Below are 95,743 nucleotides of genomic sequence, written 5' to 3' on the forward strand. Positions count from 1 at the left end.
TGAAGGTGGAGAGGGGCGGCTCCCGCGCGTTGGGGCGCCCGGGGTCAGTGCTCGGGCTTGGGGGGCCGCTGCATCAGCGTGGCCGCGGCCTCGTCGAGAGTGACCTTCTCGTGCAGCAGGGCGGAGATGACTTCCGTGATCGGCATCTCGACGGCGTGGGCGCGGGCCAGGGCGAGGATCGCTTCGGCGGATTTGACGCCCTCGGTGGTCTGCCGGGTGGCGGCCGTTGCCTCCTCGACGCTCAGCCCCTTGCCGAGGTGGTGCCCGAAAGTGCGATTGCGCGACAGCGGCGAGGAGCAGGTGGCCACCAGGTCACCCAGTCCGGACAGGCCGGCGAGGGTAGCCGGGTGGGCGCCCATGGCCACCGCCAGCCGGGTCGTCTCCGTCAGCCCGCGGGTGATGAGCATGGCCTGTGCGTTGTGGCCAAGTCCCATGCCGGAGGCGATGCCGACCGCGAGGGCGATGACGTTCTTCACTGCCCCGCCCAGCTCGCAGCCGGTTACATCGGTGCTGGTGTAGGGGCGGAAGTAGCCCGTGTGACATGCCTTTTGGAAGCGGTGGGCGGCGCCGTCGTCGGCGCAGGCGATGGTGGCTGCGGCGGGCTGGCCGTCCATGATCTCGCGGGCCAGGTTCGGGCCGGACAGCACTGCGACCCGGTCCGCGCTGACGCCGGTCACCTCGGTGATGACCTGACTCGCCCGCAGATGGCTGCTCTGCTCGATGCCCTTCATCAGCGACACGATCACGGTGTCGGGCCCGATGTGCGGCGCCCACGCGGCGAGGTTGGTGCGCAGGGTCTGCGCGGGGATGGACAGCACCAGGAAGTCCGCGCCGTCCAGCGCGGCGGCTGGGTCGGTCGTCGCGGTCAGGGCGGCGGGCAGCTCCACGTCCGGGAAGTAGCCCGGGTTGCGGTGCCGGGTGTTGATCGTGTCGGTAATCTCGCCGCGGCGGGCGTGCACAACAACGTCGGTGCCGGCGTCGGCCAGGATCTTGGCGACGGCAGTGCCCCAGGACCCGGCCGAGAACACCGCAGCACGGGCCAAACGGCGCTGGGTCACGCCTGGGTCCTCTCGTCGGGGTGGCCGGGCCCGGTTATCGTATCGGCCACACCGGGTGCGGCCGGGGCATTCGTGCCGCGCCGCAGGGTCAGCAGGACCGCGCGGCATCCCGGCAGTGTGGGCGATAGCCACGGCAGTAACCTGGCCCACGACGACTGTGCCCTTGCATGCAACGCAGCGGGTGGTGGCTTCGAGCAGTTGCCGTCCGTAGGGCGGGCACAGGGTGCAGCCGCCGCGCCCCGGTCCGGGGCGCGGCAACAGGGGGTGGTGGGGTCAGCGGTCGGTGGACAGGGCCAGAAGCTCGGCGAACAGGCCGCCGCCGTGGGCGAGTTCGTCGTACGTGCCGTGCTCGGCGATCCGGCCGTGTTCCATGACGATGATCCGGTCGGCGATCTTGGTGTTGACGAGCTGGTGGGTCACTACGATCGTGATCCGGTCTGCTGCGATGGTCTTGATCTCTTCGAGGATGGCGTGCTCGCCGCGGGCGTCCATCTGGCTGGTCGGCTCGTCCAGGATCAGCAGGTTTGACCTGCGGTACAGGGCTCGTGCGCAGGCCAGACGCTGCCACTGGCCGCCGGAGAGTTCCGTGCCGCCCCACAGCTCCCGGGCCAGCAGGGTGTCCAGGCCGTCGGGGAGTTCCTCGACGGCCTCGCGCAGTCCGACCTCCTCTAGGGCCCGCCACACCAGGTCATCGCTCAATTCGCGGGGCTGGCCGAGGGTGACATTGTCGCGGACGGACAGCGGCCACTGGGCGAAGTTCTGCGGCACCAGCCCGGACAGGTCCCACAGGCCGTCGGGGTCGATGTCGGCGACGTCCCGGCCATTCCACAGGACGCTTCCCTTGTCCGCGAGGAAGATCGCGGCGAGCAGCCGGGTGAGCGTGGACTTGCCCGAGCCGTTTTCGCCGACGACGGCGAGGATCTCGCCGCTGCGTACGGCCAGTGACACGCCAGCCACGGCCGGGGTGTCCTTGCCCGGATACCGGTAGACGACCTCGTCGAGTCGGATCTCCTCCACGGGCCGGCTAGGCGTGAAGTCGCCCCGGTCGGGTGCGCGTTGGGCGGCGTAGTCGAGGAAGCCTGCCATGTCGGCGAGGTAGAGGGAGGTGTGGAACATGGCTGCGCCGTAGATGACGAGCTGGCTGAGGGCGGCGAGCGCGGTCTGTACTGCGATGACGGCGGTCGCGGCGATCGACGGCTCGATCCGTCCGCTGGCTGCGAGCCAGGCGAGCGCCGCCCAGGTGGCGACGAGGAAGATGCCGCCGATTGCCGAACTGGCGAGCACGATCCGCAGCATCTTCGGTGCCGCGGCGAGGGTACGTGCGTCGATCCGCTCCGAGATCGACCGGTACCAGAACACCAGGTACGAGGTCATGCCGTTGGCGCGGATCTCGTCGGTGAACTTTGCGCTGGTCGCCCAGCCGCGCAGGTTCTGCCGGACGTTGCGGTCGCCCACGTTGGCGTAGTGGGTCTCGTAGTTGACGCGGGCGTGCAGTACCGCGCCCACGCCGGCGGGGACGACGGCGAGCAGCAGCAGTGGCAGCAGCACGGGGTGCAGCACCGACAGCACCCCGCTCGCGCTGACCATGCGGACGACAGCGGCGGTGAAGCGGGTGGCGTCCTGCACCATCACGTGGCTGCGGACCACCCCCATCTCCGCCGCCTCCTGCCGGTCCGCGCAGCCGTCCTCCGCTCGCGCGGCGGCCTCCATCCGGCACACCGCCGCCACCAGGGCGCAGTCGGACTCGGTCGTCAACCGTGGAGTGATCCTGCCGTCCGCGTACGAGGACAGGGCGGTCGCCACCCGCCCCGCCGCCGACGCGCAGGCGATGACCAGCAGAGCCGGCAGTGCCTGATGGAGCCGGTCGGCCACCTCGCCGGCGGCGAGGATCCAGTGCATCGCGCGGGAAGTGGCGGTGAGCAGGACGGCGGCGCTCACACCGATGGCCAGCTGGCAGCCCGCCAGCAGCAGCACGGCCCGCCGGTCGATGGCCCACGCCATCCGCGCGGTCTGCGCCAGTACCGACGGAAGCCGTCGGCACATCTTCCCGAACGACGCATCTGTCAGAGGATTCTTGGCATGCCGGCCTCCGTAGCGCAGCTCGGCAGGCGGAGGAGGCGGCAACCGGCGCGGCGCCACGGCTTCAGACGCCGCCGTGGGCGTCGGCTCGGCACTCACGCGCCACCTCCCAGACCTGGCCGGGGGACAAACGCAAATGGTCCTGCGGTCGAGGGGTGATCATTCGGGGCAGCCTGAACTACGGGCAACTGGGCACCTCCAGTGCCGACTTGGGGGAACGGCTGATGATGACCGGAACAACGACGCCACGTCTGGCCTCGAACGCGTGTGTTTGAGCCGTATCCACAGCCGCCCAGTCTCGCGCCGCGCAGGCGGCCGACGTTGAGTGGCGCGGGCCTCCCCGACCGTGGCGGTGGCCGAAACGCCGATGGTTCACCCCGGACGTTTCCGCCGAGGCGGGTGGGAAGCTGCCCTGCCCGCGTGCATGCGGCCAGAGCCGTATGCGGCTGCGTGATCATGTCCGCGTCCGGCTGTGGCTCAATGCGCGGCCCTCGGCGCGCTTGCGCTGACGGCATCAGCGGATACGAAGTGCCCTTTGGGGTTGCGGCAATACAGGAGTCCCTCCGCCTTGAGGGCGTCAACTGCCTGCCTGGCCAGCCATGTTCGGGTGCCGGATTGGGCAGCGATCTGGGCCACGCTCGGTATCCGCTGGCCGGTTGGGTAGGTGCCGTCAGCAATCCGCTGCCTGATCCCTGCCGTGATGTGCTCAAGCATGTCCCGGTTCGAGCCCGGCCCGGGCCATGTCTCGCATTGGCCTTCGCTCGTGCGCGCATGAACATCGGGTCCTGCTGATGGGTTCAGCGGATCGAGGACCACCGTCCCGCGCCCGCGCCCGGGAACACCGACCAGGTATCCCTGCCCTGTCAGTGCTCGGCAGGCGACGTCGACGGTCGATCGGCTGACGCCGAGTTCCTCCGCAATAAGCCAGCGTGCAGGAAGCACGGTGCCCACCGGGTAAGTGCCGTCCTTGATACGGCCGAGAATCAGGACTGCGACGCTGTCCCGCAGCCTGCGTGCCTCGTTCGCCGACACCGGCCTTGGCTTCATTCCGCTCACGATGCACCAGCGGGGCGTCGGGCGAGCAGGAGGGTGAACACCGTGCTTTCCACCAGGGGGTGTCCGCCGGCGTAGGCGTCGAGCAGCGCCCGGGCGTCGGCTTCGAAGGCGGTGTGACGCTCCCCGAAGAGTTCTGCACCCGCGAAGGATGTGGTCCGTAGATAGCCGAGCACGTCCTTGGGCGTCCAGGTGCGGGCCACGGGAATGCGGTGCTGGGTGACGTCGCTCCACGCGGACGCGGCGAGGTCCGCCTCGTACGGGCGGCGCGGCTCGGTGTAGGTGCCGTGGGCGCCCGCCCGGCGCCGGGGGCCAAGGTAGCGCTGGATCAGCTCGCGTAGGGCCCGAGTCCAGTCGGCCTGGTGCGTCCAAAGGCTTCCGTCCCCCATGATCGCCACCGTGGCGTCGGGGGCGGCGACCCGGTCCGCCATCGCCAGCACGTCCGGACCGCTCATCCAGTGGTATGACCGGCAGAACGTGACCAAGTTCGGCGCCCGCACTTCTTCATTGGGCAGCGGGGTAAGCGGAGCGTACACGTCGGCCATGGTGTGGACGAGGGTGAGTGTGCAGCGTCCGAGAAGGGGGGTGAGCGCGGCGCGGGCCTGGTCGAGCATCGGCCGACTGACGTCGACGGCCTCGATGTGCGCGAGGCCGGGAACGGCGTCCAGGAGGGCCAGGGGGACTTGTCCGGTGCCGGTGCCCAGGTCCAGCAGTGTGGGGTCGGGGCGCCCGTGGAGGGTGTCGGTCAGCAGGCGTACGGCCTCAGCGGGCAGCCCGGGCCGGTAGCAGGCGTAGTCGGTGGCCGCCGCCGCGAACAGCGCCTCCTTCTCCGACGATAGGCCCGGGAAGGGCTGGTCGGGATAGGTCACGAGGATGCTCTCCTATGGGGCAGACGGAATGCTGGCAGGTGTCGGGACGGACGGCCCCGGGGTAATGCGGCTGCTGGGCGGTCACGACTGACGATCTTGATGTGCCGAGGCGAAGTCATGATTTTCCAGGGGGTGTCGTTGATCGCGTGTGGCACAAGGCCAGAGAGCCGACTGTCGTCGCACGCAGGGCCGCTGTCTCCCCTATGGGCCAGGTTGTGGGCCGGAGGGTTGGTCTTGGCTCCCGCGGTTGGCGGCGGCTGCCCGTCTGGGTCGGCATGAGATGCCGTGCGCTCGCTCCAGCCTGCGCAGCAGCTCCTGCAACTGGCTGACCAGCACCAGCAGGTGTTCGTACGCGAGGTCTGCCCGCGGTCGGGAGCCTGCGCGGACCTCGATTCGCTCAATCAGCTCGTGGAGGTCGGAGCGCTCCCTGTCGCCGAGCCGTGCGGCGAGGGCCTGGCCAAGTGGGATCAGGGTCGGGGCGAGCTCCTCCAGCGTGGTGAGCGTGTCGGCGACGGCACGTGGGGCGGAGACGATGCCCCGGTTCGCGATGCTGTCCAGCTCCCGCCGCGCCTCGACCAGCAAAGCGGAGATATCTCGCTCGGCCGTAGGGATGGCGGCAGTTGTGCTCGTCATGGAGGTGCTCCGTGTCAGTTGAGTATGAGTGGGAGACGCAATGCTGCCGTGCGTGACCTGTTCCATGGCTGGCCGTTGTCGGCACGCCAGTTCGGACGGGTGAAGCCTGGATGGGGCGGCAGGTGCTGAGTCGGACCGGGCTGTTGAGGGGGGCGCGGGTGCCCGGAGTCAGGCGGCTGCGCTGGTCGGTGGGAAGAGCGAGGTCTTGGCGGAGAGTCGCTGGGACCACTGGATGGGAGGGCTGCCGAATTCTGTTTCGGCCAGCCGCTGGCGTTGGACTTCACCGGTGCCGGCGGGCGCGTAGGTGCACTGGATGTCCCGCCACAGCCGCTGGAGGAGGTAGTCCCGTCGCAGGGCGTGGGCGCCGTGCAGGCGCATGGCGGTTTGGCCGGATTCGACCGCCCATTCGTCGTTGAGGTACTTGGCGTTGATGAGTTCGCCGTCGCAGGTCTGACCGTGGTCCAGCATGAGGGCGGACTGATGAGCGAGGGCACGGGCCGCCATCAGCCGGGACTTCATGACGGCGACCCGGTCACGCAGGACGGGAAGGTCTGCGAGGGTGCCGCCGTAGCGCTCGCGCTCGCTGAGGAAGGTGGTGGTGCACTCCAGGATCGCTTCGTGGAGGCCGAGGGAGAGCGCGGCGAGGTTGGGCCGACCGTAGAGGATGCTGCTGCTGTAGGCGATGTCCTTGCCGTCGCCGACTTCGCCGATCACGTTGGCCTCGGGTATTCGCACCCCGTCGAAGGTGAGTTTGCCGAAGCTGAAGCCGTGCAGGCCGAGGGCAGGTTGGTGGGGTTCGACGGTCAGGCCCTTGCGGTCGTGTTCGACGAGGAAGGCTGTTAGGGAGCGGGAGCCGGCCTCGTCGGCGGGGGCGGTGCGGGCCACGACGCAGTGGACGTGTGCGATGTGGGAGTTGCCGATGTGGGCCTTGCTGCCGTCGATGATCCAGTCGGTGCCGTCGCGGCGGGCGGTGGTTTCCATGCCGAGCACGTGGCTGCCGGTGTTCTCTTCGGTCACCGCGATCGACAGCAGCGTGTCCCCGGCGGCGATCTGGGGCAGCAGCCGGGCCTTCTGCTCGTCGCTGCCGAAGTGGATGAGCATCGATACGGGCAGCTGGCTCGCCTGCAGGATGGCGCCGACCGCGCCGGAGGCGCGCGCCATGCTCTGGATCATGAGGGTTTTCGCGAGGTGCCCTGCGTGCATGCCGCCGTACTGCTGGGAGATGGTGGCGCCGAACCATCCCTGTTCGGCCATGAGCAGGGCCAGGTCGCGTTCCACGGTGTGGGGGGAGGACTCCATGTGCTGGACTCGGGGGGTGACTTCCGCGGCGGCGAACTCGTCGAAGTGCTGGACCAGGGCGTCGTAGTCGGGCGTGAGATCCGGAGTCGTGGACGACATCGTGGGCATCGTTGTCTCCCCCTCGGGGTGGTGGTCGCGGGTGGTGCGGCCGGGCACGCAGGCGTGTTACGAGCTGGTACGCCGGTAGAACTCGGTCATGAACAAGTCGCGGTAGTGATCGATGAGGGCCCATAGCGGGCGGCCTTCCGAGCGGTGTCGCGGCTCGGTGCCGACCACGCAGACCGTGCCCCAGACGTGGTTCGTGCGCTCGTCGATGAGGGGGGCTCCCCCGTACACGCGGACGCCGATCTCGTCGACGACCGGATTGCCGGCGAAGTCGTCGAAGTCGAGGACGTCGGTCAGGACCAGCGAGCCCCGGCGCTGGACGACGTGCGGGCAAAAACCGTGGGTCAGCGGCATGGTGCGCCCGACCACGGGCAGTTCGCTGCCGCCGGGGTTGGCAAGACCGAGGAAGAACTGCTCGCTGCCGACCCAGTTGAGCATGGCGTAGGGGGTGCCCGCCGCGTTGGCGACCTGCTGGGCGAAGGCGTCGAATGCGCCGACGGGCGGAGCCGCGGGGTCGAAGAATTCGGGCAGGTGGCTCTGCCAGTCGATGTCCTGGCCCGCGGTGGACAGGAGGTCGGACGGAGCGTGGGGGTTCACAGCTGTGCTCCTTGAAGGACGGAGGTGGGGGCATGTGGGCGGGTGAGTGCGTGGTCGATGAGATGGGCGAGTACGCCGGCCGCGTCCGCTCTCTTGCGGGCATCGCACAGCACCACCGGAACCGTGGCCGGCAGGGCGAGAGCAGATGAGACCTCGGCAGGGTCGTAGCGGCAGGCGCCGTCGAACTCGTTCACGGCGACGACGATGGGCAGACCCAAGTTCTCGAAGTAGTCGACCGCGGGAAAGCTTTCGTCGAGGCGGCGGGTATCTACGAGGACGACCGCGGCAAGGGCTCCTCGGCTGAGCTCGTCCCACATAAACCAGAACCGGGTCTGCCCAGGGGTGCCGAACAGCATCAGGACGGTATTCAGCTGGGGGAAGGTGATCCGGCCGAAGTCCATCCCGACGGTCGTCGCCTTCTTGTCGAGGAGCAGCGAGAGGTCGTCCACGCCCTCGGAGGCGGCCGTCATCACGGCCTCGGTACGCAGCGGGGCGATCTCGGAGACGGCGCCGACAAAGGTGGTCTTGCCGACACCGAACCCGCCGGCGACGACGATCTTGACAGAGTTGGGCTTCGCGCCGCCGAGCGGGCGCGGCAGTGGGAGGTCAGAGCTTGAGGAGTCCATCGCGAATGGCCTTCAGGAGAGCAACGTCGGGAAGGTCAGTGGAGCCCGTGGCGGTCACAGCGTTCAGCGCACCGATGTCGATCAGCCGGGACATGAGGATCCTGGTGATCTGGAACGGCAGCTTGATCAGGGAGCTGATCTCAGCGACGCCCCGGGGCTGCTCCCGGCACAACGCCATGGCCTGTTCGGCTTCCGGTGGCTGGCCGGAGGGCGGTTCTCCCTCGGCCCACAGCAGCGTCTCGACCTGCAAGTCGTGGGTGGGCGTGGTCTGGCCGCCGGTCAGGACAAAGAGGCTGGGGCCCTCGGCGTCCTCGACGGTCCAGGCCGGGGCGCTTGCGGCCGCCATCTCACTGGCCGTCACCGGAAGGGGCCCCGTCCACACGTGCCTGGGTGGCCAGCAGCTCGCCCATCCGCTTGATCAGGTTGACCATCGCGTAGCCGACGGCTCCCTCGTCCGCCCGCGTGTTGGTCAGCACACCCAGCACGCTTTGGACCTTGGCCGGGTCGCGTCCCGCGTTCCGTGCCACCACGTCCGGCGGACTTCCGGCGCTCATGATGAACAGCAGGAATGTGCTCTTCCTGATGAGGACCTGTTCGACGCGCCCCTGGCCGTCGTCGACTCCGTGGGCGAGCGAATAGGCGCCGTTGATCACTGCGGCCAGGCGGTCCGCGAGTTTGCCGTCCATGCTCGGTCCCGCGTGAGCCAGCCGCAGGCCGTCCTGCGAGGCGAGCAGGACGCCGGTCACGTCGGGCAGCTGGGCCAAATCGTTGAGGAGCTCGTCCACAACGGCTTCCGGCTGGACTGCCGTGGAATCGGTGGTCATTGCAATTCTCCGTGTCTCCGTACGCTGTACGGACCGGTGCCCGGGCGTGAGGCCGGGCATGAAGGATGGGTGGGGTGCGCGGCGGGGATCAGTTCGTGCCCTCCTGGGGCGGCTGCGCCTCGCCGGCTGCGGCGGCCTGCTCCGCGCGGTGCACGCCCCGGGTGAAATTGCTGATGAAGGCGGGGTCCGGCGGCGTCTGCGAAACCGGGCCGGCCTCTGGCCGTGCCGGGGTCGCACGATCTTGGGCCGTTGCCTGTGGTGTCCGCTGCGGCAGCTGGGGGCGAGGGTCGGATGTCACGGCGAGCGCAGGCGTTGCCGCGGTCGCCGCTGAAGCGACAGCTCGCTGCCCAGCGGTGGGCTGCGCGCCTCGGTGAGGCAGTTGGCCCGTCCCCGCTGGGGCCGGGGGACTGGGCCGGGGACCGCCGGACGGCCGGGGACCGGGGCGGCCCGCGGTTTGCGCCGCCGGGCCCGGCACGGCGCCAGCGAATCCGTGTGCCTGCGACGCGGGCGCCAGCTCCTTCTGCCAGAGCAGGAGCTTGTCCGGCACCACCACGAGCGCCGTGATCCCGTGCATGAGATTTTTCTGCAGCCGCACGTGGATGCCGTATCGGCGGGCGAGTTTGGCCACCACGAGCAAGCCCGTCTGACGCTGGGCGAGTTGCTCAGCTAGGTCGGTGTCCTGAGGATCGGCCAGCATCCGGTTGCAGCGGTTAAGTTCACCCTGGGCCATGCCGATGCCCCGGTCCTCGATCTCCACGGCCAGACCCGCGGTGACCCTCGTCGCCCGGACGACGACCTTGGTGTCCGGCGACGAGCAGAGCGTGGCGTTCTCTTCCAGCTCGGCCAGCAGGTGGATCAGATCGGGACCGGCGAAGCCCGGTATCTGCACATGCAGGCTGGAGGTGTGCATGCGGACGCGGGCGTACTTCTCGATTTCCCCCGCCGCGCCGCGCAGCAGGTCCACCAGCCCGATCGGCTGGTTCAGCGTGCGCGCCTTCACGCCGCCCAGGACCGCCAGCCGTCCGGCCGAGCGCCGCATGCGCTTGAGGAGGTTGTTGACGTCGTAGACGCGATACAGCATGTCCGGGTCCTGGACCTGGTTGGTCAGTTCCGTCACGATGCCGAGTGCGCGGACGAGCAGCAGGGTCAAGCCGCCGGCCAGATAGACGAGCGCTTGCGTCAGTTCTGTCTGCCGCCCGTTTACCACCGCATGCCAGGCTTCTGCGTGCAGCTGGAGCAGAGCGGCCTCGGCTTCGTTCCACGGGTTCTTCTCGGAGTTTGCCTGTGCCGCGCTGAAGTCGGGCGGGGAAGGCCGCTCGCCCCGGTCGAGCTGCTCCAGAGCATCACTGATGCTCCTGCGCCCTTCATCCACGCCGGATTGGAAGTGCCGCAGCCAGCCCTGCACCGACTCGCTGTACTCGCTGCGCTGCCGATGCAGCTCAGCTGCGGTGCGCACGGCCAGCCAGTCCGCGGAGAACAACACCGTCAGGACAGCGGCTGCTGCCACTGCCCCGATGATCCAGCCCTCCACATGGACGGCTGCCGTCGTGCCGACGGCAGCCGCAGCAGACGCGGTCGCCGTGACCAAGAGGGCGGGCACGAGAACGAGGAGCCGCAGGCGCAGGTGCAGTCCCTTCTCGGTGCGCAGTGGCTCGGCGCCGCGCGCACGCCGGCGCTGGCCACGTCGGTGACCAATTGGTCGCGGGCATGACAGATCAGACATGGGTGACCTCGCGGAACGTGGTCCTGACAGGGGGAGGGAATGGCCGGCAGGCAACGGGCGAGCAGCGCACCCGTACCGGGCGAGGGGGACTGTGGCGAGCGGGCCGCGCCTTGGGTGGGAGTGACCGCCGGGGCACGCGCGCCAGATCGCAGCCGACGGGGGAGGCGGCGTACGGTCCGGGCCCACGAGGGTGCCCCGGCGGCCGGTCTATATGCGGATGCCGCTGATCGCCTCGACCACACTCTGTACGACGCGGCTGATGGACGGGGCGAGCGAGCTGTCGTGGAGATAGAAGCCGAGGAGTATGGCCGCTATTGCGTGGCCAGCCTTGAGACCGCCGTTGCGGACCAGCAGCCACACCATGACGGCCAGCACAACGGCCAGGGAGACAGTGATGCTCACGGAATTGGGTTTCTTGCGAGTGTGTGCGTCTTGGGGGCCCCGCGCTGCCCATCCGGACGACGGCATCGGCCGGCGTCGCTGCGGAACGTGGGGCGTCGGTGCGCCTGACGGCTGGCACGCCCGCGCCTTTGGTCCGGGCGTGGCCGAGATGGGCCGTCATACCGGTTAAGGCGGGAAACAGGGCGGGCACGGTGTCCTCCGGGGCGCAGACTTGTCGTCTCGCGTCATGTCCGCGACGCCCGGGTGACCGTTTCCGGCCTGCATTGATTTTACAGGTAAACCAGGGAAGTAATCGATGTTCTCAGGTCAGAAGCCTGTGAAAAATGCATGGTGCAAACGGGAGTTGGCGAGCAGAACGGGGAATACCGCTACTGTGCACGCTCGGTGACGTTGGTCAACCGGTCGGAATTCTCTCCATTGCTGTGATGGCATCGCTAGCTCAGCTCCTGCGCGGCCAGTCGACGACGAGGCGACTGCTGGGTTTGTCCATGACGAAGCGTGCTTCGGAGGCTGTGAGTTGGTCGCGGGCGCTACCGACAGCCATGCGGAAGCCGGGTTCGGGTGCGTTGTTGCCCCAGTTTTCGTGCCACTCGCTGATTTCGGCGGCGACTTGGCCGGCGAGTTCGGCGGCGCGCGGCCCGTGGCCGACGACGCCGATCTGCCAGAAATGGCCGTGCTCGTCATCGCCTTCCTTTTTCGTGAGGTAGGCCAGGGTGTCATCGTCGAGTGCGGTCATCGAGCCCCAGCCGAAGTTCGGGACGAGGCCCGGGCGGGATCCCGGCATCCGGGACAGGCCGTTCGGCAGCACGTATGCCAGATACAGGTAGAGCCATTCGTAGGACGCGCCCTTGCGGAACTTCACGCTCGTGTAGATCTCGGCCGGGGGCTGGTCCAGGACGGTGCGGATCGCCTCGCGATCCACGTTCTGCTCGCTGTAGGTCTCCAGGCGCACGTCGCCCTCACCGGCCATGTCGACCATGGTGCGGACGTCGTCGCAGACGCCCTTGCGCAGGGGGACGAACGTCATCATCTCGGTGGAGACTGTCCGCCAGGTCCGGCCGTCGCGTTCGAACGCGAAACTGCGGGAGATGCTGCCGCGAATCCGCATTGGGATGACCAGGCGTCCACCGGGGGCGAGCTGGTCGAGAATCCTTACGGGAATGTCGCCGGCGCCGACCGTGAACTGGATGCGGTCGAAGGGCGCCTGCTCGGGCAGACCGGCGGCACCGTCGCCCAGCGCGACGGTGACGTTTGCGGCCCCGGCCTGCGCGAGGTTCTTCCGAGCGCCGTCGACGAGGTCCTGGTCGACATCCATGGTCCACACATGGCCGTCGGGGGCGACGAGTTCGGACAGCAGCTGGGCGTTGTAACCGGTGCCGGCCCCGGCTTCGAGGATCTTGTGGCCGGGCTGGGCGCCCAGTTGTTCGAGCTGGGTGGCGACGATGGAGGGGGCAGAGATGCAGGAAAGCATCGTGCCCGTGGCGTCGTGCTTGATCGCCACCGCGTCCTCGACGCAGGCGCTCTGAAGGTCGACACCGGGGAGGAACAGGTGGCGCTCGGTGCCCCGGAACGCGGCGATTGCTTCCGGGGTGCGCAGGTGGCCGCTGTCGACGAGGCGGCTCACCAGCTCGTCGCGCCATACGTTGGGATCGGTGACAGGCGCCACAGTGCTCTCCATTCGCTTGAGGTTAGGGGCTGTCGGCTGTTCAGCGAGCGCACTCACGCCGCGCGGCGTCTGGTGCTTCGAGGGAGGGCGGAGGGTCTGGCTCAGGACGCTCTCCGCACTCTCTACCGCTGCCAACAAGTCGGTGAGCAGAGGAGGCGGGATCGATCCGCGGCCCAGGCCCGCCCTGTGGACAAGCGTGTTGAGCGCTTCTCTGTCGCCCGGAGCAATCTGCTCGCGAGCGGTGTGGTGGCGTAGGACTTCCCTGGCTGCGAAGGCGTCTTCGGAGTCTCCGGTGTTCCGGATCAGCTCGCTGCACAGGGCCTTGGCCTGCCCGGGGCACGTCTCGGTGGCGAGATCAATCGCAGTGAGGCCGAGCCGTAGACGGAAGTGCGCGGTGTCAGATTTGGACGATTGCTGGGCGTGCCGAACCAGAGTCAGCGTCTGCGCCATGCCTGCGGGCGTCAGCTGGTTGGTGTGCAGGTGGATGTAGCTGCGCAGGCACGCCGCGACCGCGTGCTCCCACGGTTCGGTGAGCACGGTGGTGTCAAGGGCCGCGCGTGCTGAGCGCGTATGGCCGTTGTGCAGGCTTTCAATGACCTGGGTTTGTCGGGCTTCGCGCAGACGTTCGCCGGCGTTGTCGTATAGGGCGGCGTGCGCTGCGGCTTTCGTCCACTGGCTGGTGGCTGCCAGGAGACGGGTGCCGTCTTCGAGCACGATTGCCCGCAACCATGTGATGGCCTCTTGCCGGTCCGCGGGGGTGGCGACGAAGCGGTCGAAGGAGATGACCGTGCCGTGGACCAGTGCACTCCCGCCGTGGTGCACGGCGTGGTTCACGGCGTGCAGCGCCTCGTACGCGCCGTGAGGGTTGCCGGCGCGGTGGGTGAGACGGGCGAGGTTGACGAGGGGCTGCAGTGACGCGATCGCCATGCGACCGGTCACGGGCCACGCGGAGCGGAAGATATGGAATTGGCGTTTGCACAGGGATGCGGCGAGGCTGGGCATGCCGCAATCCGCCGCGATCAGCGCTGCTAGGTTCCAGACCACGCAGGCTCGGTGCTGCCGTTCGTCCAGTGCCGACTGGGTCGTGCAGCCCTCCGCGTACCTCTGCACCTCCGCGATCCGGGTTTCGAGATCCGGGCAGGTCAGGCGGGGGCGGCACACCAGGGGAAAGGACGAGACCACGCGCTCTGCGAAGGGGCTGCCCGGGAGGCTGTGTTGCAGGTGTGTGCTCATGTCGTGGCCTGCCTCTCGGTGCGTTGAGCGGCAAGCGGTGATCCGTCTTTTGCGCACAGACGTGTTGGCGTGATGCGTTCAAGTGCCCCCGGGGCGATGACCGGGCTGCCTGGCGGGGGAACGGGACGTCCCAGCAGATGTTCTGCGCGATGACGAAGGGGCATGGCGAGGTCGAGGTTGTCGCCGTGGGCTGTGCCGTGGAGGAGCTGGGTGATGACGGCGAGTTCGGCAAACCGGCCCGCGGGGGTGTCGAGTACGCCTTTCAGTTCGCGGCGGATGCGGGCGGCGAGGGAGGGGATGAGCAGGCTGTAGGCGTGGAGTACGGCAGCGTCGTAGCCCGTTGGGGCGAGGCCCCAGCCTTCCCAGTCGAATATGCGGAGTTCGGGCGCGCAGAGGTTCGCCCAGTGGAAGTCGCCGTGCGCCGTGGACCATGACGGTGGTGTGGTGTCGATCGGGGTGCCGAGGAGCTGTGGCATGGCGCGGTGGAGGAAGGGCTGGTGCACGGAGAAGCGGTCGGTGGGCACCTGAGCGATGTCGTGCAGCACGGTGCGGACGGCTCGCCACCAGGCGGACGGCAGATCCGGGGTGGTGGTCAGTGCGGCGGTGGGGGAGGCGGGCCGGGCGGTGACTCGTTCGTACAGTTCCGCGCGGTAGGTCCAGTGAGCGTCGTTCCAGTCGTGAACGACGCGGAGTCGAGGGCGCGGTACCGACTCCGGGAGGGCCTGTTGGGCGGCAACGGAGCCGTTCCAGAATGTGGGGCTGAGCTCATCGGAAGGGGTGCAGCCGACGCGGAGCCAGGCCGGTCCGTCGGGGGTGGTGACGGGCACGCTCAGCGTTCGGCCGCGCCACCCCCAGGTCTCGTCGGCGTCTGGTTCGGGCCGGGCGTTCAGAGCGCGGCAAGCCTGGCCACGAGCGGTTCGCATCCGCGCCGTGGTCTTGGGGTCGTCGGGCTCCGTGAACATCAACTGCCTCCAGGTGAGAGGGGGCTGGGCAGGGCGGTTGACGGGTTCATCGAGGTGTCCCTTGCGGCGCGCGCGAGGATGCCCTGGGTTCGGTCGTCCAGGCCCATGCGGTTCCAGGCGAAGATCACGTGGTGGGCGAGGACGTCTCGCATGCCCCGGTGGAGTGAGCCGGTGTGTGCCGCGCTGCCCAGGCGCCGGCCCGCGGTTTCGAAGGCGGCGGCCCAGGGTGCGAGGAAGGCGAGCGCGCCGAGCTTGTCGAACAGAGGGCTGGTGGGGCTGGTGTTCAGTGTCATCAGGACGTGCAGTGCCGCGGTCATCCCGGCAAGCCGGGCGGCGGGTGTATCGGAGGGCAGGGGGCGCAGTTGTTCTACGCGGTGCCAGATGTCGCCCTGCTCGTGTGGTTCCTGTCCGGCGCCGAAGAAGAGAGCGGAGCACAGCAGGACGGACACCTCGCGGCGGCCAAGGGTGTCGTCCGGCATCGTGCTGGAGTCATGGCGGCGTATGTAGTTGAGGACGCCCCGGCTGTCGGCGTGGAACAGATCGTGGGCGGTGGCCATGCCGTGGGGTCCGCCGAATGCCAGGGACTCGGGTTCGTAGATGGTCTGCCACCATCGGTCAACCAGACCGTCGGCCATGAGCCTGTCCAGGATGGTGCTCACGACTTTCTCGGCGTCGGTACGCGTGGCCGAGGAGCCGGGCCGGCAGCGCAGACGCCAGCAGGGGTATTTGCGAAGGAACCACCAGTTGGCGAGCGCCCCGTCCTTTTCGGCCTGTTCCAGTTGTGCGCCAAGGCCGGTAAGAGCGGTCTGCTCGGCGGCGTTCCAGTCGGCAAACTGGATGGAGACGGAGTACCAGCCCTGAGCGGCCTCGGCTTGAGCGTCGAGGGCGTGCTCTCCCGCGGCCTGGTAGACCTCGACGGCGTCGGCGAGGTCGCCGACGTTCATACCCGCGCGGGCGGCAGCCTGGTGGAGCGGAGCGCCGGCCAAAACCTCCAGGACGCTCTGAGCAGCTTGGCGCGGTGATACGGAACGTTCCACTTTCCTCATCCCTTCCTGTTCCGAGGGCGGCTCAGTTGATGAGCAGGCACGAGTCCCACCCGGAGAGCGGCGGTGTGGCGTGGGCTGCGGTGTGGAGGGCAAGGGCCAGTCCCGCGTTCCCTTCGAGGAAGCCGATGTCGTCGCCAAGACGAGTGCGGCACTGCTGCATGAGGCGGTCGGCTATGGCGGGCACGTGCGCGTTGACCTCCGGTGTGCATGCGTCGCGGCCAGTCCGCCAGACGGTTTGGTACAGCCCGGCCCAGCCGTGGCAAAGGCTGTTGTCCGTGATCCGGTTGAGCTGGTCCGGGTCGGACAGGCAGCGGACGAGGGCATGTTCGGCCGCCTGCTGACGTGCGATGTCTCGTGTGGCGAGGGCCGCGAGCTGTTGAGCGCGGGCCAGGCCGGGGGTGCCGTAGCACCAACTCGGTCGCAGCGGGCCGAGTTGGCCCGGTCGGCCGGTGCGCAGCTGGTCGCGGGTGATCCACTGCGGCCACCAGGGACCGGAGTCGGCGTCCTGCCGCCAGGTGTCCAGCCAGCTGCTGATCCGGTGGAGGGCTTCGTCATGCCCGTCGACGGTGATGCCCCGGCGCTGGGCCTGGGCGAGGAGTGCGAGCGGCCCGGCGATCCCGTGCGCGATACCGAAGTTGCTGTGGCCGCCCGGAAAGGCATCGGACTGCTGGAGCTGGGGGTCGTGGAAGACCCACCACCCGGGCAGGGTCTCGTCGTCGGCCCGCAGGGGGAGCGTCAGGCGTACGAGGTAGGTCAGGACCCGCTCCAAGGCGTCGCTGCCGGCCGCGTGTTGGAGGAGATGGGCACCGAGCCCGGTCAGGCCGTGCAGGAGGTCGTACTCGCCGAATGCGGGACGTTCGCCCCGGTCGATCCGTGCATGTGCGAGGTCAGCGCGGCGGTGGGTGAGCGCGGTGACGGACGTGTCCACTGCCGTGCGGGCGGGGCCGTATCGCACGGTTCCGTCCGCGCCGGCCGCGTGGAGCACGAAGGCGAGGGCGGGTGCGCCGAAGAGCAGGTTGGCGTCCTCCGTGGCGCTCACCCCATCCCCGGCCGTGGCCGTCACCCAGGAGTGGGCGGTCTGCCAACTGCCCTCCCCGCAGTGAGCGCGCTCGATGTGCAGCAGTGCGACGCCGGCCGCTCCCTTGGACAAGGACTGTGTACGCCAGCCCAGTTCAGCGGGGAGCGGTTCATGCGTCGTCAGCAGCCGGGCAATCACCTGCGCGGCGGCGGACGCGGTGCGAGGCTGCACCTTCACGGCGTCCTCCTGCGTTCGCGGGCACCCTGGCGCAGGGCTGAGGCGCGGGCCAGGCGGTGGCTGACGCGTTCGCGGTCCGGGTCGACCCCGATGGCGCGGACGTGATGCAAGTGGAGCAGGGATCTGAGCACGCTGTAGGGATCGCGCTGGCGGACAAGGTGCGTGCGGTAGGCAGTGAGGGCCGTTCGGCGTCGCTCCCAGGCGCGCATCACCGTCTCGGCGCCCGGCGTGGTGCGCAGCATCGCCCAGTCGTCGGCGGGGTCGGCCAATCGCATCCCGGTATCCCGCACGTTCTGGTCGAGCTTGCCCTGCTCGTGAGGGAGACGGTCGATCAGCCAGCGCATGCCGACGTCGGGGCTTTCTGCGTAGGAGGCAGCGAGGTCGACGAGGCCGGCCGCGGTGACAGCTTCGGGCGGCAGCCCGGTGTGGAGGGCGAGCGTGATCTGGGCGAGGGCCGCGGCGGAGTCGGCGGCGAATACCTCGTGTGCCGCGTCCAACGCCTCGCTGTGCCCGTAGCGTCCCGCCTCGGGGTAATAGGTGGCGAGCTGGAGGTGGGCAAGTAGGCCGCAGCCGCGCAGGTCGGCGGCCCATTCTCCGACCCGCCCGGCGGCCGGTCCGTACTGTTCGGGCGTGGGCAGGTGCAGGTAGAGACCGAGGTATTGCTCGGAGTCCGGGCGGGTGGTGTCGCGGTAACGCCTAAACCACCACTGCCGAAGGCTGGTCCAGCCGTCGAGGAGGCGCGGCAGGTGCTCGGCCAGGACTTCGTCCTGGCGGTCCGGGTGTCCGTGAAGCTGGGCGTACAGCCATTCGGAGCGGCCTGGAAGATGTCCCGCGTCGCGCTTGATCGCTGGGAACGGCGACGTCGGCACCGCTTTTCGTTCGGCGGCACGCGGCCGGGCAAGGCGCAGTGGGATGAGGAATTCGTGGGCGCGGCCCATCCAGGCCAGGTCGGCTGCGGTGGGGGCCTCCTGCAGCTCGACCTCACGGGCCGCGTCGAGGCGGTTCCTCAGCAGCATCCGGTGGAGGGGCTGGCTCAGGTCGAGTGGCAGGCGCAGGTCGGACTCGCACACGACGATGGCTTGCGGGGCGCGCAGCCGACGACGCCAGGTCTCCAGCGCCTCGTCCCATTCGGCCGGCGGGGCAGCGGGCTTGGGAAGGTCGGTGGCCGTCAGGAGCCAGCGTGCCGGCGCGAGTACGCTGCGGCCGTAGCGCAGCCGCGGCAGGTACGGCAGGCGTACCCCGGCTCCCCAGTCGAACGCCTTGTAGACGGCGCAGCGTGCCGTGGTGATCTCGGCGAGGAAGCGGGCGAGTGGCGGGGTGAGCGTGCCCGCCTCCAGGGCATGCACGACCCGCGGTTCGACGCGCCTGCCGGTCGACAGCTGGACCAGGTGGAGCTGGCGCGCGTCCGCGGTGACCGCGAGGTCGTGCAGGGGGATGAGATCAGGGTGGGGTTCGCGGTGCTCAGCCAGGGAGATGGTGTGCGGGAGCAGCTGGGGCGTGCGGACGACGTTCTCGCTGCGCCGCCGACGGGGGAAGAACGACAGCTGGGCGGCAATGGCCTCCGGGGTGTCGGTACTCAGGGCGGCATATGTGTCGGAGAGGTTCTTGCGGTCGGCCTCGGGTAGCAGGTCAGTGAACCGTCCGGCCATGCTGCTGCCGGGGCGTGGAGTTGAGCTGACGAGCAGGCGAAACGCCCCGCTCTCCATGGCCTGCGGGGAAGTGGCGTGGATCTGGAATGCGAGTTCGGCGCGCGGCGGCGGAAGCATCTCGGAGGGGTCGCCGACCGCCAGCCGGCGGACCAGGGGCTCGGTCAGCACGATCTCTTCAGCACCGTCGATGACGGCCTGCTGGACCAGGGCAAGCAGGGTTTCGTCGCGTTCGGTCAGCGTGCGTTGGGTGTTCGCCACCGGCGAGCCCAGGTATCCGGCCGGCAGCCCCAGCCCGGTGTCGCCGATCAGCTCGGGCACGGGGACGACGGCCGACACTCCGTACCGCTGCCGAAAGCGGACGTGGAAGTCCTTCCAGCGGGGATAGCCGAACGGGTAGGGCGTCAGGCGCAGCAGCGCGGAGGCAGCCGATTCCGCCTCACGGATCACCGCCTCGGGAAGGGACACGTCGCAGTCCAGGGCTGTATCGACTACCAGTGGCTGCGGTGCGATGTCGCAGATTGCGTTCATGCGCTCAGCCACCGTGGCCCTCAGGGCATGGCCGGCGGCAGAGGAAACAACGGTGTCGTTGTGGTGCGACAGGGCTTCGTGAATCACCTGCAGGTCGTGCACCAGGCTGGTGAGGTCGGGCAGCTCGTCGGCACCGGCCGCCTCGAGCTGTGCGCGGAGGTGTCCCAGGGCGTCCGGGACGGTCATCGGCGCCCGGAGGTTGGTGAGCAGGAGGTGCTGGGCGACGAGTCCGGCGAGCAGGGAACGGATTTGCTCCGGTGGTGCGCTCGGGTACTCGGCGGCCAGCAGTGCGAGAAGTTCCCCGAAGCGGATGGGCTCGCGAGAAGCGTCGGTCGCGGTGCGCACGGGACGCGTGTGGCGGACGGATATCTCGATCGGCGCGAGCACGCCGGGACGATCGTCGGGCGGCTCGCCTGGGCCGACGAGTCGGTCCCCGCGCACGAAGGCGACCGGGTTCGTGATCACCGTAAGGCGTTCCAGCAGGCGGGGATGCTGCTCCAGGCGGGCGACGAGGGCCCCCAACCACTGCGCGTCCGCCCTGGCGACCGTGTGGTGGCTCTCGCCCCAGCGCATGTGAGCTCCGGTGCCGATGTGAGCCGTGCTGACTCCGGCGAACAGACCGAATGGGGTGGCTCGCCCCTGCCAGCGCAATTGGTAGGAGGCCAAAGACGCCACGAGGCGGCGCACCTGGCGGACCTGGGCGGCGCGCCCTTCCAGCAGTCCAGAGATCTGCTGGGCCAGCACAGGGCTGGCGGTCTCCACGGCGCGCCGGGCCTCCTCGTGCTGCCACACCTGTGTCAGCCAGGCCAGCCCCTCGGCCGTGACCGCTTCAGGGGAACCGGTCAAGCTCAGTCCTTCGGCGAGAGGCGCCCCGTCCGGATGCGTCGTGGCGCGCACGAGGGGCACGCCAGCCAGTCGGTACAGCAGCCGGTCCGCTTCTGCTGTCATCAGCTCCTCTTCTTCCCTTTCGGTGGCGTGCGGGGGCAGGTGGTGCCGGTGGCGCCGGCCGGGATGTCCGCCCGGCGCCACCGGCAGTGATCAGCGTCAGGCCGGGTCGCCCACGAACGAGGTGCAGGCCGTGCCCGAGCAGCTGGAGCCGCACCCGTCGCTGGTGTCGCGCAGCAGGTCACGGACCGGCACACCGGCCTCGATGACGCGGACGTCGAGCGTGAAGTCCACATCGACCTGCGTGGTCGCGGCTTCGAGGTTCTTCATGTTGTTCGCTCCTTCTGAGTGAGATGGTGCGGGTTGCCCTAGCTCGCCGGAGACAGGTCCTCCGGCGGCCAGGAGATGAGGACGCGGACATGCCGCTTGTTGATGACGCGCCCCTCGGGGAGCCGGTCATCGGGGGTATCGGCCGGGTAGGCCGCGATGCTCGGGCCGCGCCCGCCGCGGTGGTCACGGCTCCAGACGCGGATCTGCTCGGCCATGGCGGTGGCGAGCGCGGCGGCGTCCGGCCCGAAGGCGTGTGCTCCGAACTCGAACACCGGGTCCGGTTCTGCGCCCAGTTTCCGCAGGGCGAGATAGGCGAAGCTGCCTCCCTCGACCACGGCCGGGCAGGCCATCTTGTTCTGCGGGGCGACCAGGCCCGTGTCCAGCTTCGGGTCGACGGCGAGGAGACAGAAGCCATCCAGGGCGGTGGCCAGCCACATCTGGAGCATGTCGAACTGTTCCCCGCGAGGGATTTCCACCCCCGACCACACGTCGACTCGCTCGGTGTCGAGCGCACCGTTCAGCGCGTCCGGGTCGGCCGGCCACTCGTCATCGAACCGCAGACCGATTTCCTTGCCGCGCAGGAGGAGCAGTCGTTCTTGATGCGCTCCGGCTCCCTGCATCGTGACGAAGCCGCAGATTTTCGCCGACTGACTGACCAGGTGATCTCCTTCCCGGGCGAAGGTGATCGAGCGGGTCAGGCCCCGCATCCGAAGCGGAACGGTGATGGTTCCGCCGTCGGCGAGTTGGTCCACCCAGGCCGGCGGGATGTCCCAGCTGCCGACCGTGACGATCGTCCGGTCGTAGGGGGCGTGCTCGGTGCAGCCGTCCTCGCCATCCGTGCGGACGACGTGCACTTGCGGGTATCCCGCCTCCGTCAGGCAGGCGCGGGCCCGGTCCGTGACGTCCGGGTCGATGTCGATGGTGGTGACCTCACCGTTCTCGCCGACCAGTGAGGCCATCAGCGCGGCGTTGTAGCCGCCCGAGCCGATTTCCAGGCAACGCTGCCCGGGCCGGAGCCCCGCCTGCTCCAGCATGGTGGCCTGGATTTCCGGAGCGGACACCGAGCTGATGGTGATGCCGTGCTCATCCCGCTTCGTAGTCAAAGGGGCCTGGGCATACGCCTTCTCCAGAGGAGCTTCAGGGGCGAACAGGTGCCTGGGCACCTCTCGGAACGCCGCTTCGACCTCCTTCGTCTGGATCACGTGCTGGGCCACGAGCTCGTTCACGAGCTTGTCTCGCAGCTCTGCTGCTGAGGGCGAGCTAGCGGTCACATCGGTCATAGAGGGGTTCCTTACGGGGCCTCAGGCGCCTTCGCCTCCGGCGTCGGCGCCAACTGCATGGTGGTTCGGCGATGGATGCCGGCTGGCAAAACCGGCTGTTGCTCAGCAGCCCAGGGGCAGCTCCTGGACACGTTCGAAGGTGTAGGTGTGGCGGTCGGGATGCTGGGTCTCCATCACCAGCCACACGGACGTGACGCGCACGGTCACGTGATGGCGGGCGTGGCGAAGCAGGGCAGAGGCCAGCGAGTCCGCGCGGTCCATCTGAGAGAGGTAGTGGGTGTCGACCTTGCCGTAAGCGGCCGACATGTGCGGGAAGTACGCCTCGGTGGCCTTGGGCAGGACGAGGCCGGCGTTGGACAGACCGGCCCGGGCACGCAGATTCAGGTGCAGCGGCGGGTTCGAGGGGGCGTCATGAGACCAGACGCGGGCGAGGACCGCGCTGCGGCTGAGCGCGACCGGGCCGATGTCGAGAGTGAACGCATCCTGGTCGGCCAGCTCGGTGCGCAGGGAGTCGGCGGCATCCTTGAGCTGGCGGGGGCCGACGCGCTCGTCGGCGTAGTCGTGCGAAAAGGCGCCCTGGATCGTCCAGTGCATGTCCTCGTCGGCGACCGGGGCCACAAGGTCCTCGTACGGGGCGAGGACCTCGCGGACCTCCCGGAAGTAGTCGATCACGTCGGCCGGCGGCAGCCACAGCACATGGGGGCGGACGCTGTCCTCAGCGGGAGCGCCCTCGGCGCGCCACCGTCGTCCGGGATGCATGAACGCCTTCATGCGGCCCTCACCGCCAACTCGTGCAGGGCGAAGTCGGCGGTGACCAGCAGGTGGTCCGAGGCGGCCTCGGCATCGGGACCGTAGTGGGTGCGGTGCGCGCGAGCGGTAGCGGCGACGTTCGGGGTGACACGGAGGGTGTCGATGCGGCGCCGACCGAAGTCGTCAGGGCGGCCACTGGTGTCGACCCAGTGCCCGCACGACCACTGCCACTGCGTGTCCAGGACAGCGGCGGTGTCCCGAAGCCCGCCGGGATCGCGGCGCAGGAACTCCCCGGCCCGCCGGTCAGCGAGCTTCGGCGCATCGGCGTCGTCGGGGTCGAAGATGACCTGGTAGCGCAGCTTGCGGTGGTCCTGCTCCAGGTAGGGCTCGGGGTCGTAGTACGAGCCGCCCGGGCGGCGGTCGGCACTGATCGAGTTCCAGTCAGCCGCGACCCCGCCGGCCACGTCGGGCTCCTGGAACACCGAAAGCACACGGTGGGCCTCCTGCAGCCGCCGCTCCGGGCGGAAGGGGTCGGCGTGGTAGGAACACCAGCGGGTGGGTACCGGCCCGCCGGCATGGAAGTCGGCCATGGCCAGGCCGTGCCAGAAGTCGCTGCCACCCTCGTACGCGCGCAGGCTGCCCGGTACCGGTTCGACGTCCGGCGTCCACAGCAGCCCCACATGGAAGCGGTGGGCACTGGCCCCCGGCGCCTGACTGGCCAGAGCGGGGATCGCCTTCGTGCCCCGGGCCGGGAGCGCCTCACACCTCATGCCGGCGTCCTGGGCGAGCCTGCGCAGCAGCCGCCGCGCTTCGGTCTTGGTGGAGCCAAGGAGCTCCTGCACGCCAAGGACACCTGTGCGGTTCTGGAAGCCGGCGCGGACCATGCCGACGATCAGCTCATAGCGGCGCTCGTGCTCGGGCGTGGTCGGTATCTGCAGGTTGAACAGGTTGTATGTGCCGAATCGGAACAGCGCCGGGGTCACGGCGGGACTCCTTCTTGCGTCGTGGTCAGTGCGCGGCCGAGGCGGACGGGGACGAACGCACGGGATAGCGGTGGGCGGGCGGATGGTCGATGGGCAGGTCAGGGCGCCAGCAGTTGAGGATCTGGGCGGAGGGCACGAACAGCGGACTGGGCAGATCGTCCAGGCGGCGCCACTGCCACTGCGCGACCACTGTCGGTTCCTTGGCGGTCGGCGTGCCCTGGAAGCGGCGGATGAGGACCGCGGCGGTGAGGCGGTTGAGGTCGTGCCGTGCGTCCAGCAGCACGGCGAGCACCCGGACGTCCTCGGGGTGTGCCACGAGGCCGGTCTCCTCGGCGAGTTCACGGATCGCGGCGGCCTCGATCGACTCGCCATCACCGTCGCATGCATCCACCTTGCCGCCCGGCAACTCGTAGGTGCCCAGGCGGTGTTGCCCCATCAGCACCTGACCGTCCGGGTTGGTGACGATGACGCCGACGCCCAGGGCCGCCTGGGCGAGGGGTGGCCGAAGGCTTCGTTCCTGCGCCACCACCCTGGGCGCCTCGGTGTGTGGAAGGCGGCGGGCCTGGATGAGCTGGCAGACCACCGGGTTGTCGGCACCTGGGGCGTGCAGGAGCTCGATGGACTCCACGGCGAAGCCGTACTCGGCCAGTAGCCGCTCCCAGACGGCGGGGGCGAGCGTCCACACCTGCACCGGAATCGGGGCGGTTTTCGCCAGCCGTAACTCCCCGTGGCGGGCGGCGACGGTGTCGGAAGGGCCCAGTCCGTCGAGGTTGGTGTGAAGGGTGGAGAAGACGAGTCGTCCGTGCGGCCGGATCCGGTCCCGCAGTGCGGGCAGCAGCCGGTACGGGTCGATGTAGGACAGTCCGTGCACGGAGTAGACGAGGTCGTAGGGTTCGGCGTCGCGCAGGTGTGCCGCGGCGTCACCGAGTAGGAAGCGCACACCGGGCAGGGAGGCGAACCGGCTCTGGGCGCGCTGCTGCTGGGTGGCGGAGAGGTCGATGGCGTCGACGAAGGCCGCGTGGTCGCGGGCGAGATGCGCGGCGTGGATGCCGGTGCCGGAGCCGATGTCCAGCAGGCGGTAGCCGGCGACGTCACCGAGGACGCTTGTGCCGGGACCGGTGCCCCAAAAGCCCCAGTCGATCTCCGTGACCTCCGGAGGCTGGTAGCCGCGGTCGATCTGTCGGCGTCCGTACTCAGCCCAGGCTTCTTCATTCACCTTTTCCGGTGTCGTGGCATCGGATGTGTTCACGTTGCCTCCTTGCGGAGCCGGTGCAGGGTGCGGTGGCCGCGTTCGACGAGTTCGGGGTCGTCGTGGGCGGTGCCGTACTGGATGCCGCTGAGCGCGTCGAGCGCGGACAGGCCCTGCAGAGCCTGGGCTTCATCCGGCGACACAAGGCGGCGGTAGCCGTCGAAGAGGGCGGCTTGCCGGGCAGGGGCGTTGGCCCAGGTGTCGGAGATCCGGATGAAGTCACTGACGAGGGGGCCGACTTCGGACCGTTCCCAGTCGATCAGGACCAGCACCATGTTGTCGTCCAGCAGCAGGTTGCGCAGCTGGAGGTCGCCGTGGCGCGGGCCGTGGGGGATGGGCGGCAGGGTCGTCAGGTGGTGGGCGAGGCGGCGGATCAGTTCCTCCTCGCCGTCCTCCAGGAGTCCGTCGGCCGCGGCCATATGGCGTTCTAGCTTTGCCAGGCCGCCGACGGCCTGCGCCATCGTGGGCGGCTCGCAGGAGTGCAGGACGCGCAGCAGCTGGCCGAGCTGGCGGTAGACCGCCTGCCAGGTCGGCTCGCTCAGCTCCGCGCCGTGCAGATTGATGCCCGCCCGGGCGGTGACGACGGCAGCGAGCTGGGCGGGGTCGGCGGCCACGAGCTGGGGTACGTGCTCCCGTCCGAGCGCCGGAACCCACCGTCGGTAGGCCCCCACCTCGCGCTGGTGGAACCTGTCGTTCTGGTGCACCTTGAGGAACCAGTTGCCGCCGCCACGGCCGGTCACCTTCCACACGCAGGAGCCTTCGCGCGCCCAGGACGCGTCCTTGGCGCCGGCCAGCGGTCCGATGGCCTGTTCGGCGAAGTCGGCGAGCTGATCACCGAGCACGGCGCGGGCATCGGGGGACCGGGTCGGCAGCGGACGGAGACGGACGGGCCCGGCCGGGTCGTAGGCGACGGGGTCGTCCGGCTCCTGGAGGTGAAGGGCGGAGGTGTGGCCGTCGCGGTATGCCTCCAGGCCGGCCCGGCAGTAGGCGACCATGTCGTCCGGCGGCTCGTTGATCGGGAACCAGCCGAGTTCGGAACAGCGGTGCGGCTCGGCGATGCGCGGCACCCCGAACCACTGGGTGACCTCGAAAAACCAGCCGGTACGGTGCTCGCCGCCGGGCGAGCGGTGATGCATCACCAACGCGAACCGGACGTGCTCTGCCCGGATGAGGATCCCGAGTTCCTCCTCGGCTTCCCGGATCACCCCGGTGACCACGTCCTCGAAGTCGTCGAGGTGCCCGGAGGGCATGTGCAGCAGGCCCGAGGCGTAGATATCGCCCGCCCGCCGGCTCAGCAGCACCTCGCCGCCGCGCCGCAGGATGAGATGGACGTCGACCGGTTCCCGGTGGCGCGGGCTTGCCGAGAGCTTCAGGGGGGCGGGGGCGTTCTCGTGCCCCGTGCTCTGCTGCACGCCGGACTCGCTGCTGGCGTGGTGTCCGCCGGGCTTCATCGCGCACCTGCCGCGGCTTGGATTTCTTCTTCCAGGAGGTCGAGCTGGGGGAGCACCCGGCGGGTCATGACGTGTCGTTGCTCCCAGTAGCGCAATACGTCCCCAACGTCGTAGGTGCCGGGCTCGACGTAGTGCTCGTACAGCCCGAACAGCGAGTGCAGCGCGTGGACCAGGGCCACGCGCGCGCACGCGACCAGATCCTGTCCGGGCAGATATGGGTTCTCCTCCCGGTAAGCGGTGATCAGAGCGAGGGCGACGGGCAGCCAGTCGCTCTCGCTCGCCACGGTCCGCGGGTCGAGGGCGATCCGGCCCACCTCCCACGCCGTCGGTCCCGTGCGCGCGTAGAAATCGATGACCGCGACCACCTGGCCAGCCGGGCTCAACAGCACGTTGGGCGTGGTCAGATCGGCGTGCAACGGCTGCCGCACCGGGTCGGCCGGAAAGCCCTTCCGTAGCGAATCGGCGTGGGCGAGCAGGTCCTGACGCCGTTCCTCCAGCATCTGCGCATGCGTCGCGGCTGCCGCGCCCTCATGGTGGGTGAGTACGTCGCGAAGCCGCTGGTAGTCGTTGTCGAAGCGCTGTTGGCCCGCGTCGGTCCACCAGCGGGCGGACAGGACCGGCAGGGTGCCGGGGTAGGCGGCCAGCTGCCGGTGAAGACGCCCGATGACGGACCCGATCTCCTCGGCCAGGGAGATCGTCAGGGGCCGGGTGGAGGCCGGGGCACCGTCGATGTAGTCCTGCACCGTGACGAGACGGCCGCCGTGCCGGGCGAAGGGCATGCCGTCGCGGCCGAGCCAGAACCGCGGCACCGGCAGGCCCCCGGTGCGGGCGAAGCAGGCCAGATGCGTTGCCGCCCGTACTTCGGCCTCGGCCTGGCCGAGGCGCATGGTTTTGACGAAGACCTGCCGCTCGTCGTCGAGTACGGCGCGATGGTTGACGGTGTCCGTCCCGGCTCGCACACGCGTCACCGTGGTTGCTCGCGCCCCGAAGCCGCGGAGCAGCGCGGCGTGTACGAACTCACTCTGCGCCGTGTCCTCCCCGCCCGGATGCGAGGCTGGCTGCCCGTTCACCGCTGGCCCGCCCGACGGTGGTGCGTCCGGAGCCGACTCGCGTCCGGGCAGCAGGGCGCGGCATCAGCCAACCGCCCCACAAAGTGGATTACGGCAACGCGCGGGAAGGCGCGGGGGTTGGGCATGCAGATCTCCGGGGTGCAGACGTGACGTCCAGCGTCAGTGACCGCGACGCCCGGGTGCCCGTTTCCGGACGCCACGGAGTCTAGCCGGGACACAATGGGGAGTTGGCTGGTCACCGGCTTGATCGCGCCGGTCCGCTGATCACACAGTCCGGCCATGCGCGGCGTCCTTTCGGGCGGTGCCGGCGTACGAGGCAGCCTGCTGCGGGAGCGGGTATTCGAGGGCCAGTGTCTGTGGCGCAGCCAGGCCCGGGGCGGTCAGTTGCCAGCCGTCGAACAGCCGGGCGATCTGTTCCTTCGTTCGCAAGTGGACGGGGCAGCCGGCCGCCGTCATGGTCTTGGCGAATCTGCGCACGGGTTTGCCCGAGAGGTCGGCGGTGGCGTGCGTGATGACCAGAGCGCTGCCGGTAGCGGCGACGTGTTTGTACTGGTCGACGAGGACGGTCAGGGGCTGCGGCGCGGTGTCCTCGATGTGGTGGAGCACGCTGCCGAGGAGAAGGATGACCGGTTCTCGCCAGTTGATCGTCTCCAGGATTTCTCGCGAGGCGAGGATCGACTCGGGGTGGCGTACGTCGGCGCACAAGCTCGCGACGACAGCGGGCGCCTTGGCCGTCATCATCTCGTCGGCGTAGGTGTGCACCAGCACGTCGTTGTCGATACACACGGCGCGGGCGTCGGGATGAATGCGGATCAGGACATCGACCGGCGTTGGGGCATGGGGCAGGCCGCAGCCGAAGTCGACCAGCTGCCGGATGCCCGCTACGGCCAGGGCCTGCACCATCCGGAGCACGTACAGGCGCTCGTGGCGGACGGCGCTCTCCAGGAACGGCATCCGGTCAACCGCCCGAAGGGCCCTGTCCCGATCGACGATGTAGTGGTCCCGCCCGCCGAGCAGGTAGTTCTGCATCCGGGCGCTCGACGGCCGCGACTGCACCTCGGCGACCGCACCGGAGGAGTGGAGGAGCATCGAATCGTCAGGTCGCATCTCGCTCCCCCTCGCCGGTGATCGCGTGGAGTTCGGGCAGACGCCACGACGGGCCGTCCGGTGCACCGAGCCACAGCGTGTGTTCCGTCTCCGTGATCGTCACGCCCAGCTGCTCAACCTCTGGTTCTCCGGCCGCATGCCACTGACCGAGCGCGTCGAACAGATCGGAGCCGAGATCACGCGGGCCCCACTCGTAGATACGGGGGGAGCGGAGGAAGACCACGGCCCGAGACGCCTGGTGGTCATGGATACGCAGGCGGTCGGCAACGTCGCCTTCGAGCTGCGCAACGCCGCGCACGACCTGCATCCGAAGGTCGGGGCGAAGTAGCCCGGCGAACAACCGGGCCGCCGGCCGTACGTGCGCCTCCCTCGTGTCCAGGACTTCCGACGCCCTCGGGCTGCCCTGCGATTCGACGGGTGTGCCCTCGCCGGGGCGGTGCTCGCGCAGCCACACGGTCTGCGGGGCTGGTCCAGCGTGGAAACGCCCGCTGGCCGACGCCCCGTCGCGCGCCACGGTCAGGACGAGCAGGGTGCTGGATCCGCCCAGAGCGGTACGGACTGGCAGGCACAGCCGGCCACCCGGACGAACCCGGGTGACCCATTCCCACGGCACACGGCGTACTGCACGATGGGACAGGAGCCCGTGGAAGGCGCCCGCCGGCCCCAAGACCCCGGCGTCCGGCCGGCTGACTACCCGCACCCGCGGGTAGGGGCGCAGGCGCTGGCGGGCGATCTCGGCGAGACGTTCGGTGTCCGCGACCGTCACGACATGGCCGCCCTGGAGGCGGTGGTCCAGCAAGGCTGCCGTCCAGCCGCAGTCCGCGCCGATCTCGGCAACGGCCGTCCCCGGCACTGGGGCGAGCGCGGCGAGGCGTGCCGCGATGTCTTCTTTGGACGGGATCACGCCCGTGACGAGGCCAGGGCCGCCCTCCCCACCGTCGTCGACGTCGAACACGAGCATCTCGGAGCGATGGACGAACTTCGCCCACTCGCCGGCGTTCTTGCTCCGGTCCACCCTGCGCCAGCGGCCACCTCGGTGCGTACGGATCACGTGTGGCACGAAGTCCTGTCGCCGATCGCAGGTGAACGCGTCCCCCGTGTGCTCGTGGACGTGGCCATTGCTCGGTCGCAGGCTGCCGGCCTCGACGCGGGCGTTCATGACTGTCCAGCCACGGCGACGACGTCTCGGGAGCTTTCATGGCCGGTCGCGGGTCCCAGGAGAAGGAACTGCCAGCCTCGCGTGACCGCGTGCGCGGCCGAAGAAGCGCCCAGCGCCCGCAACAGGCGTCGAGCGTCCTTGCGCACGTCGTCCAGCGGACGCTGCTCGTCGGCTGCGATCTCCTGGACGGTCTTTCCGCCGGCGAGCCCTGCCAGGACGGTGCGCTGCTCCTCGGGCAGCTCGACCACGCGGTCCACGGGCTCGGGGACGTCCAAGTGCCCGTGACGGTAGGCGAGGTCCACCATGCCCGCCCGCTCCGACGCCCCGAGCTTTCCGCAGATCCGAAGGATGTACGTCTTGACCGTGCTGTCGGACACTCCCATGTCGCAGGCCGTCTCTGCGGTCGTCTTTCCCTGGGAGATGCCCAGCAGAGCCTCCCGCTCCTGAAGGGAAAGCGGCGGCGAGATGGTCTCGTCCGGGGCCGGCATGGTCCTACTCCTTCGGTGTTCTGGCACAGTCGTCGTCATATCGGGGCCGGCCCACTTCGCTGGTCGGCTCATTGGGGTGTGAGCTACGACCCGCCGTAGAGCTGCAGGGCGAGCTCGGCGAGGACGCAGACGGTGGGCAGGCTGATAGCGGCAGCGAGAAGGACAGCGCTCCGGTGCGCGCGAGCCTGCCGCCAGCCACGTCGAACACGCCCTGGGGCCGGCTCGTCTCTTTGGGATAGGCCCGAATTCGGTGGAGAGACCGGAGCACGGTGACGCTGCTCAGGGTGCGCCGCACGATAGAACATGGTCACGTCACTCACCGTCCCGCTCGCAGTCCTGTTCGGCGTAGCGCAGCAGGACCTCGGTGTGGACCGCGAGACGGAAGGCGTGCTCCCTTGCCGCCTTGAGCCCCTCTCCCGGAGCGGCGTCGCGGGCCTCCTTCGAGCGCTCGATCGCCTCCCGGCAAGCTGACCAGCCCCGGCTTCCGGCTGCGAGCGATTCCAAGTGGAACGAGACATAGGGGATGAGCGTCGTGACGTAGCCGCTGAGCGCCCGCGTGACCGCCGCAAGGGTGTGCGGGTGCGGGTACACCTCCGCCTGCTCCCAGGACTTCGCCGCACGAATGGCCTCGCGGATACGCGTTGAATCGAACCCGGCGCACACAGTCCTGCCCCAGCCGTCGACCACGTCGTCAGAGGCGCCGACAGCAGGAGGGACGGAGAGCGTCTCCCGCCCGACCTCGGACATCCGCCGATGCAGGAACGCCGCACGCACGGCGTCGCCGGGAATCTCTTCGGCGAGTAGGGCACGCACGCGTCCCACCAGCCGATCGTCTTCCAGAGGAGACTCGTTGGCATCGACCGGAACGACTGCGCCGAGCAACCGCATTAAAAGGCCGCGCAAGAACCGCAGTTGCGCGTGTCGCTCGTCCGCGTCTTCGCTGAGGGAGGCAATATCTGCGAAGGCCAATCGGGTCACTTCGCGATGAAGGATCTCCTGCACCGCGAGAGGCGAAGGCCCGGGTGCGAGGGTGGATAAAAGGGTGCTCAAGTTACGGCCCAGTTCTCTGAGCGAGCCCTCCGGCCAGGACACGCCGTCCACTTGCCCACCCCCGACTGCGGGGGCCGAGGTCGTGGTACGAGGCATAAGAGCAACTCCAATAGTGAGATGCGAAGTTGACGATCGGGGTGTCACCTCCGCGGCCCCCAAGGGGGAGCCGCCGAGGCATTTCGAGCCGCCACTCACCGACAAGGGCAGTTCGTTCAGGAGGGACACAGCGCGGCGAGCTACACCGGCATCGTTCAGGGAGTTCGGAGACGCCGGTACCGCCGCACAGGACTCGGTCGGGACGTCCCGGGACGTCCCGCTGTCCGGATCAATTTCGGGGTCAAGCAACCCAACAGGGGCACGCCGTTGAGGCAAAGGCGTTCCGATGCGGCCCTCAGATGGCGATGCTGAGGACGTTGAAGGGGATGAAGATGCAAGTAAGGGATTCATATCGCCCGCGGAGCGTCGCTGGCCCAGTCCAGCTGCCGCTTCAGGCGTGACTGGGGCCATCATGGCCTCCTCGCAGGGACGCGAAAGACGCACCACGTCGTCTTGCCCTCGTTGCTGACGCCCCACTTCCGCGCGAGGACGGCGACGAGGAACAGGCCGCGGCCCGACACGTCCTCGTCGTCAGCGAAGCGCAGTTCGGCAGGCGTCGGGTTGTCGTCAGTGACCTCGATCCGCAATTCGCCGGCGGGATAATGGACCCGGAGTCCCACGTCGCCGGTCCCGTGCTCGACGGCGTTGGTGACCAGCTCGGAGACGGCGAGCACGATGTTCTCGGCCAGTTCGCCGTTCACCTTCCACAGGCCCAGGAAAGCGCGGGTGATCCTGCGTGCCTGGCCGACAACGGCGGCCTCAGAGGTGAGGGCCACGTCGAAGGCGCGCGGCGCCTGCGGCGGCGCCTTTGGGGCAGTCGGCGCGACGGCTGGGGCGGGGCTCATCGAGGGCCTCCCGTGCGGGCGGTGTGGGGGAGCGTGCGGCATGCGGCGTCACTGCGTCGCGTGGCACGCCTCGTTCCGTCGATCACCAGGCGTGTTCGCACAGTGACAAGCGAACACCGTGCGACACCGAAGAGGGAAGGAAGTTTCAGTGAAGTTGACCCGTCAGTAACTACGATTGGGGTGCCGGAGGAACGGAGGGTCCTGACATGCTGGGCGGCATGGCAACTCTTGATGGAAACCCCGTGTCCGCAGACGACTTGCTCCCCCTGGCCCTGACCAACTTCGGTCACTTCACGTCCATGCGCGTCGATGGCGATGGCAGCATCCGGGGCCTGACGCTGCACATGGAACGGCTCGTACGCGACTGCAAGACCGTGTGGGGTGCGGACCTGGACACCACGCTCGTTCGCGAGTACGTCCGCCGGGGCCTGGAAGGGCAGAGCCGTCCGTGCGTCGTCCGAGTCACGATCTACGACCCGAAGGTCGAGATGGGACACCCGGCCAACGCTGACGAACCGCACATCATGGTGTCCGTGCGCGGCGCAGGCGCCCTGCCCCCGGAGCCGCTGCGCGCCATGAGTGTGCCGTACGAGCGCGACCTGCCCGAGGTGAAGCACGTCGGTCTCTTCGGCGCCCTGCACGCCCGCGGGGCAGCGCAGCGCGCGGGATTCGGCGACGCCCTGTTCGTCGGCCGTGACGGTCGCGTGAGCGAAGGCGGCACCTGGAACGTCGCCTTCATTGACGGCAACGGGACGGTGGTGTGGCCGCAGGCACCGGTCCTGCCCGGTGTGACGATGGCCCTCCTCCAGGAGCACGCCCACGGGGTCGAGCACCGCACCGCCCCTGTCACCCTCGACCAGGCCAAGCGCATGGCGGCGGCCTTCGCAACGAACACCAGCATCGGGGTTCGGGCCCTGGCGGCGATCGACGACAAGGAACTGCCGACTGAGCACCCGGTGCTCAGCGCACTCCGTGAGGCGTACCTGTCCATCCCCGGCGAGGCCCTGTAGCCGTAGGGGGCGAGCGTGACAACGGGGGTCACACGGTGGACCGGCCGGGAAGTAGCTCTGCTGCGCGAAGCGCTGCGCATGAACGGCAAGGACTTCGCCGCCAAGGTCGGCATCAGCACCAGGCAACTCGTGAACTGGGAGGGGCGGGGTGAGTCGATCAAGCCCCACCCCAACAACCAGGCCGCGCTGGACACCCTGCTCTCCACATCGTCCCCCGACGCCCAGTGGCGGTTCGCTCAGCTCCTCACCGAGCAGGCCGCGGTGGGGCATCACGAGCGAACCGAGGAGCTGCTGCGTCGCGACCCGCGCACCATAAGGCATCCGGTCGACGGCAAGGTCATGGTGCTGATCGAGGAAGGCATCTACCTGTCCGGCCCTGAGGACACGTCGGTCTGGGTGGACGCGTACCGGATCGACGTCTACCCAACGACCAATCTCGACTACGAGCGGTTCGTCCGCGCCACAGGGCACCGGCCGCCACAGCACTGGCCCGGCCAGCGCTGCCCCAGCGGCCTGCACGATCATCCCGTGGTCTGGGTGACGTGGCACGACGCTGATGCGTACGCTCGCTGGGCGGGCAAGGCGCTGCCCACCGTCAGCCAGTGGGAGAAGGCGGCCCGCGGCCCGAAGGGACGCGCTTACCCTTGGGGCAGCGATCCCACCGCCGCGAAGTGCAATACCGCAGAATCGGGCATCGGCGGCACGACACCCGTCATCCGCTACCAGTCCGGAGTAAGCCCTTACGGGGTTTTCGACCTGTGCGGAAACGTGTGGGAGTGGTGCTCCACGCCGGGAACTGACGGGCCGGACCGGTACCAGTTGAAGGGGTCCGCGTTCAGCAGCCCGTTCGAGCGTGCCGCGCCGGCGCTTGAGAACGCAGCCAACTCCACGATGAACGATAATGACACCGGGTTCCGCTGCATCACGGCGGCGTAGTCCGATGCCAGTGCACCACCCGGCTGTCCCTCCTCTCCCCACGGCTTGTTCCCCGTGCACAGCATCTGTCTGTGCGGTCAACTCCCGTCGGCTGACGAAGAGGTTCGGGTTCATGGTGGTGCTCCCCTGCTGTGGCTCTTGCTGGGCGAAGCGCGGCTAGCAGCATGAGGCCAGCGAAGCCTCTTGCGTCATTGCGTCGTTGAATGAGCGGGTATGCATGAGGCGCATGGACAGCCGGACAGCGGACGCCTAGCGTCTTTAGGCTTGGGCTCTCAGAGCGGAGCGCCAGACGAGCGGGGTACGGCACATGGCACCTGGGCGGGTTCGGTACTGCGCCTGTGGCACGCGGTTGGCGCGTGATAATCACGCGACTCGGTGCGCCGCATGCCTCCGTAAGGACCGACTTCGTGTTGTCGCATCCCCGCCTGTTGTGCCCCCGCAGTTCTGGCAGCAGCCCACCATGAGGGAAGCGCTGAGTAGTTGGCACATGGGTCAGGTGTTCTACGCCTACCGCACGCATCCGTGGCATGGCCGTGTGCTCTCCCAAGAAGCCATGGCGGTATGGCTAGGACTCAATCAGGCGCAACTCAGCCGTATTGAGGGTGGCAAACCTCCGCAAGACCTCAGCAAACTTATGAGGTGGGCGCATAGCCTGCGGATCCCGGCAGACCTACTGTGGTTCAAGTTGCCCAGACCAACACAGGAAGTCTCTACCGAGACTGTTCCTGTAGTCGCACCACCGGAAGAAACGCCGTCCGCTCGTAAAGAGGCTCCGCGGGTCGGCGTGCTGCTGCCGGTCGTTATCCACGGCCGGACAGTGCTGGTGCCGGTAAACGCTGAAACACTTGCAGCGAGCGGTTTGGGCACGCTACTTGGTCACTCGGCGGACAGCACCGCCACGGACGCACGCGAGCGAGACCCAATGAGTCCCATCAACCGCCGAGATTTTCTCAGGACTGGCGTTGCAGCTGCCGCGCTGCCTGGCCTTGGACTGGACGAGCTAGAGCCCGTCGCTGCCGCGTTAGACGATGCCCGCTACTTCGACGGGCCGGTCGTTAGCTACTTCCGTCGTCAACTCGAAAGAGCGAAGCGTGACGATGGGGCGCTCGGCCCCAGAAAGACGCTGCCGGTTATGCTCGGCCTAATGGGCGCGATTGAGGGCCGTGCTCGGGACGTAGCACCGCGTGTGCGCCGTGAACTCCTTGCCGTCGGTGCGGAAGGTGCAGAGTTCGCCGGATGGCTGTACCGAGATATTCAACAGCCCCAGGCGGCCGTCTTCTGGTATGACCGCGCGATGGAGTGGGCACAGGAAGCGAACGACGCAGCCATGCAAGGCTATGTGCTTCTCAAAAAGTCACAGATGGCGTATGACGAGCGTGATGCCCTCCGCATGCTGACGCTTGCCCAAGCTGCCGGCAATGCCCGCTGGCAGCTGCCCGCCCGTGTGCGGGCCGAAGTTACGCAGCAGGAGGCGTTGGGCCGCGCCATGCTGGGGGACCCACTCGACGTGGTACGCGGCAAGTTGGACACGGCACAAGACCTCTTGGACAGCGTTCCCGAGGATGATCCAAATAACCTCGGGGCCTACTTCACCGGGTACACGCGCCTCCTGCGCGATGCAATTACCTACACCGAGGCTGGTAAGCCGAGCCTCGCCGTCGATCTGTTTAGCGATGTACTGAGTACAGGTCGCCTCTCTCACCGCGACACGGGCTTTTTTAATGCGCGACGGGCGGCAGCACTTGCCCTCAGCGGTGAGCCTGACGAAGCTGCGAACGTTGGCAAGGCATCGGCCCAAGTGGCGCGCGAGGTGAAGTCAGAGCGTACAGTGCGGGTCCTCGGTGAGGTACTTCTGACCCTTGATAGGTGGCGCGGCCGGCCTGCGGTTCGTGAGTTCCGTGAGTCGCTTATCGCCTAAGCCACTCGACCACGGTGCGAATGACGAAGGCTTGATATTCTTGGCTTTTGGGGTTCAAGTACTGCGGGTCATCGTGGACAGCAAAACCGTGTTGCGAGCCCTCGACGGGCACGAGCTCAACCGGTGCCGTGAAATGTTTGATGGCTACGCGAGAGGACTCGTACGGCACGAGCGTGTCAGCCGTGCCGTGCACGATGAGCGTTGGTGCCTTAACCTCTCCGAGAACTTCATGGGGCTTAAGCCAAAACACCTCGTTGAGAATGGGTCGCCCGTGGCGGAGCGTTGGTGTGAACTGGAGTGCGCCGCGCTCGTTGAGTTCCTGAGCTGCTTCCTCGCTGATGACGTCATCTGTCCAGTATGGCCGACTGTCGATAGTCCGCCGTTTGTAGTCGAGTTGCGGGTTGAAGAGCACGAGTCGCGTCACTTCGCTCGGTGATTTTGCGGCGTAGTAGGCGCAGATGCCACCGCCGAAACTCGCGCCTAGCAACGTAAATCTTTCGGCCTGTGTCGCTTCTTGGACGTGCGCAAGCATAACGCGAATGTCGTTGAGGATTGTAGAGAGCGTTAGCTCTTCCTGTCGTCCTTCACTCTCGCCATGGCCACGTAGGTCAAACCGGAGCGAGGCGATACCGGCGTTAGCAAAGCCGCCTGCGAGGCGCGTGAAGAAGCCGCCTTCTTCACGGGTGACACCTCCACCGTGCACGAGCACCACGGCCCCCGTCGCCGCTTCCTGGGGACTTACGAGGGTGCCCGTCAGGCGCAGGCCGTCAAGGGTGCGAACACTCACGATGTCAGTCGCCATGAGAGCAATCTTAGTTATCGATCCTCACAGTCAGGCGATGTCGCCGAGGCAGCGGGTGGGAGGCTCGCCGTGGGCGAGGTTGGCGATTGGACCCCGCAGGCCCTGGGGCAGCAGGTTGATGCCGGGCACCTTCTCCAGCTCCACCCATTCCAGCCCGGTCTGCACGTCGTCTTCTGCATGGCCGCCGAGCCGGCCCAGGTCGCCTTCGGGTCGGCACAGGAAGATCGCTTCAACCCGGTGGTCCTCCGGGGCGCCGCCGTGGTGGGCACCGATGTACTCGCGCAGCCACAGTAGGCGCTCGGGCGTGACGTCCAGGCCGGTCTCCTCGTGGACCTCGCGGCGGACCGTGGTGCCGAGGGCCTCGCCGGGATGCTGGCCGCCGCCGGGAAGGAAGTAGCAGTCCTGTCCCTCCCAGTGGGCGCGCTGGAGCAGGACACGGCCGTCATAGAGGACGACGGCCTTGGCCGCGTTGCGCACAGTCGCGGTAATGGGTTCAGCCACGGGGGCTCCCACTCGTGATCGGAGGTTGGGGTGTTTAGCGTTCAGACTTACCGAAGCCGAGGCGGCGTCCTCCGGCCGTGCGCGGCAGAGGGTCGTCGAGATGCGATAACTCGTGTCGCCCTACCGGTAGCGCGGCATCCCCGCAGTGAACATGCTCGATGCCCGCGCGTCCATGCGTCTGGCCCACTAGATTGATCCAAGTGCCGTTGAGGCAGAGTCGAAAGGCTAGGCCATGACTTTGGAGATCAACCCGATCGGGGTAGTTGTCGCGGGCCGTGGAGAGGTTGCCGACGACTATTGGGGTCGCATCGAGTCGGTAATTCAGCTCGATGAGGATGAGTTTCCATTCGACTCTGTGCAGGGCCTGGCGGAATTCTCTCATCTGGTGGTCGTGTGGCACTTCGACCAAGCGTCCCCGAGCGACGTCGAGTACCATGCTCGCAGCCCGCGCGGAAACCCGCAGTGGCCGGCAACAGGCACCTTCGCGCACCGCAACCACCGGCGCCCCAATCAGCTCGCGCAGTCCTTCCCTCGCCTGTTGGGAGTCGACGGCCTCCGTCTGCGGGTGACCGACCTGGACGCCGTGGTGGGTACAAAAATTTACGACCTATCTCCGTTCTTCATTGAGATGGGGCCGCGCGGCCCGGTTCACGAGCCCGCGTGGCCTGGAGAGATGCTGGAGAACTACTGGGCGGAGAAGGGCTGAAAGGGGCGCAGTTCGGCTGGGGTCGGGTTGTCGTGAGTAGGTTTGCCCAGCGGCGATCATTTCCAGATTCCGTTGGCGCAGTGGTCCGGAGGGTGCGTCGGCCCCATCACTCGACCGGCCGGGGTAGATCGGCGGCCAGCAGGCGCTCGTGAAGCTCCCCCAGAGCAGTGCGGTTGCTGTCGAATCGCAGCAGTTCGCTGGCTGCCTTGTAGTCCAGCCACTGCACGGTGGTGTGTTCGTCAGAGAGCTTGATTTCCACGTTGGTCAGGTCCGCAGCGAATGAGTGCTCAGGCACAACGTAGGTTCCCGCCGGCCAACTGTGGCGATCGGCGAAGAATCGTGCGGGGATGCTGGCCGTGGTCTGCAGCGGGTAGAGCGCGACTGTCCGGTCGAGTCCGAGCTCTTCACGCGCCTCGCGGGCGGCGGCCTGCTGTGGGCTCTCACCTGACTCACCGCCGCCGGCTACCGCCTGCCAGACGTCCATGTCCTGGCGGCGGAGAACGGCGAATTCGATCTGCTCGCCGACCCGGCGGAACGGGACGACGAGGATTTGGAATGGTGCTCGGGGCATGTGGTTCTCCTTGGCTAGGAATCGGATGGAACACGAGTCGTGGCGCGCTGATGCTCCGCTTCGTGGAGTTGCCCGCAGTTGTCGTGGATCTTCTCCACTGCACGTACGACATCGGCAAGTTCCGACGGGTCGTCGAGCAGCATGCCCGACCCGGCTGCTTGTCCGAACAGCACCAGCGTGGTGGGCGAAGCGCCCGAGGCGGTCCATGTCGGCGGGTGACCGCCCCGGTGAACAGCGGTCATCGCTTTCGTCTTGGAGGGCAGGATGGAGTGACATCTCGGCCAGACGCCGGTCTCCAGGGCCTCGCGGACCTTGTGAAGCCACCTACGCGGTTGCGGTGGGGAGTTGGTCAGTCCGGCTGCCGCCGGTATCGCAGTCCTGGCGCGCGGTCGAGATCGAGTATGAAGCTGTCGGGCATGGAGGCGCTGTCGTCGGCTGGCGCAGTCGGGAGCGTGAGCCTGTAGCCCTTCGCCGCATACGTCGCGGCCCCGGTGCGGGTGAGACAGTCGTGGGTTCCTCTGCGCCACAGGTAGAGCGAACTCTTGCTGCACGTCAGGCGTAGGGTGCCGGGCACCTCGTCGCACGTGTATGTGCCGAGCGGGATATGCGGCGTGTCGGCGCCGCTCCTGTCCGCGACGGTAGGTGGGGGGCTGGGCTGGTGGTGCAGGAGTTTGGACAGATCGGCTTCGAGTGTGCGAGCGAGTTCGGCGCGGGCAGCGGCAGATACTTGGGCTGCGTCTATGCCGGAGTGATTGGATAGACAGATGACGCGGAGCCCCGCGCGGGTGAGGTGTGCGGCGGCGGAAAAGCCCTGCTCGTGGCCGTAGTGGAAGACGGCCGTTCGGCCGGGCCTCGTGTCGCCATACAGCCCGGGCCCGTACGTGAACGGCGGGTGGTCGCTGGGCCAGTAGTCGACATGGCGCCCGTGCGGAAGTCCGTCGTCGGCTGACTCGTTCCAATCCTCCCAGAGGTATTCGAACCAGCGGTCCAGGTCAGCGGCGGTAGACCATAGGGAGCCGGGGCCGGGCAGTGCGACCGGGCGCTGCTGGTGCTGCCAGCCGTCGGCCGTGACGTGGTAGCTGGCGGCAGCACCGGGGATGACATCGCGAGGATCGGTCTTGAAGCGGGCCGCGGTCATGCCGAGGGGCGTGAAGACCTGCCGGTCGGCGATCTGCTGGAGCCCGGCGCCGTGGACCTGGGTCAGGACCTCCGCAAGGAGGAGGTAGCCGGTGTTGCTGTACAGGAAGCGGCCAGGCTCAACGGCTCGGCGTTGCTGGCGGTAGGCGAGTTGGAGCAGGTCGTCGGCGGTGTAGTGGTCGAGGTCGCGGAAGCCGGCCAGGGACAGCAGAGTTTCGGCGTCCCGGATGCCGCCGCGGTGCCGGATGAGGTCGGCGACGGTCACGTCGGGGATACGGAAGTTGGGCAGGATGTCGCGCACCGGCCGGTCTAGGGCGAGGAGGCCATCGCGGGTAGCGCGTACGCACAGGTAGGCGGTGATCTGTTTGGCGATGGAGCCAGCGTTGAAGGCAGTGTTCTCCCCGATGGGCACGGCGAGTTCGAGACTGGCCGCCCCGGTGTGCGCTTGGACTCGCGGGCCGTCGGCGTGATGAGCCAGCAGGATCACGCCGGGCTGGGCCAGTCGGTCCGTGACTGAGGTCGGGGTGCGGTCGAGGCTCACAGGCCGATCGCCTCGTGGTGGACGGTGTGCAGGCGTCGGCGGAGGTCGGGATCGGTGATCAGGCCGAGCGCGTGGGCGTGGTCGTCGACGGTTCCAGCGAGCAGTCCGCGCTGCTGGTCCAGATATGTGGACAGGAACCGGTGGAGATCGCCGCTGGTGGAGGGCAGGACGCGGGCGGTGTAGATCATGGTGAGGGGGAAGGCGAAGCAGGCGTGAAGGAAGCCGAAGGCGGGCCGCATCGTCCTCTTCCACGGGGAGTAGAACGTGGTCTCCTCGCTGATCTTGCAGGCGGTGGCGGCGAGGGCGTCGTTGAGCCAGTTGTGGCCCGCTTCGTGGATCAGGTCGCGGGCGAGCACGACTGGTTCGTCGACGTGGTCGCAGTAGATCGTGCCGGGCAGCCGGGTGATGGTCCAGCTGTCGAGGGTGTCACCGAGCTTCTTGCGATGCAGCAGGCACAGGACGACGGCGTGGCTGGCGAGCAGACCAGCGAAACCGTGGCGGACGCCGACAGCGTACGCGGCGGCGGCGAGTTCCCGCAGGTCTGGTGGGGCGGGGACGGTGTCGGGACCCAGTACATAGTAGGGGGTCTCGGAGATCGCCGAGCGGGGCATGCGATCCGGGTCGGTCGCGACCACGATACGCGGGCCGATGACGGTGGAGGTGGACAGCGCCGGGGCGTTCGTGTCCGGGTGGGCGCCGTACCAGTCGAAGGTTGCGGTGTCGCGGGCGCGGGCGGCGGTCTCGGCGCCTTCGAGGACGTGGTGAGCCAGGCAGTAGTCGGCGGCCGATTCTGCGGAATCGGGTGTGCCGGCCTGGCGCTGGGCGGCGCATTTGAGGACGGTGCGGATCCGGCGGGTGCGGTCGCGGTGCTGGGCCTCAATGGGGGCGAAGGAGAGGGCAGTGGCGGGAGCGTCCACAGGGCGGGTCCTTCCGACAGCAGCTGGGCCTGGGGCCGGGCCCTTGGCAGGCCGGCCCCAGGAGGTGCTCACCGGCGATGTGCTGCCGGTGTGGTGCGTGGTGTTCAGGCGTTGGTGCCTGCGGGGGCCTCGGTCATCGTGGGGGCCTCGGTGGTCGGCCAGCCTTCGGCGGAGACGCTGGAGGTGTGAGCGGTGGTACGGACGGTGGTGTCGTCGCCGCGCAGGTCGTCCACGGCAGCCAGGAACTCGCTGATCCGGTCGTCGGTCATGAGTGTGCTCGTCCTTCCGATCAGGGGTGATAGGGCGGTGCGCCTTCTGGGGCCAGGTGGTGCGGCGGCGGACGTGCGGTGGGCATCGCGGTCTCCTTCCGGGCGGTGGTGGGTTCACTGGCTGCGCGGGGCCGGCGCGGCGGCGGGGGTGGCCGCCCGGCGCAGGGCGTCGCGCAGCTCGCTTATGGTGGGCCGGTCCTCGGGCGTGGGGGCGAGCGCGGCCGAGATTGGCACGCGCAGATCCGCTGGGGCGGCGTCGAGGCGGGAGTGGCCGTGCCGGGGGATGTCCTCGCACAGGAAGCGGTAGGTCAGGACGGCAAGGCTGAAGGCGTCGGCGGCCGGGGTGGCGCGGTTGTAGGAGGTGGCGTACTCGGGGGGCCAGTGCACTTCCGGGCTGCGGGCGGTGGGGCCGCGTGGGGTGTCGGTGTGGCGTGCGGCGCCGAGGTCGGTGATCAGCCCGTGGCCATCGTGGATGAGGATGTTCTCTTGGTACACGTCGCGGTGCACGATTCCGCGCTCGTGGAGGGTGCGCAGGCCCTCGGCGACGTCCGCCAGGAGGCCCAGCCCGGCAGCCTTCTCGCCAGGGGTGAGAGTCGGGGCGGCGGTGAGATGGGAGCGGAAGTTGCCGCCGGGGCAGAAGGGCATGGTGTACCAGTCGAACCGGTCGGTGCTGCCCTCCTCCAGCAGCGGTACGACGTGCTGAGCGCCTTTGGCGGCGCGGGTGACGGCAATCTCATGGCGAAAGTCCTCGCGGGTCAGGGCCCGTTCGGCTTCCGTCATCTCTGCGTACCAGTAGAAACCGTAGGCGGCCTTGCGGGCGCTTTCGCCGAGTTCGGCCAGGACGTGGTTGCTGCCGAAGCCGGCCTTGAGGACCACCGGGGGCGCATCGTCGTGGCTGGCGAGGACCAGGGTGCTGGCACGGGTGAAGGAGAGAAGGTCGTGGACGTGCCAGCCGTCGTGGCGGAGCTGGTCGAGGACCCAGGCAGCGGGGTGCATCGGGTGCAGGTCCATGGGGCGGCTCCTCATATGTGCGCCGTGGGCGGGGCGGTGTTGCGCAGCTGGTTCAGGCAGTCGGCGGTCAGCAGGTCGAGGTCGGGCTCGTTGGTGCACGGGTGGCGCAGCACAGGCAGCCCGGTCGCCTCGGTCCAGGCGGTGGCGGCCTGCTCGTACAGGTCGGCGAGCCGGGCGGCGGCGGGCGGGTCCTCGCCGAAGCGGCGCGTGGTGGCCCGGTGGGAGAGCCGGGTGTGGCACAGCTCAGGCGCGGTGGTCAGGAGGACGGTCAGCTCTGCCCTGGCGGCCTTCACGTCGGCGAGTTGTTTCACGTAGTCGGTGACGGGGCGGTCGTGGAGCAGGGCGAGCAGGCAAGCCGTGGAGAGGATGAGGCGGTCGGCGACGACCGGGCCCAGGGACAGGGCGGGGGCCAGGTTGTGGCGGGCGTGGAGCTCCAGGTCCAACCGGGCGGCGGCGACCGCGTGTTCGGCGGTGGCCGCCGGGCGGCCGGCCCGCAGGCCGATGATGGTGCGCGTGGCCGGCAGCGACAGCCAGGAGAATTGGCCGATGTGCCCGAGGGCGCGATCGTCGGCCGCGGTGGCGGCCAGGAGCCGGTCGCGCAGGGTGCTCTTCCCGGCTCCGGCAATTCCTTCCAGGGCCAGCAGCACGGGCCTCACTCCTCGGGTTTCTCGGCGATGAGCCAGCTGATGAACTTCGCGACCCGGCCATGGGTGACCGGTTCGGTGCCGTGGGTGAGTTGGGAGCCGTAGAGCAGGGCGGTGCCCTGTGCGGGATTCACGCTCCACCGGGTGCGGGGCATGGCTGCGTACCAGTCGGCGGAGTGGTCGGCGCCGTCGTGGGCCAGCCACATGCCGTCCGCATACCCGTGGCCCTGGGTGTCGTGGTGCAGGCGTGTGTTCCACAGGCGGTCGCTGGAGGTGCTTTCGACGTAGAACGCGCCGCCGGCCTCAGCCTCGTGGATGATCACGCTGATGCCGGCGATCTGCCGGGGCCAGGCGAATGGGTCGGGGGCGATCCCGTCGAGGTGGCCGGTGATGTGCTGGCCGGGGCCGTATTCGACGTAAGTCCACGGGCGGCAGGCCGTGATCGACGGCATGACGCGGGACAGGGCGGGGCGGGCGCGGTCGAAGGCGTGCTGGAGCAGGCTCTCGGGCTCGTCCGGGATCTTGGGGACCTCGACTCGGCCGGCCGGCTCGTAGACGGCCATGGCCTGCTCGTGAGAGTGGCCGGGGATCTCGTGGATAGAGCTGGACCGCTGTGTGCCGAAGTGGGCGCGGTTCTCCTCGGTGAGGAAAGCGTTCATCATGGCGGCGAGTTGGGCGCGTTCCTCGGGATGCAAGAAGTCCTCGATGCTGCCGACCGCGACGGTCTCGGCTATGTGGATCACGAGCCGGTCCTCCTCGTCTCTAGCACGCGGCGGACGTCGTCCAGGCCGGTGCAGTGGTTGAGCCAACTGGCCACAGGGCGGCGGGTGGTGTCAGTCGGGTTGGCCCACAGGGCCAACAGCTCGCCGGTCAGCGGCAGCTCCTCAGAGCTGGGCAGCTCCTCCGGCACGGTCAGCTGGTCCAGCGCAGGGCACGAGACGGCGTGCTGGGCGGCGAAGGCCCGTCCGAGCCGGGCCGCCGCTGCGCGGGCGCAAGAGCGCAGAAGCGTTTCTGTGGGATCGGTCCGCTGGTAGGCGCGGTACTCGGTCCGTGCCCATCCGACGGCGACCGTCCCTGATGCGGCAGCGACGCGGCAGGTGGCGCAGCACCCGCTGCCGGTCTGCGGGCATGACGTGTGATGAGCCGGGAGGGTGGCGGCGGCTTCGATGAGGGCTGCCCAGGCGGAGTCCGGTAGCAATGCGCCGACGGTGGGTTGGCGGCCTGGTGCTGCCCGGTGATTGCAGCACGCCGGGCCTGGTCCGGGCGATGGGCCGGGCTGGAGCGCGGGTTCGATGAATAGGGCGTGGAAGTACACGATCCGCCCCAGTAACTGGTGAATCGTCATCGCGTCGGTGGCACTGCTCACGCCGGCGCCTCCTTCGTAGGGACAGTCGTCTGCGGGACCGGGCAGCAGCAGGCGTCGCCCTCGGCGGGTCGTTCACTATGCAGTGCGTCCGCGACGAGGTGGGTGGCCGCCTCTAGGGCTTGGAAGTACGCCGGCCAGTCGTGCTCGAGGGCTGGGTGTAGCGCCAGGTCGAGCACGGGTGTTGTGGCCCCGGTGGTCTCGCACGTCAACTCAGCCCGCCCCACGGTGACCTGCACCGGGGCGGGCAGCTTAGAGGCCGCGGCGGTGACCGCCCGGCACAGAGCCGCGGCAGCCTGGGCGTACTCGGCTCGGTCGCGGGGGAGGATGCCGATGCGGCGCTCGGCGGGCGGAAGGTCAAGGCCGGTGTACGGGTGGCCCTGGCAGCTGTCGTACGTGACCAGTCCCCACGATCGGGTGAGGGCGTCGACCAGGGGGCGGACGCCGGGCTCGATCGCTTCGTGCCACTGCGGGTGGGCCGGGTCCAGATCGTCGGCCTCGTGCACGCCGGGCAGGCCAACGGTATTGATATTGCCCTGCGCGCTGGTGTGCAGCCGCACCGGGGCGCGATGGGCGTCGACGCGATCCCAACGGGCGAGGAACGCTGCGACGTTGCGCATGCTGTTCGGGCTGCGGGGGCGCCAGCGCACCGTACGGCACCAGACACCCGCCGGGTGAGCGGGCTGGGCGAGGAGCGCGGCGATGCCGTCGATCACCCGCATTCGGTAGTCACAGTAGGCGTCCTGGTCCCCGGCCTGGTCCTGGCGCCATCGGGTGGCCACACAGCCGCCGCCGCACGCGGACCGGTACGAGCACGTCGTGCACCGCTCCATCAGGGCCTTGCCTGCGTTGAGCAGCGGAAGCCGCCGCTGAGCGGCGACAACCACCGCCTCGTCGGGGATCCGGTCCAGGCGTCCGAGTTTGGCCTCCGGCCAGGGCAGTTCGTCACAACTGCCGAGCCGTCCGTCCGGGTAGAGCGTGAAGACGTGGTCGCACTTCATGCTGGAGAAGTGGCAGAAGCCGCTGTCCAGCCCGCGCAGCCGCCGGATGGTGGACACGGCCGGTTCCAGTTTCAGGCGGGCGAAATACCCGGCGCCGATCCAGTGAACGGCCGCGGCGAGCGCGAACTCGGCGTACTCAGCCGGGCTGATCGCCCACGCGGGCCCATCGGAACCGCGGACCGCAGCTTCCTGCAGCAGTCGGCTCGCCGGGAGGCGCCGCCCCTGAGCGGTGGTCGGACGCTGGACGGAGGCGTCGAAGCAGGGCACGAAGCTGACGGCGTTGACCGCCTCGAACCCAGCGAGGTGGTCCAGAACCGCCGCCGCACGGCCGAGCACGAGCGGGGTGACCGCGGCAATCACACCCACCCTCCTGCCGCGAGCGGCCAGCAGCCGCAGGGCGGCGGCGACGCGCGGGTAGACCGGCTGGCCGTCGTAGCCGACACGCCAGGCGTTGCCCGTCGCGTCCCCGTCCAGTGAAATGCCGATCTGCAGGTCCGGGTACAGGGCGTCGAAGAGGTCCAGCCACTCTTCGTCCAGCTTCACGCCGTTGGTCTGAAGGGAGACGCGGACCACGGTGGGCTGCCCGGCGAGTTCACGCAGGACGTCGGCGACGTGGTCGCGGCCAGCGCTCAGCGGCTCGCCGCCGTGGAGTTCGACAGCGAGCGGACGCCCCCGGAAGAGCTCGGCAAGCCGGCGCACTTGGCCGGCGTCGATCCGCGCTCCGCCCGGGGCCTCCTTACGTTTCTCGTAGCAGTACAGGCAGTCGACGTCGCAGGTCTCACCGCGTAACTTCAAGATCACCGATACGGCGCTGTCCGTATCCTGGGTGTCCAGGCCGCGGTACAGTTGGGCTATCGGGTCGTGCTGTTCGGTGGTGCGGTACATCGGCTGCCTCCCGGGATGGCCGTGACCGGCAGGGGATCAGTCGTACAGGCGACCCAGCAGGGCGCCCTGGCCGGACTGCAGGATGTGGGCGGCCTCCAGCGGGATCCAGAAGCACTCGAAGTGCGTGGGCTCCTGCTGCCCGTCGTGATCCTCCTGGCTCATCCAGCGCTCCGGGGTGGGCTCGGTCAGCTCCAGGTGGAAGACGTGCCGGTGCTGGAGCTCGAACCGGTAGGGGCTGATGTCGTACTCGGTCTCGCCGAGCTTCCGCACGATCTTGAAGTCTTTGAGGCCCGTCTCCTCGCGGGCCTCGCGCAGCGCCGCCGCCTCCGGCGTCTCGCCCTCGCGGATGCTGCCGGCCGGGACCTGGATGCCCACCTCCTCGTAGCTGTAGTCGGTGTGCCGGAAGACCAGCAGCTTCCCGTCACGCACGACGTAGCACAGCACTTTGTCCTTGGTGACCTTTTCGGGCACGAGAACACCCTTCTTCATTCGATGGAATCGGTCGCGCACCCGGCGGCGCCCAAAGCCAGGGCGCACGGCAGGCACCCCTTGATGACGGAGGGCCGACGCCGGGCAAACGACCTTGAGTCTAGGCCGCGCGAACGCACATCAAGACAGCCTGAAAATGGTCGAACTGGCTTACGGAATAGGCGAGATGGGCTGAAACAGCAGCCCTTGCCGTGCGTCGGCACCACCCCTCCTCGCCGCCCTCGGCGGCGGTGCCGCTGGGCCGGAACCAGATCTGCTTCCCCCGCAGGAGTGGCTGGGGCTCCAGCGCATCGGCCGAGGGGCGCGGCCTCTGTGTCGGGCCGCGCAGCAGAGTGCTCGGTGAGGCGGATCAGGCCAAGGCCGGCAGTTGGCGTACGGCGGCCTCCAGCCAGCCCGGAGCCGCGCTGAGGTGCCCGACGCCAGCAGGGGTGAGTTCGCCAGCGAGTCGGCTCTGGCATAAGCGTGCGCGTGTACGTCACGAGGCGGCGCTCCAGGGGACGACGAATCCTGTCCAATGCCGTCTGTGACCGCGACGCTCGGGTGCCCGTTGCCGGACGTTGGTGATTCTATCTCCGGTGACGTGGGGTGTTGAGCCTCTTCATGCGGGTGATTCAGCCATTTGTTCGATGGCCGTAGCCATGGTGTGGGACGGAGGGGCCCAGGGCCGAAGATCACGGCCACGGCGACCGTCAGCTGGCGCGGGCCCCGCGGATGCGCCTGCGGTCAGACGGGCCGGAGGCTGAACGTGCCGCCGAGCCGCTTGCGCACCTCGCGGTCGGGTCGCATCGAAAGCGTCGGGAAAGGGGTACCAGTTTCGACCAGCGGGCTCTGCGGCGAAAAGGCGAGGCGAGCCATACGGCTTCTGCGGCAGACTGGCTGATCCCCTTCGCTGGATGTATCCCTCCCACACCTTAAGATCGTTTGGAGGAAGGCGATTTGACTGAGTCCGATCAGCCGACGGCCCGGTGGAAGAGCGAGTCGATGACGACGCGGCTCATCGCTGCCGTTCTTGTCACGGATCCCGACAACGGCAGACTCCTTATCCTGCGCCGTAGTAGCCACTTGGACTTCGCGCCTGGCGAGTGGGATGTCCCCAGTGGCAAGGGCGAACCCCAGGAACCGGTCACCGCGACCGCAATACGGGAACTGAAGGAGGAGACGGGCGTCGTGGCCACCGAGGCGGACCTACGCCTCGTCCACGTCGTGCACGGCTCCTGGGGAGCGGAGGTCCCCGGGATGTTCATGGCCCTGGTCTTTCACACTGACCGGTGGAGCGGTACCCCCCACAACGCGGAGCCGCACAAGCACGACACCATTGCCTGGGTGCCGCCGGACGACCTGCCGCAACCGTTCACACGTACTACCCTGGTCGCCGTCAAGCGGCACCTCGACGGCGGCCCGATCCTTTCATTCGACGGCTGGCCAGAGGCCGGATGACGGTCAGTCCGGGCAGCTGCCCCGGAGGCGTGGCCCGAAGTCGCGAAGCTCAGCAATGAGCCGCACGGCTTCCTTACGGGCCAACTCCAGCCGAGGATCCTCGGGGTGCGCGTGTGGCTCTGCGATCTTCGCGCACACGAACAGGGCCATCAGCCGGCCGGACCTGGTCTCCAGGTCTGGCCGACGTTCGCTCCACACGCGTTTCGCCAAGGCCGGGACGGCGAGGGCATGGCCCCATAGCGTTGCCGCGTCCAGCCCTCGTGGCGCCATGCCCCAGTCTTCCCAGTCGATCATGCAGAACTGCGGGCCGGTCACGTTCGCCCACGTCAGGTCGGCGTGGGCCGGCAGCCACTCCTTCACCGCGGTGTCGGTCACCTCGGGGAAAGCACCCCCGAGGGTTGCTGTCACTAGCTCCTGCGTGATGGTTTGAGTGTCCGGCGTAGCGAGGCGAGGTGCCGACTGGGCGGCAAGGGCGTCCAGTGAGGCGTTCAGCGCGGACCACCACTCAGCCGGGAGACGGGGGTCTTCGATCACGACAGCGGCTTGACCAACCGGCGCGGAGCTGACCAGTTCCATCTCATCCGCGCGCCACATCACCGGTTCACCCGGCTCGCGCCACGCACACCCTGCGTACCACGAGGGCATGGCGACCCCGCTCACGACAGCAGCCGATTCGGGGCCGTTCCACCCCTGGGCGCCGATCCGGTCGAACCCTCGCCGCTCGATGCGCACCCATGTATTGCGGTCCGTCCGTGCCCCGACTGTCCGGCGCTTGCGTACCACCGTCTCCCGGTCGAGACGCAGCTGCAGCGACCGCTCCACTCGGTCCAGCACCCCGCCAATCGATTCTCGGCGTAGATCAACGGAGCGAGGCACAGGAAGCGTCATATACGGGACCGTAGCAAGCAGGCGGAGCCGAATCCCGAGATGGTCGCCAGCCTCGGCCCGTGAGGACTCGCCTTGTCCACCAGGTTGATCCCCGGTCGGCCGAACTCGTCGACTGTGCGGGAGAGCACGGCGGTGCCGTCGACTTCGATGGCGCGCAACGGACATAGGTACTCCTGCGGCTCTCGGCAGTGGGCAGCATACGCATGCGTTGGTCTTCGTCCATGCGAGCACCGAGTTCCGCAATGTGTTGGGGACGTAAGGCTGCCACGGCTGTTCCCATCATCGGTGAGCGCGGGCAGCCCTGCCGTAGCACGCCTCGACGCGCCCAGGCTTCGAAGAAGCACCGCAACGAGTGGAAGCGTTGAGAACACGGACTTGCCCAACACCCTTACGACTCAAGCTGGATAGACTCGGCTGAGTCCGGCAACGGGCACCCGAGTCGCTGCGGTCACAGGCGGCGTACGCATTGAATTCCTCATGCTTCGGGAGGCCCGCTGTGCCGTGTGTGCTGCCTGCCAGGCGCCGTCGCAATCACCCCGACGCTCCTGCTGGGGCGTTGACCGAACCTATTCCCTCGCCTGCCACAAGGCCGCGTGCTCATCAGCTGTCACGTTCGCAGCACGGACCCTGTGCCCGGGCAGTTGCCCTGCGGCCCCCGCGGTCAACTGCCCTCCGAACGCACCGCTACGTCGAGGAGGAGAAGGCATTGCCATACCGGTCCGTGATCGGACTTCACCTGGTTCTGCTCGAGGAGGGCCATGTGCTGCTCGGCCTGCGTGCGGGCACTACCTGGTGTGACGGCTGGTGGCACGTCCCCGCCGGCCATCTTGAAGACGGGGAGTCTTTCCTTACGGGCATGGTCCGTGAGGCTCGGGAGGAGCTGGGCATCGCCCTCGCGGAGGAGGACCTGGTGGTCGCGCACACCGTTCACGACCACGATCCCGAAACCGGTCAGAGTCGGCTGCAAGTCTTCTTCACCGCCAAGCAGTACTCGGGCCGACCCTGTGTTGCGGAGCCGGACAAGTGTGCGGAGTGGCGGTGGTGGCCGCTCTCCGAGCTGCCGGAGAAATTGGTGCGCTACACCCGTCAGGCGCTGATCTGTATTCAGCGGGGCCAGAGCGCGAGCACGCTGGGGTGGCCCGATGACTGCTGACGAGGTGCGCGAGCCGGTGGGTTTGATGGTGCCGGAGGACTATGCGAGTTCACGCGCGGTCTTCTGGGGTGGGGCTGCGGTGTTGTTCACCGACGCGGCGGGCAGGGTTTTGGTCCTGGATCCCGCGTACCGGCCCGGAAAGCTGCTGTTGCCCGGCGGGGGAGTGGACCAGGCGGAGCAGCCGTCGGCCGCGGCGGTGCGCGAGGTGGCCGAGGAACTCGGTCTGTCCGTCAGCGTGAGCCAGCTCCTGGCGGTCGACTGGGTCAGCAAGGGCAATCCGGAGTTCGGAAAGGTGCACGGCTTCCCCGGTGAAACCGTGTCCATTTGGGACGGTGGTGTCCTGGAGGAGAGCGACATCGCCCGGATTCGCCTGCCCGAGGACGAAATCACCTCGTTCCACTTCCTTCCGCCGGCGCAGGCCGCACCCAGGATGCGCCCGATCGAGCGGCGACGGATGCTCGCTGCCTTGCGCGCCCGGATCGACCGTTCCGGCCCCGTTGTGCTGGAAGACGGGGACACCGTCGGGCACGGACAGGCGCTACAGCGATTGAACGTCGTCCCGCGTATTGCGATCGGCTACCAGCACATCGGCTGGCACCCGGCCCTGGAGCCCTCCGCCGGCCTTCCCGTGAAGCAAGCCTGGGTGTGGGCCTTCGATCCGCTCGGCCGGGTCGTCGTCCTCGTGGATCCGCGCGACGGCCATGTCGTCCTGCCTGGCGGAACGGTCGAAATGGACGACGACGGGCCGAAGGCGGCGGCTCTGCGCGAAGCCGCAGAAGAGGCGGCTCTGCGCCTGCACGATGCCGCCTACCTCGGCTACCTCCACGATCCGGACGGCGCGGTCTACGGCCCAGACACGGGGGCGAACGCCCGGGCACGGTACATCGCACGCATCGACTCCCTGGGGCCCGCCGCTCCGGATGTTGCGACCGGCATCACCTACGGCCGGCTGCTGGTCAGCCCGGTGCAGGCGAGCGAGCTGCTCGGCCTCGGACGCGCCGGGGCCGAACAGGCCGCGTACGCAGCCCAAACGGCGGCAGCCCGCTGGGGAATTCCGCTGAGTGCGCCGCAGGCCGCGATCGAGATCCCCCACACGGGCATGGCGGCCCTCCTGCCCTGACCTCCGCACATGACGACCACCTCGTGCCGGAGCCCTGCCGGCGCGATGCCCTGCACTGCCCTTCTGGCCCTGGAGGAGGACTCTCATGTCCGACGAACCTGACACCACCGAGCAGGCTGTCGGCTGCCCTGACCGCGTGGTCACCGACGAGCAACGGACGTACTGGGCCCGGGTCGAGGCGCCCATGGCCTCCTGCACCGCCCTGATCACCGATGCTGACGGCCGGATTCTCGTGGTCGACCCGACCTACAAGGACGGCTTCGACATGCCCGGCGGCATGGTGGAGGCCGGCGAAACGCAGATCGAGGGCCTGGAACGTGAACTGGCCGAGGAACTCGACCTGACCGGCGTGCCGATCGGCCGGTTCCTCGTCCTGGACCAGGTCCCCGCTGCCCGGTACGGGCGAGCCATGGTCGTCACGGTGTTCCACGTCGGTCCCCTCACCGACCAGCAGACACAGTCCCTGCGCTTTGCGGACGGGGAGATCGGCGCCGCCGAGTTCCTGCCCGTCGAGGAGGCCCTCGCGCGGCTGCCGCACCGCCTCGCACGCCGCATCCAGGCGGCGCACACCGCGCTGATCTCGGGCGTGCCGGCCGTACTGATCGACGGCACGTCCCACCTTTTGCCCGGCCCAGTCGTATCGGAGGCGCGATGAAGCGGCTCCTGAAACGAGTCTGGAAGACGGAACAGTCCCTCTCCGAGTCCGAGGCCGCGCTCGGAGTCGAACGGCTTCTGCCGCGCTGACCCGTGCCGCCCCAGCTGGCAGCCGGAGCCCCATACGGGATGAGACACCGCCCGGCCGACCCATAACAGCCGTACCTACGAGGGGAGTTCCTGACGTGCCGCACCGATCCGAACCAGACACCCCAGGAAGCCTGTGGCGAGACAGGGACTTTGGGCACTACGCCGTCGCCCAGGGCATCAGCGTCACCGGGAGCGGCGTGACCACGATCGCGCTGTCCGTCCTGGCCGTCGTCGACCTGCACGCCTCCACCTTCAACGTCGCGCTGATCGCCTTCGCCTCCAAACTCCCACCCCTGCTGCTGTCCCTCCACGCCGGCGTGTTGGCCGACCGCCGCCGCAAACGCCCCCTGATCATCACGTGCGACCTGCTCTGCGCCGCCGTCCTGCTCACCCTCCCCACCGCACAGTTCCTCGCCCGCATCACCCTGATCCACCTCTACGCGGTCGCCTTCACGGTGTCCGCCCTGCAGGTCATCGGCAGCAACGCCTCCATCAGTTACCTGCCCTCCCTCCTCGGCCCAGGCCGGATCAAGGACGGCAACTCCAAGATGGGCGCCAACAACTCCCTGGCCGACCTGATCGGCACCAACTCCGGCGGCATCCTCGTCACCGTCCTAGGCGCGGCCCGCGCCGTCACCGTCGATGCCGCCTCCTACCTGGCCAGCGCCCTGCTCCTGTGGCGCATCAAGCACTGCGAGGAGCCGCCACCCGCCCGCACCGCGGGCACCAGCCATTGGGCGGAAATCCGCGAGGGCCTCACCTACACCGTGCACACCCCCGTCGTGCGCTCGATCGTGCTGGCGAATACGGCCACCTCCTTCGTCCTGGCCGCCAGCAGTGCCCTGTGGTCGCTGTACCTGCTGCGCGACCTGCACTGGAGCCCGACCGCCCTCGGGATCGTCATGGGCGCCGGCGGAATCGGCGGCATCCTCGGCGCCCTCGTCTGGCAGCCCCTGGAACGACGCTGGGGCCCGGGCCGGGTGATGCTCGGCGCGCTCGCCCTCAACCCTCTCGCCCAGATTCCCCTGGTCCTCGTCGGCCCCGGACCCAGTGGGCAGTTTGCCATCGGCGCCGGCATGGTCATCCAAACCGGTGCCGCCGTCTGCCACGGCGGACTCCAGCGCGCCGTCCGACAGGAACTCGCCCCCGACCATCTCCAGGGACGGGCCCAGGCCACGGGAGCCTGGCTCGCCTTCAGCCTGCGCCCGTTCGCCGCCCTCGCCGCCGGCGCTCTGGGCACCCTGCTCGGGCTGCGCCCCACCCTCACGCTCATCACCGCGGCCTTGGTCGTCCCGTTCCTCGTGCTGTGGAACTCGCCTGTCCGCGCTCTCGGCCCCGCCGCCCCCATCTCCCTGACCCCGAACGAGGAGCCCGCCAACCCATGACGATCACCAACCCGGCCGATTACTGGAACCGGCTGTGGGCATCGGGACGCCGCTACCGCGGACTCGGCCCCGAGGAACAGCAGCTGACCCGCCGCTTCCTCGGCGCCGGCCGCGGCCGGCCCGCGCTCGACATCGGCTGCGGCGACGGCGCTGGCGCCCGGTACCTGCACGCCGACCTGGGATACCGCACCACGGCGATCGACTGCTCCTCCGCCGCTCTGAAGATCGCGCAGGCCGAGCACAACGCGGACGACGGCCCGGTCTTCCAGCAACTGGACATCGAGACCGACGACACCAGCGCGCTCCCGGACGCCGGCTACGCCCTCGTCACCTGCCGCCTCGTGTTCGCTTTCATCAAGGACAAGCCCGCCTTCCTCGACCGCATCCGGTGCCTCCTCCCGCCCGGCGGAACCTTCTGGCTGGTGACCCCTCTCGCTGAACGCCTCCCGGAGGAACGGCAATCGATCGGCATCACCCCGCAGCAAGCGGAATTGCTGACCGCGCCCTGGTCATCGGTACGAAGCGAAGACCTGGACTCGATGCGCTGCTACGCCCTGCGCCCCTGACCCGTCACGATCCACATCCTGACCTCGACGAGGGTCTCCGGTGGCAGGGAAGCCTGGCTCAGGCCGCTGCTGCATGCAGGTGGGCCAACAGTCCCTCCGTATCCGTCAGATCCGAAATGACGAAGTCGGCGCCAGCGGCACGGAGTTCCGGCACCGAGTGGATGCCCGAGGCGACAGCAATACAGCGCGCCCCAGTGTCATGCGCGGCCCGCACGTCGCGAGGCGTGTCACCGATCAGCACGGTCGGCGTCGTCAGCGCCACGCCGTAGGCGGCGTGAATCCGGGCCCGGGCAGCATCGACGAGACAGGCCCGGTCCTCGCTGTCCTCGCCGTACCCACCCACAGTCATGTCGAGGAGGCCGTCGAGACCGAACGCCCCCAGCTTGACGCGCGCGTTCGCCGCGATGTTGCCCGTGAGGACTGACGAGCAGATCTCGGAGTCTGTCGCGAGCGACTTCAACGCCTCCTGGACACCAGGCAGAACTCGGCCCCGTCGCCGCAGATCTTCCTCGCGACCCCGCCCTGCTTCTTCCAGCGCCCGCTGCGCCGAGGCCCATTGGGGAACCGGCAGACCGTGCCGGACGAACATCTCACGCATGATCGCCCGGTCCGTGCGCCCTTCCGTCGGCGCGGGCAGCTCGGCGTCACGCCCCGCGAGGGCCTTGAAGGCGCTGGCGTAGATCTCTTTGCTGACACCGGCGTTGTCTACGAGGGTGTGGTCCACGTCCCAGAGCACGATGAGCTGCACGTGCCCAGGGTATGCAGCGTGAACTGCCTGTTAACAGTGCCTTCTTGGGACGTCCTGGCGTCCCGCAAGATCTTGCCGCGTCCCAGAACGTCCTGGGAGGATGCGAATGTGAACGAGCGGCTGCGTACGGTGATGATCCAGCGGAAGGTGACCACGGAGGACCTTGCGGCTGTGTGCGAAGTCGATCCCAAGACGGTGGAGCGCTGGATCAGCTTGGGCCGACAGCCGCTCCGCAAGTACCGCTGGGCGGCGTCGCAGGCCCTCGGTGTGGACGAGTCGTACCTGTGGCCGCCGGAGGAGGACGACACCCAGGGGCAGTCGACGGAGCAGGCGGAGCTGGTCGCCGTCTTTCCCAACCGCGCGTCCGTCCCGCAGAAGACCTGGGTCCACCTCCTGAAGTCCGCCCAGAAGCACATCGACGTCCTGGTGTTCAGCGGAACATTCTTCGCGCAGACCAACCCGCGTGTGGCGGCGATGCTTGCCGAGCGCGCCGAAGCCGGCGTCCGGGTCCGCCTCTGTTTCGGCGACCCGGCTGGCAAGGCGGTCGCCGTCCGAGACGCGGAGGAAGGGATCGGCGGCACACTCTCCGCGAAGATCAGGGCATCGCTCACCTACTACCGCAAGTTGGTCGGCACCCCCGGCTGCGAGGTGCGCCTGCACGACACGACCCTTTACAACAGCCTGTTCCGTTTCGATGACGCACTGCTCGTCAACCCCCACGTGTGGGGGCAGCCGGCCAGCGCCAACCCGTTGTTCGAACTGCGCCGCCTGGGGGATGACGGCTGGTTCGACCACTACGCGGGCAGCTTCGACGCGGTCTGGGAGACTGCAAAGCCCTGGTCACCCGAGTCCATGTGAGGAGCACGGCCCGCGATGGGACGTACGGAGTACTGGTACGACGAGAATGCACCGAAGCCCAACACGCTGATCCCGGCGTGCAACATGCTCGTCGCCCGGGAGACCGACGGGGCGATCCTCCTGCAGCGGCGCCGGGACACGGGGCAGTGGGCCCTGCCCGGTGGAGCCATGGACATCGGGGAATCCCCGGCGCAGTGCGCGGTCCGGGAATGCAAGGAGGAGACCGGCATCGACGCCGAACCGATCGGGCTCCTAGGCGTGTACTCGCCCCCGGAACATGTCGTGGCCTACACGGACGGGGAGATCCGGCAGGCGTACGAGGTGACCGTCATCGGCCGGCCGGTCGGCGGCGAGCCCACCATCAACGACGAGGCCGACGGCGTCCGCTGGATCCTGCCCAGCGAACTGGAGTCCTACGACATCCACCCCTCCATGAGGAAGCAGATCGACCACTTCCTCAACGGGACGTACCCGCACGTGGACTGAAAGTCCGCCCGCGTCCCTACTTGCCGACCGTAGCGAGCCGGACGTCGACCCTGTGCACCGCCGCGCGCAGCTCGGGTTCCGCTCGTCGGATGAACCGACCGACGATGCTGTCGAGACCGTAGCGACCGAGGATCTCCGACAAGCGGGCATCGACCGTGGTCGGCTCACCGTCCGGCGTTGTGGTCATGTCGCAGTAGGCCAGTGCATCGACCAGCGCAGGATGACCGAGAAGGGGAAACTCGTCCTCAAGTTGCTCCCTCAACCCGCGCTCCTCCGCCTCCAGCACCGCACACGAATGGTTGGCCACCAGCCGCACCAGCCACTCGTCCGCAGCCGTGTGGTCGCGCAAGTAGCGGGCACCGTCCAGCGGATGGAATCCAGTCGTGGCCAGTGCCGGCGTGTAGCCGATGTCGTGCAGCATCGCCGCGGCCCACAGCAGCTCTGCTTCGTCGCTCAGGATCCCCGCCAGAGACTGCGCCTTTGCGGCGACGCCCTGAGAGTGTGCCCACCGCCGCGGCAGGGGCTCGGCGAGGAGGGACTCGGCCAGGTCGCGCGCCCACACGGTGAGGTCCATGCTCCGCAGCCTATGGTGTGAGGTGCGTTGGCCGGTTGGTGATCAGCGGGATGTCCCAGGACGTCTCAGGTAGTCCCGGGGCCCGGTCCGGCCGGCCGGGATCGGTTGCGTGAGGTTGACCGGGTTGCCGTCGGGGTCCTGGATGTGGGCGACGCGCTGTCCCCACGGCATCTTGTTGGGGCCGGTGCCGACCGAGCCGCCCAGTGTCGTCACCCGGCCGAGCGTCTTGTCGACGGCGTCGACACCGATGCTGAGCAGGATCCGCGGCGCCGCCCCGGTCCCCCGGGTTCGCCTTGGCCGCCCGCCCGAGGTGAACGTCAGGGTCGCCCGGCCTGTCGGCGAAGACCGGGCCATGGTCAACGAAGTGGCGCGGATGCTCTGCGACGAGTGCGCCGGCCCCCCTCCTCCCATCGGGCTAGGCGCGTCACGCCTGGGTCCGACGATGGATTCGCCCACGGCAGACGAAAAAGAGCCCCAAGGGACTGGAACCATCCCCGGGACCATGCCAACGTACAACCTCCCCGGAAAACACCAGGTCAGAGACGTTCAGGGGGGTGGGATGCCAGCCGCTTCGGAACCCGACCCCGGCCCCTGTCCCTCCGCCGTGACCCTTACCAAGGAGGCTAATCTGCCAAAGTCCGCACTTCGATCGGCCCGCGTTACCGCCCCGACGCCCCTTTCGCTCGGCGCCATGAACGCGTGGAGCGCCAGCAAGCAGGGGACTACGTCTCGGTGTCCACCGCGCTCTGCCTCTGCGTCTGCGCGGCCGGGCTGTTCGGCGAGGATCTGTTGCAACGCGGATACCGCCGCGACCGAGCCGTTCTCGCGCACATCGCTGCTCACCCCGGTGCCCAGACGCACAGTGTTGCCCGAGCGGTCGGAGCCAACCAGCGCGTCGTAGCCCGCAACCTCAGCCGCCTCATTGACGACGGTCTCCTAGTACTCGTCACGGACGGTGCGACCCCACGGCTTCGGTCGTACAGGTTGTTGGCCTCCGGAGCCCGGGAACCTCGACGCTAGCTCGTCGGCGCGGCGCGCAATATAGGCCATGATCCCCGGTTACCGAAACCGGGGATCGTCTGGAGCATTGATGTTGTTCGCACCGGCTACTTGGCGGTGGATCGGCGCGGGCAGCCATTCCAAAACCCTGATCCGAGAAAGGTACGACCGCGCCCAACTGCCAGCCCGCGTATGACCAGCGGTGGCTTAGCTCCGCATTGTAAGGAATCCCCCTCAGTGTGCCCTTCCGCGATACCCCCTGCCCCAAAACAGAACCCTGCACGCCTGTCTCCGGCCATGCTTCTGATCTCTGCCGGAGTTGCGAGGTGAAGCGGGGCGGTAAGGGTGACGAGCTGATGACCGTCCCCGAGGTGCTCGCAGAGCTGAAGGGTACGTCCCGTCGAACCTTCTACAGATGGCGCGAGCTGGGTACAGGGCCCACCGTGCTGAAGCTCCCCAACGGCGAATTGCGTGTCTGGCGCAGTGCGCTCATGGAATGGCTGCACGAGAGAGAGGAAGCTGCAGCTTGAAAACGACCGACGTTCGGATATGGGACGTCAGGGTAAAGCAGCGCCAGGGCAAGGACACCTATGAGGTGCGCTGGGTCGTGGCGGGGCGTGAGGTATCTCGCTCGCGTCGCACTAAGGGGCTTGCCGACAAGCTGCGGGCGCAGCTCCTCATGGCCCAGGAGAATGGGGAGCAGTTCGATACAGATACGGGCTTTCCTCCCTCGATGGAGGAAAAGGCGCCTGCCCTCACCTGGTACACCTTCGCCTTGAAATACCTGAAGGTGAAGTGGCCGCATGCCGCGCCGAACTATCGGGACGAGATCAATGAGGCGCTGACGGGTGTCACAAAGGCACTCATGCCGAAGCGACCCGGCCGGCCGACGGATGTAGCGATGCAGCGGGCGCTTCGGGACTGGGTGTTTGTCCTTCCCGGCCCGGAAGCGCGCGAAATCCCGCCAGAGGTCAGAGCCGTGGTCGATTGGTTGGCAAGGAATTCGCCTCCGCTTGCTGATCTGGCCAAGCCAGTCATTATGCGCGGAGTGCTGGAAGCGCTAAAGCTGAAACTCGACGGAGAAGCGGCGTCGAGTGAAACTTTTAAGCGCAAGCGTAAGGTTCTCGTCAACGCGCTCAACTACGCCACGGAGCTAGGCGAGTTCGACGACAATCCCGTCCATTCGGTTTCCGTAGAAGAACCGTCAAGAATCGTCGCAGTTGACCCCCGCGTCGTGGCCAACCCGAAGCAGGCCGGCAACCTGATCGGCGCTGTCTCGTACGTGGGCGGTTACCACCGAGCCAGAGGCCGGCGACTGGTGGGCATGTTCGCCGGCATGTACTACGCCGGGATGCGCCCGGCGGAGACTGTCGGCGTCGCGGTTCAGGACTGCCACCTCCCCGAGGAGGGCTGGGGGCTGGCGAATCTCCATCGGACCCGACCGACGGCAGGGAAGAAGTGGACCAAGACGGGCGAGGTGCACGACGACCGCGGCCTGAAGAACCGCGATCCCAAGGAGGTACGCCCGACCCCACTGCCGCCGATCCTCGTCGCCATCTGGCGCGACAGTATCGACACGTTCGGCACGGCAGATGACGGCAGACTCTTCTTCAACGAGCGTGGCGGACTGGTCGGCTCCTCGACCTACTCGCGAGTGTGGGCCGAGGCCCGCGAGCTCGGCCTGCCACCGGAACTTGTTGCGAGCCCACTCGCTGACCGTCCGTACGACTTGCGTCACTCGGCGCTATCCACCTGGCTGAACGCCGGAGTCGATCCGACGGAGGTCGCGGAGCGGGCCGGAAACACGGTGGAGGTGCTGTTGGCTCGGTATGCGAAGTGCCTCCATGGGCGGCACGTGGTGGCCAACAAACGAATCGAGAATCTGTTGCTCGAATACGAGTGACGATGATCACACTCAACGCCCCGGGGGTGAACCCTCGGGGCGTTTGCTATGTGCCGGATTGGACGTTTGGTGACTCAATGTCCGATCCCGCGTATGTCCCGCAGCGTGCGTCCTACGGCTGCTTTCGCTGGCCCTTGGCTGCATACAGCTGCAGTCACCTCGTTTTGGCATCTGCGCTGGTCAGGCGGCCTTTTAGCCCTCTGACCTGCAGTGCCCCCGGCAGGATTCGAACCTGCGCACACGGCTCCGGAGGCCGTTGCTCTATCCCCTGAGCTACGGGGGCGTGATCGCTGCGCTGTGCGTGGCGACGGGTAGAACACTACCAGTTCATCCGGGGTGTTCATGAACGGGTTTCCGGCGTCGCCCGTCGCTGCGGCGCAGGGCGGAGGGCCGTCCCCCGCAAGGGCCGGAAGTGGGGAAAACCCGGACGCGGTGGCCGGTCCGGACCTACTCTCGAGTTGTGCCAGGCGCGTCGGGCCGGGTGCTTGTTGTGGACGACAACAAGGTCATCCGGCAGCTGATCAGGGTCAATCTCGAGCTGGAGGGGTTCGAGGTGGTGACCGCGGCTGACGGTGCCGAGTGTCTGGATGTCGTTCATCAGGTGCGGCCCGATGTCGTGACCCTCGATGTCGTCATGCCCCGGCTGGACGGGCTGCGGACCGCCTCCCGGCTCCGCTCCGATCCGCTGACCCGTGACCTTCCCCTCGTCATCGTCAGCGCCTGCACCACGTACGAGGTCGAGACCGGGCTCGATGTGGGGGTCGACGCCTTTCTTGCCAAGCCCTTCGAGCCTGCCGAACTCGTGCGCCTCGTACAGCAGTTGGTCCAGAGGAAGAGGAGTGCACGGAGCAGGGGGGACGGCGGTGAGTCCGGGCTCGGGAGTGTTCTCGGGTTCGGGGAGACCGAGCGAGCCGGGCGGGCCGGCGGCTGACCCGGGCGGAGGTCCTCCCGTCCACCCGCCCCGTCCACATCCCGGACCTCTCCCAAACCGGCTCGCCTACCCACCCCCCTCCTCCCATACGCTTGTGCCGTGACCCCCGTCGAGCTCTCCCGTACCGTGCTGCGCGCGGTGCGTCGTGCTGTCGACGACGGGGAGCTGAGCGTGGCCGTGCCGCAGCGGGCCGTTGTCGTGCCGCCCGGGCCGGGTGGCTGTGGCGACTACGCCACCAACATCGCCCTGCAGCTCGCCCGGCCCGCCGGGCAGCCACCCCGGCGTGTCGCCGAGATCCTGCAGCAGCACCTCGCCCGCACGGACGGCGTCGCCGACGTCGTCGTCACCGGGCCGGGGTTCATCAACATCAGCCTGCAGGGGGCATCCGCATCCGCAGCCGCGCTCACTCGCGAGATCCTCCGGGACGGCACGGCGTACGGTCACAGTGACGCCCTCGCCGGAGAAGTCGTCGAACTGCGCATCCCTTACGACGTACGGGCCGAAGTCGTCGCGGACGCCCTCGTGCGCATCATCGGCTCGCAGGGCGGCCGCGTCGAGGTCGACCATCGCGAGCCGGTGAACCTCCGGCCCGTCCCGGCCCCCGACGACCCCGCACTCCTCGGCCCCGACGCCGCCCGCTGGGCGCTGCTGCACCCCGCCGCCCACGACCGGCCCCGTATCACCGCCGATCATCTGGTCCAGCGCGAGAGCAACCCTCTCTTCCGTGTCCGTTACGCCCACGCCCGCACCCGGGCCCTCAGCCGTAACGCCGCCGACCTGGGCTTCACCCCCGAGCCCGGAGATGTACGAGAGGACATGGCCGCCCTGCTCGCCGTCCTCGCCGACCACCCCCGCGTTCTCGCCCGTGCGGCTGCACAGCGCACGCCCGACAGTCTCGCCCGGCACCTCGTCACCGTCGCCGACGCCGTTCTCGCCGTCCTTCCGGTGGTGCTGCCGCGCGGCGACGAGAAACCCTCGGCCGCCCACCGTGCCCGGCTCGCGCTCGCCGAAGCCGCCGGAGCGGTGCTGGCCGGCGGCCTGTCCCTGCTCGGCATCGACGCACCCCACCACCTCTAGAGAGCCAGCGAAGAAGATGAGCCGTTCCGCGCACCCCGCCGGGCCCCGTCACGCCGACGTCCTCCCCGAGGGCCACTACTCCGCCCCGCCCACCGACCTCAACGCCCTCGACCCCAAGGTCTGGTCCCAGACGGTCACCCGCGACGAGGACGGCGTGACCACCGTCGGCGGTATCGACGTGAAGACCATCGCCGAGCAGTACGGCACCCCCGCCTACGTCCTCGACGAGGCCGACTTCCGGGCCCGGGCGCGGGCCTGGCGCAGCGCCTTCGGGGCCGACGCCGACGTCTTCTACGCCGGAAAGGCGTTCCTGTCGCGTGCCGTCGTGCGCTGGCTGCACGAGGAAGGGCTCAATCTGGACGTGTGCTCCGGCGGTGAGCTGGCCACCGCCCTGTCCGCCGGCATGCCCGCCGAGCGCATCGCCTTCCATGGCAACAACAAGTCCGTCGACGAGATCACCAGGGCCGTCGAGGCCGGTGTCGGGCGGATCGTCCTCGACTCCTTCCAGGAGATCGTCCGCGTCGCCCACATCGCGCAGGAACGCGGCAAGCGGCAGCGCGTGCAGATTCGTATCACCGTGGGTGTGGAGGCGCACACCCACGAGTTCATCGCCACCGCCCACGAGGACCAGAAGTTCGGGATCCCGCTGGCCGGCGGGCAGGCCGCCGAGGCCGTGCGGCGGGCGCTGCAGCTCGACGGGCTGGAGCTCATCGGGATCCACAGCCACATCGGGTCGCAGATCTTCGACATGTCCGGGTTCGAGGTCGCCGCGCACCGGGTCGTCGGGCTGCTCAAGGACATCCGTGACGAGCACGGCGTCGAGCTGCCCGAGATCGACCTCGGCGGCGGGCTCGGGATCGCCTACACGAGCGACGACGATCCCCGTGAGCCGCACGAGATCGCCAAGGCGCTCACCGAGATCGTCACGCGTGAGTGCGAGTCCGCCAGGCTGCGCACCCCGCGCATCTCCGTCGAGCCGGGACGGGCCATCGTCGGTCCGACGGCCTTCACGCTCTACGAGGTCGGCACCATCAAGCCCCTCGACAACCTGCGTACCTACGTCTCCGTCGACGGCGGTATGTCGGACAACATCCGCACCGCGCTGTATGACGCGGAGTACAGCGTCGCGCTCGTGTCGCGGACGAGCGACGCCGAGCCCATGCTCGCCCGGGTCGTCGGCAAGCACTGCGAGAGCGGGGACATCGTGGTGAAGGACGCGTTCCTGCCCTCCGACCTGGCACCGGGTGACCTGATCGCCGTGCCTGCCACGGGTGCGTACTGCCGGTCCATGGCCAGCAACTACAACCACGTGCTCCGGCCGCCCGTCGTCGCCGTGAACGACGGCGAGGCCCGGGTCATCGTCCGCCGCGAGACGGAGGAGGACCTCCTGCGTCTCGACGTCGGATAAGGACATCCGACAAGGCGGACGACCGGAAAACTCCCGGCGGGTGGAAGATCTCCTGTCTTCCACCCCCGCACAAATGAAATAGATGTCTCACGATCCGGACATAGGACAGAAACTCCCGTCCGGTGAGTGAGACTGGTCCAACCGTAGACGGTATGAGGAAACGAGGTCGGATGATGCGTACGCGTCCGCTGAAGGTGGCGCTGCTGGGCTGTGGGGTTGTCGGCTCAGAGGTGGCGCGCATCATGACGACGCACGCCGACGACCTCGCCGCCAGGATCGGGGCGCCCGTCGAACTGGCGGGCGTGGCCGTGCGCCGGCCCGACCGGGTCCGTGAGGGCATCGACCCGAATCTCGTCACCACCGACGCCACCGCGCTCGTCAAACGCGGCGACATCGACGTCGTGGTCGAGGTCATCGGTGGCATCGAGCCGGCCCGCTCCCTCATCACCACCGCCTTCGAGTACGGCGCGTCCGTCGTCTCCGCCAACAAGGCGCTGCTCGCGCAGGACGGCGCCGCTCTGCACGCCGCCGCCGAGGAGAACGACAAGGACCTCTACTACGAGGCCGCCGTCGCCGGTGCCATCCCGCTGATCCGCCCGCTGCGCGAGTCCCTCGCCGGCGACAAGGTCAACCGGGTGCTCGGCATCGTGAACGGCACCACCAACTTCATCCTCGACAAGATGGACAGCACCGGGGCCGGGTACCAGGAGGCCCTCGACGAGGCCACGGCGCTCGGTTACGCCGAGGCCGACCCCACCGCCGACGTCGAGGGCTTCGACGCCGCCGCCAAGGCCGCCATCCTCGCCGGCATCGCCTTCCACTCGCGGGTGCGGCTGGACGACGTCTACCGCGAGGGCATGACCGAGGTCACCGCCGCCGACTTCGCCTCGGCGAAGAACATGGGCTGCACCATCAAGCTCCTCGCCATCTGCGAGCGGGCGCAGGACGGCGGCTCGGTCACCGCGCGCGTGCACCCCGCCATGATTCCGCTGAGCCACCCCCTCGCCTCCGTGCGCGGCGCGTACAACGCCGTGTTCGTCGAGTCCGACGCGAGCGGTCAGCTCATGTTCTACGGGCCCGGTGCCGGCGGTTCGCCGACCGCGTCCGCCGTGCTCGGCGACCTCGTCGCCGTCTGCCGCAACCGGCTCAGCGGGGCAACGGGGCCCGGCGAGTCGGCGTATGCCGCGCTGCCCGTGTCGGGCATGGGTGACGTCGTCACCCGCTACCACATCAGCCTCGACGTGGCGGACAAACCGGGTGTTCTCGCCCAGGTCGCGACCGTCTTCGCCGAGCACGGTGTGTCGATCGATACGGTTCGGCAGCAGGGCAAGGACGGCGAGGCATCGCTCGTCGTCGTCACCCACCGCGCGTCCGACGCCTCCCTCTCCGGGACCGTCGAGGCGCTGCGCAAGCTCGACACCGTGCGGGGTGTCGCCAGCATCATGCGGGTTGAAGGAGAGTAACCAGCAATGACCCACCAGTGGCGCGGAATCATCGAGGAGTACCGGGACCGGCTGCCCGTCTCCGACACCACGCCGGTCGTGACGCTCCGCGAGGGCGGCACGCCCCTCGTGCCCGCGCAGGTGCTCTCCGAGCGCACGGGCTGCGAGGTCCACCTCAAGGTGGAGGGCGCGAACCCCACCGGGTCCTTCAAGGACCGCGGCATGACCATGGCCATCACCCGGGCCAAGGAGGAGGGCGCGAAGGCTGTGATCTGCGCCTCCACCGGCAACACGTCCGCGTCCGCGGCCGCGTACGCCGTGCGGGCCGGCATGGTTTCGGCCGTTCTCGTCCCGCAGGGCAAGATCGCCCTCGGCAAGATGGGGCAGGCGCTGGTGCACGGCGCCAAGATCCTCCAGGTCGACGGCAACTTCGACGACTGCCTCACCCTGGCCCGCGCGCTGAGCGACAACTACCCCGTGGCGCTGGTGAATTCGGTCAACCCGGTGCGCATCGAGGGCCAGAAGACGGCCTCCTTCGAGATCGTCGACATGCTCGGCGACGCCCCGGACATCCACGTCCTCCCGGTCGGCAACGCGGGCAACATCACCGCGTACTGGAAGGGCTACAAGGAGTACGCCGCCGACGGCGTCGCCACGCACACCCCCCGCATGTGGGGCTTCCAGGCCTCCGGCTCCGCCCCGATCGTGCGCGGCGAGATCGTCAAGGACCCCTCGACCATCGCCACCGCCATCCGCATCGGCAACCCCGCCTCCTGGCAGTACGCCCTGGCCGCGCGGGACGAGTCCGGTGGCTTCATCGACGAGGTGACGGACCGTGAGATCCTGCGCGCCTACCGGCTGTTGGCCGCGCAGGAGGGCGTCTTCGTGGAGCCGGCGTCCGCCGCGTCCGTCGCCGGTCTGCTGAAGGCCGCCGAGCAGGGCAAGGTCGACCCGGGCCAGAAGATCGTGTGCACGGTCACCGGAAACGGTCTGAAGGACCCCGACTGGGCCGTCGCCGGCGCCCCGCAGCCGGTCACCGTCCCGGTCGACGCGGTGACGGCGGCCGAGCGCCTCGGTCTGGCCTGACGCCAGGCTCGACGTCCTGCCTGACGGGGAACTCCCTCCGAGGGGTGCACAGGGGGCTTACGGCACGCATCGTGCGCCTCCTGTGCGCCCTATGTCGCCACAGAAGCATCCTTCGATAGGCTGTACCGAACCCGCCCGCCGCATATGCCTCCGAACCATGGAGCGTCTGGACGGTGCCGCGCCGTCTCCGCGGCCTGAGGGTCTCCCCGTACGTAGCCGATGTCGTATCGAATGTTTTCGACCATCACGCAGCTCAAGGAGAGTCATCGAGAGATGGCCGGTCCCGCCTTCCGCGCCGCCGCCGTAAGGGTGCGCGTCCCCGCCACCAGCGCCAACCTCGGCCCGGGCTTCGACGCCCTCGGCCTGTCGCTGGGGCTCTACGACGACGTCGTCGTCAGGGTGGCCGACTCCGGGCTGCACATCGACATCGCGGGCGAGGGCAGCGAGACGCTGCCGCGTGACGAGAAACACCTTCTCGTACGTTCTCTGCGCACCGCCTTCGACCTGCTGGGCGGGCAGCCGCGCGGCCTCGAGATCGTCTGCGCCAACCGGATCCCGCACGGCCGTGGCCTGGGATCCTCTTCGGCCGCCATCTGCGCCGGCATCGTCGCCGCGCGCGCCGTGACCATAGGCGGGGAGTCGAAGCTCGACGACACGGCCCTGCTCGAGCTCGCGACCGAGATCGAGGGCCACCCCGACAACGTGGCGGCCTGTCTGCTCGGCGGCTTCACGCTCTCCTGGATGGAGGCGGGCGCCGCCCGCGCGATCAGGATGGACGCCGCCGATTCCATCGTTCCGGTGGTTTTCGTGCCCGGAAAGCCGGTCCTCACCGAGACCGCGCGCGGCCTGCTCCCGCGCACCGTGCCGCACGTCGACGCCGCCACCAACGCGGGCCGTGCCGCCCTGCTCGTCGAGGCCCTCACCAGGCGCCCCGAGCTGCTGCTGCCCGCCACCGAGGACCGCCTCCACCAGGAGTACCGCGCCCCCGCCATGCCGGAGAGCGCCGCACTGGTGGAGCGGCTGCGGGCCGACGGGGTCCCGGCGGTCATCTCGGGTGCCGGACCCACTGTGCTGGCGCTGGCCGACGCCGACAGTGCCGACAAGGTCGCCCATCTGGCAGGCGAAGGGTGGGCCGCGAACCGGCTCGAACTCGACGCCCAGGGAGCGAGCGTGCTGCCGCTTGCGTCCTGACACACGGTTGCCGGATTTCGAGAGGGGGAATGTTTGTTGGATCCGGTAGTGTTAATCTCAAGTCTGCACCCGACCCCACCATGGCGAGGTGCTTCGTGTCCCCGTCCGGGACAGACATTCTTCCGGGAGCCTCCCAAGCCGCACTGTGTTCCGTACGACGTACGCGGGCAGTACCTCGTACGCGGGCACTGAGCGACTTGCCGGGCACGCTCCGGAATCGGTGCGACCAAGCCACGTGACACCGACACTCGGTGCCACGGCTTTGGGAAGCGCCATCCCAGATATTGCCTCCGCCATCTTTGGCGGACCACCGCCCCGGCACGGTCCACACAGCAAGGACCGAAGCCGGAAGCACAACCGGTCGCCGAGCCAGACAGGCCGACGTCCGCTCCAGGGAAGGACCCTTCGTGAGCGACACCACCGATCTGATGGGCGCACGTGTCGAGGAGACCGCTGCCGCGCCCGCCACGGACGCCTCCGCGCCTGCCACCGGTGCAGGCTCCCGGCGGCGCCGCGGTACCGGCCTCGAGGGCATGGTGCTGGCCGAGCTGCAGCAGGTCGCATCCGGCCTCGGCATCAGGGGCACCGCGCGCATGCGCAAGAGCCAGCTGATCGAGGTCATCAAGGAGGCGCAGGCGGGCGGCGGTGCCGCCCCGGTGAAGGCTGCGTCCTCCCCTGCCGGGGACGCCGTCGAGACCAAGCCCAAGCGCCGCGCCACCTCCAAGGCCCGTACGGGCGAGGACGCCGCTCCCGCCGCCGAGAAGAAGGCGGCCGCCCAGGCCGAGAAGGCCGTGGCCCAGCAGCAGATCGAGATCCCCGGCCAGCCGGCCAGCGACGACGCTCCCGTCGAGCGCCGTCGCCGGCGCGCCACCGCCGAGGCGGGCAGCCCCGAGACGGTCGCCGCCGAGGCGAAGAGCGAGCCGAAGGCCGAGACGCCCGCCCCGCAGGCGCAGGGCGAGGCCAAGGGAGACGCCGGTGACGGCGAGGGCCGCCAGGGCCGCCGTGACCGCCGTGACCGCGACCGCGGCGGCCGGGACCGCGGTGGCCGCGGCAACAAGGGCGACGAGCAGCAGGGCGGCCAGGGCGGCGGCCAGCAGCGCCAGGACCGTCAGGACCGGGGGGACCGCCAGCAGGGCGGCGCCCGCCAGGACCGCCAGGACCGTCAGCAGCGCGACAACGGGCCGCAGGACGACGACGACTTCGAGGGCGGCCGCCGCGGCCGTCGGGGCCGTTACCGGGACCGTCGTGGCCGTCGTGGCCGTGACGAGATGGGCAGCGAGCCGCAGATCGGCGAGGACGACGTCCTGATCCCGGTCGCGGGCATCCTCGACATCCTGGACAACTACGCCTTCATCCGTACGTCGGGCTACCTGCCGGGTCCCAACGACGTGTACGTCTCCCTCGCCCAGGTCCGCAAGAACGGCCTGCGCAAGGGCGACCACGTCACCGGCGCGGTCCGTCAGCCCAAGGAAGGCGAGCGGCGCGAGAAGTTCAACGCGCTGGTGCGTCTCGACTCCGTCAACGGCATGGCGCCCGAACACGGCCGCGGCCGCCCGGAGTTCAACAAGCTCACCCCGCTGTACCCGCAGGACCGCCTCCGCCTGGAGACGGACCCCGGTGTCCTCACCACCCGGATCATCGACCTCGTGTCGCCGATCGGTAAGGGCCAGCGCGGTCTGATCGTGGCCCCGCCGAAGACCGGTAAGACCATGATCATGCAGGCGATCGCCAACGCGATCACGCACAACAACCCCGAGTGCCACCTGATGGTCGTCCTGGTCGACGAGCGTCCGGAAGAGGTCACCGACATGCAGCGGTCGGTCAAGGGCGAGGTCATCTCCTCGACCTTCGACCGTCCGGCCGAGGACCACACGACGGTCGCCGAGCTCGCCATCGAGCGTGCCAAGCGCCTGGTGGAGCTGGGCCACGACGTGGTCGTGCTGCTCGACTCGATCACGCGTCTGGGCCGTGCCTACAACCTGGCCGCGCCCGCTTCCGGCCGCATCCTGTCCGGTGGTGTCGACTCGACCGCGCTGTACCCGCCGAAGCGCTTCTTCGGTGCGGCGCGCAACATCGAGGACGGTGGCTCGCTCACCATCCTGGCGACCGCTCTCGTCGACACCGGCTCCCGTATGGACGAGGTGATCTTCGAGGAGTTCAAGGGCACCGGCAACATGGAGCTGAAGCTCGACCGGAAGCTCGCGGACAAGCGGATCTTCCCGGCGGTGGACGTGGACGCGTCCGGCACGCGTAAGGAAGAGATCCTGCTCGGCAACGAGGAGCTGGCGGTCGTCTGGAAGCTCCGCCGGGTTCTGCACGCGCTCGACCAGCAGCAGGCGATCGAGCTGCTGCTGGACAAGATGAAGCAGACGAAGTCGAACGTCGAGTTCCTGATGCAGATTCAGAAGACGACGCCGACGCCTGGGAACGGCGACTGAGGCACAGCCTTCACAAAGGTCGCCCCCCGTTACTGCAGTAACGGGGGGCGACCTTTTGGCGCAGTTAGGGAGGGGCGCGCTCTGCGCCCCTCCCAACTTGTGTCTCACTGGGGGGACTCTCCTTGACTACACCCCTGTCCGGTGGTCGTCACAGACGCCGGATACGCATCGCCCTGCCCGTCGCCGCCGCGGGTGTCGCGGCCGCGGTCGCCGCCCTGCTGACGGTCTCGTCCGCGGGCGCGGCGACGGCCTCGGCGGAGCCGACGGTCAAGCCCGTCAAGAGCTCCGCATCGCTGACCGACCTGACGGACCGCGTCGCGGGCGCTCTCGCCACCGACAAGGACTTCAAGAAGGCGTCGAAGACCAAGGACACGAAGACGGACGGCTCGACCGCCTCCTCCAAGTCCTCGACCTCGTCCGGGTCCTCCTCGACCTCGTCCGGGTCCTCCTCGACCTCGACCGTCACTCCGATGGTCATCGGCGGCACCACCACGAGCATCACCTCTGCACCGTGGATGGCCCAGCTCTGGTACTACGACGACAAGGGCACCAGCGACACCGGCGACGACGTCGGCTTCTTCTGCGGTGGCACCGTCGTGGCGCCCACGAAGATCCTCACTGCCTCGCACTGTGTCCACGGCTACAACTGGCACGCGTACGGAGCGATCGTCACCGGCACCGACCAACTGCCCACCACCGACAGCTCGGGCAACACCGACCTGCACGGCGGCACGGTCTCCGGCGTGTGGCGGCAGTGGAACCACCCGTCGTACAACTCGACGACCGTCGACAACGACGTAGCCGTCCTGACCCTGGCCGCCCCGATCACCGCCACGCCGATCCGCATGGCGACGTCCACCGACACGGCGTCCTACGCGGCCGGCACCAACGCCAAGGTCTACGGCTGGGGCCGCACCAGCTCCACCAGCAACGACATCTCGCAGACCCTGCAGAGCGCCACGCTGCCCATCCAGTCCGACAGCACCTGCTCCGGCTACTACAGCAGCGACTTCATCGCGGGGCACATGGTCTGTGCGGGCAACCCGGCGACCGGCAGCGACTCCGGCACCACCACGGCCTGCAACGGCGACTCCGGTGGCCCGCTGATCGTGGGCAACCGCATCGTGGGCATCGTGTCGTGGGGCGTGCAGGACTGTGTCGCCAAGGGCGCGTACAGCGTGTTCACCAAGGTGAAGGCGTACGTCGGCGCCGCCTACCCGCGCATCGACGACACCAACCTCAGCGACAGCTCCACCTCCACCCCTGACGGCAAGGCCGACCTGTTCGTGCGCGAGCACTCCACGAACACCGGATACGAGAAGGACTCCAAGGGCACCTCGTTCGCGGCCCGCGTCTCCTGGGGCAGCTTCAGCGGCTACAACACGATCCTGCAGACGGACCTCAACCGGGACGGCTACCAGGACTTCGTTCTGCGCCGCAGCAGTGACGGGGCGGTCTTCTGGCTGCACTACATCCCGTCCACCCAGAGCTGGAGCAAGAGCCTGCTCTTCAGCAACTGGTCCACCCGCAAGTTCACCGTCGCCCCCGGTGACGTCACCGGCGACTACCTGCCCGACCTGCTCTCGGTGGACTCCTCCGGCAACCTGTGGATCTACCCGGGCAAGGGCAACGGTACTTTCGCCAGCCCCGTCAAGGTCGGCTCCGGCTGGGGCCAGTACAACTCCCTGCGCGGCCACGGCGACTTCAACGGCGACGGCAAGGCCGACCTGATCGCCCGCCAGAGCAGCACCGGCGACGTGTACCTGTACCGGGGTACCGGCACAGCCGGCTCGGGCGCCTTCGCCTCGCGGATCAAGGTGCGCAGCGCCTGGACCGGCTACAACACCTTCGACGCGGTCGGCGACATCACCGGTGACGGCAAGGCCGACTTCCTGGCCCGTACCTCTGCCGGCACGCTTTATCTGTACCCAGGTACCGGTAAGGCCACGAGCGAGATCTTTGCCACAAGGATCTCGGTCGGTACCGGTTTCCAGGCATACGACCTTTTCGGCTGAAACCGCAGGTGAGCGGGTTACGCCCGTAAACCTCCGTGACGCTCTGTGTCCGGCCTTCCACGGGTCGGGCACAGAGCGTTGTGCAACCCTTTCTCGAGTTTCTCCGTCTGACCCGACGGAGTGACGATGGTGCGGTACGACGCGTATCCGTGACCGACAGGCCTGTCCCTGAAAGCAGGGGGTAACCGACCGGACGAGAACGAGGAGCACATGTCCGCCGAGAGCACGCCGGAACCCGGAATACCGGGGGAGCCCGGCACCAACGGCACGCGCGGCCGCGCCAAGGGCCGCCGCCGCAAGCCCCGCAGCACGCGCCGCAAAGGCCTGCTGATCACGGCGTGGACCGCCGCGGGCATCGTCGTGCTGGGCGGCACCGGAGCCGGATACCTGTACTTCAAGCTCAACGGCAACATCAAGAGCGTGGACATCGACTCGGCCCTGGGCACGGACCGGCCGACGAAGGTCGACAACGGCTCCGAGAACATCCTGGTCCTCGGCTCGGACAGCCGCTCGGGCAACAACAAGAAGCTCGGCGGCGGCACCGACGACGGCAGCGCCCGCTCCGACACGGCGATGATCGTGCACGTCTACAAGGGCCACAAGAAGGCCAGCGTGGTCTCCATGCCCCGCGACACCCTCATCGACCGCCCCGAGTGCACCGACACGAACGGCAAGACGCATCCCGCCGCGACCGGCGTCATGTTCAACACCGCGTACTCCACCGGTGGCGCCGCCTGCGCCGTGAAGACCGTGGAGTCGATCAGCGGGCTGCGGATGGACCACTACCTCGAGGTCGACTTCAGCGGCTTCGAGAAGCTCATCGACGAGCTCGGCGGCGTCCCGGTCACCACGACCAAGGACATCAAGGACTCCCAGAGCCATCTGAACCTCAAGGCCGGCACGCACACGCTCGGCGGCGAGCAGGCCCTCGGCCTGGTCCGCACCCGGCACGGCGTCGGCGACGGCTCCGACCTCGGCCGCATCCAGCTCCAGCAGGCCTTCATCAAGGCCCTGGTCGAGCAGGTCAAGCACGTCGGCATCTTCACCAGCCCGAAGAAGCTCTACGACCTCGCCGACACCGCCACCAAGGCCGTGACGACCGACTCCGACCTCGGCTCGGTGAACTCCCTGATGTCCTTCGCCAACGGCCTGAAGGGCATCGGCTCCAGCAACATGCACATGATCACGATGCCGGTCCAGTACGACCCGTCGAACCCGAACCGTGTGATCGTGGAGAAGGCCAAGGCCCAGCAGGTCTGGACGGCGCTGAAGAACGACCGGCCCATCCCGAGGTCGGCGACTGAAGGAACGGCGACCGGCGAGGCGAAGGGCGTCGTAACCGCTGGTTAGAAGGGGTGCGAGGAACCCCGCCGAGCCGCAGGGAATAGATCACCCGAACCCCCGGTTTTGGGGGATGGCCCCAGTCCTGGCAGACTGGTACGTCGGCCCCGGTTCACGCGACCGCACCCCGCGGGAGCGACCCGGTGCCCTCCCGAAACTAGGAGACACCTTGAAGCGCGACATCCACCCCGAGTACGTCGAGACGCAGGTCAGCTGCACCTGTGGCGCGTCGTTCACCACCCGCAGCACGATCTCCAGCGGCACCATCCGCGCCGAGGTCTGCTCCGAGTGCCACCCGTTCTACACGGGCAAGCAGAAGATCCTCGACACCGGTGGCCGTGTGGCCCGCTTCGAGGCCCGCTTCGGCAAGGCTGCTGCCGGCTCCAAGAAGTAGCTGGCTCCCATTCGCCGGTCCACGGCCGCGCCCTTCACAGGCGTGCCGGGACCGGCGTTTTTGGTCGCCCGCCTTCCCCTTTTTCCACGCAGTACAGGAGCCCAAGATGTTCGAGGCCGTCGAGGAACTCGTCGGTGAGCACGCCGACCTGGAGAAGAAGCTCGCCGACCCGTCGGTCCACGCCGACCAGGCCAACGCGCGCAAGCTGAACAAGCGCTACGCCGAGCTCACCCCGATCGTCGCCACGTACCGCTCCTGGAAGCAGACCGGCGACGACATCGAGACGGCGAAGGAATTCGCCGCCGACGACCCCGACTTCGTGGCCGAGGTCAAGGAGCTGGAGAAGCAGCGCGAGGAACTCACCGAGAAGCTGCGCCTGCTGCTCGTGCCCCGGGACCCGTCCGACGACAAGGACGTGATCCTCGAGATCAAGGCCGGCGCCGGCGGCGACGAGTCCGCGCTCTTCGCCGGTGACCTGCTGCGCATGTACCTGCGGTACGCCGAGCGGGTCGGCTGGAAGACCGAGATCATCGACGCCACCGAGTCCGAGCTCGGCGGCTACAAGGACGTCCAGGTCGCCGTGAAGACCAAGGGCGGCCAGGGCGCCACCGAGCCCGGGCAGGGCGTCTGGGCCCGGCTGAAGTACGAGGGCGGTGTGCACCGCGTGCAGCGCGTGCCGGCGACCGAGTCCCAGGGCCGCATCCACACCTCCGCGGCCGGTGTGCTGGTCACGCCCGAGGCCGAGGAGGTCGACGTCGAGATCAACCCGAACGACCTCCGCATCGACGTCTACCGCTCCTCCGGACCCGGCGGCCAGTCGGTGAACACCACCGACTCCGCGGTGCGCATCACGCACATTCCGACCGGAGTCGTCGCCTCCTGCCAGAACGAGAAGAGCCAGCTGCAGAACAAGGAGCAGGCGATGCGTATCCTGCGCTCCAGGCTGCTCGCAGCGGCGCAGGAGGAGGCGGAGAGGGAAGCCGCCGACGCCCGCCGCAGCCAGGTCCGCACCGTCGACCGCTCCGAGAAGATCCGCACGTACAACTTCCCGGAGAATCGCATCTCGGACCACCGCGTCGGCTTCAAGGCCTACAACCTGGACCAGGTCCTGGACGGCGACCTCGACGCGGTGATCCAGGCCTGCGTCGACGCGGACTCGGCGGCCAAGCTGGCGGCCGCCTAAACGCACCTGCGCACGACCCAGTACGACACGGAGGAATGCGTGAACCTGCTGCTCTCAGAGGTGGCACAGGCCACCCAGCGGCTGGCCGACGCCGGCGTGCCCTCGCCGCGCACCGACGCGGAGGAGCTCGCCGCGTTCGTGCACGGCGTGAAGCGCAGCCAACTGCACTCCGTGAAGGACTCGGACTTCGACGCCCGCTACTGGGAGGTCATCGCCCGGCGCGAACAGCGCGAGCCGCTGCAGCACATCACCGGGCGTGCCTACTTCCGCTACCTCGAACTCCAGGTGGGGCCAGGGGTGTTCGTGCCGCGGCCCGAGACCGAGTCCGTGGTCGGGTGGGCCATAGACGCCGTACGCGCGATGGATGTCGTCGAGCCCTGCATCGTCGACCTGTGCACCGGCTCCGGCGCCATCGCGCTCGCGCTCGCCCAGGAGGTGCCGCGCTCGCGCGTGCACGCCGTGGAGCTGTCCGAGGAAGCCCTCCAGTGGACCCGCAAGAACGTCGAGGGCTCACGTGTCGACCTGCGCCAGGGCAACGCCCTCGACGCCTTCCCGGACCTCGACGGCCAGGTCGACCTGGTCATCTCCAACCCGCCGTACATCCCGCTGACCGAATGGGAGTACGTCGCTCCCGAGGCGCGGGACTACGATCCCGAACTCGCCCTGTTCTCGGGGGAGGACGGCCTCGATCTCATCCGCGGTCTGGAACGGACCGCACACCGGCTGCTGCGCCCGGGCGGTGTCGTCGTCATCGAGCACGCCGACACCCAGGGCGGCCAGGTGCCGTGGATCTTCACCGAGGAGCGGGGCTGGGCCGACGCGGCCGACCACCCGGACCTCAACAACCGCCCGCGGTTCGCGACGGCCCGCAAGGCACTGCCGTGACCATCCCGACGACCCACTTCCCGATGTACGTGTACTTCGTGTACGAGGAGGCCCGCTAGACATGGCTCGGCGATACGACACCAACGACGCGACGGACCGCACGACCGGTCTGCGCGAAGCCGCGTCCGCCGTCCGCCGTGGCGAGCTCGTGGTCCTCCCGACCGACACGGTGTACGGCATCGGCGCCGACGCGTTCTCCTCGGAGGCGGTCGCCGATCTGCTGGAGGCCAAGGGCAGGGGCCGCAACATGCCCACCCCCGTGCTGATCGGGTCCCCGAACACGCTCCACGGTCTCGTCACCGACTTCTCCGAGCTGGCCTGGGAGCTCGTCGACGCCTTCTGGCCGGGCGCGCTCACGCTCGTCGCCAAGCACCAGCCGTCCCTGCAGTGGGACCTGGGGGACACCCGGGGCACGGTCGCCATCCGGATGCCGCTGCACCCGGTCGCCATCGAGCTGCTGACCGAGGTCGGCCCGATGGCCGTGTCCTCGGCGAACCTGACCGGGCACCCCGCCCCCGAGGACTGCGACGCGGCGCAGGAGATGCTGGGCGACTCGGTCTCCGTCTACCTAGACGGCGGCCCGACCCCCGGCAACGTGCCGTCCTCCATCGTCGACGTCACCCGCCCGGTGCCGGTGCTGCTGCGCGAGGGCGCGATCTCTCCGGAAGAGCTGCGGAAGGTCGTACCCGACCTCGAGGTGGCGAATTGACGGCCCCTGACGCGGGGCGTGGCATAGGCAACGGGGTAGAGACGGGGAACCTGTTCGAACAGGGCGTCCCCATGACCAACTTCCGCATCCTCCACGTCAGCACCGGCAATGTGTGCCGCTCGCCGATCACCGAGCGGCTGACCCGCCATGCCCTGGCGGACCGGCTCGGCGACCCCCGGTGGGGCGGGCTGATCGTGGAGAGCGCGGGCACCTGGGGCCACGAGGGGGCGCCCATGGAGGCCAACGCCGAGGCGGTCCTCGCGGACTTCGGCGCGGACGCCTCCGGCTTCATGGGCCGCGAACTCCTCGACGAGCACGTCATCATGGCCGACCTCGTCCTGACGGCGACCCGCGACCACCGCGCCCAGGTCATCTCCATGGGCCACTCGGCGGGCCTGCGCACCTTCACCCTGAAGGAGTTCACCCGCCTGGTGAAGGCGATAGACCCCGCGACCCTGCCACCCCTGGAGGACGGCGTGGTGGCACGCGCGCGTGCCCTGGTGCGGGCTGCGGCGGCTCTACGCGGGTGGCTCCTGGCCCCGACCGCCGAGGCGGACGAGGTGTACGACCCGTACGGCGCCCCGCTGACCTTCTTCCGGTCCATCGGTGAGGAGATACACCAGGCGCTGGATCCGGTGGTGACCGCCCTGACGGGGGTGCCCGCGCGGGCTTGACGCCGGACGCGTCGCGTCCCAGCGCTCACCGGGGTACCCGCGAAGGCGTAACAACCGAGCACCTCACCGGTACCGGGCCTACATTGGTCGTACGTCACCGTCGACGCCCCCGGAGCCCATCATGCCGGTCACTCCCACCCTCGAGGCCGATGTCCTGCGCCGGCAGGACCCCGAGCTGGCCGAGATCCTGCTCGGTGAGCGCGACCGGCAGTCGACGACGCTGCAGCTCATCGCCGCCGAGAACTTCTCCTCGCCCGCGGTGCTGGCAGCGCTCGGCTCGCCGCTGGCCAACAAGTACGCCGAGGGGTACCCGGGCGCCCGCCACCACGGCGGCTGCGAGATCGTCGACGTCGCCGAGCGCCTCGCCGTGGACCGCGCGAAGGCCCTGTTCGGCGCCGAGCACGCCAACGTGCAGTCGCACTCCGGCTCTTCGGCCGTCCTCGCCGCGTACGCGGCCCTCCTGCGGCCCGGCGACACCGTCCTCGCCCTCGGCCTCCCGTACGGCGGCCACCTCACGCACGGCTCGCCCGCCAACTTCTCCGGCCGCTGGTTCGACTTCGTCGGCTACGGCGTCGACGCCGAGACCGGGCTCATCGACTACGACCAGGTGCGCACCCTCGCCCGTACGCACCGCCCCAAGGCGATCGTGTGCGGTTCCATCGCCTACCCCCGGCACATCGACTACGCCTTCTTCCGCGAGGTCGCCGACGAGATCGGGGCGTATCTCATCGCCGACGCCGCCCATCCCATCGGGCTCGTCGCCGGGGGAGCGGCGCCCAGCCCGGTGCCGTACGCCGATGTCGTCTGCGCGACCACCCACAAGGTGCTGCGCGGGCCGCGCGGCGGGATGATCCTGTGCGGCGCCGAGCTCGCCGAGCGGGTCGACCGGGCCGTCTTCCCCTTCACCCAGGGCGGCGCGCAGATGCACACCATCGCCGCCAAGGCCGTCGCGTTCGGGGAGGCGGCAACCCCGGCGTTCAGGTTGTACGCCCATCAGGTGGTCGCCAACGCCCGGGCGCTGGCGGCTCGGCTGGCCGCCGAGGGCCTGGTGGTCACCACCGGCGGCACGGACACCCATCTGATCACCACCGACCCCGCGCCCCTGGGCGTCGACGGACGCACCGCGCGCGGCCGCCTCGCCGCGGCCGGAATGGTGCTGGACTGCTGTGCGCTGCCGCACGGGGACGCCCGTGGTCTCAGGCTCGGCACGGCGGCCGTGACGACACAGGGGATGGGAGAGGAGGAGATGGCATCGATCGCCGCCCTGCTGGCGGATGTGCTGCGCGGCGGGACCGAGAGCCAGAAGGCGCGTGATCAGGTGCGCGAGCTCACCGGTAGATTTCAGCCGTACACCGGCTGAGCGGGGGTAGACGCACCTGCGTACCACTGGGTGCAGCCTGCGTGCACAGGCACGCGTGCAACCATCGTCGCTACCCGGCAGTCCCCATTCATATGCGTGCGTCGCTAGGGTGTGGGGCTGAGATGGCCAGCGAGACCTGTGGGGAAGCCTGTGCGTGAATACCTGCTGACGCTCTGCATCACGGCCGCGGTGACGTATCTGCTGACAGGGCCGGTACGGAAGTTCGCGATCGTGGCCGGAGCCATGCCGGAGATCAGGGCCCGTGACGTGCACCGGGAGCCCACTCCGCGCCTCGGCGGGATCGCCATGTTCTTCGGGCTGTGCGCGGGCCTGCTGGTCGCGGACCATCTCACCAACCTCAACGAGGTCTTCGAGAAGTCCAACGAACCGCGGGCGCTGCTCTCCGGAGCGGCGCTCATCTGGCTCATCGGCGTCCTGGACGACAAGTTCGAGATCGACGCGCTGATCAAGCTCGGCGGCCAGATGATCGCCGCGGGCGTGATGGTCATGCAGGGCCTGACCATCCTGTGGCTGCCGGTCCCCGGCGCCGGCACCGTCGCGCTGACCCAGTGGCAGGGCACCCTGCTGACGGTGGCGCTGGTCGTCATCACCATCAACGCGGTCAACTTCGTGGACGGCCTGGACGGCCTGGCCTCCGGCATGGTGTGCATCGCCGCCGCCGCGTTCTTCATGTACGCCTACCGCATCTGGTACTCGTACGGCATCGAGGCCGCCGCCCCCGCCACGCTGTTCGCGGCCATCCTGATGGGCATGTGCCTGGGCTTCCTGCCGCACAACATGCACCCGGCGCGCATCTTCATGGGCGACTCGGGCTCCATGCTGATCGGGCTGGTCCTGGCCGCGGGCGCGATCTCCATCACGGGGCAGGTCGACCCGGACAGCCTGTTCGGCGGGTCCCAGCGCCAGACGGTGCACCACATGGTCCCGGTCTACATCCCGCTGCTGCTGCCGCTGACGATCATCGCGATCCCCGCCGCCGACCTGGTGCTGGCCATCGTGCGCCGCACCTGGCGCGGCCAGTCGCCGTTCGCCGCGGACCGCGGACATCTGCACCACCGTCTGCTGGAGATCGGGCACTCGCACAGCCGGGCCGTCCTCATCATGTACTTCTGGTCGGCACTGATCGCCTTCGGCGCTCTCGCCTACTCGGTCAACTCGGCGTCCATGTGGATCGTCCTGGGCGTCGTGTTCCTCAGCGCCATCGGGCTGCTGCTGCTCCTGCTGCCGCGCTTCACGCCGCGCGCCCCGCGCTGGGCCGAGCACTTCGTGCCGCCGCGCTACCGCCGCCGCAGGGCCGTCGCCGAAACCGCGTCGACCCCCGCGCACCCGGCCGCAGTCGAAGAGGAGCAGTGCCCACCGGTCGTGGCCGGTGTGCCAGGGGTGAACGGTGCGACCGCTCTGGGCACCCGTCCGCGCTTCCTGGACCGCCGCAAGGCCGGTTCCCCGCGCTGACGCTCGCGTTGACGGGCAAGGTAAGAATCTGACTAGAGCATTGCCAACTCGTGGGGGAGCAAAGACCCCCAATATCAGACAAGCCGGTTCGGTTTCTGCACAGACGCGCACTGTCACTCTCATGTGTGACAGCAAGCACACCGACTAGGTAAAGACCGCATCAAATAGTTTGTGATACGGTTCACGAGAACCCCGGAGAGAGCTGAAGGACCGTAGTGCGACGGTCCATTGGCCGTGAGTTCCCCTCTCGATCCGGGACTACGCTCGTCCATGACGACACCTGCCCCCCTGTGAAAGCGGAGTTGCCGCCATGCCGTCCAATGACGTCCGGATCCTGGCCCAGGCCGCCGTACCCACGGCTGCCGTCGGCGTGATTGCCGCCGTCGTCAGCGGTGTGGTCGCCGGTGGCAAGGGTGTGATCGGGGCGGCTGTTGCGACGCTGATCGTGATTCTCTTCATGGGGCTCGGGCTCTACGTCCTGCAGCGCACTGCCAAATCGCTTCCGCACCTGTTCCAGGCAATGGGCCTGATGCTCTACGCAGCACAGATCCTTCTGCTGTTCATCTTCGTCGCGGTTTTCAAGCACACGACGCTGTTCAACCCCCGGTCCTTCGCGCTCACGCTGGTCGCATCCACCCTGACCTGGATCGCCGCGCAGACGCGAGCGCACATGAAGTCCAAAATCCTTTACGTCGAACCCGACAAGACGGGGCACTCGTCGTGAGGGGTAGGGCCGGGATAAGGACACATGAGATCTCCTGCTATCGTCCGGTGCCAACTGCGGCATCGCGGGCGCGGGCATCTGAGCTGACGCCTGATCGATCGCGAGGCTTGATGCCCCCCAGCCGCCCTCACATCCGTAACACCAGTCCAGTGCCGACCCGCGGCTGCGCGCCGCGCCGACACAACGAGGTTGCCGTACCCATGCGTCACGATGAAGGAGCCCGCGGTGAGTGCTGATCCGACGCAGACGCTCGCTTTCGACTCGAGCTGTCACCTGTTCTCCGGGTGCGGTTTCGACACCGTCGCTCCGGGCCTGCACTCGTTCCTCTTCAAGCCGCTCTGGGGTGACGCAGACGGCCATGGCTTGTACTTGAACCATGGCTTCTACTTCAACAAGCCGATGCTGCTGGCCCTGCTGGGCTCCATCATCGTGGTGGGCTTCTTCTGGGCCGCGTTCGCCAAGCCCAAGGTCGTCCCGGGCAAGCTCCAGCTGATCGCCGAGGCGGGCTACGACTTCGTGCGCCGCGGCATCGTCTACGAGACCATCGGCAAGAAGGAAGGCGAGAAGTACGTCCCGCTCGTCGTCTCGCTGTTCTTCTTCATCTGGATGATGAACCTCTGGTCGATCGTCCCGGTCGCCCAGTTCCCGGTGACCTCGATCATCGCCTACCCGGCGGTCCTGGCCCTGATCGTCTACCTCGTCTGGGTCCCGCTCACCTTCAAGCGGCACGGCTTCGTCGGCGCTTTCAAGAACTTCACCGGTTACGACAAGTCGCTCGGCGCCGTGCTCCCGCTGTCGATGACCATCGAGCTCGCCTCGAACCTGCTCGTCCGCCCGTTCACGCACGCGGTCCGGCTCTTCGCGAACATGTTCGCCGGCCACACGCTGATCGTGCTCTTCACGGTCGCCAGCTGGTACATGCTGAACGGCATCGGCATCGCCTACTCCGGTGTCTCGTTCATCATGACGATCGTCATGACCGCCTTCGAGCTCTTCATCCAGGCCGTCCAGGCGTACGTCTTCGTCCTGCTGTCCTGCTCGTACATCCAGGGCGCGCTCGCCGAGCACCACTGAGCTGCCCCGCTCCGCACCCCCTTGTCGTCCGGTGGCCAACCCCCACCGGTCCGTAAAGAAAAGGAAGAACTGGCATGTCCCAGACCCTTGCCGCTGTCACTGGCTCGCTCAGCTCCGTCGGTTACGGCCTGGCCGCCATCGGCCCCGGCGTCGGCGTCGGCATCATCTTCGGTAACGGCACCCAGGCCCTCGCCCGCCAGCCCGAGGCGGCCGGCCTCATCCGTGCCAACCAGATCCTCGGCTTCGCGTTCTGTGAGGCGCTGGCCCTCATCGGCCTCGTCATGCCGTTCGTCTACTAAGTCGAACGTCAGCGACAGCCCCATTCGACGAAAGGCACTGAGATGACCCACGCATGGGTTCAGTTTGCGGCGGAGAAGGAGAACCCCCTCGTTCCGCCGTGGCCGGAGCTCGTCATCGGCCTGATCGCCTTCGTCATCGTCTTCGGCTTCCTCGCCAAGAAGCTCCTCCCGAACATCAACAAGGTTCTGGAAGAGCGCCGCGAGGCCATCGAGGGCGGTATCGAGAAGGCCGAGGCCGCACAGACCGAGGCCCAGAGCGTCCTCGAGCAGTACAAGGCCCAGCTCGCCGAGGCCCGGCACGAGGCCGCGCGTCTGCGCCAGGAGGCGCAGGAGCAGGGTGCCGCGCTGATCGCCGAGATGCGCGCCGAGGGCCAGCGGCAGCGCGAGGAGATCGTCGCCGCCGGTCACGCGCAGATCGAGGCCGACCGCAAGGCCGCCGCGTCCGCGCTGCGGCAGGACGTCGGTCACCTCGCAACCGAGCTGGCCGGCAAGCTCGTCGGTGAGTCCCTCGAGGACCACGCCCGGCAGAGCCGTGTCATCGACCGCTTCCTCGACGAGCTCGAGGAGAAGGCCGAGGCCACCCGATGAACGGAGCGAGCCGCGAGGCACTGGCCGCCGCACGCGAGCGCCTCGACGCGCTGACGGACTCCACGTCCGCCGACGCGACGAAGCTCGCCGACGAGCTGGCCGCCGTCACCGCGCTGCTCGACCGCGAGGTGTCGCTGCGTCGGGTCCTCACCGACCCGGCGCAGGCCGGTGAGGCGAAGGCCGAGCTGGCCCAGCGCCTGCTCGGCTCCCAGGTCGGCGGGGCCACTGCCGACCTGGTGTCCGGCATGGTGCGCTCCCGCTGGTCGCAGTCCCGTGACCTGGTGGACGCGCTGGAGGAGCTGGCGGACACCGCCGAGCTCACCGCCGCGCAGAAGAGGGGCGCGCTCGACGACGTGGAGGACGAGCTGTTCCGCTTCGGGCGGATCGTCTCCTCGAGCACCGAGCTGCGTGCCGCGCTGACCGACCGCGCCGCGAGCACCGCGGCCAAGACCGAGCTGCTGCACCGGCTGCTCGGCGGCCGGGCCGTCGCGAGCACCGAGCGTCTTGTGACGCGCCTTGTGACCGCGCCGCGGGGACGTAGCCTGGAGGCGGGACTTGAGTCCCTGTCCAAGCTCGCCGCCGAGCGCCGGGACCGGCTGGTCGCCGTCGTGACCTCGGCGGTGCCGCTGAGCGACGCGCAGAAGCAGCGCCTGGGCGCCGCCCTCGCGAAGCTCTACGGCCACAAGATGCACCTCAACATCGACGTGGACCCCGAGGTCCTCGGCGGGATCCGGGTGCAGGTCGGTGACGAGATCATCAACGGCTCGATCGCGGACCGCATCGAGGACGCCGGCCGCCGTCTGGCGAGCTGAGCAGCAACTTCATAAGCAGAACAGCAGTACAGCAGTACGTACCTACGGCCCGGTTGGGTCGTGCAGAGGATTCCTGGGGGTCGCCCCCAGACCCCCAAGTTGAAACTTCGGGCCCAACAAGGAGAGCAGGGAACCCAGATGGCGGAGCTCACGATCCGGCCGGAGGAGATCCGGGACGCGCTGGAGAACTTCGTCCAGTCGTACAAGCCGGACGCGGCCTCGCGCGAGGAGGTCGGTACGGTCACCCTTGCCGGCGACGGCATCGCGAAGGTCGAGGGTCTGCCCTCGGCCATGGCCAACGAACTGCTGAAGTTCGAGGACGGCACCCTCGGCCTCGCCCTCAACCTCGAGGAGCGCGAGATCGGTGCCATCGTCCTCGGTGAGTTCAGCGGCATCGAGGAGGGTCAGCCGGTGCAGCGCACCGGTGAGGTGCTCTCCGTGGCAGTCGGCGAGGGCTACCTCGGCCGCGTCGTCGACCCGCTCGGCAACCCGATCGACGGCCTCGGCGAGATCGAGACCACCGGTCGCCGCGCCCTCGAGCTGCAGGCCCCCACGGTCATGCAGCGCAAGTCGGTGCACGAGCCGATGGAGACCGGCTACAAGGCCGTCGACGCGATGACCCCGATCGGCCGCGGTCAGCGCCAGCTGATCATCGGTGACCGCCAGACCGGCAAGACCGCCCTGGCCGTCGACACCATCATCAACCAGCGCGACAACTGGCGCTCGGGCGACGTGAACAAGCAGGTCCGCTGCATCTACGTCGCCATCGGCCAGAAGGGCTCCACCATCGCGTCGGTCCGCCGCGCGCTGGAGGAGAACGGCGCGCTGGAGTACACGACCATCGTCGCCGCCCCCGCGTCCGACCCGGCCGGCTTCAAGTACCTTGCGCCGTACACCGGTTCGGCCATCGGCCAGCACTGGATGTACGAGGGCAAGCACGTCCTGATCATCTTCGACGACCTGTCGAAGCAGGCCGACGCCTACCGCGCCGTGTCGCTGCTGCTGCGCCGCCCGCCGGGCCGTGAGGCCTACCCGGGTGACGTCTTCTACCTGCACTCCCGTCTGCTGGAGCGCTGCGCGAAGCTCTCCGACGACATGGGCAAGGGCTCGATGACCGGTCTGCCGATCGTCGAGACCAAGGCCAACGACGTCTCGGCGTTCATCCCGACCAACGTCATCTCCATCACCGACGGCCAGTGCTTCCTGGAGTCGGACCTGTTCAACGCCGGTCAGCGCCCCGCGCTGAACGTCGGTATCTCCGTCTCCCGAGTCGGTGGTTCCGCGCAGCACAAGGCGATGAAGCAGGTCTCCGGCCGGCTCCGCGTCGACCTCGCCCAGTTCCGTGAGCTGGAGGCCTTCGCCGCCTTCGGTTCCGACCTGGACGCCGCGTCGAAGGCGCAGCTGGAGCGCGGTCAGCGCATGGTCGAGCTGCTGAAGCAGTCGCAGTACCAGCCGATGTCCACCGAGGACCAGGTCGTCTCCGTCTGGGCCGGCACCACCGGCAAGATGGACGACGTGCCCGTGGCCGACATCCGCCGCTTCGAGAAGGAGCTCCTGGAGTACCTGCACCGCAAGGAGCAGGGCCTCATGACCTCCATCCGCGAGGGCGGCAAGCTGTCGGACGACACCCTCACCGCCGTCGCCGACGCGATCGCCGAGTTCAAGAAGCAGTTCGAGACCTCGGACGGCAAGCTTCTCGGCGAGGACGCCCCGGCCGCCGCCAAGTGACGTAAGGAAGGGACCTGACTCATGGGAGCCCAGCTCCGGGTCTACAAGCGTCGCATCCGATCCGTCACCGCGACCAAGAAGATCACCAAGGCGATGGAGATGATCGCCGCCTCGCGCGTCGTCAAGGCGCAGCGCAAGGTGGCGGCCTCCACGCCGTACGCGCAGGAACTGACGCGTGCGGTCACGGCGGTCGGTACCGGCTCGAACACGAAGCACCCGCTGACCACGCAGGCCGAGACGGTCACGCGGTCCGCGGTGCTGCTCCTCACGAGCGACCGTGGTCTCGCCGGTGCCTTCAACTCCAACGCCATCAAGGCGGCGGAGCAGCTCACCGAGCGGCTGGAGCGCGAGGGCAAGGAGGTCGTCGTCTACATCGTCGGCCGCCGTGGTCTCGCGCACTACAACTTCCGTGAGCGCAAGGTCGCGGAGTCGTGGACCGGCTTCACCGACGAGCCCACGTACGCGGACGCCAAGAAGGTCGCGGCGCCGCTGATCGAGGCCATCGAGACCGAGACGGCCGAGGGCGGCGTGGATGAACTCCACATCGTCTTCACCGAGTTCGTGTCGATGATGACGCAGACGGCGCTCGACGACCGTCTGCTGCCGCTCAGCCTCGAAGAGGTCGCGAAGGAAGCAGCCCCGCAGGGCGAGATCCTTCCGCTGTACGACTTCGAGCCCTCGGCGGAGGACGTCCTCGACGCCCTGCTGCCGCGCTACGTGGAGAGCCGTATCTACAACGCGCTCCTCCAGTCGGCCGCTTCGAAGCACGCCGCCACGCGGCGCGCGATGAAGTCGGCGACCGACAACGCGGGCGAGCTCATCACCACGCTCTCCCGACTTGCCAACGCGGCCCGCCAGGCCGAAATCACCCAGGAAATCAGCGAGATCGTCGGTGGCTCCGCAGCCCTGGCCGACGCGACCGCGGGGAGTGACCGCTAATGACCACCACTGTTGAGACCGCGACGGCCACGGGCCGCGTCGCCCGGGTCATCGGCCCGGTCGTCGACGTGGAGTTCCCCGTCGACGCGATGCCGGACATCTACAACGCCCTGCACGTAGAGGTGGCCGACCCGGCCAACGCCGGCGAGAAGAAGACGCTGACCCTGGAGGTCGCCCAGCACCTGGGTGACGGCCTGGTCCGCACCATCTCCATGCAGCCCACCGACGGTCTGGTCCGCCAGGCCCCGGTGACCGACACCGGCAACTCCATCACCGTTCCGGTCGGCGACTTCACCAAGGGCAAGGTGTTCAACACCCTCGGTGAGGTGCTGAACGTCGACGAGAAGTACGAGGGCGAGCGCTGGGGCATCCACCGCAAGGCCCCGAACTTCGACGAGCTCGAGTCGAAGACCGAGATGTTCGAGACCGGCGTCAAGGTCATCGACCTGCTGACCCCGTACGTCAAGGGCGGCAAGATCGGTCTGTTCGGCGGTGCCGGCGTCGGCAAGACGGTGCTCATCCAGGAGATGATCTACCGCGTCGCCAACAACCACGACGGTGTCTCCGTGTTCGCCGGTGTCGGCGAGCGCACCCGTGAGGGTAACGACCTCATCGAGGAGATGTCCGACTCGGGCGTCATCGACAAGACCGCGCTGGTCTTCGGCCAGATGGACGAGCCCCCGGGCACCCGTCTGCGCGTGGCCTTGGCGGGTCTGACCATGGCGGAGTACTTCCGCGATGTGCAGAAGCAGGACGTGCTGTTCTTCATCGACAACATCTTCCGCTTCACCCAGGCCGGTTCCGAGGTGTCGACCCTGCTCGGCCGTATGCCCTCCGCGGTGGGCTACCAGCCGAACCTGGCCGACGAGATGGGTCTCCTCCAGGAGCGCATCACCTCGACCCGCGGTCACTCGATCACCTCGATGCAGGCGATCTACGTCCCCGCGGACGACCTGACCGACCCGGCCCCGGCCACCACCTTCGCCCACCTCGACGCGACGACGGTTCTCTCCCGTCCGATCTCCGAGAAGGGCATCTACCCGGCCGTGGACCCGCTGGACTCCACGTCCCGCATCCTGGACCCGCGCTACATCGCGCAGGACCACTACGACGCCGCCATGCGCGTCAAGACGATCCTGCAGAAGTACAAGGACCTCCAGGACATCATCGCGATCCTCGGTATCGACGAGCTCGGCGAGGAGGACAAGCTCGTCGTCCACCGTGCCCGTCGCGTGGAGCGCTTCCTGTCCCAGAACACCCACGTCGCCAAGCAGTTCACCGGCGTCGACGGGTCGGACGTCCCGCTGGACGAGTCGATCGCGGCCTTCAACGCGATCTGCGACGGCGAGTACGACCACTTCCCGGAGCAGGCGTTCTTCATGTGCGGTGGCATCGAGGACCTGAAGGCCAACGCCAAGGAGCTGGGTGTCTCCTGAACTCCCTGAGTTCGTAAGAGGGGGCGGGGTACGTCCCGCCCCCTCTTTCACGCCCATTAGACTTGTAACCAACACCCGGCCGAACCGCCGGGTGGTGACCCGAGGAGCCACCTTGGCTGCTGAGCTGCACGTCGCGCTGGTCGCGGCCGACCGAGAGGTCTGGTCCGGCGAGGCCACCCTGGTCGTCGCGCGCACCACGTCCGGCGACATCGGCGTCATGCCCGGTCACCAGCCGCTGCTCGGTGTGCTGGAGTCGGGCCCGGTGACCATCCGTACGAGTGATGGTGGAACGGTCGTCGCCGCGGTGCACGGCGGTTTCATCTCGTTCGCGGACAACAAGCTGTCGCTGCTGGCCGAGATCGCCGAGCTGTCGGACGAGATCGATGTCCAGCGCGTTGAGCGAGAGCTGGAGCGCGCGAAGGCGGAGGGCGACGCCGCCGCCGAGCGACGCGCCGATGTACGACTGCGCGCGGCGGCGACGAGCTGAGCCCGCGCGGAGCTGTATGAATTCACTCAGCCGCGGTCGGCACCGGAGCAATCCGGAGCCGACCGCGGCTGAGGCAGATATAGGTGTTTTTTCCGTTCCGTTACCTATTTTCGGTACCTAGGAGACGAGGAGGTCGGTGTCGATGGTCCTCGCTCTGACTGTGTGCGGAGTCGTGGTCGCCCTGGTGGTGCTGGCGCTGTTCGTCTTCGGGCTGCGCCGCAGACTCATCCAGCGCTCCGGGGGCACCTTTGACTGTTCGCTGCGCTGGGACGTCCCCGAGAAGACGGACACGAGCGGGAAAGGCTGGAGCTACGGGGTCGCCCGCTACAACGGCGACCGCATCGAGTGGTACCGCGTCTTCTCCTACGCCTACCGCCCGCGCCGCGTCCTGGAACGCGCCGCGATCGAGGTCGCCGGCCGTCGCCTCCCCGAGGGGGAGGAGGAGCTGGCGCTGCTCTCCGACGCGGTGATCCTCACCTGTCTGCACCGGGGCACGCGTCTTGAACTCGCGATGAGCGAAGACGCGCTGACCGGTTTCCTCGCGTGGCTGGAGGCAGCCCCGCCCGGTCAGCGCGTCAACGTCGCCTGACTACGACTACAGGTTGTTGCTGATGGCGCTCACCAGCTCGCCGTTGCTGGTGTCGCCGCTGAACTCCCAGAAGAAGGCGCCGCCGAGACCCTGGGACTTGGCCCAGCTCATCTTCCCGGCGATGGTCGACGGGGTGTCGTACGACCACCAGTTGCTGCCGCAGTGCGCATACGCCGTGCCGGCGACGGTGCCGGTGGCCGGGCAGGACGTCTTGAGCACCTTGTAGTCCTCGATGCCCTGCTCGTAGGTGCCCGCGGCCGGCCCCGTCGCGGTGCCGCCGGGGGCGTCCTGGGTCACGCCGGTCCAGCCGCGCCCGTAGAAGCCGATGCCGATCAGCAGCTTGCTCGCGGGGACGCCGGCCGCCTTGTACTTGGCCATCGCGTCGGCCGTGGTGAACCCGGCCTTCGGGATGCCGCTGTAGGAGGTGAGCGGGGAGTGCGGGGCGGTCGGGCCCTGGGCGTCCCAGGCACCGAAGAAGTCGTACGTCATCACGTTGTACCAGTTGACGTACTGGGCGGCGCCCGCATAGTCGGCGGCCTCGATCTTGCCGCCGGACGATCCGTCCGCGGTGACCGCGGCCGTGACCAGTGCGCCGGAGCCGAACTTGGCGCGCAGCGCCGACATCACGTTCTTGAAGGCCGCCGCGCCGCTGGTGTCACAGGACAGACCGCAGGCGTTCGGGTACTCCCAGTCGATGTCGATGCCGTCGAACACGTCCGCCCAGCGCGGGTCCTTGACCAGGTTGTAGCAGGAGTTCGCGAAGGCGGTCGGGTTGGCCGCCGCCTGCCCGAAGCCGCCGGACCAGGTCCAGCCGCCGAAGGACCACAGCACCTTGATGTTCGGGTACTTGGCCTTCAGCTCGCGCAGCTGGTTGAAGTTGCCGCGCAGCGGCTGGTCCCAGGTGTCGGCCACGCCGCTCACCGACTGGTCGGCGGTGAACGCCTTGTCGTAGTCGGCGTAGGAGTCGCCGATTGCGCACTGCCCGTTGGTCACATTGCCGAAGGCGTAGTTGATGTGCGTGATCTTCGACGCGGATCCCGACGTCACCAGGTTCTTGACGTTGTAGTTGCGGCCGTAGATGCCCCACTCGGTGAAGTAGCCGAGCTTGACCGTGGAGCCGGAGGTCGGGGGAGTGGTGGTGCCGCCCGTGGTGTGCACGGCGACCGAGCCGCTGACCGGACCGGTCTGGTCGGCGGTGTCACGGGCCTGGACGGTGTACGAGTAGTCGGAGCCGGCGGTCAGGCCGGTGTCCGTGTACGAGGTGGTGGTGACGGTGGAGACCACCTTGCCGTCGCGCAGGACGTCGTAGTTCTTGATGCCCTTGTCGTCGGTGGCCGCGCTCCAGGACAGCTTCACCGAGGTGTCGGTGATGGAGGAGGCGGTGGGGGTGCCCGGTGCGGAGGGGGCCGCGTCGCCGGGGACGGTGGTGCCGTCGCAACTGTCGCCGTTCAGCTTGCAGTGGGAGGGGGAGCCGGAGCCCGCTCCGTTGAAGCCGAAGGAGACGGAGGCGCCGGGGGCTATGGAGCCGTTGTAGGACTTGTTCTTGGCGGTCCAGTGGGTGCCGGAGGACGTGACGTCCGCGTCCCAGGCCGAGGTGACGGACGTACCGGAGGGGAAGTCCCACTCGACCGTCCAGGAGCTGATGGCCGTGGTGCCGGTGTTCTTCACCGTCCACTTGCCCTCGAAGCCGGTGCCCCAGTCCTGGGTCTTGGCGTAGGTGGCCGTCGCGGTGGTCGCGGCCTGGGCGGGGCCTGCGAGGCCGACGAGACCGGCCAGCGGCAGCAACAGGGTCGCGAAGCCTGCCGCGGCTCTGTGTCCGAAGCGCATGGTGCGCCTCCTATGGGGAGTTGGGGGGCGTGACTGAGCCTTCACACCCACAGTGCCGCGAGAATAGAAAGGTCTGGACCATCGGTCAATAGGTCTGGACCACTCTGGCGCGGTGCGTGCTAGATCCCCAACTCCTGGGCCAGTACGGCCGCTTGGACCCTGCTGCGCAGCTCCAGCTTCCCGAGGAGGCGGCTGACGTGCGTCTTCGCCGTCGCCTCCGCCATGTCGAGACGGGCCGCGATGGCGACGTTGGACAGGCCCTCACCGAGGCAGGACAGGACCTCGCGCTCGCGGCGGGTGAGGCTGTCGAGCACGGCCGGATCGGCCTTTGGCTCGCGTACGGATGTGGTGGCGAACTCGGCGATCAGGCGGCGGGTGACGGCCGGCGCGATCAGGCCCTCCCCGCGCGCCACGGTCCGCACCGCCTCCAGCAGGTCCTTCGCCTCGGTGTTCTTGAGCAGGAAGCCGGCGGCGCCGGCGCGCAGGGCCCCGAAGACGTACTCGTCGAGGTCGAAGGTGGTGAGGACGAGGACGTCCGCCAGCCCCTCCCCGACGACCTGCCGGGTCGCCGACACTCCGTCCAGGCGCGGCATCTGGACGTCCATCAGCACGAGATCCGGCCGCAACTCCCGTGCGAGTGCCACCGCCTGCTCGCCGTCCGCGGCCTCCCCGACCACCTCGATGTCGGGCGCGCTGCCCAGGATGAGGACGAGTCCGGCGCGGACGGCGGACTGGTCCTCGGCGACCAGGACGCGAATCATTCGGAACCTCCTTCGGTCAGGGGGAGCGTGGCGCGCACGGCCCAGAAGCCGCCGTCGGGCCCGGCCTCGAAGGTGCCGCCCAGCAGCGCCGCCCGCTCCCGCATGCCGACCAGGCCGGCTCCGGAGCCCGGTGCGCGCGGGCCGTCCCGGTGGCCGTACGGGCTGGTCACCCGGACGTCGAGCACGCTGTCCCGCTGGACGAGGGCGACGGTTGTGCGGCCGGGGCAGGCGTGCTTGAGGGCGTTGGTCAGGGACTCCTGGACGATGCGGTAGGCGGCGAGTTCGACCGGTGCGGGGACCGTGCCGTGGTCGGTGTCGAGGGTGATGTCGAGGCCGTTGGCGCGGGCGCCGTCGACGAGGGCGGTGAGGCCGTCGAGGGTCGGGACCGCGCTCGGCTCACCGTCGCCGTCGCGCAGGATGCCGATCAGACGCCGCATCTCCGCGAGCCCCTCGACGCTGTTCTCGCGGATGACCGAGAGGGCCTCCCTCGATGTGCCGGGATCGTCGATGGACAGTGCGGCCGTGGAGTGGATGGCGATCGCGGAGAGATGGTTGGCCACCACGTCGTGCAACTCCCTTGCCATCCTGGCCCGTTCGGCGGTGACCGCCTGGCTGCGGTCCATCTCGGCGAGCAGCGCGGTCTGTTCGGCGCGCAGCCGCTCGGCGTCGGCGGTGTCACGGTGGTCGCGCACCACCCAGCCGGTCGCCGCGGGCGCCAGGGTGACGAGCGCGACACCCGCCCCGATGAGGAGGGCCTGCGGTACGCGCCAGGCCACGTACGGGGCGACGGTCCCGACCACCGTGAGCAGGCCGGTGATCCAGGTGATGCGGCGGGCGGAGGCGAGTGTGCCGTACAGGACGGCCGCATAGACGAGGTCCGTGAACATCACGATGGTGGCGAGGTTGCCGCGGGTCACCAGGTCCGCGGTGATCGCGACCGTGCCGATGAGCAGGGCGGTGCGCGGGCGGGTGCGGCGCAGCAGTTCGCAGGCCGCGGTGACGACGAGCGGCACGAGGACCGCCCAGCGGGCGTCGACCACGGTGATCGGGTCGTCGGCCTTGCGGCTGTAGAGGCCGACGGCACAGAGCAGCGGCCCTCCGGCCAGTCCTCCCACGGCGATGAGCACGTCGTCGCGGTGCGGGCGGGTGAGTCGTGCGGCCATGGCTCCATCCAACACGGCCCGCGCGCCGCGTGCCTGCTCCCGGGGGAGGGTCCCGAACTGCATCGTTCGATGTACGACGACCTCGTCACCGCCGACGACGAAAGCGCCTGCACCGCCCGGAAGCCTGGAGGGACGAGGGAAGGGGTGTGCCGTGGTCGTCGGATTGATCATCACCTGCGAGGTCGGGTTCTGGGTGCTGCTGGCGGCCGGGCTGGCCGTCCGCTACCTGCTCAAGTGGCGCCGTACGAGCGTGGCCCTGCTGCTGTGCGAGCCACTGCTGGAGGTTGTGCTGTTCGTGGTGACGGCCGTCGACCTGAGGAACGGTGCGACCCCGAGCTGGGGACACGGGCTGGCCGCCCTCTACATCGGCTACACGGTCGCCTACGGCCACCACACGATCCGCCGGCTCGACGGACACGCCGCCCATCGCCTGGCCGGCGCCCCGAAACCCGTGGGCCCGCCCCGCTACGGCCTCGCCCGGGCCCGTCACGAGGGCCGCCTCTGGCTGCGCACCCTTCTCGCGACGGCTGTCGCCTGCGCCCTGCTCCAGGGGGCGATCTGGTACGTCGACGACGGCGACACGTCGTCCCTGCGCACCTTCCAGTGGGCGGCGCTGCGGACCCTCGGCATCCACGGGACCGTCGCGTTGACGTACCTGATCTGGCCGAAGAGGCAGCCGGCGAGCGCTGCCGTGCGCCGGGACGAGGGTGCATGAGCCTGTGTACACCGAGCCCGGGCCGGCTCGATCCCCTTGAACGGACGACCGCCCTGCGCATCCTCCACGCGCTCAGCCGCCTCGGCGACGCCTCGTACCGCGAGGACGCGGACGTGAAGGACACCGTCCCCGGTGATGGTCGTACCCTGACCGGACGCTGAGGGGAGGCGCGCATGAGCGAGGCGGAACGCCCCGGTGCGGTGCTGGTCGTGGACGACGATCCTGCCATCCGGCGGTCGCTGGAGCGCGGGTTGAGGCTGAGCGGGTTTCGGGTGCGGACGGCGGACGGTGGTCGTGAGGCGCTGGCGGCGATCGAGGAGACGCCGCCCGACGTCCTCGTCCTCGATGTGTCGATGCCCGGTATGAGCGGCATCGAGGTGTGCGAGCGGCTCCGTCACGACGGCCAGGACCTCCCCGTGCTCATGCTGTCGGCGCTCGACGAGACCGCCGACCGTATCGCCGGACTCCAGGCGGGCGGCGACGACTACCTGGTCAAGCCGTTCGCACTGCAGGAACTCGTGCTGCGGCTGCGCGCGTTGCTGCGCCGCCGCCCGCCCGTGGGGGAGGTGCTGCGGGTGGCGGGCCTGGTGATCGACCCGGCGGCGCGCACCGCGGAGCGGGACGGCAGGCCGTTGGAGCTGACCCGGCGCGAGTTCGAACTCCTCGAGGTGCTCGCCCGCAACGCCGGGCTCGTCCTCACCCGCGACCAGCTCCTGGAACGGGTGTGGGGTTACGACTTCGACGTGCGGACGGACGCCGTCGACACCTTCGTCAGCTATCTGCGGCGCAAGCTGGAGGCCGAGGGCCGGCCCAGGCTGGTCCACACCGTGCGCGGGGTGGGCTTCGTGCTGAGGGACGAGTCGTCGTGAGGCTCTCCACCCGGATCGGGCTCGCCGTCGGGGTCACCGTGCCGCTCCTCGTGCTCGCCTCCGGCTGGCTGCTGCTCCGGTTGGTCAACCACGATCTGCACAGCGCCGAGGACAGCCATCTGCGGGCCAGGGCCACAGCGGCGGTCCCCGACGCCCGCGCCCTGCTGCGGGCCAGTGCCAACGGCCGGCCCAAGGCCGCCGACAACAAGGAGCGGCTCCTGTACAGCGCGGCCCTCGATGTCGGCGTACGCGTCATCGGACCGGACGCCACCTTCAGCGGCGGACCGCAGCCTGACGCCTCGGTGCCGCTGCCCAAGGCGACCAGGGAGCCGGTCACCGTCCGGGACGGCGGTACCAGCTGGCGCGCGCTGTCCCGGCCGATCACCACCGCGCGTGGCACGGGCACCCTCTGGGTCTTCTCGCCCAACGCCGCCGACCAGGCCCAACTCCGGCTCGTACGGCGCCGGGTGGCGGTGACGACCCTGCTCGCCGCGCCCCTGTCCGGCCTGCTCGCCTGGGGCATCGCGACCGGTGCGACCGGACCGCTGCGGCGGCTCGGCCGCCGTACCGCCGGACTCGACCCGCGCACCAGCGCCGCCCGGCCGCCCGACGAGCCCACCGGAGTGACCGAGGTCGACGAACTGGCCGCCACCCTGCGCACCGTCCTCGCCCGCTACGACGAGCAGGCCGCCCGCACCGCCGAGGCACTGGACACGGCCCGCTCCTTCTCCGCGGCCGCCTCCCACGAACTGCGCACCCCGCTGATGAGCATGGGCACCAACCTCGACATCCTCGCCGACCACCCGGACCTCCCGGAGCCGGACCGCACGGAGGTCCTGGCCGATCTGCGCAGCGAACACGCCCGTCTGCTGAACCTGCTGGTGATGCTGCGCGAACTCGGCCGCGGCGACCTCGTCGAGGCGGAGGCCTTCCGGACCGTGGACGTGACGGAGACCGCGGACGCCGCGGTGGGGGAGGCCCGGCGCCGCGCCCCGGACGCCCGCATCACGCTGGAGGCGGCACCCGGGCCCACGGTCCACGGCTGGGAACCAGGCATCCGCCTCCTCCTCGACAACCTGCTGGCCAACGCCCTGGCCCACGGGCGGGACGCGACCGGGCAGGCCACCGTGACGGTCGGGGTACGGCAGGTGGACGGGCAGGTCGTGATCACGGTCGACGACCGGGGCCCGGGGGTGCCCGAGCCGACCCGCGCCCGGATCTTCGAGCGCTTCGCCCGCGGCCCCGGCAGCTCGGGCTCCGGGCTCGGCCTGACCCTGGTGGCCCAGCAGACGGCCCTGCACCGGGGGAGCGTCACGGTCACGGACGGCCCACAGGGCGTGGGCGCCCGCTTCGAGGTACGGCTGCCGTCCACGGGAGCGGCCCCGCCCGCCCGCCGGGACTGGCTGATCGGCACAGCCGGGGCAAACCGGTCACAGAGTTTCCCCAAAGAGCCTTCCTAGCCTCCACGGCAGGCGGACGGACGCAGGGGGCCGTCCGCGGAACGGAGGCTGAGATGTATGTACGACGACACCGGCGCACGCTGCTCGTGGGGGCGGCCGTAGCGGCGATGGTGGCCGGCGGCACGGGAGCCGCCGTGGCCGAGAGCACGCCCTCGCCCGCGTCCACGGCCACCCCGGCCGGGGACGGGGCCAAGGCCCTGTGCAAGCGGGCACCGAAGATCGACCGACGCATCGACCGCGCCCTGAACCGGCTGAACGCCGGCGCCGACAAGCGCGGTTCGATCGCCCGGCTGCAGCAGCGCGTGGACCAGGCGAAGGCGGCCGGTCACAGCGAGATCGCCACCTACCTCCAGGACCGGTTGACCTTCCGCAAGTCCCTGGTGACGACGCTCCAGCAGCGGCAGAAGGACCTGAACGACGTCCGGACCTGGTGCAAGGACAACAACGAGGGCGCGAGCTGATGCGTCTGAAGGCCGCGGCCGCCGCGGCGGCCCTCCTCGCGGGGCTCACCGCGGGCTGCGCGCCCCACGGCGGCACGGCGGACAAGGCACCCGCCACGCCCGCCACCCCCTCCGGCTACTCGGAGATGCAGAAGAAGGTGGCCGCCGCCGAATCCGCCGTCGCCCGGGCGGACCAGGACGCCGCCCAGGACACCGGGCGCTAGCTGTACCCGGTCATGACTTTGGTGACAGTCGGGTGATCGGTGGCTGGCCGCCGAGCGCAGTGTGTCGGCGGCCAGTGTTGTAGAAGTGC

The 95,743-nt window shown here is 68.9% G+C and carries 95 protein-coding genes, 1 tRNA gene and 1 pseudogene; 47 read left to right on the top strand and 50 right to left on the bottom strand.

All coding sequences use genetic code 11. From position 1 onward, the window contains the following. Positions 1 to 44: 44 nt before the first annotated feature. The 29 genes from ACFY1E_RS42855 to ACFY1E_RS42995 all read right to left on the bottom strand — a co-directional run bounded on the left by ACFY1E_RS42855 (position 45) and on the right by ACFY1E_RS42995 (position 32,350). Positions 45 to 1,058: an NAD(P)H-dependent glycerol-3-phosphate dehydrogenase gene (locus ACFY1E_RS42855; protein ID WP_389086661.1), complete on the bottom strand. Its 1,014-nt coding sequence runs from the start codon at positions 1,056 to 1,058 to the stop codon at positions 45 to 47. A gap of 273 nt (positions 1,059 to 1,331) precedes the next feature. Next, positions 1,332 to 3,059, bottom strand: coding sequence for an ATP-binding cassette domain-containing protein (locus tag ACFY1E_RS42860; protein WP_389086663.1), 1,728 nt, complete (start codon positions 3,057 to 3,059; stop codon positions 1,332 to 1,334). Positions 3,060 to 3,614: 555 nt separating this feature from the next. Next, the gene (locus ACFY1E_RS42865) at positions 3,615 to 4,184 is read right to left on the bottom strand and encodes a GntR family transcriptional regulator (protein ID WP_389086884.1); all 570 of its coding nucleotides are present in this window, start codon (positions 4,182 to 4,184) and stop codon (positions 3,615 to 3,617) included. 5 nt (positions 4,185 to 4,189) lie between these two features. Next, positions 4,190 to 5,059 carry a class I SAM-dependent methyltransferase gene (locus tag ACFY1E_RS42870; RefSeq protein ID WP_389086666.1) on the bottom strand — a complete coding sequence of 290 codons (870 nt, stop codon included), beginning with the start codon at positions 5,057 to 5,059 and terminating at the stop codon, positions 4,190 to 4,192. A 201-nt stretch (positions 5,060 to 5,260) separates the two neighbouring features. Then, positions 5,261 to 5,692 (bottom strand): hypothetical protein, encoded by a 432-nt coding sequence (locus ACFY1E_RS42875; RefSeq protein ID WP_389086668.1) that lies wholly within the window; start codon positions 5,690 to 5,692, stop codon positions 5,261 to 5,263. A 168-nt stretch (positions 5,693 to 5,860) separates the two neighbouring features. Beyond that, complete coding sequence (locus tag ACFY1E_RS42880; protein ID WP_389086670.1) at positions 5,861 to 7,147, bottom strand: acyl-CoA dehydrogenase family protein; 1,287 nt, start codon at positions 7,145 to 7,147, stop codon at positions 5,861 to 5,863. A gap of 9 nt (positions 7,148 to 7,156) precedes the next feature. Continuing rightward, complete coding sequence (locus ACFY1E_RS42885) at positions 7,157 to 7,693, bottom strand: GAF domain-containing protein (RefSeq protein ID WP_389086673.1); 537 nt, start codon at positions 7,691 to 7,693, stop codon at positions 7,157 to 7,159. Beyond that, on the bottom strand, positions 7,690 to 8,319 hold the full coding sequence (locus ACFY1E_RS42890; protein ID WP_389086675.1) for an ATP/GTP-binding protein: 630 nt from the start codon (positions 8,317 to 8,319) through the stop codon (positions 7,690 to 7,692). Before ACFY1E_RS42890 ends, ACFY1E_RS42885 begins: the two co-directional genes overlap by 4 nt. Then, positions 8,300 to 8,680 carry a DUF742 domain-containing protein gene (locus ACFY1E_RS42895; protein ID WP_389086677.1) on the bottom strand — a complete coding sequence of 127 codons (381 nt, stop codon included), beginning with the start codon at positions 8,678 to 8,680 and terminating at the stop codon, positions 8,300 to 8,302. Before ACFY1E_RS42895 ends, ACFY1E_RS42890 begins: the two co-directional genes overlap by 20 nt. Beyond that, complete coding sequence (locus ACFY1E_RS42900) at positions 8,667 to 9,143, bottom strand: roadblock/LC7 domain-containing protein (protein WP_389086679.1); 477 nt, start codon at positions 9,141 to 9,143, stop codon at positions 8,667 to 8,669. Before ACFY1E_RS42900 ends, ACFY1E_RS42895 begins: the two co-directional genes overlap by 14 nt. Before the next feature lie 88 nt (positions 9,144 to 9,231). Beyond that, positions 9,232 to 10,866: an ATP-binding protein gene (locus tag ACFY1E_RS42905; RefSeq protein ID WP_389086681.1), complete on the bottom strand. Its 1,635-nt coding sequence runs from the start codon at positions 10,864 to 10,866 to the stop codon at positions 9,232 to 9,234. Positions 10,867 to 11,073: 207 nt separating this feature from the next. Further along, on the bottom strand, positions 11,074 to 11,268 hold the full coding sequence (locus ACFY1E_RS42910) for a hypothetical protein (RefSeq protein WP_389086684.1): 195 nt from the start codon (positions 11,266 to 11,268) through the stop codon (positions 11,074 to 11,076). A 439-nt stretch (positions 11,269 to 11,707) separates the two neighbouring features. Continuing rightward, positions 11,708 to 14,167, bottom strand: coding sequence for a methyltransferase, FxLD system (gene fxlM, locus ACFY1E_RS42915; RefSeq protein WP_389086686.1), 2,460 nt, complete (start codon positions 14,165 to 14,167; stop codon positions 11,708 to 11,710). Next, positions 14,164 to 15,129, bottom strand: a complete 966-nt coding sequence (locus ACFY1E_RS42920; RefSeq protein ID WP_389086689.1) for a hypothetical protein — start codon at positions 15,127 to 15,129, stop codon at positions 14,164 to 14,166. Before ACFY1E_RS42920 ends, fxlM (ACFY1E_RS42915) begins: the two co-directional genes overlap by 4 nt. Beyond that, positions 15,129 to 16,175, bottom strand: a complete 1,047-nt coding sequence (locus ACFY1E_RS42925; protein WP_389086691.1) for a thiopeptide-type bacteriocin biosynthesis protein — start codon at positions 16,173 to 16,175, stop codon at positions 15,129 to 15,131. The genes ACFY1E_RS42920 and ACFY1E_RS42925 overlap by 1 nt, the downstream gene beginning before the upstream one ends. Before the next feature lie 22 nt (positions 16,176 to 16,197). Beyond that, positions 16,198 to 17,430 (bottom strand): lanthionine synthetase C family protein, encoded by a 1,233-nt coding sequence (locus ACFY1E_RS42930; RefSeq protein ID WP_389086694.1) that lies wholly within the window; start codon positions 17,428 to 17,430, stop codon positions 16,198 to 16,200. After that, positions 17,427 to 20,555, bottom strand: a complete 3,129-nt coding sequence (locus tag ACFY1E_RS42935; protein WP_389086696.1) for a lantibiotic dehydratase — start codon at positions 20,553 to 20,555, stop codon at positions 17,427 to 17,429. The genes ACFY1E_RS42930 and ACFY1E_RS42935 overlap by 4 nt, the downstream gene beginning before the upstream one ends. Positions 20,556 to 20,651: 96 nt before the next feature. Next, positions 20,652 to 20,822, bottom strand: coding sequence for an FxLD family lanthipeptide (locus ACFY1E_RS42940; protein WP_389086699.1), 171 nt, complete (start codon positions 20,820 to 20,822; stop codon positions 20,652 to 20,654). A gap of 38 nt (positions 20,823 to 20,860) precedes the next feature. Next, complete coding sequence (gene fxlM / locus ACFY1E_RS42945) at positions 20,861 to 22,102, bottom strand: methyltransferase, FxLD system (protein WP_389086701.1); 1,242 nt, start codon at positions 22,100 to 22,102, stop codon at positions 20,861 to 20,863. A 102-nt stretch (positions 22,103 to 22,204) separates the two neighbouring features. Next, positions 22,205 to 22,861 carry a 2'-5' RNA ligase family protein gene (locus tag ACFY1E_RS42950; RefSeq protein WP_389086704.1) on the bottom strand — a complete coding sequence of 219 codons (657 nt, stop codon included), beginning with the start codon at positions 22,859 to 22,861 and terminating at the stop codon, positions 22,205 to 22,207. Positions 22,862 to 22,869: 8 nt separating this feature from the next. Further along, complete coding sequence (locus tag ACFY1E_RS42955) at positions 22,870 to 23,835, bottom strand: endonuclease/exonuclease/phosphatase family protein (protein ID WP_389086706.1); 966 nt, start codon at positions 23,833 to 23,835, stop codon at positions 22,870 to 22,872. 25 nt (positions 23,836 to 23,860) lie between these two features. Continuing rightward, entirely contained in the window at positions 23,861 to 25,084 is a 1,224-nt protein-coding gene (locus tag ACFY1E_RS42960) for an NUDIX domain-containing protein (protein WP_389086709.1), read from the bottom strand. After that, positions 25,081 to 26,535 (bottom strand): phosphotransferase, encoded by a 1,455-nt coding sequence (locus tag ACFY1E_RS42965; RefSeq protein ID WP_389086711.1) that lies wholly within the window; start codon positions 26,533 to 26,535, stop codon positions 25,081 to 25,083. The genes ACFY1E_RS42960 and ACFY1E_RS42965 overlap by 4 nt, the downstream gene beginning before the upstream one ends. Continuing rightward, a complete protein-coding gene (locus tag ACFY1E_RS42970) occupies positions 26,532 to 27,494 on the bottom strand; it encodes a phosphotransferase enzyme family protein (RefSeq protein WP_389086714.1) in 963 nt (320 codons plus the stop codon). Before ACFY1E_RS42970 ends, ACFY1E_RS42965 begins: the two co-directional genes overlap by 4 nt. Before the next feature lie 375 nt (positions 27,495 to 27,869). Beyond that, a complete protein-coding gene (locus tag ACFY1E_RS42975) occupies positions 27,870 to 28,712 on the bottom strand; it encodes an SAM-dependent methyltransferase (RefSeq protein ID WP_389086716.1) in 843 nt (280 codons plus the stop codon). Then, positions 28,702 to 29,871 (bottom strand): methyltransferase, encoded by a 1,170-nt coding sequence (locus ACFY1E_RS42980; RefSeq protein WP_389086719.1) that lies wholly within the window; start codon positions 29,869 to 29,871, stop codon positions 28,702 to 28,704. The genes ACFY1E_RS42975 and ACFY1E_RS42980 overlap by 11 nt, the downstream gene beginning before the upstream one ends. Next, entirely contained in the window at positions 29,868 to 30,359 is a 492-nt protein-coding gene (locus tag ACFY1E_RS42985; RefSeq protein WP_389086724.1) for a LuxR C-terminal-related transcriptional regulator, read from the bottom strand. Before ACFY1E_RS42985 ends, ACFY1E_RS42980 begins: the two co-directional genes overlap by 4 nt. Positions 30,360 to 30,671: 312 nt before the next feature. After that, positions 30,672 to 31,361 carry a DUF6415 family natural product biosynthesis protein gene (locus ACFY1E_RS42990; protein WP_389086727.1) on the bottom strand — a complete coding sequence of 230 codons (690 nt, stop codon included), beginning with the start codon at positions 31,359 to 31,361 and terminating at the stop codon, positions 30,672 to 30,674. Between the two features lie 554 nt (positions 31,362 to 31,915). Further along, positions 31,916 to 32,350, bottom strand: coding sequence for an ATP-binding protein (locus ACFY1E_RS42995; protein WP_389086729.1), 435 nt, complete (start codon positions 32,348 to 32,350; stop codon positions 31,916 to 31,918). A gap of 218 nt (positions 32,351 to 32,568) precedes the next feature. On the opposite strand from ACFY1E_RS42995, the gene ACFY1E_RS43000 reads away from it, so the two are divergent. The 3 genes from ACFY1E_RS43000 (at position 32,569) to ACFY1E_RS43010 (ending at position 36,214) form a co-directional block, all read left to right on the top strand. Continuing rightward, positions 32,569 to 33,360 (top strand): aminotransferase class IV family protein, encoded by a 792-nt coding sequence (locus tag ACFY1E_RS43000; protein ID WP_389086732.1) that lies wholly within the window; start codon positions 32,569 to 32,571, stop codon positions 33,358 to 33,360. A gap of 15 nt (positions 33,361 to 33,375) precedes the next feature. Continuing rightward, positions 33,376 to 34,296, top strand: coding sequence for an SUMF1/EgtB/PvdO family nonheme iron enzyme (locus tag ACFY1E_RS43005; RefSeq protein ID WP_389086734.1), 921 nt, complete (start codon positions 33,376 to 33,378; stop codon positions 34,294 to 34,296). Between the two features lie 460 nt (positions 34,297 to 34,756). After that, positions 34,757 to 36,214, top strand: a complete 1,458-nt coding sequence (locus ACFY1E_RS43010; protein WP_389086737.1) for a helix-turn-helix domain-containing protein — start codon at positions 34,757 to 34,759, stop codon at positions 36,212 to 36,214. Here the strand turns inward: ACFY1E_RS43010 and ACFY1E_RS43015 are convergent. After that, positions 36,204 to 37,016, bottom strand: a complete 813-nt coding sequence (locus tag ACFY1E_RS43015) for an alpha/beta hydrolase (protein ID WP_389086739.1) — start codon at positions 37,014 to 37,016, stop codon at positions 36,204 to 36,206. The genes ACFY1E_RS43010 and ACFY1E_RS43015 overlap by 11 nt on opposite strands. Positions 37,017 to 37,046: 30 nt before the next feature. Then, the gene (locus ACFY1E_RS43020; RefSeq protein ID WP_389086742.1) at positions 37,047 to 37,517 is read right to left on the bottom strand and encodes an NUDIX domain-containing protein; all 471 of its coding nucleotides are present in this window, start codon (positions 37,515 to 37,517) and stop codon (positions 37,047 to 37,049) included. Positions 37,518 to 37,749: 232 nt separating this feature from the next. Between ACFY1E_RS43020 and ACFY1E_RS43025 the strand changes: the two genes are divergently transcribed. Beyond that, positions 37,750 to 38,223: a TrmO family methyltransferase gene (locus ACFY1E_RS43025; RefSeq protein ID WP_389086744.1), complete on the top strand. Its 474-nt coding sequence runs from the start codon at positions 37,750 to 37,752 to the stop codon at positions 38,221 to 38,223. 106 nt (positions 38,224 to 38,329) lie between these two features. Here ACFY1E_RS43025 and ACFY1E_RS43030 read toward each other — a convergent pair whose 3' ends face one another. From ACFY1E_RS43030 to ACFY1E_RS43080, 11 genes are all read right to left on the bottom strand, one after another. Next, the gene (locus ACFY1E_RS43030) at positions 38,330 to 38,794 is read right to left on the bottom strand and encodes an NUDIX pyrophosphatase (protein WP_389086747.1); all 465 of its coding nucleotides are present in this window, start codon (positions 38,792 to 38,794) and stop codon (positions 38,330 to 38,332) included. Positions 38,795 to 38,808: 14 nt separating this feature from the next. Further along, positions 38,809 to 39,036, bottom strand: a complete 228-nt coding sequence (locus ACFY1E_RS43035) for a hypothetical protein (protein WP_389086749.1) — start codon at positions 39,034 to 39,036, stop codon at positions 38,809 to 38,811. A gap of 107 nt (positions 39,037 to 39,143) precedes the next feature. After that, a complete protein-coding gene (locus tag ACFY1E_RS43040; RefSeq protein ID WP_389086751.1) occupies positions 39,144 to 40,472 on the bottom strand; it encodes a serine hydrolase domain-containing protein in 1,329 nt (442 codons plus the stop codon). Continuing rightward, a complete protein-coding gene (locus tag ACFY1E_RS43045) occupies positions 40,469 to 41,389 on the bottom strand; it encodes an aKG-HExxH-type peptide beta-hydroxylase (RefSeq protein WP_389086753.1) in 921 nt (306 codons plus the stop codon). The genes ACFY1E_RS43040 and ACFY1E_RS43045 overlap by 4 nt, the downstream gene beginning before the upstream one ends. Positions 41,390 to 41,493: 104 nt before the next feature. After that, positions 41,494 to 41,658: a hypothetical protein gene (locus ACFY1E_RS43050; RefSeq protein WP_340375661.1), complete on the bottom strand. Its 165-nt coding sequence runs from the start codon at positions 41,656 to 41,658 to the stop codon at positions 41,494 to 41,496. Positions 41,659 to 41,772: 114 nt separating this feature from the next. Further along, positions 41,773 to 42,669 carry a protein kinase gene (locus tag ACFY1E_RS43055; RefSeq protein ID WP_389086756.1) on the bottom strand — a complete coding sequence of 299 codons (897 nt, stop codon included), beginning with the start codon at positions 42,667 to 42,669 and terminating at the stop codon, positions 41,773 to 41,775. 11 nt (positions 42,670 to 42,680) lie between these two features. Further along, positions 42,681 to 43,316: a hypothetical protein gene (locus ACFY1E_RS43060; protein WP_389086758.1), complete on the bottom strand. Its 636-nt coding sequence runs from the start codon at positions 43,314 to 43,316 to the stop codon at positions 42,681 to 42,683. 5 nt (positions 43,317 to 43,321) lie between these two features. Then, positions 43,322 to 44,056 carry a hypothetical protein gene (locus ACFY1E_RS43065; protein WP_389086761.1) on the bottom strand — a complete coding sequence of 245 codons (735 nt, stop codon included), beginning with the start codon at positions 44,054 to 44,056 and terminating at the stop codon, positions 43,322 to 43,324. Continuing rightward, positions 44,053 to 44,511 carry a hypothetical protein gene (locus tag ACFY1E_RS43070; protein WP_389086763.1) on the bottom strand — a complete coding sequence of 153 codons (459 nt, stop codon included), beginning with the start codon at positions 44,509 to 44,511 and terminating at the stop codon, positions 44,053 to 44,055. Before ACFY1E_RS43070 ends, ACFY1E_RS43065 begins: the two co-directional genes overlap by 4 nt. Positions 44,512 to 44,675: 164 nt before the next feature. Further along, positions 44,676 to 46,562 (bottom strand): radical SAM protein, encoded by a 1,887-nt coding sequence (locus ACFY1E_RS43075; protein ID WP_389086766.1) that lies wholly within the window; start codon positions 46,560 to 46,562, stop codon positions 44,676 to 44,678. A 36-nt stretch (positions 46,563 to 46,598) separates the two neighbouring features. Then, positions 46,599 to 47,033 (bottom strand): NUDIX domain-containing protein, encoded by a 435-nt coding sequence (locus tag ACFY1E_RS43080; RefSeq protein ID WP_389086768.1) that lies wholly within the window; start codon positions 47,031 to 47,033, stop codon positions 46,599 to 46,601. 999 nt (positions 47,034 to 48,032) lie between these two features. On the opposite strand from ACFY1E_RS43080, the gene ACFY1E_RS43085 reads away from it, so the two are divergent. Beyond that, positions 48,033 to 48,488 carry an NUDIX domain-containing protein gene (locus tag ACFY1E_RS43085; protein WP_389086770.1) on the top strand — a complete coding sequence of 152 codons (456 nt, stop codon included), beginning with the start codon at positions 48,033 to 48,035 and terminating at the stop codon, positions 48,486 to 48,488. A 3-nt stretch (positions 48,489 to 48,491) separates the two neighbouring features. Here the strand turns inward: ACFY1E_RS43085 and ACFY1E_RS43090 are convergent, their stop codons facing one another. Beyond that, positions 48,492 to 49,376, bottom strand: a complete 885-nt coding sequence (locus ACFY1E_RS43090) for a hypothetical protein (protein WP_389086772.1) — start codon at positions 49,374 to 49,376, stop codon at positions 48,492 to 48,494. Positions 49,377 to 50,097: 721 nt separating this feature from the next. Between ACFY1E_RS43090 and ACFY1E_RS43095 the strand changes: the two genes are divergently transcribed. The 5 genes from ACFY1E_RS43095 (at position 50,098) to ACFY1E_RS43115 (ending at position 54,344) form a co-directional block, all read left to right on the top strand. After that, a complete protein-coding gene (locus tag ACFY1E_RS43095; protein WP_389086774.1) occupies positions 50,098 to 50,529 on the top strand; it encodes an NUDIX domain-containing protein in 432 nt (143 codons plus the stop codon). After that, a complete protein-coding gene (locus ACFY1E_RS43100) occupies positions 50,519 to 51,649 on the top strand; it encodes an NUDIX domain-containing protein (RefSeq protein WP_389086777.1) in 1,131 nt (376 codons plus the stop codon). The genes ACFY1E_RS43095 and ACFY1E_RS43100 overlap by 11 nt, the downstream gene beginning before the upstream one ends. Positions 51,650 to 51,734: 85 nt before the next feature. Next, entirely contained in the window at positions 51,735 to 52,304 is a 570-nt protein-coding gene (locus tag ACFY1E_RS43105) for an NUDIX domain-containing protein (protein ID WP_389086779.1), read from the top strand. 184 nt (positions 52,305 to 52,488) lie between these two features. Further along, entirely contained in the window at positions 52,489 to 53,778 is a 1,290-nt protein-coding gene (locus ACFY1E_RS43110) for an MFS transporter (RefSeq protein WP_389086782.1), read from the top strand. Then, entirely contained in the window at positions 53,775 to 54,344 is a 570-nt protein-coding gene (locus ACFY1E_RS43115) for a class I SAM-dependent methyltransferase (protein WP_389086784.1), read from the top strand. Before ACFY1E_RS43110 ends, ACFY1E_RS43115 begins: the two co-directional genes overlap by 4 nt. 58 nt (positions 54,345 to 54,402) lie before the next feature. On the opposite strand, the gene ACFY1E_RS43120 is transcribed toward ACFY1E_RS43115, so the two are convergent. Beyond that, positions 54,403 to 55,092 (bottom strand): HAD family hydrolase, encoded by a 690-nt coding sequence (locus ACFY1E_RS43120; RefSeq protein WP_389086787.1) that lies wholly within the window; start codon positions 55,090 to 55,092, stop codon positions 54,403 to 54,405. A 108-nt stretch (positions 55,093 to 55,200) separates the two neighbouring features. Here ACFY1E_RS43120 and ACFY1E_RS43125 point away from each other — a divergent pair, with 108 nt between their 5' ends. Next, positions 55,201 to 55,950 carry an XRE family transcriptional regulator gene (locus ACFY1E_RS43125; RefSeq protein WP_389086790.1) on the top strand — a complete coding sequence of 250 codons (750 nt, stop codon included), beginning with the start codon at positions 55,201 to 55,203 and terminating at the stop codon, positions 55,948 to 55,950. A gap of 15 nt (positions 55,951 to 55,965) precedes the next feature. Then, positions 55,966 to 56,436 (top strand): NUDIX hydrolase, encoded by a 471-nt coding sequence (locus ACFY1E_RS43130; protein WP_389086792.1) that lies wholly within the window; start codon positions 55,966 to 55,968, stop codon positions 56,434 to 56,436. 16 nt (positions 56,437 to 56,452) lie between these two features. Here ACFY1E_RS43130 and ACFY1E_RS43135 read toward each other — a convergent pair whose 3' ends face one another. Beyond that, positions 56,453 to 57,010, bottom strand: a complete 558-nt coding sequence (locus tag ACFY1E_RS43135; protein ID WP_389086795.1) for an HD domain-containing protein — start codon at positions 57,008 to 57,010, stop codon at positions 56,453 to 56,455. Between the two features lie 42 nt (positions 57,011 to 57,052). Continuing rightward, positions 57,053 to 57,368: pseudogene (locus tag ACFY1E_RS43140) on the bottom strand (VOC family protein); the annotation flags it as partial. A 374-nt stretch (positions 57,369 to 57,742) separates the two neighbouring features. Between ACFY1E_RS43140 and ACFY1E_RS43145 the strand changes: the two are divergent. From ACFY1E_RS43145 to ACFY1E_RS43155, 3 genes are all read left to right on the top strand, one after another. After that, the gene (locus ACFY1E_RS43145; RefSeq protein WP_389086886.1) at positions 57,743 to 58,030 is read left to right on the top strand and encodes a winged helix-turn-helix transcriptional regulator; all 288 of its coding nucleotides are present in this window, start codon (positions 57,743 to 57,745) and stop codon (positions 58,028 to 58,030) included. A gap of 335 nt (positions 58,031 to 58,365) precedes the next feature. Further along, entirely contained in the window at positions 58,366 to 58,539 is a 174-nt protein-coding gene (locus tag ACFY1E_RS43150) for a helix-turn-helix transcriptional regulator (RefSeq protein ID WP_389086797.1), read from the top strand. Beyond that, positions 58,536 to 59,912 carry a tyrosine-type recombinase/integrase gene (locus ACFY1E_RS43155; protein ID WP_389086800.1) on the top strand — a complete coding sequence of 459 codons (1,377 nt, stop codon included), beginning with the start codon at positions 58,536 to 58,538 and terminating at the stop codon, positions 59,910 to 59,912. The genes ACFY1E_RS43150 and ACFY1E_RS43155 overlap by 4 nt, the downstream gene beginning before the upstream one ends. A gap of 211 nt (positions 59,913 to 60,123) precedes the next feature. On the opposite strand, the gene ACFY1E_RS43160 is transcribed toward ACFY1E_RS43155, so the two are convergent. Then, positions 60,124 to 60,195: transfer RNA gene (locus ACFY1E_RS43160), tRNA-Arg, on the bottom strand. Positions 60,196 to 60,324: 129 nt separating this feature from the next. Here ACFY1E_RS43160 and ACFY1E_RS43165 point away from each other — a divergent pair. From ACFY1E_RS43165 to ACFY1E_RS43290, 26 genes are all read left to right on the top strand, one after another. Further along, positions 60,325 to 60,843: a response regulator gene (locus ACFY1E_RS43165; RefSeq protein ID WP_389086802.1), complete on the top strand. Its 519-nt coding sequence runs from the start codon at positions 60,325 to 60,327 to the stop codon at positions 60,841 to 60,843. A 99-nt stretch (positions 60,844 to 60,942) separates the two neighbouring features. After that, the gene (gene nrtL / locus ACFY1E_RS43170) at positions 60,943 to 61,920 is read left to right on the top strand and encodes an ArgS-related anticodon-binding protein NrtL (protein ID WP_389086804.1); all 978 of its coding nucleotides are present in this window, start codon (positions 60,943 to 60,945) and stop codon (positions 61,918 to 61,920) included. 16 nt (positions 61,921 to 61,936) lie between these two features. After that, positions 61,937 to 63,328 carry a diaminopimelate decarboxylase gene (lysA, locus tag ACFY1E_RS43175; RefSeq protein ID WP_389086806.1) on the top strand — a complete coding sequence of 464 codons (1,392 nt, stop codon included), beginning with the start codon at positions 61,937 to 61,939 and terminating at the stop codon, positions 63,326 to 63,328. Between the two features lie 170 nt (positions 63,329 to 63,498). Then, positions 63,499 to 64,791, top strand: a complete 1,293-nt coding sequence (locus ACFY1E_RS43180; protein ID WP_389086808.1) for a homoserine dehydrogenase — start codon at positions 63,499 to 63,501, stop codon at positions 64,789 to 64,791. Between the two features lie 6 nt (positions 64,792 to 64,797). Next, positions 64,798 to 65,856: a threonine synthase gene (gene thrC / locus ACFY1E_RS43185; RefSeq protein ID WP_030928687.1), complete on the top strand. Its 1,059-nt coding sequence runs from the start codon at positions 64,798 to 64,800 to the stop codon at positions 65,854 to 65,856. 273 nt (positions 65,857 to 66,129) lie between these two features. Continuing rightward, positions 66,130 to 67,047 (top strand): homoserine kinase, encoded by a 918-nt coding sequence (gene thrB / locus ACFY1E_RS43190; RefSeq protein WP_115905887.1) that lies wholly within the window; start codon positions 66,130 to 66,132, stop codon positions 67,045 to 67,047. 407 nt (positions 67,048 to 67,454) lie between these two features. Next, entirely contained in the window at positions 67,455 to 69,485 is a 2,031-nt protein-coding gene (rho, locus tag ACFY1E_RS43195) for a transcription termination factor Rho (RefSeq protein ID WP_389086812.1), read from the top strand. A gap of 122 nt (positions 69,486 to 69,607) precedes the next feature. Beyond that, positions 69,608 to 71,500: a trypsin-like serine protease gene (locus ACFY1E_RS43200; RefSeq protein ID WP_389086814.1), complete on the top strand. Its 1,893-nt coding sequence runs from the start codon at positions 69,608 to 69,610 to the stop codon at positions 71,498 to 71,500. Between the two features lie 210 nt (positions 71,501 to 71,710). Next, positions 71,711 to 72,850, top strand: a complete 1,140-nt coding sequence (locus ACFY1E_RS43205; RefSeq protein WP_389086817.1) for an LCP family protein — start codon at positions 71,711 to 71,713, stop codon at positions 72,848 to 72,850. 160 nt (positions 72,851 to 73,010) lie between these two features. Then, complete coding sequence (gene rpmE, locus ACFY1E_RS43210; RefSeq protein ID WP_019753312.1) at positions 73,011 to 73,235, top strand: 50S ribosomal protein L31; 225 nt, start codon at positions 73,011 to 73,013, stop codon at positions 73,233 to 73,235. Positions 73,236 to 73,341: 106 nt separating this feature from the next. After that, positions 73,342 to 74,418, top strand: coding sequence for a peptide chain release factor 1 (prfA, locus tag ACFY1E_RS43215; RefSeq protein ID WP_115905884.1), 1,077 nt, complete (start codon positions 73,342 to 73,344; stop codon positions 74,416 to 74,418). A 39-nt stretch (positions 74,419 to 74,457) separates the two neighbouring features. Further along, the gene (gene prmC, locus ACFY1E_RS43220; RefSeq protein WP_389086819.1) at positions 74,458 to 75,303 is read left to right on the top strand and encodes a peptide chain release factor N(5)-glutamine methyltransferase; all 846 of its coding nucleotides are present in this window, start codon (positions 74,458 to 74,460) and stop codon (positions 75,301 to 75,303) included. A gap of 61 nt (positions 75,304 to 75,364) precedes the next feature. Continuing rightward, positions 75,365 to 76,012 (top strand): L-threonylcarbamoyladenylate synthase, encoded by a 648-nt coding sequence (locus ACFY1E_RS43225; protein WP_389086821.1) that lies wholly within the window; start codon positions 75,365 to 75,367, stop codon positions 76,010 to 76,012. Next, positions 76,009 to 76,686 carry a protein-tyrosine-phosphatase gene (locus tag ACFY1E_RS43230; protein WP_389086823.1) on the top strand — a complete coding sequence of 226 codons (678 nt, stop codon included), beginning with the start codon at positions 76,009 to 76,011 and terminating at the stop codon, positions 76,684 to 76,686. Before ACFY1E_RS43225 ends, ACFY1E_RS43230 begins: the two co-directional genes overlap by 4 nt. A 121-nt stretch (positions 76,687 to 76,807) precedes the next feature. Further along, positions 76,808 to 78,046, top strand: a complete 1,239-nt coding sequence (gene glyA / locus ACFY1E_RS43235; protein WP_389086826.1) for a serine hydroxymethyltransferase — start codon at positions 76,808 to 76,810, stop codon at positions 78,044 to 78,046. Positions 78,047 to 78,196: 150 nt separating this feature from the next. Continuing rightward, positions 78,197 to 79,519 (top strand): MraY family glycosyltransferase, encoded by a 1,323-nt coding sequence (locus ACFY1E_RS43240; RefSeq protein WP_389086828.1) that lies wholly within the window; start codon positions 78,197 to 78,199, stop codon positions 79,517 to 79,519. Positions 79,520 to 79,829: 310 nt separating this feature from the next. After that, positions 79,830 to 80,243, top strand: coding sequence for a hypothetical protein (locus tag ACFY1E_RS43245; RefSeq protein WP_389086831.1), 414 nt, complete (start codon positions 79,830 to 79,832; stop codon positions 80,241 to 80,243). Positions 80,244 to 80,453: 210 nt separating this feature from the next. Continuing rightward, positions 80,454 to 81,317: a F0F1 ATP synthase subunit A gene (gene atpB, locus ACFY1E_RS43250; RefSeq protein WP_389086833.1), complete on the top strand. Its 864-nt coding sequence runs from the start codon at positions 80,454 to 80,456 to the stop codon at positions 81,315 to 81,317. Between the two features lie 74 nt (positions 81,318 to 81,391). Further along, positions 81,392 to 81,616, top strand: a complete 225-nt coding sequence (gene atpE / locus ACFY1E_RS43255; RefSeq protein WP_228623583.1) for an ATP synthase F0 subunit C — start codon at positions 81,392 to 81,394, stop codon at positions 81,614 to 81,616. A 42-nt stretch (positions 81,617 to 81,658) separates the two neighbouring features. Then, positions 81,659 to 82,204, top strand: a complete 546-nt coding sequence (locus tag ACFY1E_RS43260; RefSeq protein ID WP_389086836.1) for a F0F1 ATP synthase subunit B — start codon at positions 81,659 to 81,661, stop codon at positions 82,202 to 82,204. Next, positions 82,201 to 83,016: a F0F1 ATP synthase subunit delta gene (locus tag ACFY1E_RS43265; protein ID WP_389086838.1), complete on the top strand. Its 816-nt coding sequence runs from the start codon at positions 82,201 to 82,203 to the stop codon at positions 83,014 to 83,016. Before ACFY1E_RS43260 ends, ACFY1E_RS43265 begins: the two co-directional genes overlap by 4 nt. 138 nt (positions 83,017 to 83,154) lie before the next feature. Next, the gene (atpA, locus tag ACFY1E_RS43270; RefSeq protein WP_389086841.1) at positions 83,155 to 84,744 is read left to right on the top strand and encodes a F0F1 ATP synthase subunit alpha; all 1,590 of its coding nucleotides are present in this window, start codon (positions 83,155 to 83,157) and stop codon (positions 84,742 to 84,744) included. A gap of 21 nt (positions 84,745 to 84,765) precedes the next feature. After that, positions 84,766 to 85,683 carry a F0F1 ATP synthase subunit gamma gene (locus ACFY1E_RS43275; RefSeq protein WP_389086843.1) on the top strand — a complete coding sequence of 306 codons (918 nt, stop codon included), beginning with the start codon at positions 84,766 to 84,768 and terminating at the stop codon, positions 85,681 to 85,683. Further along, on the top strand, positions 85,683 to 87,119 hold the full coding sequence (gene atpD, locus ACFY1E_RS43280) for a F0F1 ATP synthase subunit beta (protein ID WP_351474293.1): 1,437 nt from the start codon (positions 85,683 to 85,685) through the stop codon (positions 87,117 to 87,119). Before ACFY1E_RS43275 ends, atpD begins: the two co-directional genes overlap by 1 nt. A 112-nt stretch (positions 87,120 to 87,231) precedes the next feature. Further along, on the top strand, positions 87,232 to 87,606 hold the full coding sequence (locus tag ACFY1E_RS43285; RefSeq protein ID WP_115905870.1) for a F0F1 ATP synthase subunit epsilon: 375 nt from the start codon (positions 87,232 to 87,234) through the stop codon (positions 87,604 to 87,606). A gap of 142 nt (positions 87,607 to 87,748) precedes the next feature. After that, the gene (locus ACFY1E_RS43290) at positions 87,749 to 88,195 is read left to right on the top strand and encodes a DUF2550 domain-containing protein (RefSeq protein WP_389086846.1); all 447 of its coding nucleotides are present in this window, start codon (positions 87,749 to 87,751) and stop codon (positions 88,193 to 88,195) included. 6 nt (positions 88,196 to 88,201) lie between these two features. Here the strand turns inward: ACFY1E_RS43290 and ACFY1E_RS43295 are convergent, their stop codons facing one another. The 3 genes from ACFY1E_RS43295 to ACFY1E_RS43305 form a co-directional block, all read right to left on the bottom strand. Next, positions 88,202 to 90,022, bottom strand: coding sequence for a glycosyl hydrolase family 18 protein (locus ACFY1E_RS43295; RefSeq protein WP_389086849.1), 1,821 nt, complete (start codon positions 90,020 to 90,022; stop codon positions 88,202 to 88,204). A gap of 119 nt (positions 90,023 to 90,141) precedes the next feature. Next, complete coding sequence (locus tag ACFY1E_RS43300; RefSeq protein WP_389086851.1) at positions 90,142 to 90,783, bottom strand: response regulator; 642 nt, start codon at positions 90,781 to 90,783, stop codon at positions 90,142 to 90,144. After that, the gene (locus tag ACFY1E_RS43305; RefSeq protein ID WP_389086854.1) at positions 90,780 to 91,946 is read right to left on the bottom strand and encodes a sensor histidine kinase; all 1,167 of its coding nucleotides are present in this window, start codon (positions 91,944 to 91,946) and stop codon (positions 90,780 to 90,782) included. The genes ACFY1E_RS43300 and ACFY1E_RS43305 overlap by 4 nt, the downstream gene beginning before the upstream one ends. 151 nt (positions 91,947 to 92,097) lie before the next feature. Between ACFY1E_RS43305 and ACFY1E_RS43310 the strand changes: the two genes are divergently transcribed. Genes ACFY1E_RS43310 through ACFY1E_RS43335 form a run of 6 tightly spaced genes read left to right on the top strand, consistent with a single transcriptional unit; the run spans position 92,098 to position 95,654 of the window. Next, positions 92,098 to 92,661 (top strand): hypothetical protein, encoded by a 564-nt coding sequence (locus ACFY1E_RS43310; RefSeq protein WP_389086856.1) that lies wholly within the window; start codon positions 92,098 to 92,100, stop codon positions 92,659 to 92,661. After that, complete coding sequence (locus ACFY1E_RS43315; RefSeq protein WP_389086859.1) at positions 92,658 to 92,822, top strand: hypothetical protein; 165 nt, start codon at positions 92,658 to 92,660, stop codon at positions 92,820 to 92,822. Before ACFY1E_RS43310 ends, ACFY1E_RS43315 begins: the two co-directional genes overlap by 4 nt. A gap of 12 nt (positions 92,823 to 92,834) precedes the next feature. Further along, on the top strand, positions 92,835 to 93,530 hold the full coding sequence (locus ACFY1E_RS43320; RefSeq protein WP_389086861.1) for a response regulator transcription factor: 696 nt from the start codon (positions 92,835 to 92,837) through the stop codon (positions 93,528 to 93,530). Next, the gene (locus ACFY1E_RS43325) at positions 93,527 to 94,990 is read left to right on the top strand and encodes a sensor histidine kinase (protein WP_389086867.1); all 1,464 of its coding nucleotides are present in this window, start codon (positions 93,527 to 93,529) and stop codon (positions 94,988 to 94,990) included. The genes ACFY1E_RS43320 and ACFY1E_RS43325 overlap by 4 nt, the downstream gene beginning before the upstream one ends. 53 nt (positions 94,991 to 95,043) lie before the next feature. Continuing rightward, complete coding sequence (locus tag ACFY1E_RS43330) at positions 95,044 to 95,451, top strand: hypothetical protein (RefSeq protein ID WP_389086869.1); 408 nt, start codon at positions 95,044 to 95,046, stop codon at positions 95,449 to 95,451. Then, the gene (locus tag ACFY1E_RS43335) at positions 95,451 to 95,654 is read left to right on the top strand and encodes a hypothetical protein (RefSeq protein ID WP_389086871.1); all 204 of its coding nucleotides are present in this window, start codon (positions 95,451 to 95,453) and stop codon (positions 95,652 to 95,654) included. The genes ACFY1E_RS43330 and ACFY1E_RS43335 overlap by 1 nt, the downstream gene beginning before the upstream one ends. Positions 95,655 to 95,743 lie beyond the last annotated feature (89 nt).

The organism is Streptomyces sp. NPDC001604 (assembly GCF_042893475.1).
Taxonomy (GTDB): Bacteria; Actinomycetota; Actinomycetes; order Streptomycetales; family Streptomycetaceae; genus Streptomyces.

What these genes read in the sequence shown, in the direction of transcription:
- ACFY1E_RS42860 (WP_389086663.1), bottom strand. Translation starts at nt 3,059, where the DNA reads ATGGCGTGGGCCATCGACCGGCGGGCCGTGCTGCTGCTGGCGGGCTGC.
- ACFY1E_RS42865 (WP_389086884.1), bottom strand. Translation starts at nt 4,184, where the DNA reads ATGAAGCCAAGGCCGGTGTCGGCGAACGAGGCACGCAGGCTGCGGGAC.
- ACFY1E_RS42875 (WP_389086668.1), bottom strand. Translation starts at nt 5,692, where the DNA reads ATGACGAGCACAACTGCCGCCATCCCTACGGCCGAGCGAGATATCTCC.
- ACFY1E_RS42890 (WP_389086675.1), bottom strand. Translation starts at nt 8,319, where the DNA reads ATGGACTCCTCAAGCTCTGACCTCCCACTGCCGCGCCCGCTCGGCGGC.
- ACFY1E_RS42900 (WP_389086679.1), bottom strand. Translation starts at nt 9,143, where the DNA reads ATGACCACCGATTCCACGGCAGTCCAGCCGGAAGCCGTTGTGGACGAG.
- ACFY1E_RS42905 (WP_389086681.1), bottom strand. Translation starts at nt 10,866, where the DNA reads ATGTCTGATCTGTCATGCCCGCGACCAATTGGTCACCGACGTGGCCAG.
- fxlM (WP_389086686.1), bottom strand. Translation starts at nt 14,167, where the DNA reads ATGAGCACACACCTGCAACACAGCCTCCCGGGCAGCCCCTTCGCAGAG.
- ACFY1E_RS42920 (WP_389086689.1), bottom strand. Translation starts at nt 15,129, where the DNA reads ATGTTCACGGAGCCCGACGACCCCAAGACCACGGCGCGGATGCGAACC.
- ACFY1E_RS42925 (WP_389086691.1), bottom strand. Translation starts at nt 16,175, where the DNA reads ATGAGGAAAGTGGAACGTTCCGTATCACCGCGCCAAGCTGCTCAGAGC.
- ACFY1E_RS42935 (WP_389086696.1), bottom strand. Translation starts at nt 20,555, where the DNA reads ATGACAGCAGAAGCGGACCGGCTGCTGTACCGACTGGCTGGCGTGCCC.
- ACFY1E_RS42940 (WP_389086699.1), bottom strand. Translation starts at nt 20,822, where the DNA reads ATGAAGAACCTCGAAGCCGCGACCACGCAGGTCGATGTGGACTTCACG.
- fxlM (WP_389086701.1), bottom strand. Translation starts at nt 22,102, where the DNA reads ATGACCGATGTGACCGCTAGCTCGCCCTCAGCAGCAGAGCTGCGAGAC.
- ACFY1E_RS42950 (WP_389086704.1), bottom strand. Translation starts at nt 22,861, where the DNA reads ATGCATCCCGGACGACGGTGGCGCGCCGAGGGCGCTCCCGCTGAGGAC.
- ACFY1E_RS42965 (WP_389086711.1), bottom strand. Translation starts at nt 26,535, where the DNA reads ATGAAGCCCGGCGGACACCACGCCAGCAGCGAGTCCGGCGTGCAGCAG.
- ACFY1E_RS42975 (WP_389086716.1), bottom strand. Translation starts at nt 28,712, where the DNA reads ATGCGACCTGACGATTCGATGCTCCTCCACTCCTCCGGTGCGGTCGCC.
- ACFY1E_RS42980 (WP_389086719.1), bottom strand. Translation starts at nt 29,871, where the DNA reads ATGAACGCCCGCGTCGAGGCCGGCAGCCTGCGACCGAGCAATGGCCAC.
- ACFY1E_RS42985 (WP_389086724.1), bottom strand. Translation starts at nt 30,359, where the DNA reads ATGCCGGCCCCGGACGAGACCATCTCGCCGCCGCTTTCCCTTCAGGAG.
- ACFY1E_RS42995 (WP_389086729.1), bottom strand. Translation starts at nt 32,350, where the DNA reads ATGAGCCCCGCCCCAGCCGTCGCGCCGACTGCCCCAAAGGCGCCGCCG.
- ACFY1E_RS43000 (WP_389086732.1), top strand. Translation starts at nt 32,569, where the DNA reads ATGGCAACTCTTGATGGAAACCCCGTGTCCGCAGACGACTTGCTCCCC.
- ACFY1E_RS43010 (WP_389086737.1), top strand. Translation starts at nt 34,757, where the DNA reads ATGAGGGAAGCGCTGAGTAGTTGGCACATGGGTCAGGTGTTCTACGCC.
- ACFY1E_RS43015 (WP_389086739.1), bottom strand. Translation starts at nt 37,016, where the DNA reads ATGGCGACTGACATCGTGAGTGTTCGCACCCTTGACGGCCTGCGCCTG.
- ACFY1E_RS43025 (WP_389086744.1), top strand. Translation starts at nt 37,750, where the DNA reads ATGACTTTGGAGATCAACCCGATCGGGGTAGTTGTCGCGGGCCGTGGA.
- ACFY1E_RS43030 (WP_389086747.1), bottom strand. Translation starts at nt 38,794, where the DNA reads ATGCCCCGAGCACCATTCCAAATCCTCGTCGTCCCGTTCCGCCGGGTC.
- ACFY1E_RS43035 (WP_389086749.1), bottom strand. Translation starts at nt 39,036, where the DNA reads ATGACCGCTGTTCACCGGGGCGGTCACCCGCCGACATGGACCGCCTCG.
- ACFY1E_RS43050 (WP_340375661.1), bottom strand. Translation starts at nt 41,658, where the DNA reads ATGACCGACGACCGGATCAGCGAGTTCCTGGCTGCCGTGGACGACCTG.
- ACFY1E_RS43055 (WP_389086756.1), bottom strand. Translation starts at nt 42,669, where the DNA reads ATGGACCTGCACCCGATGCACCCCGCTGCCTGGGTCCTCGACCAGCTC.
- ACFY1E_RS43075 (WP_389086766.1), bottom strand. Translation starts at nt 46,562, where the DNA reads ATGTACCGCACCACCGAACAGCACGACCCGATAGCCCAACTGTACCGC.
- ACFY1E_RS43085 (WP_389086770.1), top strand. Translation starts at nt 48,033, where the DNA reads ATGACGACGCGGCTCATCGCTGCCGTTCTTGTCACGGATCCCGACAAC.
- ACFY1E_RS43090 (WP_389086772.1), bottom strand. Translation starts at nt 49,376, where the DNA reads ATGACGCTTCCTGTGCCTCGCTCCGTTGATCTACGCCGAGAATCGATT.
- ACFY1E_RS43100 (WP_389086777.1), top strand. Translation starts at nt 50,519, where the DNA reads ATGACTGCTGACGAGGTGCGCGAGCCGGTGGGTTTGATGGTGCCGGAG.
- ACFY1E_RS43105 (WP_389086779.1), top strand. Translation starts at nt 51,735, where the DNA reads ATGTCCGACGAACCTGACACCACCGAGCAGGCTGTCGGCTGCCCTGAC.
- ACFY1E_RS43115 (WP_389086784.1), top strand. Translation starts at nt 53,775, where the DNA reads ATGACGATCACCAACCCGGCCGATTACTGGAACCGGCTGTGGGCATCG.
- ACFY1E_RS43130 (WP_389086792.1), top strand. Translation starts at nt 55,966, where the DNA reads ATGGGACGTACGGAGTACTGGTACGACGAGAATGCACCGAAGCCCAAC.
- ACFY1E_RS43135 (WP_389086795.1), bottom strand. Translation starts at nt 57,010, where the DNA reads ATGGACCTCACCGTGTGGGCGCGCGACCTGGCCGAGTCCCTCCTCGCC.
- ACFY1E_RS43150 (WP_389086797.1), top strand. Translation starts at nt 58,366, where the DNA reads ATGACCGTCCCCGAGGTGCTCGCAGAGCTGAAGGGTACGTCCCGTCGA.
- lysA (WP_389086806.1), top strand. Translation starts at nt 61,937, where the DNA reads ATGAGCCGTTCCGCGCACCCCGCCGGGCCCCGTCACGCCGACGTCCTC.
- ACFY1E_RS43180 (WP_389086808.1), top strand. Translation starts at nt 63,499, where the DNA reads ATGATGCGTACGCGTCCGCTGAAGGTGGCGCTGCTGGGCTGTGGGGTT.
- thrC (WP_030928687.1), top strand. Translation starts at nt 64,798, where the DNA reads ATGACCCACCAGTGGCGCGGAATCATCGAGGAGTACCGGGACCGGCTG.
- thrB (WP_115905887.1), top strand. Translation starts at nt 66,130, where the DNA reads ATGGCCGGTCCCGCCTTCCGCGCCGCCGCCGTAAGGGTGCGCGTCCCC.
- ACFY1E_RS43205 (WP_389086817.1), top strand. Translation starts at nt 71,711, where the DNA reads ATGTCCGCCGAGAGCACGCCGGAACCCGGAATACCGGGGGAGCCCGGC.
- prfA (WP_115905884.1), top strand. Translation starts at nt 73,342, where the DNA reads ATGTTCGAGGCCGTCGAGGAACTCGTCGGTGAGCACGCCGACCTGGAG.
- ACFY1E_RS43225 (WP_389086821.1), top strand. Translation starts at nt 75,365, where the DNA reads ATGGCTCGGCGATACGACACCAACGACGCGACGGACCGCACGACCGGT.
- glyA (WP_389086826.1), top strand. Translation starts at nt 76,808, where the DNA reads ATGCCGGTCACTCCCACCCTCGAGGCCGATGTCCTGCGCCGGCAGGAC.
- ACFY1E_RS43245 (WP_389086831.1), top strand. Translation starts at nt 79,830, where the DNA reads ATGCCGTCCAATGACGTCCGGATCCTGGCCCAGGCCGCCGTACCCACG.
- atpB (WP_389086833.1), top strand. Translation starts at nt 80,454, where the DNA reads ATGAAGGAGCCCGCGGTGAGTGCTGATCCGACGCAGACGCTCGCTTTC.
- atpE (WP_228623583.1), top strand. Translation starts at nt 81,392, where the DNA reads ATGTCCCAGACCCTTGCCGCTGTCACTGGCTCGCTCAGCTCCGTCGGT.
- ACFY1E_RS43260 (WP_389086836.1), top strand. Translation starts at nt 81,659, where the DNA reads ATGACCCACGCATGGGTTCAGTTTGCGGCGGAGAAGGAGAACCCCCTC.
- ACFY1E_RS43265 (WP_389086838.1), top strand. Translation starts at nt 82,201, where the DNA reads ATGAACGGAGCGAGCCGCGAGGCACTGGCCGCCGCACGCGAGCGCCTC.
- atpA (WP_389086841.1), top strand. Translation starts at nt 83,155, where the DNA reads ATGGCGGAGCTCACGATCCGGCCGGAGGAGATCCGGGACGCGCTGGAG.
- ACFY1E_RS43275 (WP_389086843.1), top strand. Translation starts at nt 84,766, where the DNA reads ATGGGAGCCCAGCTCCGGGTCTACAAGCGTCGCATCCGATCCGTCACC.
- atpD (WP_351474293.1), top strand. Translation starts at nt 85,683, where the DNA reads ATGACCACCACTGTTGAGACCGCGACGGCCACGGGCCGCGTCGCCCGG.
- ACFY1E_RS43290 (WP_389086846.1), top strand. Translation starts at nt 87,749, where the DNA reads ATGGTCCTCGCTCTGACTGTGTGCGGAGTCGTGGTCGCCCTGGTGGTG.
- ACFY1E_RS43295 (WP_389086849.1), bottom strand. Translation starts at nt 90,022, where the DNA reads ATGCGCTTCGGACACAGAGCCGCGGCAGGCTTCGCGACCCTGTTGCTG.
- ACFY1E_RS43300 (WP_389086851.1), bottom strand. Translation starts at nt 90,783, where the DNA reads ATGATTCGCGTCCTGGTCGCCGAGGACCAGTCCGCCGTCCGCGCCGGA.
- ACFY1E_RS43305 (WP_389086854.1), bottom strand. Translation starts at nt 91,946, where the DNA reads ATGGCCGCACGACTCACCCGCCCGCACCGCGACGACGTGCTCATCGCC.
- ACFY1E_RS43315 (WP_389086859.1), top strand. Translation starts at nt 92,658, where the DNA reads ATGAGCCTGTGTACACCGAGCCCGGGCCGGCTCGATCCCCTTGAACGG.
- ACFY1E_RS43320 (WP_389086861.1), top strand. Translation starts at nt 92,835, where the DNA reads ATGAGCGAGGCGGAACGCCCCGGTGCGGTGCTGGTCGTGGACGACGAT.
- ACFY1E_RS43330 (WP_389086869.1), top strand. Translation starts at nt 95,044, where the DNA reads ATGTATGTACGACGACACCGGCGCACGCTGCTCGTGGGGGCGGCCGTA.
- ACFY1E_RS43335 (WP_389086871.1), top strand. Translation starts at nt 95,451, where the DNA reads ATGCGTCTGAAGGCCGCGGCCGCCGCGGCGGCCCTCCTCGCGGGGCTC.